This is a genomic window from Acidobacterium sp. S8, assembly GCF_009765985.1.
Taxonomy (GTDB): domain Bacteria; phylum Acidobacteriota; class Terriglobia; order Terriglobales; family Acidobacteriaceae; genus Alloacidobacterium.
Genome location: NZ_LMUM01000034.1, coordinates 385,865 through 501,207, shown reverse-complemented (window position 1 = coordinate 501,207; position 115,343 = coordinate 385,865). Strand labels below are relative to the sequence as shown.

The 115,343-nt window shown below is 56.5% G+C and carries 101 protein-coding genes (2 of these 101 running past the window's edge); 54 read left to right on the top strand and 47 right to left on the bottom strand.

Translation table 11 applies throughout. The features are described 5' to 3' along the window. From mnmA to GSQ86_RS17345, 3 genes are all read left to right on the top strand, one after another. Nucleotides 1–1,063, top strand: the 3' portion of a protein-coding gene (gene mnmA / locus GSQ86_RS17355) for a tRNA 2-thiouridine(34) synthase MnmA (protein WP_158751178.1). 56 nt of this gene lie to the left of the window's left edge; the window shows 1,063 of its 1,119 coding nt (coding positions 57–1,119); the start codon falls outside the window, past its left edge; the stop codon is at nucleotides 1,061–1,063. Nucleotides 1,064–1,248: 185 nt separating this feature from the next. Further along, nucleotides 1,249–1,797 carry a transposase gene (locus tag GSQ86_RS17350; RefSeq protein WP_158751177.1) on the top strand — a complete coding sequence of 183 codons (549 nt, stop codon included), beginning with the start codon at nucleotides 1,249–1,251 and terminating at the stop codon, nucleotides 1,795–1,797. 329 nt (nucleotides 1,798–2,126) lie between these two features. After that, nucleotides 2,127–2,489, top strand: a complete 363-nt coding sequence (locus tag GSQ86_RS17345) for a hypothetical protein (protein WP_158751176.1) — start codon at nucleotides 2,127–2,129, stop codon at nucleotides 2,487–2,489. Nucleotides 2,490–2,860: 371 nt separating this feature from the next. On the opposite strand, the gene GSQ86_RS17340 is transcribed toward GSQ86_RS17345, so the two are convergent. After that, nucleotides 2,861–4,375 (bottom strand): SpoIIE family protein phosphatase, encoded by a 1,515-nt coding sequence (locus GSQ86_RS17340; RefSeq protein WP_158751175.1) that lies wholly within the window; start codon nucleotides 4,373–4,375, stop codon nucleotides 2,861–2,863. A gap of 96 nt (nucleotides 4,376–4,471) precedes the next feature. Between GSQ86_RS17340 and GSQ86_RS17335 the strand changes: the two genes are divergently transcribed. From GSQ86_RS17335 to GSQ86_RS17325, 3 genes are all read left to right on the top strand, one after another. Then, nucleotides 4,472–4,984, top strand: a complete 513-nt coding sequence (locus tag GSQ86_RS17335) for a DinB family protein (protein WP_158751174.1) — start codon at nucleotides 4,472–4,474, stop codon at nucleotides 4,982–4,984. 23 nt (nucleotides 4,985–5,007) lie between these two features. Further along, nucleotides 5,008–5,988 (top strand): NAD(P)H-quinone oxidoreductase, encoded by a 981-nt coding sequence (locus GSQ86_RS17330; protein WP_158751173.1) that lies wholly within the window; start codon nucleotides 5,008–5,010, stop codon nucleotides 5,986–5,988. 167 nt (nucleotides 5,989–6,155) lie between these two features. Beyond that, nucleotides 6,156–7,352: a pyridoxal phosphate-dependent aminotransferase gene (locus GSQ86_RS17325; RefSeq protein WP_158751172.1), complete on the top strand. Its 1,197-nt coding sequence runs from the start codon at nucleotides 6,156–6,158 to the stop codon at nucleotides 7,350–7,352. Nucleotides 7,353–7,413: 61 nt separating this feature from the next. On the opposite strand, the gene GSQ86_RS17320 is transcribed toward GSQ86_RS17325, so the two are convergent. The 5 genes from GSQ86_RS17320 to GSQ86_RS17300 all read right to left on the bottom strand — a co-directional run bounded on the left by GSQ86_RS17320 (nucleotide 7,414) and on the right by GSQ86_RS17300 (nucleotide 16,555). Beyond that, on the bottom strand, nucleotides 7,414–7,908 hold the full coding sequence (locus GSQ86_RS17320; protein WP_254062459.1) for a RidA family protein: 495 nt from the start codon (nucleotides 7,906–7,908) through the stop codon (nucleotides 7,414–7,416). Further along, a complete protein-coding gene (locus GSQ86_RS17315; RefSeq protein WP_158751171.1) occupies nucleotides 7,898–9,469 on the bottom strand; it encodes an FAD-dependent oxidoreductase in 1,572 nt (523 codons plus the stop codon). The genes GSQ86_RS17320 and GSQ86_RS17315 overlap by 11 nt, the downstream gene beginning before the upstream one ends. Before the next feature lie 115 nt (nucleotides 9,470–9,584). After that, complete coding sequence (locus GSQ86_RS17310; RefSeq protein ID WP_158751170.1) at nucleotides 9,585–12,842, bottom strand: TonB-dependent receptor; 3,258 nt, start codon at nucleotides 12,840–12,842, stop codon at nucleotides 9,585–9,587. Between the two features lie 429 nt (nucleotides 12,843–13,271). Then, on the bottom strand, nucleotides 13,272–14,471 hold the full coding sequence (locus tag GSQ86_RS17305; protein WP_158751169.1) for a glycoside hydrolase family 105 protein: 1,200 nt from the start codon (nucleotides 14,469–14,471) through the stop codon (nucleotides 13,272–13,274). A gap of 89 nt (nucleotides 14,472–14,560) precedes the next feature. Further along, nucleotides 14,561–16,555 carry a serine hydrolase domain-containing protein gene (locus GSQ86_RS17300; protein WP_158751168.1) on the bottom strand — a complete coding sequence of 665 codons (1,995 nt, stop codon included), beginning with the start codon at nucleotides 16,553–16,555 and terminating at the stop codon, nucleotides 14,561–14,563. A 226-nt stretch (nucleotides 16,556–16,781) separates the two neighbouring features. On the opposite strand from GSQ86_RS17300, the gene GSQ86_RS17295 reads away from it, so the two are divergent. Next, complete coding sequence (locus tag GSQ86_RS17295; RefSeq protein ID WP_254062458.1) at nucleotides 16,782–19,418, top strand: PBP1A family penicillin-binding protein; 2,637 nt, start codon at nucleotides 16,782–16,784, stop codon at nucleotides 19,416–19,418. Nucleotides 19,419–19,420: 2 nt separating this feature from the next. Here the strand turns inward: GSQ86_RS17295 and GSQ86_RS17290 are convergent, their stop codons facing one another. The 8 genes from GSQ86_RS17290 to GSQ86_RS17255 form a co-directional block, all read right to left on the bottom strand. Continuing rightward, the gene (locus GSQ86_RS17290) at nucleotides 19,421–19,957 is read right to left on the bottom strand and encodes a DUF3617 domain-containing protein (RefSeq protein WP_256366848.1); all 537 of its coding nucleotides are present in this window, start codon (nucleotides 19,955–19,957) and stop codon (nucleotides 19,421–19,423) included. A gap of 79 nt (nucleotides 19,958–20,036) precedes the next feature. Beyond that, entirely contained in the window at nucleotides 20,037–20,891 is an 855-nt protein-coding gene (locus tag GSQ86_RS17285) for an Fpg/Nei family DNA glycosylase (RefSeq protein WP_158751166.1), read from the bottom strand. 3 nt (nucleotides 20,892–20,894) lie between these two features. Then, nucleotides 20,895–25,568: a DNA glycosylase AlkZ-like family protein gene (locus GSQ86_RS17280; protein WP_254062457.1), complete on the bottom strand. Its 4,674-nt coding sequence runs from the start codon at nucleotides 25,566–25,568 to the stop codon at nucleotides 20,895–20,897. Between the two features lie 39 nt (nucleotides 25,569–25,607). Then, complete coding sequence (locus GSQ86_RS17275; protein ID WP_158751165.1) at nucleotides 25,608–26,426, bottom strand: protein-glutamate O-methyltransferase CheR; 819 nt, start codon at nucleotides 26,424–26,426, stop codon at nucleotides 25,608–25,610. Between the two features lie 6 nt (nucleotides 26,427–26,432). Further along, on the bottom strand, nucleotides 26,433–27,497 hold the full coding sequence (locus tag GSQ86_RS17270; protein ID WP_158751164.1) for a chemotaxis response regulator protein-glutamate methylesterase: 1,065 nt from the start codon (nucleotides 27,495–27,497) through the stop codon (nucleotides 26,433–26,435). 15 nt (nucleotides 27,498–27,512) lie between these two features. Then, nucleotides 27,513–27,869, bottom strand: coding sequence for a response regulator (locus GSQ86_RS17265; RefSeq protein ID WP_158751163.1), 357 nt, complete (start codon nucleotides 27,867–27,869; stop codon nucleotides 27,513–27,515). A 19-nt stretch (nucleotides 27,870–27,888) separates the two neighbouring features. Further along, a complete protein-coding gene (locus GSQ86_RS17260) occupies nucleotides 27,889–28,365 on the bottom strand; it encodes a chemotaxis protein CheW (protein ID WP_158751162.1) in 477 nt (158 codons plus the stop codon). Further along, a complete protein-coding gene (locus GSQ86_RS17255; RefSeq protein ID WP_256366846.1) occupies nucleotides 28,362–30,602 on the bottom strand; it encodes a chemotaxis protein CheA in 2,241 nt (746 codons plus the stop codon). Before GSQ86_RS17255 ends, GSQ86_RS17260 begins: the two co-directional genes overlap by 4 nt. A 78-nt stretch (nucleotides 30,603–30,680) precedes the next feature. Between GSQ86_RS17255 and GSQ86_RS17250 the strand changes: the two genes are divergently transcribed. Genes GSQ86_RS17250 through udk form a run of 5 tightly spaced genes read left to right on the top strand, consistent with a single transcriptional unit; the run spans nucleotide 30,681 to nucleotide 35,250 of the window. Further along, nucleotides 30,681–31,097, top strand: coding sequence for a cytidine deaminase (locus GSQ86_RS17250; RefSeq protein ID WP_158751160.1), 417 nt, complete (start codon nucleotides 30,681–30,683; stop codon nucleotides 31,095–31,097). Then, a complete protein-coding gene (locus GSQ86_RS17245) occupies nucleotides 31,094–32,455 on the top strand; it encodes a thymidine phosphorylase (protein ID WP_254062456.1) in 1,362 nt (453 codons plus the stop codon). Before GSQ86_RS17250 ends, GSQ86_RS17245 begins: the two co-directional genes overlap by 4 nt. Nucleotides 32,456–32,478: 23 nt before the next feature. Next, nucleotides 32,479–33,717: a NupC/NupG family nucleoside CNT transporter gene (locus GSQ86_RS17240; RefSeq protein WP_158751159.1), complete on the top strand. Its 1,239-nt coding sequence runs from the start codon at nucleotides 32,479–32,481 to the stop codon at nucleotides 33,715–33,717. Between the two features lie 13 nt (nucleotides 33,718–33,730). Further along, entirely contained in the window at nucleotides 33,731–34,582 is an 852-nt protein-coding gene (locus GSQ86_RS17235; RefSeq protein WP_254062455.1) for a purine-nucleoside phosphorylase, read from the top strand. Continuing rightward, nucleotides 34,579–35,250: a uridine kinase gene (udk, locus tag GSQ86_RS17230; RefSeq protein ID WP_158751158.1), complete on the top strand. Its 672-nt coding sequence runs from the start codon at nucleotides 34,579–34,581 to the stop codon at nucleotides 35,248–35,250. The genes GSQ86_RS17235 and udk overlap by 4 nt, the downstream gene beginning before the upstream one ends. 4 nt (nucleotides 35,251–35,254) lie before the next feature. Here the strand turns inward: udk and GSQ86_RS17225 are convergent, their stop codons facing one another. From GSQ86_RS17225 to GSQ86_RS17215, 3 genes are all read right to left on the bottom strand, one after another. Next, nucleotides 35,255–36,196: a S1/P1 nuclease gene (locus GSQ86_RS17225; RefSeq protein ID WP_158751157.1), complete on the bottom strand. Its 942-nt coding sequence runs from the start codon at nucleotides 36,194–36,196 to the stop codon at nucleotides 35,255–35,257. A 64-nt stretch (nucleotides 36,197–36,260) separates the two neighbouring features. After that, the gene (locus tag GSQ86_RS24010) at nucleotides 36,261–36,602 is read right to left on the bottom strand and encodes a hypothetical protein (protein WP_158751156.1); all 342 of its coding nucleotides are present in this window, start codon (nucleotides 36,600–36,602) and stop codon (nucleotides 36,261–36,263) included. A gap of 304 nt (nucleotides 36,603–36,906) precedes the next feature. Further along, nucleotides 36,907–37,248: a PadR family transcriptional regulator gene (locus tag GSQ86_RS17215; protein ID WP_158751155.1), complete on the bottom strand. Its 342-nt coding sequence runs from the start codon at nucleotides 37,246–37,248 to the stop codon at nucleotides 36,907–36,909. A 191-nt stretch (nucleotides 37,249–37,439) separates the two neighbouring features. Here GSQ86_RS17215 and GSQ86_RS17210 point away from each other — a divergent pair, with 191 nt between their 5' ends. The 3 genes from GSQ86_RS17210 to GSQ86_RS17200 all read left to right on the top strand — a co-directional run bounded on the left by GSQ86_RS17210 (nucleotide 37,440) and on the right by GSQ86_RS17200 (nucleotide 39,576). Further along, the gene (locus GSQ86_RS17210; protein ID WP_158751154.1) at nucleotides 37,440–38,039 is read left to right on the top strand and encodes an O-methyltransferase; all 600 of its coding nucleotides are present in this window, start codon (nucleotides 37,440–37,442) and stop codon (nucleotides 38,037–38,039) included. Nucleotides 38,040–38,129: 90 nt separating this feature from the next. Beyond that, nucleotides 38,130–39,191, top strand: a complete 1,062-nt coding sequence (locus GSQ86_RS17205) for a deoxyhypusine synthase (protein WP_158751153.1) — start codon at nucleotides 38,130–38,132, stop codon at nucleotides 39,189–39,191. A gap of 64 nt (nucleotides 39,192–39,255) precedes the next feature. After that, nucleotides 39,256–39,576 carry a hypothetical protein gene (locus GSQ86_RS17200; protein ID WP_158751152.1) on the top strand — a complete coding sequence of 107 codons (321 nt, stop codon included), beginning with the start codon at nucleotides 39,256–39,258 and terminating at the stop codon, nucleotides 39,574–39,576. A gap of 4 nt (nucleotides 39,577–39,580) precedes the next feature. Here GSQ86_RS17200 and GSQ86_RS17195 read toward each other — a convergent pair whose 3' ends face one another. Beyond that, entirely contained in the window at nucleotides 39,581–40,741 is a 1,161-nt protein-coding gene (locus tag GSQ86_RS17195) for a potassium channel family protein (RefSeq protein WP_158751151.1), read from the bottom strand. A gap of 82 nt (nucleotides 40,742–40,823) precedes the next feature. On the opposite strand from GSQ86_RS17195, the gene GSQ86_RS17190 reads away from it, so the two are divergent. Genes GSQ86_RS17190 through glmM form a run of 3 tightly spaced genes read left to right on the top strand, consistent with a single transcriptional unit; the run spans nucleotide 40,824 to nucleotide 43,820 of the window. Next, a complete protein-coding gene (locus GSQ86_RS17190) occupies nucleotides 40,824–41,048 on the top strand; it encodes a DUF2905 domain-containing protein (protein ID WP_158751150.1) in 225 nt (74 codons plus the stop codon). A gap of 11 nt (nucleotides 41,049–41,059) precedes the next feature. Next, the gene (gene xseA, locus GSQ86_RS17185; RefSeq protein ID WP_158751149.1) at nucleotides 41,060–42,466 is read left to right on the top strand and encodes an exodeoxyribonuclease VII large subunit; all 1,407 of its coding nucleotides are present in this window, start codon (nucleotides 41,060–41,062) and stop codon (nucleotides 42,464–42,466) included. Between the two features lie 4 nt (nucleotides 42,467–42,470). Then, nucleotides 42,471–43,820, top strand: coding sequence for a phosphoglucosamine mutase (glmM, locus tag GSQ86_RS17180; RefSeq protein ID WP_158751148.1), 1,350 nt, complete (start codon nucleotides 42,471–42,473; stop codon nucleotides 43,818–43,820). 95 nt (nucleotides 43,821–43,915) lie between these two features. On the opposite strand, the gene polA is transcribed toward glmM, so the two are convergent. The 4 genes from polA to GSQ86_RS17160 all read right to left on the bottom strand — a co-directional run bounded on the left by polA (nucleotide 43,916) and on the right by GSQ86_RS17160 (nucleotide 49,319). Further along, nucleotides 43,916–46,663 carry a DNA polymerase I gene (polA, locus tag GSQ86_RS17175; protein WP_158751147.1) on the bottom strand — a complete coding sequence of 916 codons (2,748 nt, stop codon included), beginning with the start codon at nucleotides 46,661–46,663 and terminating at the stop codon, nucleotides 43,916–43,918. Between the two features lie 18 nt (nucleotides 46,664–46,681). Then, nucleotides 46,682–47,743 (bottom strand): tRNA preQ1(34) S-adenosylmethionine ribosyltransferase-isomerase QueA, encoded by a 1,062-nt coding sequence (gene queA / locus GSQ86_RS17170; RefSeq protein WP_158751146.1) that lies wholly within the window; start codon nucleotides 47,741–47,743, stop codon nucleotides 46,682–46,684. Nucleotides 47,744–47,886: 143 nt separating this feature from the next. Beyond that, nucleotides 47,887–48,567, bottom strand: a complete 681-nt coding sequence (locus tag GSQ86_RS17165; RefSeq protein ID WP_158751145.1) for a lysophospholipid acyltransferase family protein — start codon at nucleotides 48,565–48,567, stop codon at nucleotides 47,887–47,889. Between the two features lie 155 nt (nucleotides 48,568–48,722). Continuing rightward, the gene (locus GSQ86_RS17160; protein WP_158751144.1) at nucleotides 48,723–49,319 is read right to left on the bottom strand and encodes a hypothetical protein; all 597 of its coding nucleotides are present in this window, start codon (nucleotides 49,317–49,319) and stop codon (nucleotides 48,723–48,725) included. Between the two features lie 596 nt (nucleotides 49,320–49,915). Here GSQ86_RS17160 and GSQ86_RS17155 point away from each other — a divergent pair. Further along, nucleotides 49,916–51,160: a hypothetical protein gene (locus GSQ86_RS17155; protein ID WP_158751143.1), complete on the top strand. Its 1,245-nt coding sequence runs from the start codon at nucleotides 49,916–49,918 to the stop codon at nucleotides 51,158–51,160. Nucleotides 51,161–51,290: 130 nt separating this feature from the next. Here GSQ86_RS17155 and GSQ86_RS17150 read toward each other — a convergent pair whose 3' ends face one another. From GSQ86_RS17150 to GSQ86_RS17140, 3 genes are all read right to left on the bottom strand, one after another. Further along, a complete protein-coding gene (locus tag GSQ86_RS17150) occupies nucleotides 51,291–51,515 on the bottom strand; it encodes a hypothetical protein (protein WP_158751142.1) in 225 nt (74 codons plus the stop codon). 341 nt (nucleotides 51,516–51,856) lie between these two features. After that, entirely contained in the window at nucleotides 51,857–53,104 is a 1,248-nt protein-coding gene (locus GSQ86_RS17145; RefSeq protein WP_158751141.1) for an ABC transporter permease, read from the bottom strand. Further along, nucleotides 53,097–54,002 carry an ABC transporter ATP-binding protein gene (locus GSQ86_RS17140; RefSeq protein ID WP_158751140.1) on the bottom strand — a complete coding sequence of 302 codons (906 nt, stop codon included), beginning with the start codon at nucleotides 54,000–54,002 and terminating at the stop codon, nucleotides 53,097–53,099. The genes GSQ86_RS17145 and GSQ86_RS17140 overlap by 8 nt, the downstream gene beginning before the upstream one ends. Nucleotides 54,003–54,178: 176 nt before the next feature. On the opposite strand from GSQ86_RS17140, the gene recG reads away from it, so the two are divergent. After that, nucleotides 54,179–56,437 (top strand): ATP-dependent DNA helicase RecG, encoded by a 2,259-nt coding sequence (gene recG / locus GSQ86_RS17135; RefSeq protein ID WP_158751139.1) that lies wholly within the window; start codon nucleotides 54,179–54,181, stop codon nucleotides 56,435–56,437. Nucleotides 56,438–56,567: 130 nt separating this feature from the next. Here the strand turns inward: recG and GSQ86_RS17130 are convergent, their stop codons facing one another. After that, a complete protein-coding gene (locus tag GSQ86_RS17130) occupies nucleotides 56,568–56,990 on the bottom strand; it encodes a hypothetical protein (protein ID WP_158751138.1) in 423 nt (140 codons plus the stop codon). Between the two features lie 72 nt (nucleotides 56,991–57,062). On the opposite strand from GSQ86_RS17130, the gene acpS reads away from it, so the two are divergent. After that, the gene (gene acpS, locus GSQ86_RS17125; RefSeq protein ID WP_158751137.1) at nucleotides 57,063–57,446 is read left to right on the top strand and encodes a holo-ACP synthase; all 384 of its coding nucleotides are present in this window, start codon (nucleotides 57,063–57,065) and stop codon (nucleotides 57,444–57,446) included. Nucleotides 57,447–57,583: 137 nt separating this feature from the next. Next, nucleotides 57,584–58,660, top strand: a complete 1,077-nt coding sequence (locus tag GSQ86_RS17120; protein ID WP_158751136.1) for an MlaD family protein — start codon at nucleotides 57,584–57,586, stop codon at nucleotides 58,658–58,660. A gap of 61 nt (nucleotides 58,661–58,721) precedes the next feature. On the opposite strand, the gene GSQ86_RS17115 is transcribed toward GSQ86_RS17120, so the two are convergent. From GSQ86_RS17115 to GSQ86_RS17100, 4 genes are read right to left on the bottom strand one after another with little or no spacing between them, the layout of a single operon-like run. Next, complete coding sequence (locus tag GSQ86_RS17115; RefSeq protein ID WP_158751135.1) at nucleotides 58,722–59,153, bottom strand: DUF1801 domain-containing protein; 432 nt, start codon at nucleotides 59,151–59,153, stop codon at nucleotides 58,722–58,724. 39 nt (nucleotides 59,154–59,192) lie between these two features. After that, nucleotides 59,193–59,618, bottom strand: coding sequence for an SRPBCC domain-containing protein (locus tag GSQ86_RS17110; RefSeq protein ID WP_158751134.1), 426 nt, complete (start codon nucleotides 59,616–59,618; stop codon nucleotides 59,193–59,195). Further along, nucleotides 59,615–59,938 carry a helix-turn-helix transcriptional regulator gene (locus tag GSQ86_RS17105; RefSeq protein ID WP_158751133.1) on the bottom strand — a complete coding sequence of 108 codons (324 nt, stop codon included), beginning with the start codon at nucleotides 59,936–59,938 and terminating at the stop codon, nucleotides 59,615–59,617. The genes GSQ86_RS17110 and GSQ86_RS17105 overlap by 4 nt, the downstream gene beginning before the upstream one ends. Before the next feature lie 31 nt (nucleotides 59,939–59,969). Then, nucleotides 59,970–60,653 carry an alpha/beta family hydrolase gene (locus GSQ86_RS17100; RefSeq protein ID WP_158751132.1) on the bottom strand — a complete coding sequence of 228 codons (684 nt, stop codon included), beginning with the start codon at nucleotides 60,651–60,653 and terminating at the stop codon, nucleotides 59,970–59,972. A gap of 195 nt (nucleotides 60,654–60,848) precedes the next feature. Between GSQ86_RS17100 and GSQ86_RS17095 the strand changes: the two genes are divergently transcribed. The 9 genes from GSQ86_RS17095 (at nucleotide 60,849) to GSQ86_RS17055 (ending at nucleotide 71,398) form a co-directional block, all read left to right on the top strand. After that, entirely contained in the window at nucleotides 60,849–62,936 is a 2,088-nt protein-coding gene (locus tag GSQ86_RS17095; protein ID WP_158751131.1) for a M13 family metallopeptidase, read from the top strand. A gap of 302 nt (nucleotides 62,937–63,238) precedes the next feature. Next, a complete protein-coding gene (locus GSQ86_RS17090; RefSeq protein ID WP_158751130.1) occupies nucleotides 63,239–64,591 on the top strand; it encodes a hypothetical protein in 1,353 nt (450 codons plus the stop codon). 168 nt (nucleotides 64,592–64,759) lie between these two features. Beyond that, complete coding sequence (locus GSQ86_RS17085; RefSeq protein ID WP_158751129.1) at nucleotides 64,760–66,025, top strand: beta-propeller fold lactonase family protein; 1,266 nt, start codon at nucleotides 64,760–64,762, stop codon at nucleotides 66,023–66,025. Between the two features lie 235 nt (nucleotides 66,026–66,260). Next, nucleotides 66,261–67,076: a 3-deoxy-8-phosphooctulonate synthase gene (gene kdsA, locus GSQ86_RS17080; protein ID WP_158751128.1), complete on the top strand. Its 816-nt coding sequence runs from the start codon at nucleotides 66,261–66,263 to the stop codon at nucleotides 67,074–67,076. Beyond that, a complete protein-coding gene (locus tag GSQ86_RS17075; protein WP_371720671.1) occupies nucleotides 67,073–67,690 on the top strand; it encodes a thymidine kinase in 618 nt (205 codons plus the stop codon). The genes kdsA and GSQ86_RS17075 overlap by 4 nt, the downstream gene beginning before the upstream one ends. A 294-nt stretch (nucleotides 67,691–67,984) precedes the next feature. Further along, nucleotides 67,985–68,377: a VOC family protein gene (locus GSQ86_RS17070; protein WP_371720678.1), complete on the top strand. Its 393-nt coding sequence runs from the start codon at nucleotides 67,985–67,987 to the stop codon at nucleotides 68,375–68,377. A gap of 370 nt (nucleotides 68,378–68,747) precedes the next feature. Then, on the top strand, nucleotides 68,748–69,458 hold the full coding sequence (locus GSQ86_RS17065; protein ID WP_158751127.1) for an RNA polymerase sigma factor: 711 nt from the start codon (nucleotides 68,748–68,750) through the stop codon (nucleotides 69,456–69,458). Then, on the top strand, nucleotides 69,455–70,126 hold the full coding sequence (locus GSQ86_RS17060; protein WP_158751126.1) for an anti-sigma factor: 672 nt from the start codon (nucleotides 69,455–69,457) through the stop codon (nucleotides 70,124–70,126). The genes GSQ86_RS17065 and GSQ86_RS17060 overlap by 4 nt, the downstream gene beginning before the upstream one ends. Nucleotides 70,127–70,345: 219 nt before the next feature. Beyond that, nucleotides 70,346–71,398 carry an NAD(P)-dependent alcohol dehydrogenase gene (locus tag GSQ86_RS17055; protein WP_158751125.1) on the top strand — a complete coding sequence of 351 codons (1,053 nt, stop codon included), beginning with the start codon at nucleotides 70,346–70,348 and terminating at the stop codon, nucleotides 71,396–71,398. A 90-nt stretch (nucleotides 71,399–71,488) separates the two neighbouring features. Here the strand turns inward: GSQ86_RS17055 and GSQ86_RS17050 are convergent, their stop codons facing one another. Genes GSQ86_RS17050 through rlmB form a run of 3 tightly spaced genes read right to left on the bottom strand, consistent with a single transcriptional unit; the run spans nucleotide 71,489 to nucleotide 75,176 of the window. Further along, nucleotides 71,489–72,502 carry a cyanophycinase gene (locus GSQ86_RS17050; RefSeq protein ID WP_158751124.1) on the bottom strand — a complete coding sequence of 338 codons (1,014 nt, stop codon included), beginning with the start codon at nucleotides 72,500–72,502 and terminating at the stop codon, nucleotides 71,489–71,491. A gap of 17 nt (nucleotides 72,503–72,519) precedes the next feature. Then, on the bottom strand, nucleotides 72,520–74,394 hold the full coding sequence (locus tag GSQ86_RS17045) for a hypothetical protein (RefSeq protein WP_158751123.1): 1,875 nt from the start codon (nucleotides 74,392–74,394) through the stop codon (nucleotides 72,520–72,522). Continuing rightward, on the bottom strand, nucleotides 74,391–75,176 hold the full coding sequence (gene rlmB, locus GSQ86_RS17040) for a 23S rRNA (guanosine(2251)-2'-O)-methyltransferase RlmB (RefSeq protein WP_158751122.1): 786 nt from the start codon (nucleotides 75,174–75,176) through the stop codon (nucleotides 74,391–74,393). Before rlmB ends, GSQ86_RS17045 begins: the two co-directional genes overlap by 4 nt. Nucleotides 75,177–75,290: 114 nt before the next feature. On the opposite strand from rlmB, the gene GSQ86_RS17035 reads away from it, so the two are divergent. The 6 genes from GSQ86_RS17035 (at nucleotide 75,291) to GSQ86_RS17010 (ending at nucleotide 79,948) form a co-directional block, all read left to right on the top strand. Then, nucleotides 75,291–75,980 (top strand): RNA polymerase sigma factor, encoded by a 690-nt coding sequence (locus GSQ86_RS17035; RefSeq protein ID WP_371720670.1) that lies wholly within the window; start codon nucleotides 75,291–75,293, stop codon nucleotides 75,978–75,980. After that, a complete protein-coding gene (locus GSQ86_RS17030; protein ID WP_158751121.1) occupies nucleotides 75,977–76,348 on the top strand; it encodes a hypothetical protein in 372 nt (123 codons plus the stop codon). Before GSQ86_RS17035 ends, GSQ86_RS17030 begins: the two co-directional genes overlap by 4 nt. 6 nt (nucleotides 76,349–76,354) lie before the next feature. After that, entirely contained in the window at nucleotides 76,355–76,900 is a 546-nt protein-coding gene (locus GSQ86_RS17025) for a zinc ribbon domain-containing protein (protein ID WP_158751120.1), read from the top strand. A gap of 70 nt (nucleotides 76,901–76,970) precedes the next feature. Then, the gene (locus GSQ86_RS17020; RefSeq protein ID WP_158751119.1) at nucleotides 76,971–77,795 is read left to right on the top strand and encodes a LytTR family DNA-binding domain-containing protein; all 825 of its coding nucleotides are present in this window, start codon (nucleotides 76,971–76,973) and stop codon (nucleotides 77,793–77,795) included. Between the two features lie 99 nt (nucleotides 77,796–77,894). Beyond that, nucleotides 77,895–78,881, top strand: coding sequence for an aldo/keto reductase (locus GSQ86_RS17015; protein WP_158751118.1), 987 nt, complete (start codon nucleotides 77,895–77,897; stop codon nucleotides 78,879–78,881). A 2-nt stretch (nucleotides 78,882–78,883) separates the two neighbouring features. Continuing rightward, nucleotides 78,884–79,948: an aldo/keto reductase gene (locus GSQ86_RS17010; RefSeq protein ID WP_158751117.1), complete on the top strand. Its 1,065-nt coding sequence runs from the start codon at nucleotides 78,884–78,886 to the stop codon at nucleotides 79,946–79,948. Nucleotides 79,949–79,951: 3 nt separating this feature from the next. Here the strand turns inward: GSQ86_RS17010 and GSQ86_RS17005 are convergent, their stop codons facing one another. Beyond that, nucleotides 79,952–81,193: a hypothetical protein gene (locus GSQ86_RS17005; protein WP_158751116.1), complete on the bottom strand. Its 1,242-nt coding sequence runs from the start codon at nucleotides 81,191–81,193 to the stop codon at nucleotides 79,952–79,954. A 90-nt stretch (nucleotides 81,194–81,283) separates the two neighbouring features. Here GSQ86_RS17005 and GSQ86_RS17000 point away from each other — a divergent pair, with 90 nt between their 5' ends. The 3 genes from GSQ86_RS17000 to aqpZ all read left to right on the top strand — a co-directional run bounded on the left by GSQ86_RS17000 (nucleotide 81,284) and on the right by aqpZ (nucleotide 85,396). After that, nucleotides 81,284–83,350, top strand: coding sequence for a M13 family metallopeptidase (locus GSQ86_RS17000; protein ID WP_158751115.1), 2,067 nt, complete (start codon nucleotides 81,284–81,286; stop codon nucleotides 83,348–83,350). A 171-nt stretch (nucleotides 83,351–83,521) separates the two neighbouring features. Continuing rightward, entirely contained in the window at nucleotides 83,522–84,469 is a 948-nt protein-coding gene (locus GSQ86_RS16995) for a DMT family transporter (RefSeq protein WP_254062454.1), read from the top strand. 204 nt (nucleotides 84,470–84,673) lie between these two features. Next, nucleotides 84,674–85,396 carry an aquaporin Z gene (gene aqpZ, locus GSQ86_RS16990; protein WP_158751114.1) on the top strand — a complete coding sequence of 241 codons (723 nt, stop codon included), beginning with the start codon at nucleotides 84,674–84,676 and terminating at the stop codon, nucleotides 85,394–85,396. A gap of 12 nt (nucleotides 85,397–85,408) precedes the next feature. On the opposite strand, the gene GSQ86_RS16985 is transcribed toward aqpZ, so the two are convergent. Further along, nucleotides 85,409–85,996: a hypothetical protein gene (locus GSQ86_RS16985; protein ID WP_158751113.1), complete on the bottom strand. Its 588-nt coding sequence runs from the start codon at nucleotides 85,994–85,996 to the stop codon at nucleotides 85,409–85,411. 379 nt (nucleotides 85,997–86,375) lie between these two features. On the opposite strand from GSQ86_RS16985, the gene GSQ86_RS16980 reads away from it, so the two are divergent. Continuing rightward, complete coding sequence (locus GSQ86_RS16980; protein ID WP_158751112.1) at nucleotides 86,376–87,413, top strand: G1 family glutamic endopeptidase; 1,038 nt, start codon at nucleotides 86,376–86,378, stop codon at nucleotides 87,411–87,413. Between the two features lie 139 nt (nucleotides 87,414–87,552). Here GSQ86_RS16980 and holA read toward each other — a convergent pair whose 3' ends face one another. Then, nucleotides 87,553–88,686, bottom strand: a complete 1,134-nt coding sequence (holA, locus tag GSQ86_RS16975) for a DNA polymerase III subunit delta (RefSeq protein ID WP_158751111.1) — start codon at nucleotides 88,684–88,686, stop codon at nucleotides 87,553–87,555. A 102-nt stretch (nucleotides 88,687–88,788) separates the two neighbouring features. After that, nucleotides 88,789–89,313 carry an LptE family protein gene (gene lptE, locus GSQ86_RS16970; RefSeq protein ID WP_158751110.1) on the bottom strand — a complete coding sequence of 175 codons (525 nt, stop codon included), beginning with the start codon at nucleotides 89,311–89,313 and terminating at the stop codon, nucleotides 88,789–88,791. A 127-nt stretch (nucleotides 89,314–89,440) separates the two neighbouring features. Between lptE and GSQ86_RS16965 the strand changes: the two genes are divergently transcribed. Next, nucleotides 89,441–91,888: a GH116 family glycosyl hydrolase gene (locus GSQ86_RS16965; protein ID WP_158751109.1), complete on the top strand. Its 2,448-nt coding sequence runs from the start codon at nucleotides 89,441–89,443 to the stop codon at nucleotides 91,886–91,888. A gap of 171 nt (nucleotides 91,889–92,059) precedes the next feature. Further along, nucleotides 92,060–92,647 carry a cupin domain-containing protein gene (locus GSQ86_RS16960; RefSeq protein WP_158751108.1) on the top strand — a complete coding sequence of 196 codons (588 nt, stop codon included), beginning with the start codon at nucleotides 92,060–92,062 and terminating at the stop codon, nucleotides 92,645–92,647. A gap of 65 nt (nucleotides 92,648–92,712) precedes the next feature. Here the strand turns inward: GSQ86_RS16960 and GSQ86_RS16955 are convergent, their stop codons facing one another. Further along, entirely contained in the window at nucleotides 92,713–93,828 is a 1,116-nt protein-coding gene (locus GSQ86_RS16955) for a DUF2235 domain-containing protein (protein ID WP_158751107.1), read from the bottom strand. A gap of 205 nt (nucleotides 93,829–94,033) precedes the next feature. Here GSQ86_RS16955 and rpe point away from each other — a divergent pair, with 205 nt between their 5' ends. The 10 genes from rpe (at nucleotide 94,034) to GSQ86_RS16905 (ending at nucleotide 106,874) form a co-directional block, all read left to right on the top strand. Then, nucleotides 94,034–94,720, top strand: a complete 687-nt coding sequence (rpe, locus tag GSQ86_RS16950; RefSeq protein ID WP_158751106.1) for a ribulose-phosphate 3-epimerase — start codon at nucleotides 94,034–94,036, stop codon at nucleotides 94,718–94,720. Between the two features lie 49 nt (nucleotides 94,721–94,769). Then, nucleotides 94,770–96,395 (top strand): outer membrane protein assembly factor BamD, encoded by a 1,626-nt coding sequence (gene bamD, locus GSQ86_RS16945; RefSeq protein ID WP_158751105.1) that lies wholly within the window; start codon nucleotides 94,770–94,772, stop codon nucleotides 96,393–96,395. A gap of 113 nt (nucleotides 96,396–96,508) precedes the next feature. Beyond that, the gene (locus GSQ86_RS16940; RefSeq protein ID WP_158751104.1) at nucleotides 96,509–99,256 is read left to right on the top strand and encodes a valine--tRNA ligase; all 2,748 of its coding nucleotides are present in this window, start codon (nucleotides 96,509–96,511) and stop codon (nucleotides 99,254–99,256) included. Nucleotides 99,257–99,269: 13 nt separating this feature from the next. After that, on the top strand, nucleotides 99,270–100,154 hold the full coding sequence (gene nadC / locus GSQ86_RS16935) for a carboxylating nicotinate-nucleotide diphosphorylase (protein ID WP_158751103.1): 885 nt from the start codon (nucleotides 99,270–99,272) through the stop codon (nucleotides 100,152–100,154). A 10-nt stretch (nucleotides 100,155–100,164) separates the two neighbouring features. Continuing rightward, on the top strand, nucleotides 100,165–100,983 hold the full coding sequence (locus GSQ86_RS16930; protein ID WP_158751566.1) for a biotin--[acetyl-CoA-carboxylase] ligase: 819 nt from the start codon (nucleotides 100,165–100,167) through the stop codon (nucleotides 100,981–100,983). Next, a complete protein-coding gene (locus GSQ86_RS16925) occupies nucleotides 100,984–101,799 on the top strand; it encodes a type III pantothenate kinase (protein WP_158751102.1) in 816 nt (271 codons plus the stop codon). 15 nt (nucleotides 101,800–101,814) lie between these two features. Next, nucleotides 101,815–102,522: a hypothetical protein gene (locus tag GSQ86_RS16920; protein WP_158751101.1), complete on the top strand. Its 708-nt coding sequence runs from the start codon at nucleotides 101,815–101,817 to the stop codon at nucleotides 102,520–102,522. Continuing rightward, nucleotides 102,519–103,778 (top strand): 23S rRNA (uracil(1939)-C(5))-methyltransferase RlmD, encoded by a 1,260-nt coding sequence (rlmD, locus tag GSQ86_RS16915; RefSeq protein ID WP_158751100.1) that lies wholly within the window; start codon nucleotides 102,519–102,521, stop codon nucleotides 103,776–103,778. Before GSQ86_RS16920 ends, rlmD begins: the two co-directional genes overlap by 4 nt. Nucleotides 103,779–103,797: 19 nt before the next feature. After that, the gene (locus tag GSQ86_RS16910; protein WP_158751099.1) at nucleotides 103,798–106,458 is read left to right on the top strand and encodes a ComEC/Rec2 family competence protein; all 2,661 of its coding nucleotides are present in this window, start codon (nucleotides 103,798–103,800) and stop codon (nucleotides 106,456–106,458) included. Nucleotides 106,459–106,556: 98 nt separating this feature from the next. Further along, nucleotides 106,557–106,874, top strand: coding sequence for a hypothetical protein (locus GSQ86_RS16905; RefSeq protein ID WP_254062453.1), 318 nt, complete (start codon nucleotides 106,557–106,559; stop codon nucleotides 106,872–106,874). 1 nt (nucleotide 106,875) lies between these two features. Here GSQ86_RS16905 and GSQ86_RS16900 read toward each other — a convergent pair whose 3' ends face one another. From GSQ86_RS16900 to GSQ86_RS16880, 5 genes are read right to left on the bottom strand one after another with little or no spacing between them, the layout of a single operon-like run. Next, nucleotides 106,876–107,646: a DUF3108 domain-containing protein gene (locus tag GSQ86_RS16900; RefSeq protein WP_254062452.1), complete on the bottom strand. Its 771-nt coding sequence runs from the start codon at nucleotides 107,644–107,646 to the stop codon at nucleotides 106,876–106,878. A gap of 18 nt (nucleotides 107,647–107,664) precedes the next feature. Beyond that, a complete protein-coding gene (locus GSQ86_RS16895; RefSeq protein WP_158751098.1) occupies nucleotides 107,665–108,219 on the bottom strand; it encodes an isoprenylcysteine carboxylmethyltransferase family protein in 555 nt (184 codons plus the stop codon). Next, nucleotides 108,209–109,270, bottom strand: coding sequence for a glycosyltransferase family 9 protein (locus GSQ86_RS16890; protein WP_254062451.1), 1,062 nt, complete (start codon nucleotides 109,268–109,270; stop codon nucleotides 108,209–108,211). The genes GSQ86_RS16895 and GSQ86_RS16890 overlap by 11 nt, the downstream gene beginning before the upstream one ends. Before the next feature lie 12 nt (nucleotides 109,271–109,282). Next, complete coding sequence (gene lpxK / locus GSQ86_RS16885; RefSeq protein WP_158751097.1) at nucleotides 109,283–110,272, bottom strand: tetraacyldisaccharide 4'-kinase; 990 nt, start codon at nucleotides 110,270–110,272, stop codon at nucleotides 109,283–109,285. Beyond that, entirely contained in the window at nucleotides 110,269–111,528 is a 1,260-nt protein-coding gene (locus tag GSQ86_RS16880; protein ID WP_158751096.1) for a 3-deoxy-D-manno-octulosonic acid transferase, read from the bottom strand. Before GSQ86_RS16880 ends, lpxK begins: the two co-directional genes overlap by 4 nt. Before the next feature lie 120 nt (nucleotides 111,529–111,648). Between GSQ86_RS16880 and GSQ86_RS16875 the strand changes: the two genes are divergently transcribed. After that, the gene (locus GSQ86_RS16875; protein WP_158751095.1) at nucleotides 111,649–112,233 is read left to right on the top strand and encodes a hypothetical protein; all 585 of its coding nucleotides are present in this window, start codon (nucleotides 111,649–111,651) and stop codon (nucleotides 112,231–112,233) included. 156 nt (nucleotides 112,234–112,389) lie between these two features. On the opposite strand, the gene GSQ86_RS16870 is transcribed toward GSQ86_RS16875, so the two are convergent. The 4 genes in view from GSQ86_RS16870 to GSQ86_RS16855 are tightly spaced (at most 50 nt apart) and all read right to left on the bottom strand, a layout consistent with a single transcriptional unit that may run on beyond the window. Then, complete coding sequence (locus tag GSQ86_RS16870; protein ID WP_158751094.1) at nucleotides 112,390–113,070, bottom strand: radical SAM protein; 681 nt, start codon at nucleotides 113,068–113,070, stop codon at nucleotides 112,390–112,392. A 6-nt stretch (nucleotides 113,071–113,076) separates the two neighbouring features. Next, nucleotides 113,077–113,454 (bottom strand): 6-carboxytetrahydropterin synthase QueD, encoded by a 378-nt coding sequence (queD, locus tag GSQ86_RS16865; protein WP_158751093.1) that lies wholly within the window; start codon nucleotides 113,452–113,454, stop codon nucleotides 113,077–113,079. 50 nt (nucleotides 113,455–113,504) lie between these two features. After that, the gene (locus GSQ86_RS16860; protein WP_158751092.1) at nucleotides 113,505–113,759 is read right to left on the bottom strand and encodes a hypothetical protein; all 255 of its coding nucleotides are present in this window, start codon (nucleotides 113,757–113,759) and stop codon (nucleotides 113,505–113,507) included. A gap of 11 nt (nucleotides 113,760–113,770) precedes the next feature. Continuing rightward, nucleotides 113,771–115,343: the 3' portion of an ATP-dependent DNA helicase gene (locus GSQ86_RS16855; protein ID WP_254062450.1), read on the bottom strand. It continues 422 nt past the right edge of the window; only the last 1,573 of its 1,995 coding nucleotides appear in the window; the start codon falls outside the window, past its right edge; the stop codon is at nucleotides 113,771–113,773.

Here is a 115,343-nt window from a genome sequence, read left to right as displayed (position 1 = left end):
CTCGACCGTCGCCGCCATGCTCAAGGACGAGAGCTACGAGCTCGTCGGCCTCACGCTGCAGCTCTGGAACCAGCGCCGTCTCGCCGGCAAGGAGGGCATGCCCGAGCAGGTGCAGGGCCGCTGCTGCTCCATTGACGATGTCTACGACGCACGCCGGGTCGCCGAGAACCTCGGCATCCCCTATTACCTGCTCAATGAGCAGGAGCGCTTTGAGGAGCAGGTCGTCCGCCCCTTCGTCCGTGAGTACCTCGCCGGACGCACGCCCATTCCCTGCTCCCTTTGCAACAACCATCTCAAGTTTGACCAGCTGCTCATCCGCGCCCGCCAGATCGGCGCCGACCGCATCGCCACCGGCCACTACGCTCGCAACGAGTACGACCCGGAGCGCAACCGCTGGATCCTCAAGCGCCCCGCCGATACCTCGAAGGATCAGACCTATTTTCTCTTCGGCCTCACGCAGGATCAGCTCTCACGCACGCTCTTCCCCCTCGGCAACTACACCAAGCCCGAGGTCCGCGAGATTGCTCGCGAGCACGCACTCGCCCTGGCCAGCAAGCCCGACTCGCAGGAGATCTGCTTCATCCCCGGCGGCGATTACAAGAAGTTCATCGACGCCTATCTCGACGAGCAGGGCGAGCCGCTACCCGATTCCTCCGGCGAGCTCGTGTCAACAACGGGAGAAGTGATCGGCCATCATCAGGGCATCCATAACTTCACCGTAGGACAGCGCAAGGGACTCGGTCTATCCTCGCCCACGCCGCTCTACGTCATCCAGATCGACAATGCGTCAAACAAGGTCACAGTCGGCAATGAATCAGAAACCACCATCCAGACGCTCCGCGCCCGCGATCTGAACTGGATTTCGATTGCCTCGCTCGATGGCCCCATGCGCGTCAAGGCCAAGATTCGCCACCGCCATGAGCCCGCCTGGGCCACGATTGAAATGGTTGGCGACGGTGAAGTCCTCGCCACCTTCGACGACCCGCAGCGCGCCGTCACCCCCGGCCAGTCAGCCGTCTTCTACGACAACGACGAGGTAATAGGCGGCGGCTGGATCCTCTAGATCGGCAACAGAACCGGGTGCCATCACGGAACCGGGTACCCCGGGAACCTGCCCTGAGCGAAGCCGAAGTGACGCGGGTATAACGAAGATACGGGTGCCCCAGGTTCGCGAAGCTAACCTGGGTCTTCCCATCCAAACCAACGTAACTTCAGATTAGAAGAACGATTTTATACACTCACACAACCATGCCGTGGGGACTGAATCGGTTTCAGGAAACAAAGACCGACCTCCACTTCATCACCTTCAGTTGTTACCAGCGCAAACCCTACCTGAACACCCCACAAGCGCGCTCACTCTGTGAAGAATCCATCGAGAAAACTAGACAGAAATACGGATTCGTAATCCCCGGCTACGTCATCATGCCCGAGCATGTGCATCTGCTCGTGAGCGAGCCGCCTGCAAATCCATTAGCAACAGCAATCAAAGCCATCAAAGTCTCCATCTCAAAACAATCCACACAAAACCCGTTTTGGACACCGCGCTACTACGACTTCAACGTCTACTCAGAACGAAAGCGAATCGAGAAGCTCCGATACATTCACCGAAACCCAGTAAAGCGAGGACTGGCAGCGAAACCAGAAGACTGGCCCTGGTCAAGCTTCATTCACTACGCAACGGGAGAAGCAGGAACCGTCGAAATCGAATCACACTGGACCGCAAGAAGAAGAGAACGAACCACCGCCCAACTTCTTCTCGCCAACGAAACAGCGGGTGCCCCAGGTTCGCGAAGCTAACCTGGGTTTTTTCGTGAATGTCGCAAATATGTTATCTCAATCGCTTTGTATCAGGTGGGATCAACTGCTTATCGGAATCAATTGAGTAGTCGTTGAGAAAAGACCCAGGTTAGCTTCGCGAACCTGGGGCACCCCGTCCATATAACTTGGCGCAAATTTTGATTGAGATGTCGCGGATTCACGAAACCAAACAATCATTCAGCGACTTTTGGTTGCCTTTCCGTAAGCAAATTCTCCATACAACATGCCTGCGCATCTCTTCATCGAAACTGGGGTCTGGACAAAAAGAGGATGGGCACAAACCCATTCCGATAAATGGAGAAACCCACATGACGAAAAAAATAATCCCCGGTCTATCGTTGGCAGCGTTTATGGCAGCTACTTTACTCAGCATCCCCGCAGCACAGGCGCAATATGCGGCACCCCCGCCACCGCCTCCAGGATATGGGCATGAGCCATGGGCATCCGCTCCGGCAGAGCTTCAGGGAGTCGAGTCGCAAGGCTTCCACGACGGCATCGAAGGCGCTCGAAAAGATTACGAGAATCACCGTCAGCCCAGCGTGGAGAACCGCGATGAATTCCGTCATCCTCCTGTAGGCCATCATGATCGCGAGGCCTATCGCGATGGTTTCCGTCGCGGATATCAGGTAGGCGTAGAGCATCTGATGCACGGCTATCCCCATTCCTATTAACGACAATAAAAAGGGGGCCCATATTGGCCCCCTTTTTTCTGTTCCAAATCAAAGTCGTTCCGGTCGATCGTCAAAAATCTGTCAAGCCCCCGACATGTCCTGATCTCCGTTAAACAATTGAAAAATAATCGGTTATCCGCTGAAAATAGTTGGCAGAGTATTTCGCATGATTTTGATATTCTGGATATAGAAGGGCTTTTGACCAGACAGTGCCTCACGACCTGTTAATAAAATCGTCACTCCCCCGCTAAGTCGTTGAAAACACTCATTTGAAGCTAATCCATTCAGAATCAACAATTTATAAGGGGATGATCCCCTGCTAAATTGTTGAAAACAATAGAAACGATATCTCAGAAAGGGGGGTAGGGGGCCTACACCGGCTGGGGAAAGAGCTGTTTCTGTTCCGTTTCACGGCATTTTGCAACGATGAGTGTAATGTCATCTGCTTGTTCTTCCGGGCTGTGAAGCTGCAGCTCGTCGGCAATGGACTTCAGCAAATCTTGTGACGGTAAATGGCGATTCCGCTGCAAACTGTCGGCGAGCCTTTCCAGGCCAAACTCCTCGCCCCGCTGGTTGCAGGCTTCTGTCACTCCGTCGGTAAATAGTACAACTGTATCGCCGGGATTGAGGCATGTTTCCTTCGTCTCGCACTGCCAGTCCGCAAACATGCCGACAACCGTGCAAGTGGAGTGAAGCCAGTCGACATCTCCGCCGCTTCTCAGCAGTAGAGCCGGTAGATGACCGCAGTTGGCGTAATGCAGGCGCTGGATGTGATCTTCATACTCGGCGTAGAAGAGCGTGGCGTAAGAGCTGTCGCCGGTGTTCTCGTAGAAGAGCTGGTTGACGGAGTGGAGGAGATGATGCGGATGATCGAGGACGATCGCCAGCTGTCCGCGAAGATTGGCCTGTAGATTTGCCATCAGCAAAGCGCCGGCAATTCCCTTGCCCGCAATGTCCCCGATGACCAGTCCCAGCCGGTTTTCTCCGAGATGCAGAAAGTCGTAGTAATCGCCGCCAACCTGTCGCGCCTGAATACAAACACCTGCGTAGTCGAGCGACTGCAAAGGCGGGAGACGCTGCGGAAAGAGCCGCGCCTGCACCTGCTTGGCAATCTCCATCTCCTGCAAGGCTCGCCGCTCGGCCTCCAGTCGCGCGGCATATGCGAGGCGCGAGGCTTCGATCTCGCGGTTCACCTCGTCGCGGAACTCTTCAGCGGAGATTCTCCATGCCGCTTCCAGGTTGAAGTCGCGCGGACGGACGCTCGGCGCATCAAGCAGCTTCGCATCTTCCATGCGCGAGATGCGATAAGTGCGATAACCGCGATCGGTTCCGGCGAATAGGTACCAGGTGCTTCCCTTGGCAATAAGACCCAGCGGATCGACGGTGCGCTCGACCTTCTCGCGGCCCGCTCGCCAGTAAAGGAAGCTCAGCTTGCGGTCGCGTGCCACCGCCTCCTGAACGATGGCCAGCATCGAGAGGTTCTCCGAGGTACCCAGCCAGCCGGTGGTGTCAATATAGAGGCGGTCACGGATAGACGATGCCCGCTCACGCAAAGACTGCGGCAAAGAGGCCATGAGCTTGCCGATAGCACGGTCGGCCGCCGCAGCCAGCTGTTTGTCACCCAGAGAGCGCGGCTGCGCCATGAGCAGAGCGCGCAGCTCGGCCTCATCGAGGCCCGGCACCTGGGTACGCCAGTCCTCATCCAGCTGCCAGCCTCCATGTGATCCGCGCATGGCATAGACCGGCACCCCGGACGCGCTCAGCGCCTCCATGTCGCGATGCACAGTCCGCTCGGAGACCTCAAGCTTCTCCGCCAGCTCTCGACCGGTCATCTGACCGCGAGCTTGAAGCAGCAACAAGGCGGACATCAGGCGATCAGCTCTCATGGAATGCATCTCGAAGTAAATTTTTGAGAATGGGCAATTATGACACAAGGTGTCATATATGGCGGACTAGCATTGCTTTCGAGGGAGAAAGTGAACATGAAGATGACTGAGTTATTGCTTGCCGATCTGGAACGTGAAGCTGCATCGACCCGCCGTGCGTTAGAACGCGTGCCTGAAGGCCGTTATGACTGGAAGCCCCACGAGAAATCGATGCCGCTGGGATATCTGGCAACAATCGTTGCGACCATTCTGGGCTGGATCCAATTCATGATCGAAGAAGACCAGCTGGATATGACGCCGCAGGGTGACTCCAAACATAAGCCGCAGAAGTTGACGACGCGGTCCGAGTTAATCGCCGCATTGGACGATTCGGTCGCAAAGGCACGCAAAGCGTTGGAGAACACGACCGACGAGCACCTGTTGACAACATGGAAGTTTGTGGTCGGCGGTCATGTGGCAAGCGAGAACCCGCGACATATCATGATCCGCGACGCGGTCTTCAGCCATCTTGCGCATCATCGCGGGCAACTTACGGTCTATCTGCGACTGAACGACGCGCCGGTGCCGTCCATTTACGGGCCTTCGGCGGATGAGAATCCATTTCGGTAGCGTTTGTCCTATCCTGTACTTCTATGCGAGCCATTCACATTGAGCATGATGGCGGCCCGGAAGTTCTTACCGTCGCGGAGATAGCTACCCCTAAGCCGGGAGCCGGAGAGGTTCTCATCAAAGTGGCAGCAGCCGGATTGAACCGCGCCGACCTGCTTCAGCGCGAAGGCCACTATCCGCCGCCGCCGGGTGCATCCCCTATTTTGGGGATGGAGGTCTCAGGGCACATTGCAGAAACAGGCAGCGATGTGAATGCACGATGGAAGGTAGGAGACGCGGTATGCGCGCTTATACCGGGCGGCGGGTATGCGGAATACTGCGTGGCCAACGCCGGCTGCTGTCTGCCGCTGCCTGCAAGCGTTAGCCTTACCGATGTAGCGGCACTCCCGGAAGCCGTTTTCACAGTATGGGCTAATCTTTTTGCAACCAATTATCTGCAATCGGGCGAACGGCTTCTGGTGCAGGGAGGTACGAGCGGCATTGGGACGATGGCCATCCAGATGGCGAAGAGCTTTGGCGCCCTGGTGGCAACGACTGCCGGATCACAGCAAAAGTGCGACTTCTGCCTTTCACTTGGTGCCGAGAGAGCCTTCAACTATCGTGAAGAGGATTGGTTGGCCGGCGCTCTGGATTGGAGCAGCAGGAGAGGTGTCGATGTCATTCTCGATATGGTGGGAGGAGATTATTTTCCGAAGCATATACAGTTGCTGGCGCCGCTTGGACGCCTGGTACATATCGCTACCTCTCATGGTGCAGAGGTAACGGTTGATCTGCGGGCCATCATGATGAAGAGACTGATAGTTACCGGTTCTACGCTGCGCTCTCGGTCGGTGAATGAAAAGACAGCGCTGTGCGATCAGATTGCGGAGAAGGTCTGGCCGCTAGTGGATTCAGGCCAAATTCGTCCGATTGTGGATTCAACTTTTCCATTGGAAAATGCGGCGGAGGCACACATGCGCATGCAGGGTGGCGGCCATATTGGAAAGATCATGCTGCTTTTATAGGTTTGGCGAATGTACTCAACGGAATGTACGATCAAGCGCTTACGATCGATAACTGGTTCTTATACTTCGCAGAAACTCTTTGAATAGCAGGAAAAACATAGATTCCTCGCTTGTTATAGCCTGCACGGGAGACTAGATTTTTTGTATCTACTATTCAGGAGACATTTATGTGTCCCGTTGACACCGGCTTCTCCCGCCGTTCCTTCCTTCGCTATTCCGCCGCTGCTTCCGTCGTTGCTTCCATTCCGATACTTACCGAGTCACATCTGGCGCACGCGCAACGCCGCCGGATGTCGCAGAATATTCCACCCGATGCGGTACGCATCAACGCCAATGAAAATCCGCTTGGACCTTGCACGGGAGCGTGCGCAACGATTTCCAGTCTGATTCCTGAAGGCGGCCGTTACGACTTCGATCTCACCGAGAAGCTGATTACGACCTTCAGCGGGATGGAAGGCCTGAAACCAGAATATGTGATGGCTTATGCCGGATCAAGCGAGCCGCTGCATTACAGCGTGCTTGCATTCACATCGAAGGAAAAGTCTTACGTGACGGCTGATCCAGGCTACGAGGCGGGCACTTATGCCGCCAAGGCCAGCGGAGCAAAAGTGATCCCCGTACCGCTTACCAAGACCTATGCTCATGACATAAAAGCGATGGTGGCCGCCGATCCTAATGCTGGCGTGCTGTATATCTGCAACCCAAATAACCCGACAGGAACGATCACCAGCCGCGAGGATATCGAATACGCGGTGGAAAATAAGCCAAAGGGATCGATTCTGCTGATCGACGAAGCATATATCCATTTCTCCGATGCCACCCCGTCTCTCGATCTGGTAAAAGCCGATAAAGATGTGATCGTTCTGCGAACATTTTCCAAGCTATATGGAATGGCCGGCATGCGTTGCGGTTTCGCAATCGGGCGTCCTGACCTGCTAGCCAAACTACAGCCCTACGGTATGAATTCAATGCCGATTATGGCGGTTGCGGCGGCTACGACAAGTCTTCAGCAAAAAGATCTGATCGCGGAGCGCAAGAAGATTAATGCTGATATTCGCCAGGAGACCTTTGAGTGGCTCACTGCGAGCAACTACAAGTTCACGCCTTCGCAAAGCAACTGCTTCATGCTGGATACAGGACGTCCTGGCAAAGAAGTGCTGACCGCAATGGCAGCGAAGAACGTTTATATTGGCCGCGTGTGGCCTGCGTGGCCGACCTATGTCCGCATCACTGTCGGCACCAGCTCGGATATGGAAAAGTTCCGCACCGCTTATAAGCAGGTGATGAGCTCTTCTACAGCCGGCCTTGAGCCTCTTCCGCTGCCGGAGCGACTGCGGAATGCTCCTTACACTCACCTCTCGTAAATCGAATCGCAGAGAAAAGCCCCGGAACTCCGGGGCTTTTCTCTTTGTGGGTGGATGGTTTTTATTGAGGACGAACAGCGATCACTTCGATCTCTATGAGTCCCGTAGGCGCGGCAAGAGCGGCTACCTGCATAGCACTGCGTGCAGGCTTATTCGGCTGATCCTTGGTACCGAAGAACTGCGTATAACCAGCCATGAATCCGGCAAAGTCCATCTTGCCGCCTTTGGCTGGATCACCTGCGAGATAGGCGTGCATCATGACGACGTCGCCAAGTGTCAGCTTCTGCGCTTCCAGAGCTTTTTGAATCTGCTGGATGGTGCTGACAGTCTGCTCTTTCGTATCGCCGGGTGTGGGTGAAGCGAGTGTGGAAGCCATCATGCCGCTGAGATAAAGCGTGTCTCCCACCCAGACACCTTGAGAGATCGGAAAATCCGAATGAGGCGGCGGAAGAGGAAGACGCGTGACTTTCCGCTGAGCTTGCGCGTTTGCGGATAAAAGCACAGTTGCGGTTACAAATACCAGACAGAACTCCATAAGCGAACGGTTACGCTGCACTCGATCCTCCTTTTTGCACGGCAACTCCGATCTGGTTCACGGTGCGATAAGCGGAAAGCGCCGCTCCTTCCTGCCAGCCGATGATGTGGCTGGTGTGGTCGCCTGCGAAGTAGACACGACGGTCAGGCACGATGATGCGCTGGTATGTCTTCGCGTACTCGCTGCCGTATCCGTGAATCCAGGAGCCAAGGTTGTATGGAATTTCGCCCCAGTTGATGTACAGGGGGTTCTTGAGTTCTTTTGAATAGCCCGGATGCAGTTTTTCGATCGATGCGCGAGATGCATCAAGCTTGGCCTGCATATTGGGCAGTCGCCCGAAGGGTGTGCCGTTCTCAATGGAGTAGCCGCCAACGATGATGCCGCTCGGCGAGAAGAACGATGCGCTTGGATACCAGACGACATCGACGGTCTGGCGCAGATAGGAGAGACCGCCGTAGATGTTATATTGCTGTTCCCAGAAGCGGCGGGACTCCCATGCCACTTTGTAGCCGGAGTCATAGCTGCTGGCGCTGATGAGAGCCTTTATATCGGGCGAGAAATCAGCATCTATTGTCTTGACGACGCTAAAGGGCATGGCGCAGATGCAGTAATCAGCAGATACGTTTTCTGATTTACCAGACTTGCGATCGAGATAGGTGACGGTAACTCCGTTGGGTGATTGGCGAATCTGCTTCACCTCAGCGCCATAGCGCACAACGCTGCCAAGCTTTTTTTCAAAGGCCGCGGGGATGCGGTCCATACCTCCTACCGGCTGGAACATCGTCGCCTGCCAATCGATGACATCTTCCGACATCAAGCCCTGCCAGAGATCGGCGTCGAGCAAAGCATGCATCGGCAATGGATCTTTGGCCTCCGGAGCAGCAGGACCCGCGCCCGGGTAGATTTTGAATCCGGAACGCTCTGAACCTTTGAATACGTAATCGGTTTTCAAATCACCGTATTCCCGCAGGAAAGTGAGCATGCGCTCCTTGTCATCGCTGCTCAAATCCTGATCGAGAGCGCCTTTATTGATGCACTTTGCGAGCAATTCCGAGACGTGACCGCGTGTATCGTTGACCATCTGGCGCTGCTCGACAGCCTTGCCATCGTTCATCTTGTCGCATTGCAGCAATGTACCGCGCGATGTATTGACCTCAACTTCCAGCGGCACGCCGAGTTCGCGGCAGTAGCCAAGCATGGTGGTATGGATGGATGGAAGACGAGCGGGACCCGCATTGAAGTAATGGCCTTCTTCAAAGTTGCAGGTCTGCTGTGTGCCATCGGCAAACTGCACCTGCGTACCTCGGCGGATACTCCAGTTGCGGCCACCAACGCGGGAACGCGCTTCGAGCACGGTACATTTATATCCAGCTTTGCCCAGCTCATATGCCGAGACCAGACCGGCGATGCCTCCACCTAAAATCACGACCCGGGTTCCCTTGCCGGGCACTGGGCTCAGAGCGTCCTGCGCATAGGCTCCAGGTGCCGGCATCAGGCCAAGCGATTGCATCATCATGAAGGCGGCTCCATAGCCGCCAGCCTGACCGACCCGCATTAAAAAATCACGTCTACTTAATCCCATAACTTTCTTTTTCACTCCAAACTTTTTTATGAGAGAGAACCTGGCTAGACTGATTTGTCCGGCCAGGATAACCAAGAGGAAGCGGCGCATTTGACATGCACCGCATTGTTGAGGGTTAGAAGATAATCTTGAGAGCCAACTGTGTGTTGAACGGCTCGCCTGCGCCGATGCCGGGGGCACCGTTGTAGTCACCAATGGTGTCATAGAGAGTCCCCAGTTGCGTGCCCACCGTATTTCTGGGAGGCGCAAAGTTAGACCTATTGGTCAAGTTGAACATCTCTACGCGGAATTGTGTGCTGACGCGCTCTGTGATCGGCGTGTTCTTGAAGACAGAAAGATCCCAGGAGCCATATCCAGGTCCAAAATACTGGTTCCTGCGCGAATCTCCAAAAGTGTATTGAGCAGGGTTCGTAAAGGCGGCTGCATTCAACCACGATTGTGACGTGCTCGAATTGTGATGTACGCCATCGTATGGATTACCGATGACATCAGCACGCTGTACGCCTTCATTCGTGCCGGTTGTGTCGCTGGACGACATGACACTAAATGGCTGGCCGCCGTGCAGTGTTAAGAGCGTATTCGCCTGCCAGCCTGTGCTAAGCAGCCGGAGATGGCTGGATCCAGGAACTTCATAAGAGAAAAATCCCACGAACGTGTTGCGTACATCGAAGTCGCTGTTTCCATAGTCACCTTTGAAATCATGGCTGTCTTGCGGCAGCTGTCCGCGGTATGCGGTCACGATATCCATGTTGTGACTCCACGTATAAGTCAAGCTGGAGCTGAGGCGGTGCCAATTCTGCGTTCTCAGAGTGGCCTGCAGCGAGTTGTAGTTGGAGGTTCCGATGCTTTCGAGCTGGTTGATAGGATTTGTTCCGACCAGAGGGTTGGCGCTGACGGAAGTCTGCACAAAATTGGAATAGGTGCCGGGAGTAACTCCGACGCCAGGATTCACAAATCCCTGATTGATATCCAGCAGACTCAACAGGCGGCGGCCTTCGCTGCCTACATAACCCAGCTGCGCGACAACTTTGCCGTTGAGACTCTGTTCCACCTGCAGGTTGTAGTTCATGCTGTAGGCATTCCGGAAGTTTTTATCAACCGAGAAAAGGGCGCAAGGGCAGTCGGCGCTGCTGCTTGAGGGAAATACTGGAACGCCGAACTGAATCGGATTCGTCGCGCCAATATTAGTTGGCTGCACAGTAAGTACTGGGCTTGGTCCGCTTGGATTGCCTTCCACACCATTGGGAGCGCCATTGCCGGGACGATTATCCAGGAATGGGTTCAGATTTGGAGTATCGAAGTAGAACCCGTACCCGGCACGAATTACAGTGTTGCCGGATGCCTGATAGGAGAAGCCGACGCGCGGACTGAAATTCAACCAGCTTCGGTCATAGAGGGAATCGACCTGTTCGCCCTGCAAGACAATGCCGCCCAGCGATGGCCGGAAAGTGGAGAGGTTTTTGTATCCGTTGTGTAGAGGGCCTTCGTAGTCATAACGAACGCCGTAGTTGAATGACAGTTTTGGAGATAACTGCCATGCGTCCTGCGCAAACAGGTCGAAGGTATTTACAAAGACCTGCCGGTCGGGATCGCCAATCGCGATGGAAGATCCGGTGGGTGAAACATAGCCCGCCATGAAATCAGCAAGCGGCAGAAGATTGGTATCGCCTCCATAAGGAGCGATATCGGACGCCGTCCACGGACCCTGTGCGCCGTCGAAGGTTAAAGAGCCAAGAGCATGCCGTTTATAGAATTCATCCAGCTGCGCTTGGCGGTATTCGCCGCCGAACTTGAATTGATGCTTTCCGATGGTCCAGGAAAGATCGTCGGTGAGATGGCCGGTGATGTCGTTGCGGCCCTCAGGCGGTGTTTCCCCGGTCGGGTCGAATTCTCCATTTGCGCCGATGTTAATGTTCGGGGCACCAGGGTAGGGAGATCCCGTAACCAAGCCAAGAGCGGCCGGATCGAAATCCGTTTCAAAATCGCTGAACACCTGGTTGAAGTAGTTGACGCCGGCGAGAAGCTGGTTGGCTATGGTTGGCGTGAAGACGTGGTTGTAAACGATGGCATAGTTTTGAACGTGGATAGGGGCGACTTCATAGTATGCCTTCAGGATTGATCCAACCGGCGCTACCTGATTTCCCTGCCCTACGAACCAGTGCGCAGACAGACTGTTGCGGTCGTTGATGGTGTAATCGAGCTTGACCAGACCGTTGTAGCTATAGCCATATTCAGGATCGACGCTGGTATAGTTGTTCGTCGAGGCCGGGCCATTAAGAGCATACGTCGGCCACAGCCCTTTCGTAGAGCCATTGCCGTTGATAAGAGAAACGGCAACCGGATTGACTGCGATTCCATGATTGGCAAGAACGGCTGCCGCCTCGTTCTGATATGCAATTGAGGGTTCGGTTGCCTGCGCCGGAACTCCGATAGTAAAGTTCTGCTTTTCAAATGTTGTGAACCAGAAAAGCTTGTCCTTGATGAAAGGACCTCCTGCGGAAAAGCCCCAGTTCTGATTACGCACTTCCTGTTTGGTCGAGGTAAACGGATTCTTCGCTCCCAAGGCTTCGTTGCGATTGAAGTAGTATGCGGAACCATGAATTCCGTTGGATCCAGACCGTAAGCTTAGATTGATAGTGCCACCCGGATTTCTGCCCGATTCCGGCGGAGCTTGTGTCTGCGCGGAAAACTGCTCCACAGCGTCGATGGGAAGCACGATGCCTGCAATGCCGGAGACACCGCCCTGATTGACCGCGGGGATGTTATGCCATAGATCGTTGTTGTCGATACCGTCGATCTGCCAGTTCATCTGGTTGGCACGGGTACCGTTCAATGAGCCGTAACCGCCACCCACATACCCGGCGAACCCAGGAGTCAACGCTACAAGCTGGGTAAAATCGCGGCCGTTCAGGGGAATGTCCTGTACCGCTTTGCTTTGCAATACCGTTGTCTGTGTCGTTGTCGTCGTATCCAGGGCAAGCGCGGCTGCCGATACTTCGACTGTCGTAGCCTGTGAGGCGACCGAAAGTTTGATGGGCAGTGTGTAGATGGTTCCCGCCGTAACTGCAACGTTGGAAAACTTCACGAGCTGGAAGCCACTCGCTGTTGCGGCGACGGTATAGCTACCGAGCGGTAGATCCTGAAACGAGAATTCACCACCACTGGAGCTGATTGTAGTGTGTGCGACCTGTGTAGCATCGGCGGTGGCTGTCACCTGTGCGCCCGCAACAACGGCGCCTGCCTGGTCGGTAACCGTTCCGTTAATGCCGCCACGAAAGGTTTGAGCTCGCATCGAAGAGGGGTAAAGCGTTGAAATAAATAGAACTATGACTGTGACAAATACAGGTATAGGACTGCGACTTCGGAACGACATAGCAACGACCTCCAAAGGAAAGCTTGTGGGTGATGTCTGTTTTCAGTGACTGAAATCTATCTGGCTCGAGAGAGCGTGAAGCAATGAATTGACACGAGCTTCTTGGGGTAACGAGCCGGATGAAATGTCTGGCGGATGACTTCCATGACCCAACTTAGTTCGAACAAAATCGCTATTTCAACTGCAAAATTTGGGTATTAAAGGAATGTGAATGAGCTTATAAGAGGGCTTTATTGCAGAAGGACGATGGGGCAATGATCTGAGGCAAGTCCGAAATACGGTGAGAGAGCTTTGTTTGTAACAACTAACGGATCAATTACGGCCACGCTATAAGGTCGGAGCGCAGCCGATCATAATATTTCTTTATTTCATGTCAAAATTATCTCGTCTACGCATCCCGTGCTCGAGTATCGATTGGATGCAGCATTGCTACTTCTTATGGCCTTTCGCCATGCGGTCTACCTCAGAGCCGGCGAGCAGAAAACCCCCGACACCAAAGTTAAAGCTGGACGCCGGCTTGAAAAATGCGGGCGCTGCGCCTACCTGTTGAATGCTGCCCAGACGGCCGTCGGCGTAAACGTAAGACAACAGGCCTTTCCACGCGCGCGCCACTACGGGCGCATACGTCTTGCGATCCAGGATGCCTTCATTTACGCCATACGCCAGACCAAACGTAATAAGGGCAGAGCCGGAGTTTTCCGGCTGCTGGTAATATTCTGGGTCGAGAAGCCCCGAACGCCAAAGACCATCCTTGCCCTGAAGCTTGATTAGGCTCGCGGCCATTTCCTTGTACTGCTGCACATATTTCGCGCGACGCGAGTCATCTTTGGGGTAAAACTGCAGGAGCCGTGCCGTGCCTGCCAGCACCCATCCATTGCCGCGCGACCAGAACATCTTCTTCCCGTTTGGCTCTTTTTTATCGAGATAGGTGGCGTCGCGGAAGTAAAGATGTTCTTGCGGATCGTAAAGCAATTGCGACGTCTTCCACCATTCGCGGTCGATGTAATCGAGATACTTTTCCTCATGCGTGATGGCGTTCATCCATGCCCACAAAGGGGGCGCCATGAAGAGAGCATCGCACCACCACCAGGGAATTCTCGTCGCGGGATCGTTCTCGTGCTCGATCAACGCGTCAAGCTCCGTATGCGTGTCAGCAATCATCTGCGGATCACTCTTCTGCAGGTATTGTTCCGCATACATCTGCCCAATACTCTGGTTGTCGGCATTTGGCAGACGCGAGCGCAACTTCCAGTCAAATTTCTTTCCGACTTCGAGCAGGGCGTCGCTGTATTTACTGTCGCCCGTAGCGCTGGAAGCAGCCATGAAACCTGTATAAAGCACACTCCATGTCCAGTCGTTTCCGAAGTAAGGCTGCGAGCGCTGGAGCTGCCAGTCGGCTACTTTGCGGATGGCAGCCTCAACGGCTTTCGGCTTCAGCTTCGGAGACAAATCCTTAGCCATCGGCCCGGCGTTATCGGGAACGTCAGCGATGTGGTCCGCAATGGCCTCATCGATGCGCTGCTGCTCCTGCGGAGTAGGGAGATGCTGCTGCGCCGGCAGAGCAACACTGGTAGAAAGAACGGCGACAGAAAGAAGGCATCCGACAACACAATTCAGGCGACTACGCATACTCATCAATCTCATTCGAAGGACTGGTATAGCCAACAGTCAGTGTAAGCGCAGCGGTGGATGCCTTCTCCCGTATGGCGGTACTGAGGTCAGATTCGATGCACCGGGCCGAGAAGGTTCCAGTGGATGGCGAACCAGCACAAGAACACGCAAGCCAGCGCCACGAGGGAATATTTCAGGCGTGTGATGTGTCGCGTCTCCGGCCGCCGCCAGATGCGGATGCCGGAAAGGATTGCAAAAAAGCTGAGCAGCATGGCGAATGCGGTAACAACGTCGATAAGGAGCATGTACTTGTCCCATGCTGGCGTGGGCGGCATGAGATGATCGCCCCTCATTGCAAAGAAAGTCAGTATCGAAACGAGCATCGTCACCCACACCCACGCGGCTGCCTGCGTGACGAAGGGAAGCCAGCGGGTTCCCGGCTGTGGCGAGGGACGTGGGCGCTTGAGGAAGATGCGTCTTGCTGTTCTGCTTAAGGATGCAAGGATAACGCAGGCCAGCACTGCCAGGCTACATCCGTCGGCGCTCAGCACGAAGTGGCTGTTTTCATACCAGGGAACGCGCTGCGCCTGCACGCCGGGAAAGTCATATGCAAGTCGTATGACTTTCCCACTGCTGTCACGAATAGCAAAGAGCCGCCGCTGACCGTCCACTTCCTGCCAGAGATCGTTGCCGATGGGCTTCCATTTAATAGCGTGATCTCTGAGATCTTTGAAGTCCTCCACATGCAGTATGCCGGCCTTATTGACATCGGCGCTGTGCTGGTCGAACAGGTTGGCAAGAGCAAGGTGGGTGCTATCGGCACGGCGCGTGCTCTGGTAGCGGCCTTTGATAGCATCGAGTTCCTGGCGGGACAAGCTGACAAACGACTGCTTCATATCCCCAGGAAAATAGCGATCGGTGAACATATTGATGATCTCGGGCCGCGGCTTGCTGTCTCCACCGCCCGCCGAATTGTAGGAGACGAACAGTACCAGCTTTTCCGTCGGCTCAACAAAGAAGAGGCTGTGAAATGCGATCAGATCGCCTTCGTGGCCAATCCAGCGCAGATGATTGCGCCAAGTCTCGTAGAAGCCCATGGCAATGGGCGGCATCTGGTCGCTGGCGCGAAATTGTGGTGTCCACATGGCAGCCAGCGTTTCCGGCTTGAGGATACGCTGCCCGTCGAGTTCCCCGCCCTGCAGCAGCGCAGTGCCGAAGCGTCCCATATCGGCGGCAGTCGACGAAAGACCACCCGCTCCTACCGGGTTGAAGATCTCAAAGCCTACAGGCGGCTTTTGCGTATCATCGCGATACCCTTCGGAAGGCGAGGAAGCCAGGGCTTTTGGTGGCGGCTGATAAAAAGTGGAATGTGTCATACCCAGCGGGGCGAAGACGTGATCCTGCACATACTGCTCAAATGGCATTCCGCTCACACGCTGCACAATGTAGCTGGCCAGACCGACACCATAGTTGGAATATGCGGGAACGGTACCTGGCGGAAAAAGCCTTTTAGGCTGATTTTGTATGAGAAAATCCCGCAGCGAAACAACTTTTTTCGGATCGGTGAAGATGATGTCGTTGCTTTCCTCTTCGAAGCCGCCAGTGTGTGTCATCAGGTTGCGGAGGGCAATGGGCTTGCCGAAGGCAGGGGCAATCTGGAAATCCAGATAATGGTTAATATCGGTATCGAGGTCAAGCTTGCCCTGCTCCTCAAGCTGCATGACCGAGACCCAGGTGAAAAGCTTCGAGATGGAAGCAAGACGGAAGATGGTCGTGTCGGGATTGACCGGCTTATTCGTTTTCTCGTCCGCGTACCCGTATCCTTTCTTAAGAAGGACATTCCCGTTCTGCATGACCAGCACTGAGGCACCGGCGATATCGTTTCGCTCCAGCTGAAGAGGTAGTATCCCGTCAAAAAATGCCTCCAGGTCGGCAGCTTCGAGCGCGTGCTCATTGCCAGGAACAGTTGGTGGCGTAGTTTCTGCAGCGCGATGCGCTGGTTGAGGCGCGGTGGGAGTGACAGGAATCTGTAGAGGCCGAACCGTCCCGCTAAAAACCGCGAAAATGGCCAACAAGCGAACTGCGACACGCGAAAGAGGCATCCGGTGCTCCAGAATGAGAGTGCGGCCATTGTAAGGTCTTTGGAAAGAATCTCATTCACACAGTTTGCTCAGAAAGGGTACTTTATTTCTCCGGCCTTCGTCTTAATAGGAGTGCTGCCGGCATCCAAGCAGGTGCGGGTAACGAGGGGATTTCCCCGGCTCGCCGGCCGAGACCCGAATACGGTCCAAAACCGTTAATATTAAAGGTGGTAGTTCCAAATTGGCCGTGAAAGTAAAACTCGCACCCCGATCCGCGTCCGGCAGCCTGCTTAACCGCAACGTTCTGAAAATAGCAGCCGTGGCAGCCGGAGTCGTCTTCTTAGCATGCATTGCGTTATTCAGCTTCTATTATTGCCGCTATAAGCACATCGTCGATGAAAGGCTGGAAAAGCCACTCTTCACCAACACGGCGAAGATCTATGCCGCGCCGCGCGAGGTGCGTCCGGGACAGAAGCTGACGGCGAATTTTGTCGTCCAGGAGTTGAGGTCCGCCGGTTACACGGAAGATGGTGCTATGCCGGTATCGCCGATGGGCACGTATTCGCTTAACAGCGGAAGCATAACGATTCATCCAGGGCCGCAGTCTTACCACGCGCCGGACAGCGCAACGATCGACTTCGATACACGGACCGTCTCTAAAATTACAGATGCTAATGGGCAGGCCTTGGCGGCGTATGAACTGGAGCCGCTGCTCGTCACTGGCCTTTCCGATCAGAACCGCATCAAGCGGCGCCTCGTGACTTACAACGAACTGCCGCGCTACCTCGTCCCTGCGGTAACTTCGATTGAAGACAAGCGCTTCTTCGAACATTCGGGTGTCGATTATTACAGCATGATCGGTTGGGTATGGCACGATATGCGGGGCGATCGCCGGTACATGGGCGGCGGCTCGACATTGACGATGCAACTTGCCAAGAACTTCTTTCTGACTCCGGAACGGACGATTCGGCGCAAGCTGATCCAGATTCTGATTACCTTCCAGCTGGAACACCGGTACGGCAAGCAGAAGATTTTTGAGCTGTACGCGAATGAAATATCACTAGGACAACAGGGCAGCTTTGCCATCAATGGATTTGGCGAAGCGGCACAGGCATATTTTGGCAAAGATGTGCGGCAGCTCAATCTGCAGGAATGCGCGCTGCTTGCGGGACTGATTCAGAGCCCAAGCCGTTTGAACCCATACCGTCACGCCGCTCGCGCCATGGAGCGCCGCAACGTAGTGCTGGATGCAATGGTCGAGACGGGAGCCATCACCAAAGACCAAGCCGAAGAAGCGAAGGCCAGTCCATTGAAGCTGACGACGCAAAGCGTCGATGCCAACGAAGCTCCTTATTTTGTTGACCTGGTACGCGACCAGATTGTGCAGAAGCTGGGCGATGCGGAATACAACCATCAGGGACTGCGCATTTATACCTCGCTCGATCCACAGCTGCAGACAGCGGCATCGGATGCCGTGAACGAAGGGATGAAGCTGGTGGATGCGCTGGTGACGAAAAAGCACACGCATCGCGCAACGAAAAACAGCCCAGCCACGGTGGACAGCGATATTACCTATCCGCAGGTGGCATTGATCGCGCTTAATCCGCACACCGGCCAGGTATTGGCGCTGGTGGGCGGCCGTAACTACGGCATGAGCCAGTTCAACCATGCGGTGAGGCATCGTCCCACTGGATCAATCTTTAAGCCTTTCGTGTATGCTGCGGCATTCAACAGCAGCCTTTCCGGCGCGCAGTTGACGAACAGCGACGGAACCAGCAGCGTCTTTACGCCGGTGACGATGCTGAACGATGAGCAGACGACCTACACAGTTGGCGACCAGGAATACACTCCGCACAACTTTCACAACGAAGAATACGGCATGATCACGGCGCGTTTTGCGTTGCAGGAATCGCAGAACGTCGCAACCATCGCTCTTGGCCAAATGGTGGGATTTAACAACGTGGCCGCGTTGGCACGGGATGCAGGCATCAAGTCGGCTCGCGGGACACCTTCGGTGGCAATCGGGGCCTATGATGCGGCGCCTCTCGATATGGCAGGCGCGTACACCGTATTTGCGAACGGCGGCGTGAAGATCGATCCATGGATGCTGGCTTCCGTGCGCAGCGCCAATGGCGATGTGATCAGCGAATACTCACCGACCAGCAAACCGATACTCGATCCGCGCGTAGCATACCTGACAACCAGCATGCTGGAAAATGTGATCAACCATGGCACGGGGATAAAAGTTCGCTCGATGGGCTTCACGGCCCCGGCAGCAGGAAAAACCGGGACCTCGAACGACGCATGGTTTGCGGGATACACTTCGAATCTTCTCTGCATTGTCTGGGTCGGTAACGATGACTATTCTGACATCAAACTTCAAGGCGCCGATGCAGCGGCCCCAATCTTTGCCGAGTTTATGAAGCGCGCTGTAGCGTTGCCGCAATATTCTGACACGAAAAATTTCGAACCGCCTGCTGGCATCACTGAAGTGCAGTTGGACAAGGCTACCAACCTTATTGCCGATGCTTCATGCTCAACTTCTGTCTATACTGCGGCCTTTCTCGACGGCACGCAGCCGACTGACACTTGTGACCACACGAATGGAGACCAGCGCAATCTCTTCCAGAAGATCTTTGGGATTGGACAGAAACCAGTTGGACCTGCGCCCGTCCAGACAGCACAGCCCGCGCCGCAACCCGTCGCGCCTATGACGCCTGCACCGAATCCTGCACAAAGTGTGGTTACGGAAAATAGTGCGGACCCCAATGCCCAGCAGACCAAGAAAAAGCGCGGATTCTTTGGCCGCCTGTTCGGCGGCAAGAAGGACGATCAGCAGCCACAGCAGCCACAACAACAGCCGCAGCAACAAAATCCGCAATAGTCCTAGCGGACGGGCTCAGCATCTCCCGGCTTGATACTGCCGCAGTCAGAACCGATGTAATGCGTATCGAACTTTACATCCACGGTGATCGGCTTCATGGCCTGCGGTCCCTCTGATGCGGTGCGGACCATGTGTACGGAGCCATGCCCCTTTTCATCGCTATCGATGAACATCTGAATACGGCCTGCGCTCTTCGCAGTCGGCGAAGTGCAGTTGATGTCGAAGGTTCGCTCATGCACATCCGTGATGACATTGGTATGCGTGCACTGCTCGTCCTTGTCTTTATTCTCGTGGAAGGAGTCATTCCACTTATCGAATTGTTCTTTCGTCATGCAGCTTCGCATCACGGAGGTCTGCGGCGCTCCACCCATCATGCTGCGAATCTTCTCCTGCTGTTCGGGCGGCATCTGAGCCAGATGTGCCTGTACATCAGGTGGAATCTGTATGCCGGAGATACTGGACGTGACATTCGATTCCCAAAGTCCAGTCTTGAATGGAAACGTCTGTCTGGGCGAGTGCCGGGACCGCTCCGCAAGCAGCCAGGAACGCGAGCCAGCAGATAGAAGTATGCATAACTTTGTCCTTTTCGGGGGGCGGCATCCTTATATCACAGGCGCGTCAGATTTGATCCGAGAGATTCACTTGTGCTGGCTGGCACTCGGGGCACCAATATGTAGAGCGCGCTCCCGGCCCCTGCTTTCGCATCTCGATGACTGTGCCGCAGCGGCGGCATTGCTTTCCTTTTCTGGAATAGACCCACAACCGCGCTCCCTCATCTGAGGTGTGGCGCGTGCGTCTCGCACCGGAGTAAGTGACTGGGCCGTCGGTGGAAGACTCGAGTACATTGGCGGAGAGTTGCTTGCGCGCTGTGTCAATTAAACATTGGAGATCGGGATTCGTGAGTGTTCGGACTTTGCGAAAAGGATGAATGCCGCAGGCAAAGCAGATTTCTGACTTGAAGACATTTCCGATACCCGCCATCACCTGCTGATTGAGAAGAACATTTCCTACTTCCTCTTCGGGATATGCTCGCAAGCGTGCAGCTGCGTCATCTTCGGCAAACGATGACTTGAGCAAATCGGGACCGAGCTTGGGGATCGATGTATGACGCTCAAGAGAGCGCACCGTGTGAAACTGCGCAACAGGAACTTCAAAGGCGACCGCTTCAAATTTTTCTGTCGTAATAACGATGCGCATCTGGCACCGTGGTCTTTGCCAGCGCTCTCCGCGTCGATAGATGTGCCAGCTTCCATTCATCAGCATATGCGTCAGCAGGATGATGTCGCCGGAGAAATAGATGAGCAGCCATTTGCCTCTTGCCTCCACCCGTTCAATGATGCGGCCAGCCAGAGGCTCGTTGTCATTGGCTGCGGCCAACGGCGCATAGACGCTTTCGAAACTTAGGATTTTTTCACCAGCCAGCGCTCGCTGCAAAGTACGGGCAGTCCGAAATATGGTATCGCCTTCCGGCATTGCCTATTGCACCTCAGAGGAAGCTGCTTGTGCTGCAGAAACAATGCGACGTACATTGAAGCCCATGGGCGCCGCTTGAAAGCCGGCATCCTGCAGAAAGCGGGACAGGAAATGCAGGTGCGCGGGTTGTCCGTTGACCGACGATATCAGCAGACCACTGCGATGCTCCATCTCATTCTGAGCCATGCCCGATAGGAACTCTGCAAGATCACGTGCTGCGTTCGTACGCTCCGGCTCATCGGCAGGAAGAAAAACGAGAAGATTTGGATTGTTGCGGCGCAGATAGGCAACCAGTTCTCCGTTGCGGATGATTACTGTGGCTCCAACGCTGCGTGTGAGCGAGCGGCCGCTCCCATCGGCTTCCGCTTCCAACTGCACGGCTGGCCAGGGTAAGACCGCGCCATAAGGATTCGCGGGATCGGTCGCCGCAAGAGCTAGAATCTCTGCTCGCTCTGGCTGCAGTGTATTTCGTAAAGAACGTAGCAGGTCAACCGCAGAAGGCAGCGCGAATTGCGTCGCTCCGAGCCCGGCTACGAAATATCCGCGTCGGATACGGCCGCTTTCTTCCATCGCTTTCAGCACGTCATAGACTGCACTAAAGCCGCCAGGAATATTTTCCTGCGTAATGGTTTCACGAGAAATAATGCCGTAACGGCTAAGCAACTGCTGAGCGATGGCGTGACTCCATTCCGTGGCAGAAACGGATGTGGCAGGAAGCAGTGTCCAGCGGCCCTGCGCGCTTGGCGGTGTGGTTCTACGCGAACGAAACACCTGCGTATTGTGCTGGCGCTTGGCAGGCCGCGATGTAGTTGGCTTGGAAGCGTAGGCCCGCAGCGCATGAAAGGTATCGTTCGTAACTCTTCCCTGCCATACAAGATTCCACAACGCGTCGAGTGTCTCGCCCGGATACCCTCCACCCACAGCATCATGCAACTGTGCGAAGAAGAGTGCGCCACCACGCTGCAGCTCTCCGAGGATCGCCTCTTCGCGTGAACTCAAGGCTGTCGTTGCCTGTGTTTGTGCTGGAGGAAGCAGCGAAGTCAGTTTGTCTGCGAGATAGAGGCCGATGCGCCCGTCACGCTCGCCCAGCGGATCGAGCCCATACCAGACAACTTCTCCAGCAGCGATGAGAGTATCGAGATCGGACGGAGCATATTTCACGATGCGTGCCGGGAGGATCGCAGTTTCGAGCAACGATGCAGGAATTGGCGCTCCCTGCAAGCTTTCGATGGTATCAAGCAGGGCATCCAGACCGCGCCTGCGTTGCAGTACCCCCTGCCAATGGGTCTCAAGTCGCGCGAACATCTGCTGCTCGACTGGCTCAATTTCTTTCCGCAGTCGCGCTAGCGATTTTCTGCGGATCATGCGCAGCACTTCCGCATCGCACCACTCGCGGTGAACGCCACCGGGACGGAAACCGCCTTCGACGATTCGACTGTCGAGAACGAGCGTATGAAGTACGGCTTCCGCCTGCGGTTCTGCGATTCCGAAGCGTCTCGCTACATCCTGCAATGTGAAGGGGCCGTGGGTGCGGGCATAGCGCCGTATCAGCTCCAGCATCGGGACGGCTGCAGCTTCCAGAAGTTGTTTTGGAAGACCCGGAGGCAATGGAATGCCGAGTGCATCGCGATAGCGCGCTGCATCCTCGACGGCGATCAACCGCTTTTCGCCCCCAATTTTGATCTCTAGCAGCCGCTTCGCGCGCAGCAAACGATCGAGGCTGGAGAGCAAGTCTTGCGAAGCGAGCCGCTTCGCTAGTTCGTCGCGCGAAAGATCGCCAAGGCGAAGCAGCAGGTCATGGATGCCATCAGCCGAACGCACACGGTAACTTTCACCCAGCATCTGCAGTTGTTCTTCAACCTCGCCTATGGCATCGGCATCCAGCAGCTCTCGCAGATCTGCATCTCCCAGAAGCTCCTGCAACTGCTCCTGATCGATGGAGAGCGCCTGGGCGCGTCTCTCAGCCAGTGGAGCGTCACCATCGTAGATATAGTTTGCGACGTAGCTGAAAAGCAGCGATGAAGCGAAGGGCGACGGCGTGCGCGAATCTGCGACATGCACTCGTATCTGGCGCTTTTCAATCGCTCGTAAGACCTCAAGAAATGCGGGCATGTCGAAGACATCGCGTACGCATTCGCGGTATGCCTCAAGCAGCATAGGAAACGCCGGGTAGCGTGACGCTACCGATAACAAATCGTATGCGCGCTTGCGTTGCTGCCACAGTGGCGCGCGCCCCTGTGCGCGCCGACGTGGCAGCAGCAAAGCGCGAGCGGCGCTTTCGCGAAATTTTGCGGCAAAGAGCGCCGTAGATCCAAGTTGGCGGAGAACCAGATCGGAAGCTTCCGCCGGATCAAGCAGAAGCATATCCGCATCGGGCGCAGCTTCTGTGTCAGGAAAACGCAGGACAAATCCATCATCGGCCCACATGGTTTCTACATCGACCGAGCCTGCAGCGCGCAGCTTTCCGACAATAGCCATAGCCCAGGGAGCATGCACGCGATTACCGAACGGCGTAAGCACGCAGACGCGCCAGTCGCCCAGCTCATCGCGCACGCGTTCAATGACGATGGTCCGATCGTCCGGAACTGCAGTAGTAGCTATCTCCTGATCGGCGAGAAAACGGATGAGGTTTTCAGCCGCAATTGGATCAAGATCATGTTCGCGCACCAGCCGGCTCAGCGCGGCGTTGCGCGGCATCTCGCGCAGCTCGCGAACAAGTTGCCCTATGCGGCGACCGAATTCAAGCGGGCGCCCTGCGCTGTCTCCGTGCCAGAACGGCATCTTTCCCGGCTCGCCCGGCGCGGGCGAAACCAGCACTCGGTCGTGTGTGATTTCATCAATACGCCACGTGGACGCACCCAGGATAAATGTCTCGCCTGTATGGCTTTCGAATACCATCTCCTCATCGAGTTCACCAACCCGTACTGGCTTTCCTTCAGTACCGGAAAGGAAAACGCCGTAAAGGCCGCGATCTGGAATGGTGCCTCCGTTGAGAATTGCAAGGCTCTTCGCCCCTTCTCTCGGCGTGATGATATCGTGCACGCGATCCCAGGTGATGCGCGGCCGCAGCTCGGCAAATTCGTCTGACGGATAACGGCCTGCAAGCAGGTCGAGCACGCCGTCAAAGGCTCCGCGAGTAAGTGAAGCGAACGGAGCAGAACTGGCAACAATCCGAAAAAGATCGGCGGTGGAGATTTCTGCGTTCGCCGGTGGCTGCCCCTTCTTTCTTGGGATAGCAGAACGCGGCGGCTGAGCTACAGTCGCGACAATCTGCTGTGCAAGCACGTCGAGCGGATTGCGCAGATAGCGCGTCGACTCCACCAATCCTTCATGCATGGCACGTGTGACAGCGGCACAAGCAACAAGATCGGCGCGATATTTAGGGAAGATGATGCCTTCGCTCGCCGCGCCCACTTGGTGTCCCGCCCGGCCAATGCGCTGCATGCCGCTGGCGACAGAAGGGGGAGCTTCGACCTGAATGACGAGATCGACTGCGCCCATGTCGATCCCCAGCTCAAGCGTAGAAGTAGCCACCAGCGCTTTGATCGCGCCTGCTTTGAGCTGCTCCTCAATCTCGGAGCGCTGGGCTGTAGCGAGCGATCCATGATGCGCGCGCGCAATAGGCTCGCCGGCGAGTTCATTGAGCGCGCCAGCCAGGCGCTCGGCGATGCGCCGGTTGTTAACGAAGATGAGGGTCGACTGCCGCCCGCGAACAATCTCAAGCAGTCGTGGATGAATCGCGCTCCAGATAGAAGTGCGCTTCGGGCCTTGCGAGGCTGCCCCGCTTGGCAGATCTTCCTGCTGGCCGAGTTTAGCCATATCTTCGACCGGCACTTCAATGCGCAGTTCTAGTTTCTTCGGCTCACTGGCGTTGATGATCGTGACAGGGCGAAATCTTGGAGCTTCATCTTGCGACTCGGTATCCGTCGTCCATTCCTTTTCGAGTGCAGCCAAATCACCGGCGCTTCCGCCAGCTTTGCCTTTTCGTGGCTCGCATCCTGCGAGAAAGTGCGCCACTTCTTCAAGCGGCCGCTGTGTTGCGGAGAGCCCGATACGCTGGATGCGGTTTTCGGTAATTGCTTCGAGACGTTCGAGGCTGAGCGCCAGATGCGCGCCGCGTTTTGTCGGCACGAGCGCGTGAATTTCATCGATGATCACGGTATCGACAGAGCGCAACGATGCCGCTGATTCAGAGGTAAGGAGCAGATAGAGCGATTCCGGGGTCGTGATCAAAATCTCGGCTGGATGACGACGGAAACGGCTGCGCTCCTTTTGCGGGGTATCGCCGGTCCGCACGCTGATCTGCGGCTGATGCACGGGAGTGCCTTGCTGGCGAGCCATGTTGGTAATGCCAGCGAGAGGCGACCGCAGATTGCGTTCAACGTCAACTGCAAGCGCTTTAAGCGGACTGATATAAATGACGCGGCAGGCCTCGGCCTCGGTTTGTTGGCGATGCAGCATCAACCGGTCGAGGCACCAGAGAAATGCTGTCAGGGTCTTGCCTGTGCCTGTGGGAGCGAGAATGAGCGTGCTATCGCCCCGCGCAATCGCCGGCCATCCGAGGCGTTGCGGGGCGGTCGGGCTATCGAAGACCGCACGAAACCATGCCGCCGTGACCGGATGAAAAAGCTCCAGGACATCTTTCTCGTCGTCCACCGCTTTTACTTTCTTTGGCACCTGAATAGCCTCAGCATGCAGAATACCTGCAATGCTGAATCAGATGCGCGGTTTGTAGTAGCAGGCGCTTCCGTCCACAACCGGCTGCCAGAGATCGTGCAGTCCTGCCTGTTCGCTGGCTCCAAGCAGGAGAAATCCGTCAGCACAAAGGGCTGAATGCATGCGCCGCAGGATAAGCCGTCGCGTCGCTTCAGAAAAATAGAACAGCACGTTGCGCATCAGAATGCCGTCATACTTCTCCAATACTGGGAAGGCATGGCTCAGGTTTCTCTGGTGAAAGCTGCACATGGAGCGGAGCTCAGGAATTGCTTTCCATTCCTCCTCATCCCGAACAAAGTATTGAAGCAGAAAGCGTGCTGGTAAGCCGCGATTAACTTCCATGCGCTGAAATCGTCCGCTCCTGGCTCGTCGAACCATTTCCGCGTTGATGTCGGTGCCAACAATCTCGATTTTCCATTGCGCCAGCTGTGGAAAATGTTGCCGCAGTAACATGGCAAGCGAATAGGCTTCCTGACCAGTGGAACAGGCGGCGCTCCACAGTCGAAGCGTCTGTTGCTGGGAGCGGTTTTCGATCAAACTCGGCAACAGCTTGTCCTTCAGCAAGTCGAACGGCGAACGGTCACGAAAGAAGCTGGTTTCATTGATCGTCATCGCCTCGACTACTTCCTGGGTGAGCAACGGATCACTCGACATCTTCAGCCTGGCAACCAGATCGTCAAGCCCATTCATACCGCGTGATCGCGCCACGCGGTACAGACGCGCATCAAAGAGATCGTTTCGTGACGGATCCACGATGTTGTCGGAGCGGCTGGAAAGAAGCTGCCGCAGGAAAGAATAGTCGGCTTGCGAGCATGGCATGAGCGATTACCCTTTTGAAGCAGTCAACATCGATGCAGGACAAAGGCGCTGGAGTTCGGCAGCAATGGCCGGCAGCGGAAGAATGCGATGCGCCAGTCCCGCTTCGGCTACCACGCCAGGCATTCCCCACACGGCGCTGGACGCGCGATCCTGCGCCAGGATTCTTCCTCCTGCTTTACGGATAGCCTTACAACCTTCTAGCCCGTCTGACCCCATTCCGGTGAGCACAACACCGATCACCGCGTCTCCGTAGAATGCGGCTGCCGAGCGAAAGAGCAGATCGATGGAGGGACGGCAGAAATGCTCCGGCTCAGCCTGTGACAGGCACAGGGTATGACCTGCGCCAAAGGCAAGGCGTGAGAATTCCAAATGCCAGTCGCCGCGCGCAATTATCACAGTGCCTGCCTCGGGGCGCATCGCGGGATCCGCCTCCATGACTCTAAGTGCGCACTCGCGGTTCAGGCGGTCAGCCAGCATCGCGGTAAAAAGCTGTGGCATATGCTGCACAATCACAATGGGAACGGGAAACTCTGCGGGAAGCTGGGACAGCAATGCTTCAAGCGCTACAGGGCCGCCGGTCGAGACGCCGACGACGACGATCTCAGCTCGTCGCGGATAAAGAGTCTCGACAGAAACCGTCGCAGTTCGAGCTTGTCGTGATGCAAATAGACCCTTGATCCGCGGCAAGAGGTCGCGACTTAGCGACGCGACCGCATTCGCCGCGCCGTTCTGTGCTGTTGGCTTGGTCACGTAATCGGTTGCACCGGAAGCCAGGGCTTCGAGCGTGATGCGCGCCCCACGCGAGGTAAGCGTGCTGCACATGATGACTTTCGCCGCTACTCGTCGCGCACGAAGTTCGGCCAGCACCTCAAGGCCATTCATGCGTGGCATTTCTATATCCAGCAGGACCAGGTCGGGCTTCAGCCGCTGCACCGCATCGAGCGCTGCAACGCCATCGGAGGCCATGCCCGCCAGTTCAATGGCAGGCTCAGAGGCCAGTACCATGCGCAGCAGACTGCGCATCACCAGAGAGTCGTCAACGACGAGAACGCGAATCGGATTTGCAGGCATGGGGAGGCCGTTTCTCTAGGGAATACCGATCATCTGCAGCTTGTCGACTAATGCATCTGCGTCGAATGGCTTCATCAGGTATTCGTCTGCTCCGGCTTCAAGGGCCGCTTCGATAAAGGTATGGTCTGCCTCGGTGGTCACCATCATGATCCTTAGTGCACTCAGTTCCGGATTGCTGCGCATCGCGCGTACACATTCCAAGCCACCCATCACGGGCATGTTAACGTCCACCAGCGCAACGTCACAGCCGTGAATCGCCGCGAGAGCAAGCTGGCCGTTTTCTGCTTCGAGGCACTCGAATCCGCGTGCCTCGAGCAATGAACGGAGATAGTTCCGAATGTAGCGCGAGTCATCGACAATCAGCGCCCGCATACGCCCCCTTGAGTTCGTTCTACGCAGTCGCCGTTTCGGCCAACCGCACCGGGTCCAGACGCTCAGGATCGAGCATTACGAGCAGGCGATCCTTCAGCTTGTAGGTGCCCGCGAAAAGTGCCTTGCGCCTGTCATCGAGGGTGGAGGGATTCCCTTCGAATTCCGTTGGCAGCACCGTCATCACCTCGTCAACTTCATCGACGAGCAATCCAAAATAGCCATCCACGCCTTCAAAAACAAGAATGTCTTCGACAGCATTGTGCTCTCGCATTTCGAGCAGGCTGCGCAACGACACCGTCGTCAATACCTCACCGCCGTAATGCACCAGACCGCCGATATAGCGCGGTGCCAGCGGCACCGGCTGCTTGGCCGGCTTGCCGAGAATTTCAAGAATACGCATGATGGGCACGCCATAGAGCGTCTGCCCAATACGCACCGAACACATTTCGATCGCTTCATCAGCGACGGCGGTTTGCCTGGAAAGCGCTGTGATCATACGAGTGCTCCCACTTCGATCTCCCGCCAGGTAGTCGCCACCACTTTGGTCGGCTGATTGACTCTGGGCAGCGCCGGAATACGGCTCAAATTGACGATGCTTGTTACATTGTCTTTCAGTAGAGTTACGTCGTGTGCCGCGATCTGCGTGCCTGCCTCGGCCAGTGGCTTGCCGGATGCGACGTCGAGAACATGGTCAACCGCAACGCCAACGTGACGTTCTCCATCGAGGCAGACAACAACTGTCATTTCCGCTTCATCAGACAATGCGGCATGGCTATTCTTCTGTGCCAGCAATGGAAGGAGAGTGTCCTCAAACCGGAGAACCGGCATGCCGCCCAGCCACTCCATCTGTGCGCACGGAATGCGTTCAATGCGCAGCACTCGATTCAACGGCACAGCTGCAAATTCCTTATCGTTCTGCATCAGCAGATACTCCGTTGTGCCGTCGTTCATGTTCGCTTCCACAATCTCGGGTTCGTCATCTTCAAGCGCCATGCCGATATTCGCCTGAGTGGCAATTGCGCCCGGGTCGAGGATCAACGCCATCTCGCCGTTGCCGAGTACTGTCGCACCGGAGAAAAGACCGATCTGCTTGAGGACCGACGAAAGCGGCTTGACGACAATCTCTTCCGGATCGGCAAGACCATCTACTACGAGCCCATAGCGGCGCCCTTCCGCATTGAGCACCGCGATATACACCTCGCGCAACGGATCGAGATCTGCGCGCTGTTTCAGCAAAGAACCAAGGAAGACCAGCGGCAGCAGCTTGCCTCGCAAACGATAAAGCGCTGTACCCTCCATCCACTCCATCTGCTCACGTATCTGCTCAGCAGACAGATGCACCAGCTCAAAAAGTGCCCCCTGCGGCAATGCGAAACTCTGTCCGTGGCTACGCACGATCAGAGCTGGCACAATCGCAAGCGTCAGGGGAATTCGCAGGCGCAGCGTGGTTCCCTTCCCGGCCCGGCTATCGATTTCCACCTTGCCGCCGATTTTTTCGACATTGGTGCGCACCACATCCATGCCGACGCCGCGGCCGGAAACATTCGTGATCGCCTCAGCAGTCGAAAAACCTGGCAGGAAGATTAACTGCATCAATTCTCGGTCAGAGAGCTGCGCGGCGCGTTCACGTGTGATCAGCTTGCGTTCAAGCGCCTTATCTCGAATGCGCTCAACCTTCATGCCGCCACCGTCATCGGAGACCTCAATCACGACGTGGCTGCCTTCCTGGTAGGCGCGCAGACGCAGCGTTCCTTCTGCATCCTTGCCGGCAGTCTCGCGCGCCTGCGGCATCTCGATGCCGTGGTCGATGGCGTTACGGACTGAGTGCGTAAGCGAATCTTTGATCGCCTCGAGCAAACTCTTGTCGAGCTCCGTCTCCTGGCCTTCCATCACCAAGCGAACCCGCTTGTTAAGCTGCTGAGCAAGATCGCGCACCATACGTGGAAACTTGGAAAAAACATGGCTGACAGGCTGCATGCGCGCCTTCATCACCGCCTCACGCAAATCGGCCGTCACCATATCGAGACGGCGTGAGAGCACCGTCAGATTCGCGTCGCTGCTCACCATCTGAAGAATCTGATTGCGAGTGAGCACAAGCTCACCCACCAGGTTCATCATTCGGTTGAGCAGGTCTACGTCAACGCGAAGTGTGGATTCTGCCGCATTAACCGCGGTGCGCGCCTGCGCGGTTTGCGGCTCGGCCTGATATATCTCGGTCGCTTTGACTTCTTCCCGAGATGCAGCACTCTGTGCCGCGCCTTGCACGGAGATTGCGCCTGTCTTAACTTTCGGTTTACGAATTCTTTTCTTCTTGGCAGGCTGTTGTGACTGATCAGCCTGCGCCGGCTTGCCAGCCGAGCCTTGCTGCAAAACTTGCAGCCGTTCAATCATGGCGGCATCATCGCCTTCGCCTTCTTGTCCGCTCGCCTCAATCACAGCGAGAATCCCGCGGAGAATATCGAGCAGAGCCAGCAGACCGCTGATAATTTCCGCATTGGCTGTCAGCTTGCCATCGCGCAAGAGCCCCAGCAAATTTTCCCCGGCATGTGCGAGCGATTCCAGCCGCGAGAAGCCGAGAAATCCTGTCGTGCCCTTGATCGTATGCACAGACCGGAAGATTTCCGCCAGCAACTCGTGATCGCCGGGCCGTTCTTCGAGTTCGGTCAGACAGCGCTCCATCCGGTCCAGGCCTTCCTGGCTTTCGATGAGAAATTCTCGCGTTAACTCGTCCACATGTGTGTTATCGGGCGATGGAGCGGGAACTTGAACTGGCCTTGCCGCCTGCTGCTAATACCAGTAGCCTCAAGATAGATGGCAGAGCTGGCACCGGAGACGATAGAACGATTGCGTGTTGCTGCAGATGCAGCCGCCACAAACGCCTATGCTCCCTACTCAGGCTTCCGCGTTGGCGCAGCGCTGCTCTTCGAAGATGGCACAGTCGTAACCGGCTGCAACGTCGAAAACATCTCCTACAGCCTCACGATCTGCGCCGAGCGGACGGCACTGGTGCGGGCCATTGCAACGGAAGGCGCGACAAGAAAAATTGTCGCCGTGATGATTGCAAATCTGAACCATGCAGCCAGTTCGCCCTGCGGGGCCTGCCTGCAGATGCTGAGTGAATTCGTCGAGCATGACGCAGTGATCTGGTTTCCCGCAGCGAACGACATGATCCAAAAACCATTCCACGAACTGCTGCCCTACGCGTTCAGCAACTGGCAAAAAGAATGACGATGCACGCGGTTGATCTGATTCGAAAAACGCGCGGCGGCCAGGAGTTGACGCCAGACGAGATCGCCTTCCTTGCCCAAGGCGCGGCTATCGATGCCATTCCCGAGGAACAGCTTGCAGCATGGCTGATGGCCGCGTTTTTGCAAGGACTGAGTCTCGCGGAAGTCGACGCCTTGACGACAGCCATGAAGTTTTCGGGCGAAGTCTTCGATCCGTCACCGTTGGGAAAATTCGCAGTCGACAAGCATTCGACCGGCGGCGTCGGAGATAAAACTTCTTTTCTCGTGGCGCCGATCGCCGCTGCCGCGGGACTAGTGGTTCCCATGATCAGCGGCCGCGCACTCGGCCACACGGGCGGCACACTGGATAAGCTCGAAAGCATTCCCGGCTATCGTACCCAGCTCTCGCTCGTCGAGATGGAGCAGGTACTCGCAAAAGTTGGCGTTAGCATCGTGGGGCAAACTGAAAATCTAGTCCCTGCAGATCGCGTTCTCTACATGCTGCGCGACCGGACCTCGACGGTGGACAGCCCTTTTCTGATCGCCCCCTCCATCATGAGCAAAAAGCTTGCCGCTGGACTGAATGGCCTGGTGCTGGACGTGAAAACAGGTTCCGGCGCTTTCATGCAAAGGAAAGAAGATGCGCTTTTTCTGGCTGCACTGATGGTGGAGACCGGCGAGCGGTCTGGAACCCGCACGGCAGCACTGCTCACAAATATGAATCAGCCGCTGGGCCGCTTTGCTGGAAACTGGATCGAGATCGCGGAAGCGCTTGATTTGCTGGCGGGCAAGAGAAATCCGCTGAATGAAGATTTGCGCGAGCTGTCCTTGATCCTTGCGGGATGGATGATCTTTCTGGGCGGCGTTGCCACAAGCGCCAAAGCGGGGCGACATCGCGCAGAAGAAATTTTGCAATCCGGCGCTGCGCTCAAGATCTTTACGGAAATGGTTGAGACGCAGGGAGGCGATACCTCCAGCTTTGCCGCGCCGGAAAAATTCCACCAGCCCGGCGCAACGAAGGAGCTTCGAGCAGACCGTTCCGGCTATCTTGCGCAGGTCGATTGCACACAGGTAGGCTGGGCGGTGCAGCGGCTGGGAGCAGGGCGTGCCCGCTCGGAAGATCCCGTTTCGGCGCACGCCGGGCTGGAAATGCACATTAAACTCGGCGGCAAAGTGCAGGCAGGCGAGCTGCTCTGCACGCTCTTTGCCGACCGCGATGAGCAATTTGCCGAACCCGAAACACTGCTGCGGGATGCGCTGGTCATTGGTGACGAACCACTCCCCGATGATCCCCTGATACAAGAAATCATTACCGCCGAAAACAGAAAACAGTACCTCGAAGCCGCGAATCACCCATAGGATGGAGAGGACAGGAGAGCGATTTGGGTCGATTTACGGGTATTCTTGGTCTGCTGACGATGCTGACGCTGGCGTGGATTTTTTCTACCAACCGTCGGGCCATCCGATGGCGAACCGTCTTCTGGGGACTAGGGCTGCAGGTTTTCTTCGCCTTCCTCGTTCTCGATTTTTCCTGGGGACAGAAAACGCTGGCGATCGCAGGTAACGCAGTAACCAAGCTGCTCTCTTATGCTTACGTCGGCTCCGGTTTCGTTTTCGGTGAACTCGGAAAACAGCATTCCTCGTTTGGCAGCATCTTCGCCTTTCAGGTTTTACCGACCATCATCTTCATCTCCGCATTCTTCGCGGTCCTCTATCACCTGGGTGTCATGCAGTTGCTCATCCAGCTCTTTGCGCGGCTCATGCAGATCACGCTGCGCGTCAGCGGTGCCGAAAGCCTCAACGTCGCCGCCAGCGTTTTCATGGGCCAGACCGAAGCGCCTCTGACGATCCGGCCGTTTCTGCCCAACGCAACTCGATCAGAGCTGATGACGATCATGACCAGCGGCATGGCACATGTCTCGGGCGGCATCATGGCGGCCTACATTCTGTATGGAATTGAGGCACAGCATCTGTTGGCCGCCGTCATCATGACGGCCCCGGGCACGATTCTCATTTCCAAAATGCTGGTTCCGGAAACAGAAACCCCGGCGACCGAAGGCACCGTCCACATGCCGAAAGACGCCGAGCACAAGGAAGAAAACCTACTCGGAGCCATCGCGCGCGGCACCATTGACGGCGGCCAGCTCGCCTTCAATGTCGCCATCATGCTCATTTCATTTATGGCGCTGATCGCACTCGCAAATGGAATCCTCGGCGGCATTCACAACTGGCTTGGGCCGCGCCATATCCCATTTCCCTCATCCCTCGACGCGATCCTGGGCGTTATCTTTGCACCCATTGCGTGGCTCATCGGCATTCCCTGGCGCGACGCGAAAATCGTTGGCGACCTATTGGGAACGCGCATGGTGATTAATGAGGTTGTGGCTTACTCCATGCTTGGCGCGCAAAAGGCCGCAATGACCTTCCGGTCATTCACCATTGCGACTTTCGCGCTTTGCGGCTTCGCCAACCTAAGCTCCATCGGCATCCAGATTGGCGGCATTGGCGCGCTGGCTCCGAACCGCCGCAACGAGCTGGCGCGACTCGGTTTACGCGCCATGCTGGCAGGAACCATGGCAAATTTGATGTCCGCCTCGATTGTCGGCATCCTGATGCGATAAAACATAAAGAGACGTGAGCAACGACATTTCTTTGTTTGAACAGGCTATGGCGGCAGCCGACTACATTCGGACCCGCACAGTCCTGACGCCATCCATCGGCATTGTCCTCGGATCAGGACTCGGCGCTTTCGCCGACCGGGTCACGGACGGCGTTGCCATTCCATTTACTCAGATTCCGTACTTTCCGCCGCCCACGGTTCCAGGGCATGGTGGACGGCTGGTCATCGGCAGAATTGACGGCGTTGCCGTAGCCGTCATGCAGGGCCGGGTACACGCGTATGAAGGCTACTCATCAGAACAGGTAACTTTCCCGACTCGGGTATTGGGATTACTCGGTATAAAAACGCTGATAGCAACCAACGCGGCAGGCGGCATTCGAGAGGGCATGAAGCAGGGCGAGCTCGTCCTCATCTCCGATCACATCAATTTCACCGGCCGCAATCCGGTCATCGGTGAAAATGACGAGCGCTTTGGAACTCGCTTCTTCGATATGAGCGAAGCCTATTCGAAACGCTTGCGCACCTTGGCGATCGAGACTGCGAAAAACTCCAGAATGGACCTCGCTGAAGGAATCTACATATGCGTGCTCGGTCCCAGCTTCGAAACTCCGGCTGAGATACGCGCCTTCCGCACCATGGGCGCTGACCTGGTTGGCATGTCGACCGTTCAGGAAGTGATTGCGGCGCGGCAGATGGGCATCGAAGTGCTCGGCATATCCTGTGTAACGAATCTGGCCGCGGGTTTGCAGGATGAACCGCTCGGCCATGAAGAAGTGATCGAGACCGGACGCCGTGTCGCAGCGCAGTTCTCAACGCTACTGGCGCGCCTGATCCCGGCCATCGAGAAAGAAGTCGGCCGCCAATGAATGAAACCGCCCAGGGCCCTGTCGTGATTGGCATTGCTGGCTACTCCGGATCGGGCAAGACATCTCTTGCTCAGGAACTCGCCCGTGAACTCGAAGGCACGCATTTTCACTTGGACCACTACTATCAGGATCTCGGCCACCTGACCTACGAAGAACGATGTCAAGTAAACTTCGACCATCCGGATGCGCTGGAGTCGGATCTGCTGGTAGCGCATATTCGCCAGCTCGCGTCCGGACGCAGCATCGCGCAGCCGCAATATGATTTCTCCACGCATACGCGAGTCCCCGGCGCGTCAGTTACGGTCTACGAACCGCACTTTCTGTTGATCGATGGCATCCTCGCCCTGCATTACGAAGCCCTGCGAAAACTCTACGATCTAAGCGTCTACGTCGATACTCCGGATGAGATCTGCTACCAGCGACGCCTTGCGCGTGATGTACGCGATCGTGGACGGACGCCCGAAGTAGTAGAGCAGCACTACGCGGAGACAGTGCGTCCGATGGCCGAACAATTCGTCCGGCCGTCCGCGCAATATGCTGATCTGGTTGTCGATGGCACCTCATCGTTCGATTGGTCGGTCGAACAGGTCCTGGGTATGCTGCGGCGAAAGCAGCTGCTGGCTACACACGATATGTACGCGCTCGATGGGTTCGCCGGTCACTCCTGAACATTTAGTCGTAGTGGCGTTCTGGAACCGGTTTCGCGCTCTCTACCCAAGCTGAGTACATCAGATCGCGCAACTTGCTCGCACCCGCAGCCAGCCGCTCGGCGGTAAACTGCTTCGCCTCAGGCGTGCCAGCACCCTCGAATCCGTGCGCTTTTTCCAGCTGATAGACACGTTCTACCAGGGTATTCGAGTGGCGTAGATACGTCATGTAATCGTCAAATTCATCCCCCACGGGATGAAGTGCTGCCACCAATGGCTTCACATCGCCTTCCTTCACATTGGCGGCAACGTAGACACCCTCAAACTGCCAGTGGATCTTGTGGTCGGTGGTGTAGCCGTTCGGATTTTCTTTGTTCACCCAGCCGTTGAAGTTGACCGTCGTATGCAGAGGCTGTGCGCCATCGCCTACATAATGGCCCAGCCAGCCGGAATAGAACAGGATCGCCGCCTCGACCGGCTTCGTGTCTTCGTGTTTTGCGGTCAGGTCTCGATAGTCACGCATGGCTGACTTCAGACGCTCCCATACTTCGTTGGTGATATAGGGCTGAAAGCCGATGTGCTCAGGACGAAGCTGGCTGGCCTGTACCGGGTGCGTCACGATAGCCCCATAAGCCGCAGCAATGAAGTCGTAACGTCGCCGGGGCAGCGGATGAATCATATCCGCTAGCTCGAGATCGATGTAATGATCGGGAGCCTGCGTCGCGTTCAACTCCGCCTCACCCGTCCCGCGCCAGCGATCCGGTTCCGGCCCCAGATATTCAATTTCGTCGATGGCAGCCTGGGTACGCATAAAAGCCGGCATATCCGCGGGCAGGTTTTCAGCGGCAAGCTTATTCACCATGCGATGACCTTCGTTGCCCCATCCGAACGAGGGCGGAACAGCAATCAGTGGTAACAGGGCAGCAACGACAATGCGACGAAGAAAAACAGAGCGATTCAGTTTCATCACTGGCGAGTATACAAGTTTGCTATGGGCGATTACATGCGTCCCGAGGCAGAAAACCAGATATTCATCTGGCAGCTGATTCGCAACGAATTGCCTCTATAGGCTCGATCTGCGTAGCGCGCAGCGCAGGCAACAGCGACGCAATGCAGGCGATCACTGCCAGCGTCGCCACAGAGTGCAGCGTCACCGATGCGTCATGTACTGAAGTGTTGTGAAGCACACCGGTCAATTTCGAGCGCGCGCAAGGTGGGGCACAAAACGAATACCTATACCTGCCCGGTTGTAGTCGCAAAAGTGTCAATTCCTCTGCGTGTGGAACCGGCAGCGGGCGCAGCAGCAATCCATTCACCAGGCTGAAAACCGCCGCATTCGCTCCTATACCAAGCGCAAGCGTAAACAACGCCACGACTGTAAAACCTGGCGATTTGCGCAGAACGCGCAGAAAAGCTTAGGTCGCGCAGCAGATTCTCCAACCAGCGGAACTGCCATAATTCCGCAAGCCTTTCCTGCCACCGATGCGCGTCGCCAAACGTCCCACGCACGGCAGAATCGAGCTGCGTCGAATCTGTTCCCGCACGCGCCAGCTTTCCCTGAGCATTGCCTGGTGGAAGGCTAGCTCTTCCGCCATCTCGCGATGCAGTCTGCGCCTCCGCAACACGGCCTTCATCCGAAATCTGATTTCATGCAGCCATTCCGACATGCGATTGCCTCTATCCCTGTTGCATCACGAACGCTACAGCGGAGGAAAGCCGGGTCCAGCGTTGCGATTCAGCAGCCAGCTTCTTCTTCCCCTCAGCCGTCAACTGGTAGAACTTCGCGCGGCGATTATTCTCTGAAGCTCCCCACTGCGCAGAAAGAAGTCCGCGCAGCTCCAACCGGTGCAACGCGGGATACAAAGCCCCCTCTTCCACACGCAACACCTGCTGAGAGGTTTGGTGAATCCACTCTGCCACGCCATAGCCGTGCATGGGCCCGCGTATCAGGGACTTCAAGACAAGCATTTCCAAAGTTCCCTGGATTAAATCGCCAAAAGGTTCTGATTTCTTTTCCATAAATTTCTCAGGGGTAAGATAACGAGAGAAATTTGCTCCGTCAAGTACGCAAAGCAAACAAATCGCCCCGATTTTGTCAGCCGCCATCGGCTGGTTACACTATGGCAGGCCGTTTTATATATTGTTCCGGCCCAGGAAAGCTGAGTTTGATGGGTCTCTTTCGTAAAAAATTGAAGCAGGAACACAAGGTCATGCTGCAGGCCGAGCGCGCCGCAGGCGCTCTGCTGCCGGAATATCACCGCCCCACGCCGGAATGTCCTCACCCAGAGCGCTGGAGCATGTATGACTCGATGACAGCCGAGGCCGAAGTGCTCGAATTCCTTCGCACACTGACCACCACCGTCAAGCCCGAGCTCGTCGTAGAAACCGGCTCTTTCCTCGGCGTCAGCACGCTTTGGATCGCCGAAGGATTGAAGCGGAACGGCTTCGGCAGGATCATCAGCTGCGAACTGGACCCGGTTGTCTTCACAAAGGCGAAGGAGAAGATCGCGGCCTCCGGGCTCAGCGAGTGGATCGAGCTACGCAATGAATCCAGCCTGGAAATGAAGGTCGATGGCAAAATCGACATCCTGTTCAGCGACAGTGATATGCCGATCCGCGAACCGGAAGTAAAGCACTTCCTACCGCAGATCAATTCACAGGGGCTGATCCTGATGCACGATGCCAGCTCCCACCTGAAGATCGTCCGTGATGCCGCCCTCAAGATGGAAGCGGAGGGATTGATCTCGGTGGTTCTGCTGCCGACTCCGCGCGGCTTAGTCTTGGCGCAAAAACGCGACGGGCGCTACTAGAGTTTCGCCTTTCATTTGCTTTTTCTGGTGCCGGAAATTCACACAAATACCCTGTAAACACAGGGTATTTCTTGATATTCTAAAATGGCTATGCCAACGAAACAGGAACTTCTCAAAGACGCCATTCAGCACATCGATATCAAGCAGCACAACGTGGTTGCGCTGGTCGATGCCATGCAACATATGGCCTTCAGCTCCCGTGACTTGAACCGGGCAGCTTCGATTTACGAGCGCATGCTGCGCGACAAGGATTGCGGCGTCATCCTCTGCCTCGCCGGATCGCTGATCTCCGCCGGTCTCAAGCAGGTCTTCATCGACCTCATCCGCAACAACATGGTTGACGCCATCGTCTCCACTGGCGCGAATATCGTTGACCAGGATTTCTTCGAAGGTCTCGGCTACAAGCACTGGATCGCCGATGACCTGCTCAAGCAAGGCACGGAAGATGGAACTCTGCGCGAGTTGATGATCGACCGTATCTACGACACGCTGATTGATGAAGAAGAGCTGCGTATCTGCGATACGACCACGGAGAAGATCGCCGATTCCCTCGATCCGCGCCCTCACAGTTCGCGTGAGTTCATCCGCGCCATGGGTGCCTATCTTGAAACGAACGGCAAGACGCCAGAAAAGGGTGGCGTGGATTCGATCGTGTACGCCGCCTACCAGAAGGATGTGCCCATCTTCTGCCCGGCCTTCAGCGACTGCTCGGCCGGCTTCGGACTGGTCGCGCATCAGCATGCTCGCCAGGACAAGCCCAAAGTCTCGCTCGATTCGGCAAAGGATTTCTACGAGCTTACCCAGCTGAAGATCGCCAACCCGACAACCGGCTTGCTGATGATCGGCGGCGGTGTACCGAAGAACTTCGCACAGGATATCGTCGTTGCCGCAGACATTCTCGGCACTGAAGCCCCTATGCACAAATACGCGATCCAGATCACCGTAGCGGATGTGCGTGATGGCGCGCTTTCATCCAGCACGCTCAAGGAAGCCAGTTCATGGGGCAAGGTCGATACGACGTTCGAACAGATGGTCTACAGTGAGGCCACCTTGGCTCTGCCGTTGATCACTGGCTACGCCTATCACAAAAAGGCATACGAAGCCCGCACAGAGCGTCGCTGGGCTCGGCTGCTGGAACCTGTTACGGCTTGATTTTCCGGGCAGTTATCCCGAAAGGCCGGTTCGAAGAACCGGCCTTTCGATTTTCAGGCGCGCAATGTTTTCCTTTTTCTTCGCAGAACATGAAAAAATTGATAAAAAAGCAGTAGTCAAGCGTTTAAATAAGGGAGTAGTATCTCCCGCGGAACAAAGAAAAAGTCCCGGTTTTCTTTCCTTTTATTTCCGATGGAGCGTTGTAATGCTATTCGTTGCCGTATTCTTTTTGGGCCTTGATCTTGCTGGTTTTTTCTGGTTTCGGTCATTATGCAGGACCGCCACCCGCTCTTATTTGTCCTCTTTGAAGGATGTCGATTCAACCAAGCTTATCCCCTTCGAGCGTGGTTTGACCCTGGAAGGCGAAAAATCCCAGGCAATGTGAAAATTTAGAAGACGTGATGTTCTTCGTCGAAGAACGTAGTTTCTGTATCCGTCGGCGCTTTCCCCTCTGCCTGTGCGCGAAGACGTGCTACCGATAGCCAATTATCCTTCTGGTTCCGTTGCGGCAGCCACTGCGGTAAAGGCATACACAGGTAGACACTGAACGCCTCTGCATACCCCTCATAGAGCGCGCGCATCTGTCGCAGTCTCTCCGCCGAGTGTGCATCCTGGCAAAGACGCACTCCCGTCTGACACATCTGGTCGTAGACCTTCTCAAACTGCTTCTCAGGCAGGCGGTCGACCATATCCTGAACCGGCGGCAGCGAAAATACCTGCGCCAAGTCCACCATCGCATGCCGCGCCATGGCAAACGTGAGCTGCGCCTGCCGCGCGGAATGGTCCTGCACTCCGGCAATCAGTAGTGCGCAGGCATCCAGAATCGCAGTAAGGGCACTTAGCCAGCTCTGGTGGGTATGCTGAGAGCGAAAATAGCACAGCAAAGGGTAGGAGATGTGACTTTCCAGCAGCTCGGCCGACCATCGTTCCCACTCTTCCAGCAAAAGAATCAGTGCGGCGCTGCCTCCCTCAAACGAATGGCGTCGCAGTAGCTCGACCGCGGATGGGGGTGATCCGGCTCGGGCGTCCAGCAGCGAAATACTCACTTCTCGCTTGGAAAACGCTCCATAGAGCACAGGAAAATAGCCGATCACCATGGCGACAAACCCCAGCCCCATGCCTGCTTCCACGATCACCAGGTCGCGGATAATGTACTGCCGGGGCACCACATCGCCCAAACCAAGCGTGAAAAGCGTAGTTCCGCTGACATAAATGTCAGAACGCAAACCGACTGTGCGCCCCAAAGGATCAGAAAATGGCGAGCCCAGAGCATAGAAAATCAGCGCAAAACCGAGAACAAGCGCGCTGGCCCATATGACAATCAGCAGGACCAGCGATAAGGGCCCATAGAAACTTAGCATCGTTTCGCGCTTGCGCTCATGCCTGACTCGGGTAGCAAGCCACGACCACGGAATCCACGTCACAATATAAAAAATGCGAGTAATACGCAGGTTGCCTGTAGCACGGCGCGGCAGAATTACTGTTTGAAAAGCATCCAGCAATGCCAGAAAAAGACACGCAATACCGGCTATCAGAGTCAGGATCTGCACAGATTTCTCTCTTTCACTGCGCCTAGAAGAGCAGGAACCTCCACCCTCCGTCAACGGTCGCTTTACGTTCTACACTGGCAACATGAGCGACCTTGGCCGCATGCTCGTCGGATTGGGACTTCTCTTTCTCACTGTCGGCGGCCTCATTCTGGTGCTCGGCAAAACCGGTCTACCGTTCGGTCGCCTCCCCGGAGATATTGCCTGGCGCGGCAAGCAAACTTCGTTCTACTTTCCGCTTGCCAGTTCCCTTCTCCTCAGCATCCTACTTTCCCTCATCTTCTACCTGATCTCGCGCTTTCGGCGATAAACTAATTTTTTGTGACCCACGCAGCATCCGAATCCGGTCCGCAGCTCGGCTTTGTCTTCGATACGCCCAAAGCGGAAACACGACGCATCTGGAAAGTAGGTGAACTCGTCGGTGAGGTGCGCTCTCACGTTGAACGCGAATATGCCGACCTGTGGGTAGAGGGCGAAATCTCAAACCTGCGCCCGGCGCCTTCCGGCCATGTGTATTTCACGCTCAAGGACGGGGATGCCCAGTTGCCGGTTGTTCTCTTTCGTCGGCAGGCATCCCTGCTGCGCTTCCGCCCCGAAGATGGCCTGCACGTTCTGGTTCGCGGCAAAGTTTCCGTCTACGAGCAGCGCGGTCAGATGCAAATCGTTGCCGAATTCATGGAGCCGGTCGGCGCAGGCTCTCTACAGGTTGCGTTCGAGCAGTTAAAGGTACGGCTGCAGCGGGAAGGACTCTTCGACCAGTCCGCAAAGAAGCCTCTGCCAGCCTTTCCACACTGCGTCGGCATCATCACGTCTCCTACGGGGGCCGTCATCCGCGACTTTCTCAGCATCGCCAATCGCCGTCATGCCGCCCTCGACATCCTGCTTTACCCCGCGCTGGTGCAGGGCGATTCCGCCGCCGCCGAAATTGCTGCGGGCATCATCTTCTTCAATCGCACACGGAAAGCCGATGTAATTGTCATCGCGCGAGGCGGCGGATCGATCGAAGACCTCGCACCCTTCAATTCGGAGTTGTTGGCGCGCGCCATTGCCGCCTCGAGTTTGCCTGTGGTTTCCGCAGTCGGCCACGAAACCGACTTCACCATTGCCGACTTTGTCGCGGATCTCCGCGCCCCCACTCCATCGGCAGCTGCCGAAATCATCACCGGCGCGCTCCACAAAGTAGAGGATCACCTTGAGTTGCTGACCTCGCGCCTGCAGCGCGCCATTCGTTATCGATTAATGCAAGCGCGAGATAACTTCGCGCGCCTCACATCAGATGCAGCCTTCGCTCGATTGCGGGAGAGCTTCGCTCGGCGCCAGCAACGGCTAGATGAGTTGCGCTTCCGCATGGATGCAGCCTGGAGCACAGCCAATCACGCTCTTTCAGCGCAATTACAACTGCTTACCAGCCGCCTGTTGCGCCAGGATGCAACTCACCTCCTTCGCCTGCTGAGGGAGCGGCTCGATGTTGTGGAAACCAGACTCACACGTGCGCAGCAAAACCGCATTCAAAACGAAAACGCATGCCTGCTCAGCCTGACTCGACAACTGCAATCCCTCTCGCCGCTCGCCGTGTTAAACCGCGGCTATGCTCTCGTCTTCGATGAACAAGGCTCCCTGGTGAAAAGCGCTGCGCAATTAGCCCCGAATCAGCGTCTCGTGACCAGGCTCGCCAATGGCAGCGTTGAGAGCCGCGTCACCGAAATCATTCCGGAAAGAAAAGTCTGAATCTATGAGAAAACTCTTTGGCACCGATGGGATTCGCGGCATAGCTGGACAGCACCCGCTCGATTCCAGAACCGTCTACGCTGTCGGACTCGCACTTGCTCACCAGGTAAAAGCTGGCAACAGCCATCCGCGCTTCGTGCTTGGCATGGACACAAGAGAAAGCAGCACGTGGATCGCCGCGGCATTGAGCGCAGGCATTACTGATGGAGGTGCGAAGGTCGAAAGTGCCGGCGTCGTCACCACACCCGCTGTCGCCTTCCTGGCACGCAAGCATGGTTTCGATGCGGGTGTAGTGATCTCAGCCTCGCACAATCCCTGGCAGGACAACGGCATCAAAGTCTTCGGCGGCAACGGTTATAAACTTCCCGACGAGACAGAATTACGCATCGAGGAAGAGATCTTTCGGCGGCTGGAGAATGCAGCTGCACCGGATCTCGCGACACTCAACGCTCCCGCCGTTAATTCTAAATTTCGCGCTGAGTATGAGGACTTCCTCAGAGCGGCTGTACCCAGTCTCAACCTCGATGGATTGCGGCTAGTGCTCGATTGTGCGAACGGAGCCGCTTCTGCCATCGCGCCTGAGCTTTTTTCTCAAATCGGAGGCAAAATCCATCTCACGCACATTGTGCCGGATGGCCGCAACATCAACGCCGATTGCGGTGCGCTGCATCCCGAAGTTGTTGCGAAGGAAACAGCGGCGTTGGGCGCAGATATCGGTGTAACCTTCGATGGCGATGCCGACCGCGCTCTCTTCGCAGACTCTACCGGAAAGGTTGTGAATGGCGATGCTGTTCTGCTGCTGGCCGCACGCGACTTGCACACTCGTAATCTTCTAAACGGCGGATTAGTGGTGGCCACGACAATGTCCAACATGGGCCTTGAAGCAGCTCTGCGCCGTGATGGTATCCAGATGCTGCGCGCACCGGTAGGAGACAAGTATGTATTGGAGCGGATGCAGAAAGAAGACGCGTCGCTCGGAGGAGAACAGTCCGGCCACATCCTTTTTCCTCATCTCGCGACAACCGGCGATGGTCTTCTGACCGCGCTCGTCGTCCTCGACATCGTTCGCCGTTCTGGCAAGTCACTACACGAGCTTATCGCCGACCTGAAAGTCTTCCCGCAAGTCATCGTCAACGTCCGCGTGAAAGAGAAAAAGCCGCTCGATGAAATTGCAACTGTTACGAGCACAATTCGCGATGCGGAAACAGCTCTCGCCGAGAACGGCCGGGTAGTGGTGCGTTACTCAGGTACAGAAGCGCTGGCTCGCGTGATGATAGAAGCGGAATCGGAGATTGTCATGCGGCATCACGCGGACCGCATCGCAGGCGCGATACGCGAAGCCATCGGCGTGTAAAAACAGCCTTACCTTGCTTCACTCAGGATGAAAACTCAACTAAGCTCAGCCATCCTGAGCGCAGCGCAGACTCTGCCTTCCCGCGCATTTTTGAATCACTTCAAGTCGCGCCAGTTCGCACCCACTCCGCAATCGGCAACAATCGGCACCTTCAACTCAACAACATGCTCCATCTCATGCTTCACCAGTGCCTGCACCCGCTCAGCTTCATCTTTCGCAACATCGAAGAGCAATTCGTCATGTACCTGTAGCGTCATCACCGTTGTCAGCTTCTCTTCTGCAAGCCGGCGATCAATCCGAATCATCGCGAGCTTGATCAGATCGGCAGCCGTTCCCTGTAGCGGAGTATTCACTGCGGTTCGCTCAGCGAATCCGCGCAGATTGGCATTGCGGCTCTGGATATCCGGGATAGGCCGCACACGCCCAAAGAGCGTACGCACCCGCTGCTCGCGCCGCACCTCATCCAGCACGCTGTCGATATACGCACGCACACCCTTATACCGCGCGAAGTATGTTTCGATATACAGTCGCGCCTCATGTTGATCGATACTCAACTGCGCCGCCAATCCGAAAGGCGAAATACCATAGACGATTCCGAAGTTCACTGCCTTGGCGCGGTTGCGCGTCTCCTTGCTCATGTGCTCCGCAGGAACGCCAAAAACCTCTGACGCCGTGAGAGTGTGAATGTCCTGACCTGTCTGATAAGCGCGCACCAGAAGCGGATCGTCAGAGAAATGTGCCATCAGCCTCAACTCAATCTGCGAATAATCGGCAGAGAAAAGCAGGCGGCCCGGCGCAGCAATAAAGGCAGCGCGAATCTCACGCCCCAGTTCCGTGCGAATAGGAATGTTCTGCAGGTTGGGATTCGTAGACGACAAACGACCTGTCGCCGTGCCGACCTGGTTGAACGTAGTGTGCACGCGGCCTTCGCGATCCGCCAGCAATGGCAGCGTATCCACGTAGTTCGATTTCAGTTTGGCAAGCTGCCGGTATTCGAGCACGAGCCTGGGCACATCATGATGTTCAGCAAGCTCCTCCAAAACATCCTGCGCCGTAGAAACCACTTTGCCTTTGCCATACTTCATCGGCTTGGGCAGATTCATCTTGTTGAAAAGCACATCGCCTAATTGCTTCGGCGAATTGACATTGAAGCGATGCCCGGATCGGTCGTAAATCTCTTCGCCAAGGCGATGAATCTCCTTCGAGAGCCGGTCGCCCATGCTCCGAAGTACACCCGAATCAATGCGCACACCAGCTTCTTCCATGCGCAGCAGAATCGACACCAGCGGGAGATCGATGGTCTCGTAAACGCTTCGCGCCTGCAGTGCGTCCACTTCGTCGCGCAGGCCCGGCGTCAATGTGCGTATCGCATGTGCCGATTCCGGCAGCTGGTTTTCTGCCGTCTCTTTCAATGGATGGCTGCTGAAGCGTGCTGCAACATCACTCAGCCTGTGTGAGGCGTGCGTGGGGTTCACCAGGTACGAGTAAAGCATCAGGTCGTCGGGCGCATTTCTCAGCTGCACTCCATAACGCTCCAATGCGCGCAGTGCGCCCTTCAGGTCGTGCGTGCTTTTCTGGACTGAAGCATCTTCCAATAGCTCTTTCACTGCATCCACTGGCACCAGCAAAGCCTTGTGCGCATCTGCCGCGACTGCAATGCGGAATTCCAGTTTTTCCGGAAGACGCGGCTCAACAGCATCCATCAGATCGAGCAGCGACATGGTCTTCAGTTCCGGTTCCCTGTCTTCGATTGCCTCGGCTTCCTGCTCACTGATCTGCTCGGCAACCGCTGTCAGCTCGGAGCTTGGCAGCGCGAAAGCGAAACCCTCCTGCTTCGCCTGCGTGATGAATGTCGCGATCTGCTCCGGCGTGGGATGGATCAGGTATTCGACAGGATGCTCCAACTCGACAGGCGCGAGTTCCTTCAGCAGCGTCGTGAACTCGAGCTCAGTAAACAGCTGTCGGCATGCGCTTACGTCCGGTGGCAGTGTTCGCATCGCATCCAGGTCCAGTTCCAGCGGAACTTCGCAATGGATCGTCACCAGCTCCTTGCTCAGCAGAATCGTGTCGCGATTGTTTTCGAGCGATTCGCGATATGTCTTGCGCTTCACCTCTGCTGCGCGATCAAGCGCAGCTTCCAGACTTCCGAATTGCTGGATCAGTTCCACCGAACCCTTGTCGCCGATTCCCGGAGCGCCCGGGATATTGTCGATGGAATCGCCACGCAACGCCATCACGTCGATGACCTTCTCCGGCGGCACGCCAAGTGTTTCTTCAACCTTCGTGCGGTCGAGGATCAGGTTGTCTTTCACCGGATTCAGGACCTTTACCTGATCGTCGACCAGCTGCAGCATGTCCTTGTCGTTCGAGACGACGTAGACGGGATAGCCATCCTGCGCGGCCTTCTTCGACAAGGTTCCGATAACGTCGTCGGCCTCAAATCCCTCAGCCTCAAGAATCGGAATATGGAAGGCCTCGAGCGCGCGACGAATATACGGCAACTGCTGCGCCAGATCCGGCGGCATTTCCGCGCGATTGGCCTTGTAGCCTCCGTAATCGACCACATCGAAGGTCTGCGTCTTGACATTGAACTTTCGCAAAGTCATCTCTTTGGCGCGTTCGTCGCGGAAGACCTTTCCGCTGATGTCGAAGACCGCCGCAAAGTATTCCGGCTGAAAGTCACGCCGCAGCTTGTTGATCATGTTCACGAAGACGTAGGTTGCCGCGGTCGGCACGCCGTTGCGCGTGGACATGGGGCGTTGCCGCTGCATCGCATGATAAGCGCGGAAGATAAACGACATTGCATCGAGCAGGAAAACAGTGGGCTTGTTCTGAGAAGGCATCAAAGCTGAGTCTACCGCTTACGAAAGGAACATGCAGTCTCCGTAGGAGAAGAAGCGATAGCCTGCTTCGACTGCGTATTTATATGCACCGAGCACAGGCTCGCGTCCGCCAAAAGCGCTGACCAGCATCAGCAGCGTCGACTGCGGTAAGTGGAAGTTCGTCAGCAGCGCGTTCACCACCCGGAATTCATATCCGGGCGAGATGAAGATGTTCGTTGCGCCGGAATGCGGTTCCAGCTTGCCTTCCTTTGCAATGCCGGCGCAGTGTTCGAGCGTGCGGACGGTTGTTGTGCCGGCGGCGACGATTCTTCGGCCATCGCGCTTCGCTGCATTCACTGCTTCAGCCGTTGCTTCAGGCAGCGTGTACCGTTCCGTGTGCAGGTGAATGTCTTCGACTTTGTCGACTCGCACTGGCTGGAAGGTTCCGAGTCCTACATGCAGTGTTACATATTCAATTTGCACGCCTTTTTCGCGCAATTTCTCGAGAATTTGCGGCGTAAAGTGCAATCCTGCGGTCGGTGCGGCGACTGAGCCGCGCTGGTCGGCGTAGACCGTCTGGTAACGCTCGCGGTCGGCAGCTTCGTCCTGGCGGTGGATGTATGGCGGCAGGGGCATGTGGCCCAGCTGCTCCAGTGCACCGTAGAAGTCGGCGGTCGGTTCGAAGCGTAGGGTGCGTTCGCCGAATTCTCCGTGCGCGATGACTTCGGCCTGCAGGACATTTTCGCCGAAGGTGAGCCTTTCTCCTGTCAGCACTTTGCGTCCGGGCCGCGCCAGGACTTTCCATTCCCATTCGCTGATCTGCTCGGTCAGCAGGACCTGAATGCGTCCGGTTGTCTCATGGCCTGCCTGCGTATGCAGTCCGGCGCGGTGTGCGAAGAGACGCGCTGGGATCACTCGGCTATTATTCAGGACCAGAACATCGCCTTCGCGCAACATATCCGGCAATTCGCGGAAGTGGTGGTCTTCGTACGTTCCTGTCTGGCGGTCGAGCGTGAGCATGCGCGCTCCTGCTCGGTCTTCGAGTGGTTTCTGAGCGATGAGTTCTTCGGGAAGGTGGAAGTTGAAATCGGAGACTTGCACTCTCCTAATTTTATCTGTGCTTCTTAAGGTGAAGAATCCCAGGGCTAAAGCCCTCTAACATTCTTCCTTCTTCACCGGCCTGAAGGCCGGTGCTTCTACCGTTGCCTTGCTTTCGCAAGGCTTCGCTCATGATGACGGCCTTTTTAGATTTGTATGTGTCGTTCTGCGTTGAATCTGGCTCGTTCTATGGCTTCGTTCAGTTCCTGGCGTTTGGATTCCAGAGTTGTTGCGTCGGCATCGGGGGCTGGCGGGGTTACGGAGCGCGACCAGCTTACGATGACGCGGGAAAACGGCTTCGGAATCAGGAAGCGGTCCCAGGAGTTCAAGACCCAGGCATGCTCGGGAAGCAGGTAGAAGCTGCCGATTTGCTCCTGCGCCATCTGCGCCAGCTTCACCGGACCCATCTTGGTCTGGTAGATCGGGCCTCGCGGGCCGTCGGCGGTGAAGATTACCGCTTCACCCTTTACCAGGACGTCCTGCAGGGCGAACAGTCCGGCTGCGCCTCCGCGTGAGCTTGAGCCGCGAACGCTGCCGAAGCCCAGGATGCCGAGGGTTCTGGCAATTAGTTCTCCGTCGAAGCTGCGGCTGATGAGAATCGTGCAGCGGTATTTGCGGAAGTACCAGCCGCAAGGCAGCGTGCACTGGTGCCAGAAGCAGAAGATTCCTTTCGGGGGCGGCGTGGCCGGGGTGGCTCCCTCCTCGGCGATGACCTTGAAGCGCAGGGTCATGCCGATCGCGGCCAGAATCGCCGCAGTCAGGCGCGGCACAATGGCCAGCACAATGCGCTGTGAGACGGAGAAGCCTGAGTCTTGCCGGGTCGTCACGCACCTGATTCTACCCGGTACTACCCCCTCCCCCCTATGTCAGCTGCCCGTTCTTTTGTTTTCAATAAGTTAGCGGGGAATTATCCCCCGCTATCTCCATGATTCAAATAGGGTTACCTGCGGTTGTGTATTTTCAACTACTTAGCTGGGGGTCCTTATTTCTGCAGGTAGATGTTCGCCAGGCGAAAGGGCTTCTGGCCATAGTTTTCTATCTCAAGCTCATTCTTTTTGTTGAACTTGATTTTGCAGACAGGCGCCAGCTTGCCGGTGCCCTTGCCATTTTGATCCACGTCCAGCACGGCAATTCCGAATTGATAGTCAGTCGAGCGTCCTCCACGGTAGACCTCCCCGAACGACATAGGACGGTCGGTGACCATGACGATGTGCAGGCCGCCGTTTGCTGTCTTTTTGAACCGGGCAAAGCGAAAGCCGTTGCCTACGTAGCCTGTAGGAGAAAGCCGTCCTACGTCGTCAATCTTCTCCATCGCCTTCACCAGCGCATCGGGACCGCCCTGCTGCAGCGTGGCAATGTAGTCCTTTACCTGCTGATCGCTTGTCCACGCCGTGATAAAGACGGTGACGCCAAAGCTCTTGCCGGCCAGCGAGCCCGCCTGACCAAAAGCCGTCGCGGCAAATTGCCGTGGTAAATCTGAAAGGGGCTTGCTATCGCCGTTTTGGGCAAATGCGTTGGACAGCAGGAACCCTGACATAAGAAACAGCAGAGTTACTGCCTGAAGCTTTCTTGATCGCAATGTCTTTCTCCCGGGTGGAACCTTAGAACTTAATCTCGAACCACATTAGGCTCTAAGGCTGGTCTTGTCAGCTAACATTTCTTGCAGTCAACTCGCTCAACTCCATTTCGGCGGGGGCAAATTTACGCTCAAACGAAAAGCCCGCCAATCGGCGGGCTTTTTTTCTCTATATCCAGAATAGCAGTTTCAGCTAAATTATCTGCCAAATTCAGAGTCTTTTATGCGGCTTGTTTTCAGTTGCTTGCGAATTATTTTGCATTTTAGGGGCTTGACAGGAGTCCGCTCTATTCCTTCGGATTGCGCTCCGAACAGCGGCAGCAAGGTATAGCTCTTCGTTTTATTCGCCGGGCTGAAGCCCGGGCTTCTACCCTAAATTCCGCTTGCTGGTTTGATTTTGAATCCCAAATCTCAAAATCGAGACTGGAGTACTCCAGCACCAAATTATTCCTCGGACTAAACCCTGAATTTTTGCTCACTGATTTGAATTCCTGAATTTTAAGCCTCTCAAATCGGACCTACACTCCCAGACTAGACCTAAGGAAGTACAACTTCTGTAACCTATATACGCATTACTTTTTTGCTACGTTGATAGCATTATGCTCAAGATCCTCCCCCTCGCTCTTTTTACGTTGTCTTTAATGGGCTCGGCGACCGCGCAACAGCGCGCGTCTCGGGCCTATGATTTCTTAAATTCTGTCGGCGTCAATACACACTTCACCTACACGGACACGGCATACTATCAGCAACCGTCAACCCTGATCCAAGCCCTCCAAGATCTGCATGTCAGCCATATTCGCGACGGGCTCTCTTATTCGTGGATCGCTCCCAACCTTTACGCAATTCATGCCATGCTCGCACAAGCCGGAATCCATGCAGACCTGGTTACGCCCAACCCGCAAAGCGGCGCAACGGCGGCGCAGCTGGACGCACTGCTGCCTAATTATCCAGATGTGGAAGCGCTCGAAGGCCCCAACGAATACGACCAGACGGATGATCCGAACTGGGCCGCCGATCTCAAGGCATATCTGCCGACCGTGTGGCAGGCAGGCGAGAATGCTCAGTTACCAGTGATTGGGCCTTCGTTTACTCAGCCAACATCATATCCGGCCATCGGCGTCATTTCCGGATACATGAACTTCAATAATCTGCATGCCTATTGGGGCGGCAGGAATCCGGAAACCTGGGGATGGGGAGGACTCGATACTCAGGGACACGCATACGGTTCATTCAAGTGGAGCATGGATAAATTGAATATGGATGGGCCCGACGTGCCGGTGATCATGACCGAGAGCGGCTACGTTGCCAATCAAACGCCTACGCAAGGCGCTATCTCGGAATCGATCGAAGCCGTGTATGCGCCGCGTCTGCTGCTGCACGCGTGGAACGAGGGCATCTCGCGTACGTATATCTACGAGCTGATGGATGATCCTTCTTCGACCACCGGCTATGGACTGCTGCGATACGACTTATCGCCGCGACCAGCGTATACGGCGATCGCCAATCTTACAAAACTGCTCTCGGATGAACAGGGCAGCTTTGCGCCCGATACGCTCAACTATTCTTTAACCGGCAATACCATGGGGGTCGAAACAAGTCTGTTCGAGAAGCAGGATGGTTCCTTCTGGCTGGCGATCTGGTTGAAAGGCAGCATCTATGATGTGGACGCTCAGAATCCAACGCCCCTCGATCATCAGAGAGTGCGGATATCGGTATCCGGAGGCCAAAGCGTTCGCTGCATCTGGACCTTTGACGAGGCGGGAAACATGACTCCATTTTCACTGAACCGGGCGACTGTGAGCCTTTCTGTCAACAGCACTATCAGGGTGCTCAGGATCAGCTAGGGTTCTACCTTCGCTGGGCGATGAAGGCCGCCCGGTGAGGCGTTTTCTCGTGCGCTGTCCTTTATGGGGTCGTAGTTGGTCCCAGATCTCTCAGAAGCGAGCCTGGGGCACCCGGCGAGGTGCTGGAATATTAATCGTCCCCGCGCATTTGACGTATCTGCTCGGTTATCTCAGCAGCCTGTACCCGGTCGGTCCACGACGCAGCCTCGTTGCCATCCGCGTCAATGTTTACGATGAGGTTGTCCACCAACCGCGCAAGTAGCCACGGGTTATGACCACAGATGATTTGACCAGTCCATCTTACGCCCTCAATCATCGGAAACTCCGCCGTATAAGGCTGTGCCTGTTTACGCAAACGCCAAGCCACTTTCTCAGAGAGTGCTGCCTCTCTGTGATACAGGAGCTCAACAATCTCAAGCACGCGTTCAGGTGACAAGCGTGGAGAAAGAATCTCTACTACGTTTTTTTGTGGTTCCCCATTATTCCCGCACCACTCCCTTGTAATTAGCCATGCACTAAATCCATGCCGACGTTTCATTCGCCGATTCTAATTCCGGCCGTAGAAAAATTTAGTATCGCCTAGCGACGGTTAGTCTTGCCTTTGCAAGACCAATTCGCACGAGCTTTGCTCGTGCGGGTCCTTCGACTGCGCGCTACGCGCTACGCTCAGGATGACGGCGTGTTGGGATTGTGTCCCTAGGAGTAGCGGAGCCAGCGGAGCATTTCAGGGACGGTGGCTCGTTTGCCGTACATCAGGATGCCGATGCGGTAGATGCGGGATGCAAACCAGACCACGACGACGACCGATAGAAGCAGCAGCACAATCGATAAGGCGATTTGCCATAATGGCGGAAACTGCGAGGCGATGCGCAGGAACATGGCGATAGGCGCGCAGGGCGGGAAGAGCGATATGGCCACCGACCAGAACGAATTTGGATTGCTGACGATGAAGGTGATCATGCTGAAGCTGAGCCAGACGGGCACGGCGGCCAGCGGCGCGTACTGCTGTAGCTCCTGCTCGCTTTCGCAGGTGGCGGCGAGTCCGGCGAAGAGCGTGCTGTAGAGGGCGTAACCCAGCAGGAAGTAGACGGCGAAGAGAATAATTTCGATGGCCGAGATTTGAATCTTCAGTCCGCCGGACATGAGGCTGGCGGCGAGAGCGGTGCTCGAAAACAACAAAGCAGCAGCGGCCCAGATGGCGAGCTGCGAGAGGCCGACGGCTCCGATGCCGATGAGCTTTCCGGCGAGCATGTCGGTGGGCTTGACGGTCGAGAGCATGACTTCAAAGATGCGCGAGGTCTTTTCCTGAATGACGGAGCGGCCTACGTTCATGCCGTACATCATGACGGTGAAGGTAAGCAGGAAGGCCATGATGTAGGCGGCGAAGAAGGAACCGAGCGTGCTGCTGCCGACTTCTTTGCCGTTCTTCACCTGTTCGGTTTCAATCTTTACGCCTTTGGTCAGCGAATCGATATCATCGGTCGGGATGCCATGCGAGGAGAGGCGCTGCTGCACGATGGCGTGATCGACGGCGTCGGAGAGTCGAGATTCGGTCGCGAAGTCGCCGGAGGAGCGCCCGACGAAAGTGGCATTGGGATTGGTCGCATTGGCGTCGGTGGTGAGCCAGAGGAAGCCGTCGAGCTGCTTCTGGTCTATTTTCGAAATCAATTGCTGGCGGTCAGACTCAGCTGCGGGCGCGAGCACGTCGACGCTCATGTGCGCGTCTTTATCGGCGAGCAGTTTTTCGCGGATGCGGCTGGCGAGAGGCGCGTCATTGGCGGCAATTACGATGTGCTTGCCCTGTCCGGAATTCTTACTGGCGAAGACCGAGATGCCAATGATGGCACCAAAGATGACGGGGATGAGGATCGTCGTGACCTTGAAGGCCTTGCCCCGCACCTGTTCCAGAAATTCGCGCTTCGCGATGAGCAGGATCTCATGCATCGACTTTTTCTCCCACGGTCTGAATGAAGATCTCTTCGAGCGACGGCTCAACTAATTCGAACTTGAAGATGGTCGCCTTCTGCATGGCTTCGCGCAGGAGGCTTTGCGCGTCGGCATGCGGCTTGAGGCGGATTTCGACGTGTCCGGCGTAATCCTTGTATTCGGCAATCGCCGGGTGCTGGAGGAAGGAATTGTCGCCTTCAAACTGCATCACGACGCGATCGCGCTCATATCGTGATTTGACTTCGCGCATGCCGCCGGAGAGCACGGCCTGTCCTGCATGGATGAGGCAGATGGCGTCGCAGAGTTTCTCGACCTGGTCCATGCGGTGCGTCGAAAACAGGATCGCTTTGCCCGCGTTTTTGAGATCGATAAGCGTGTCCTGCAGCAGGACGGCGTTGACGGGGTCGAGGCCTGAGAAAGGCTCGTCCATAATGATGAGCTCGGGGTCGTGCATGAGCGTAGAGATGAACTGAATCTTCTGTTGCATGCCCTTGGAGAGCTCTTCGGTTTTCTTGTCAGCAGCTTCGAGAATCTGCATGCGCTCACACCAGTCGTGTGCGCGGCGGCCTGCGGTGGCCTTGTCGAGGCCGCGCAGTTCGCCCATGAAAACGAGCTGATCCATGACCTTCATCTTCTTGTAGAGGCCGCGTTCTTCAGGCAGATAGCCGACCTGCCTGAGGGTTTCGCGCGCGAAGGGCTTGCCCAGCAGGCTTACGCTGCCAGAGTCGGGCATGGTGATGCCGACCATCATGCGGATGCTCGAAGTCTTTCCTGAGCCGTTAGGTCCGAGCAGCCCGAACATGGTGCCCGCTTCAATGCGCAGGCTCAGTTCTCGAACGGCGGCTTTCTTCTCATAGGATTTGGAAATGCGGTCCAGTTCAACAACTGCGGCCATGTATGAAATTTCTCCAGCGGGGGTCGCTGCCAGTGTAACTTATCCGGATTTGATCGGATGGGAAGTGAACGATCCCATGTCTCAGGATCGAGACATGCGGCACCGAGCCGGTGCTTCTATCCTGCTGCCGCGTCGCGCGATTAGCTCTCCCACCCTTTCGCAGACTGCGCGAAAGGATGGGGGCACCCAGCTCCTTCGTTCCTGATAGCATCCATTTTGTGGTGGGGCTTGATACGCAGGTTCAATACGTCAAAGGCATTGGTCCGCAGATTGCGCAGACGCTTGCCGCCAAAGGGATTTCTACAGTTGAAGACCTGTTGTATCACCTGCCGTTTCGCTATGAGGACCGGCTGCATCCGATGCCTTTGAGCGAGCTGAAGCCGGGCGAGATGGCGAGCGTGATCGGCGAGGTGCGCGGCACGGTGCTGCTGCGAACGCGCAGTATACCGATCTTCGAGATGACGGTGGGGCAAGGCATTTCATCGCTGAAGTGCATGTGGTTCCACGGAACGTATCTGAAAGACAAGTTCAAGCACGGACAGATGCTCGCGGTTTACGGCAAGGTCGAGGCATCGCGCTCAGGCCGCGGCTACAAGATGATTCAGCCGCAGGTGGAGATACTTTCTGCAGACGAGGACGAGAGTGAGCTGCTGGAAGTCGGGCGCATCGTGCCGGTATATGAATCGCTCGGTGGCAATAAGCTGACGACACGGTGGCTGCGACGGATCGTCTACAACCTGCTTGAGGAATTAGACGGGCATCTTCCTGAGACGCTGCCGCGTGCGCTGGTGGAGCGGCTCTCTTTGCCGGGACGTGCAGAAGCGCTGCGCGGCGTGCATTTCCCGCCACCGGGCACGCCGATGACGCAGCTGCAGGCTTCCGGAACGCTGGCGCACAGGCGGCTGATTTTTGAAGAGCTGTTTTATCTGGAGATGGGGCTGGAGTTGAAGCGACGGCGCTTCAAGGAGCGCGCCGGGATTGCTTTCGAGACGGCGAAGAAAGTACGCGAGGCGATCCGCGAGATTCTGCCCTTTCATCCGACGACCGCGCAGAAAAATGCGCTGGCCGAGATTGTCGCCGACATGCGAAGGCCGTCGCCGATGCGCCGGCTGCTGCAGGGGGATGTCGGTTCAGGAAAGACTATTGTCGCACTGCAGGCGATGCTGGTGGCCATTGAGAACGGCTACCAGGCGGCGCTGATGGCCCCTACGGAAATTCTTGCAACGCAGCATTATCTTGCGGCCCGCAAGCTGCTGGAGCGCTCGTCAAAGCCGTACAGAATTGTTCTGCTGACCGGATCGCTCGATGCCGACGTGAAGAAGCTGAATCGCAGCAAGATTTATCAGGGCGAGGCCGATGTCGTCATCGGCACGCACGCGCTCATCGAGGAAAAAGTCGAGTTCGACAAGCTTGGGCTCATCGTCGTAGATGAGCAGCATCGTTTCGGCGTACTGCAGCGCTTTCGGCTGATGAAGAAGCCAACCGATGCGGAGCCTGATGTGCTGGTGATGACGGCGACACCGATTCCGCGGACGCTGGCGCTTTCCCTCTATGGCGATCTCGATTTGAGCGTGCTGGATGAGCTGCCTCCGGGGCGCACTCCGATTGTCACGCGCAAGGTTTCCGACGAGCGTGCCGATGAAGTCTGGAAGTTTGTGCGTGAGCAGGTTGGGCGTGGACATCAGGCGTATGTTGTTTATCCGGTGATTGAGGGGGCAAAGGACGATCAGCCGGAGTTGGATTTCGCTCCGCCCGATCCCGAAGAGGAACCGAAGCCAAAAAAATCCGCGAAGAAGACGAAGACAGCGGCGCTTTTTGAGAAGCCTTCGCTGAAGGCAGCTACCGATATGTATGAGGCGCTGCGGACCGGAGCTCTGTCAGGGTTGCGGCTGGGGTTGCTGCATGGGCGGTTGGATTCTGACGAGAAAGAAATTGTCATGCGTCGCTTCCAACGGGGCGAGATTGACGTGCTCATCTCAACTACCGTCATCGAAGTCGGCGTGGATGTGCCCAACGCGACTGTCATGGTCATCGAGCATGCGGAGCGCTTCGGGCTGGCCCAGTTGCACCAGCTTCGCGGACGCGTAGGACGCGGCGCGGCGAAGTCCTATTGCATACTGATGACGGGCGGCAGGGTTTCCGAGCAGGGCGAGGAGCGGCTGGGAGCCATGGTGCGCACGCAGAATGGCTTCGAGCTGGCTGAACTGGACCTGCAGCTGCGCGGGCCGGGGGAATTCTTCGGCACACGGCAGGCTGGGTTGCCGGATTTTCGCGTGGCGAACCTTGTTCGCGATCGCGATCTGCTGGAACTGGCGAAGGCTGAGGCGGCGCGGTTTGTGGAAAAGCCTGAAGGGACGGAAGACGAGAAGAAGCTGGTGCGCACGCGGCTGCGGGAGGCGTGGCAGCGGCGTTATGGGCTGGTCGAAGCGGGATGAGCTATCCCACCCTTTGCTGCGCAAAGGATGGGGCACCCAAATTTTATTGGTTGGCGATGAGGTACCCACACCCATGTCTCAAAAGCGAGACATGGGGCACCCGCTCCGATCGGAATGACAACTCTTATGTTTAGGTCAGCTCGACGGGGTGGTGAAAATTCCGGTGATTGCTGTCGAGCGGAGCGGCCAGGACAAGCAGGCGAACGCGGGCGACCTCAAAGCCTTTGCTGGCCAGCAGATTTTTGGTGCACTGGCACAATTCGGTCATGCTGATGTGGGCGTCGCGGCTCAGCTCCAGCCCGGCGGCAATCAGAACGCTATAAACTTCAAGGCTGACTGCGCGGGCGAATTCAAAGCTCATTTCCACGGTGTCGGAGCCGGGCATGCTGCGGGAAAGCACCCAGCCGCCGCAGGAGAGCACAGCGCCGGTTAAAAACCGCAGTACACGCTGCGGATCGTCGGCACAGGTGGCCGTCAGCTTCAAATCCCAATCGACGAGTTCGTCCGCTTCCATCACACATACATGATCGGTCCAGAGAAGGCCAATCTTCATCGTTACCCTGAAACTCTTTGGTATAGATACGTAACCTGCTGTGCTACCGTGCAAAGAGGAAAAATTCTGCTCATGCTGGTGGGTACAGGAATCGACATTGTGGAAATAGATCGGATCGCCCAGTCCATTGCGCGTTACGGAGAGCGTTTCCTGGGAAAAATATTCACGCCGGTCGAAATCGCCTACTGTCAGCGCAAAAAGAACGCGGCAGAGAGTTTCGCCGCGCGTTTTGCTGCCAAGGAAGCAGGCGCGAAGGCTCTGGGGACGGGCATTCAGCATGGCGTGACCTGGAAGGAAATCGAAGTGCGGCGGTTGCCGGGACATCGGCCCACATTGCACCTGAGCGGACGGGCGATGGAGTTTGCCGAGCGTCTCGGAGTGAAGCATGTCTCACTTTCAATCACCCATACGGCAACGCTGGCAATGGCCTCGGTCCAACTTGAAAACGAACAGTAAGGCATAGATTTGTATCGTTTTGCAACGGCTGGCAGGCGGTTGCCATCCAAACGAAAGCCAAGCCGCAATCGAGTATGTTTGATATTCTCAAGGCGCGATAGAAGTCTTTCCATTCCGGTTTTGTGAACGAGGGGGCAGTGCCAAGCCAGCAGGAAGTTCAGTGGTCACAACTGAAAGTCGGCGTATTAGTGCTGGTGGCGCTTGTCTCGCTCACAGCGCTCATTTTCCTCATGTCCGGCAACACGGGCGGCTTTTTAGCAGGCAAGATCACGGTGCGTTCTTATTTTGAGAATGCAGCAGGGCTCAAGGTCGGCGCTCCTGTCAACCTTGAGGGCGTTACCGTCGGCACCGTCAAAAGTATTCGCATCGTCCCTGAGCGCAAGCTGACTCCTGTGGAGGTGATCATGCGCCTCAGCAAGAAGTTCCAGCCCGCGATTCACGCAGATTCGAAAACCAGCCTCGAAACCATCGGTGTGCTCGGAGACACGGTCCTCGATATCAACAGCAAGTTTGCGACCGGTGCTGCGATCCAGAACAACGCGGAACTGCAGACCACAGAGACGCCGAATCTCACCGACGTCATTAAATCCAGCCAGGGCACCATTGAGCAGCTGAATACCATTCTGGCCAAGGTCGACAATCTCGTAGACGCGCTCAACACGGGCAAAGGCTCCATCGGTATGCTCATCAACGATCCCAGCCTCTATAACAGAGCGGTGGCCACGTTGAACGAGATCCAGCAGCTCGTCGATGAGGTGGGCAACGGTAAAGGTTCCATCGGCAAGCTGATTGCCGACGACACGCTCTATAACCGCGCCAACGCCACGGTGGGCAAGCTCCAGGATGTCGCCAACCAGATCGACAGCGGCAACGGTACTATCGGAAAACTGCTCAAGGACGAGACCCTTTACAACAATCTGCGCGAATCGACAGCAAGCCTGAACGCTCTGCTCAAGGACGTGAACGCAGGTAAAGGCGGCCTGGGCCTGATCGCGAAAGACCCGCAGTTTGCCAACAAGCTGAACGATACCGTTACCAGGCTCGATTCCATCCTGAACCGGGTCGACAACGGTGAAGGTACCATCGGTCAGCTCATGGTCAATAAAGACCTCTACAACCACACCGACGAGATGATCCAGAACACGAACAATTTGATAACGGCTGTGCGCCAGAACCCGAAAAAGTATCTGACGATCCACATGAAGATTTTCTGATGCTGAGTTATCACTTCATCGCCAGTTTTTAATCGCGATGCCGATTTCTCCGGCGCTACACTTACTTCTTCTTGGCTGCCCGTTGAGCGAGCGCTGCGGAGTTGGCCGCCACCGCGGCGCGGATGAGTTGCCTGAAGGCATCTTCGTTGATTTTCTCCCCTTCGCGGAAGTCGATCGCACGCTGCACGTTCCCCTCCAGGCTGGAATTGAAGAGTTTTTGGGGATCCTTGATGGAGGCTCCGCGAGCAAATGTGAGCTTGACGGCTTGTTTGTACGATTCCCCGGTGCAAACGATGCCGTCGTGGGACCAGACAGGAGTTCCCGGGGATTTTAGCTTCTCCCATTTCCACTCCTCCTCAATGTCGGGATCGGCTTCGTGGATGAGATGACGAAGATGGGCGAGGGTCTGTCCTCTCCAATCGCCCAGGTCTTCAATCCGCTTCGTGATCTTCGCTGAAGCGGCCGCGTCATTTGGACTACTTGTGGTCTTCATGTTTTCTCCGAACATGCACTTCCCTTTTCGATGCCGACGTTATTGCAGCCCGGCGATAACCTGTTCCAGGCCGCCGATGAACCTCTTCCAGCCGTACTGAGCGCCCTTGTAGCTGGCGTCCTGATCGGATGGGAAGCCGGAATGCTCCATGCGCAGGAGTGTGCCGCCTTCTGTCGCGACCAGCGTCCAGAAGACTACGCTCTCAAGCCCTAACGTTCCCCAGCTATAGGAGAGTTTCCTGTTGGGTTCGACGACCAGGACTTCGCAATTGATGATGCCGTCCCAGTTCGGCACAGGTGTGGAGCGCAAGTTGAACGAGTGACCCGCAACCGGCTGAAAGTCATTCTTCATCAGCCATTGTTCAATCAGGGAACTTTCGGTGAGCGCCCGCCACACTTTCTCTGGCGGATAAGGGAATTCCCTTTCCACAATAACGGAATGGGTAGAAGTATCAGGCGTCGTCATTTGTCCATCCTTTTCAATAGGTCTTCGAGTTGATCAAATCTGCTATGCCAGAAGGCGCCATAGTGGCCGATCCAGTCCACGAGCGGCGCGAGAGCTTCGGGTCTGGCCTGGTAATGGGTTTCGCGTCCCTGGCGGCGGTTGTGTACTAGCTTCGCGCGCTTGAGCGCGGCCAGATGCTTCGAAACCATCGGCTGCGACACACCGGCGCGCTCAGTCAACGCGTGTACGGTCTGTTCACCGTCGCGGGTCAGCCGTTCGAAGATAGCTCGGCGAGTCGGATCGGCGAGGGCTCTGAAGAGATTATCTGCAGCGCACGGCATGTTGAAACCATAACCATATGGTTATGGTTTGTCAAATGGAAATTTCCGTATCACCTGCACCGAACCGTCTGAACGCTTCGACAATGGTCGCCGGCAATTCGCCGCGATTGCGCTTCGTCATCAGTTCATGCCCCGCGCCGTCGATGGAAAGGAGTTTTGTCGAAGCCGGAATTAGTTCGAGAGCGGTCTTCATTTCTTCCGATGAGGCGAAGCCGTCGCGCACCCCGTGAACGAAAAGTGCCGAAGTCTGCAGGCGCGGGAAGTGCGCCGTCCGCAACTCCGCGGGGCGTTGTGGCGGATGCAGCGGATAGGAAAGAAGCAGAAGCTTTTCGACGAGGCCGGGGTGATCGGCTGCCAGCATCGAAGCCTGCCTTCCGCCATAGGAATGACCTCCGAGCGAGACAGGGGCAGAGGTCTGGCGCTGCAGAGATGCGACGGCCGCGCGAAGACCCTGCTGATCGCGCTCTGCGCTGCCACGCGGCGGCGGTCCCTGTGGACGCGCCTGACGGAAAGGAAGATCGCAGCGCAGAACCATCCATCCGGCATCGCAAAGAGCGTCGGCGACTGCGATGAGCAGAGGAGCAGTGCAGTTCGCGCCTGCTCCATGGGTCAGCACGAGGGCCGCCTCAGGCGAGCCGGAAGGGCAGTGCAGGAAGCCGCGAACGGGTATGGCATCCGCGGCGGCTTGGTCGAAGAATTCCTGATAATTGTTCATGCGTTACAGGCCAGCCTCGCCGACCGCTTCATGGACTGCCGGGTTCTTCCTAACGATTGAGAAACAGGTTTCACTGCACAAGCCCTCCGCTGCATGGTACTTTCAGAGCCAGCACATCGGTGTTACCAGTGTGCAAAATTGAGGCCAGCACCCGTATCGAGCAAGTAGAGGTGCTCTCGCATCCTAAGGATTTCTATGCAACCTATTCGTATTGCTTCGGTACTGTTGCTATGTACCGGTTTCGCCGTCGCGCAAAATTCTATCGGAACGCATGCTGCGGTTGCAGCAGCGGACACCCCTTCGAGCGCTGCACCCACTGAACCCAAGGCTCTCCGCAGCTTCGATCTCACGGCCATCGACAAGGCCGCCGATCCCTGCACGGATTTCTTTCAATACGCCTGCGGCAACTGGCGTAAGAACAATCCTATTCCCGGCGACCAGACGCGCTGGGGACGCTTTAATGAGCTGGCCGAGCGCAACCGCTACCTGCTCTATACAGATCTGAAAAAAGCCGCTGACTCGCCCAAGACTCCACTGCAGCACCAGTACGGCGACTTCTTCGCCGCCTGCATGAATACCGACCTCGCCAATCAGCTTGGCGATAAGCCAATCCAGCCGGTCCTCGCGCACATTGATGGTGTGACCGATAAGAAGCAGCTTGGACAACTCATAGGCCATCTGCAGACGCAGGGTGGCGTTTCCGCTTTCATGCGCTTCGGCGTGGAGCAGGACCAGAAGGATTCGACCAAGCAGATTGCCAGCACCATACAAGGTGGTCTTTCGCTGCCCGATCGCGATTACTACCTCGAAGACAACCCGCGCATGGCGAAGATCCGTGAGCAGTATCACGATTACATCGTGCAGATCTTCAAGCTCGTCGGCGATTCGGACGACAAGGCTGCTGCCGAGGCCAAGAGCGTCATTGATATTGAAACTGCGCTGGCCAAGGGCTCTCTGCCTCGCGTCGAGCTGCGTAATCCTGACAACGTCTACCACATCATGAAGGTCACCGAGCTCAGCACCCTGACGCCGGACTTCGACTGGACCGATTACATCGGAACTCTGCGCGCTCCCAGCTTCGACACGCTGAACGTGGCCACACCGGAGTATTTCAAGGCTCTGAACCAGATCCTTTCCAACGAAAGCCTTGACAGCCTGAAGAGCTACCTGCGCTTCCATGCAGTAAACACCTATGCTCCGTGGCTTTCGAGCACCTTCGACGACGCCCACTTCGACTTCTTCCAGAAGACGCTGCAAGGCCAGGCCGAGCAGACGGCCCGCTGGAAGCGCTGCACATCTCTCACCGACCGCGCACTGGGTGAAGCCGTAGGCCAGGACTGGGTAAAGGAGAATTTCCCGCCCTCAGCCAAGGACAATATGGAGAAGCTGGTCGCGGCGCTTGAAAAGGCCCTCGGCGACGACATCAAAACGCTTCCGTGGATGAGCGAAGAAACCAGGAAGCAGGCCGCAGTCAAGCTCGACGCCTTTCGGCGGAAGATCGGCTATCCCGACCAGTGGCGGGATTTCTCGAAGCTCGAAGTCAAGCGCGATAACCTGGTCAGCAACGTGCAACATTCCGACGCCTTCGAGTGGGATTTCGAGATCAACCACCTCGGCAAGCCTGTCGATGAGAAGGAATGGGGCATGACGCCGCCGACGGTCAACGCCTACTACGATCCGGCGATGAACGACATCAACTTCCCCGCAGGCATCCTGCAGCCGCCGTTCTTTGACAACACCAAGGACCCGGCTGTGAACTTCGGCGCCATCGGCATGGTCATAGGCCACGAGATGACGCACGGCTTTGACGACGAAGGCAGTAAATACGACGCCAAGGGCAATGTAAAAGACTGGTGGACAGCCGACGACAAAAAAGCCTTCGAGGCGCGTACGGATTGCGAAGTGAAGGAGTATGACGGCTTCGAGCCTGTGCCCGGAACCCACCTCAACGGCAAGCTGACCCTCGGCGAAAACACTGCCGACAACGGTGGCATCCGCATCGCCTACCAGGCGCTGATGGATACGCTGAAGGATGAAAACAAGAGCCCTGAGACGAAAATCGACGGCTACACCTCGCCGCAGCGGTTCTTCATCGCTTACGCGCAGGTGTGGTGCGAAAACCGCACTGAGCAGGTGCAGCGCGTCTCGGCCAAAACGGATCCGCACTCGCCCGGCATGTTCCGCGTGAACGGCGTGGTGCGGAACTTTGAGGGCTTCGGACAGGCCTTCGGCTGCCATAAAGGACAGCCGATGATGCCCGACGATGCCTGCCGCGTCTGGTAGAATCACATCCAGGACCAGAAATACCCCATGTCCTTCCCCTGGACATGGGGTATTTTTATAGTGTGGTTTGCCGGGAAACTTTCCCGCGTTTGCATGCTCACGGTTGCAGCATGCAAAAGTCTGAACAACAGCACACCAGGCAGTGTTTGCAGGCGCAGGAAACTGTGACCAGAACTCTGTGATCTGCGACCTGCGAAAGAGAGCTGTGCCCTGAAACCTATCGCCTGTTTTACAATGCAAACGGGAGCACATCCCGACCCAGTTGCCTGCGCCATCCTCCATGGCCAGGATGAAGGAAGCGCATGAAGTTTAGAAAAATTGGCCAGATATCTTTGGCCGCGGTGGTATCCCTTGTCCTGATGTTTGGCGCCACCTCGTGCATGAATGACTACACGGTGGCGTATGTTTTCGCGGTTGGAACCCAATACAACCAGATCGGCTCCTTCAAGGAAAGCTACGAAACCGGCAAGCTGACTCCCGCCCCGGGCTCACCCTTCGGCTCCGGCGGCACCAATCCCATTCGCACCTTCGTCCTCAGCGGAGGCCGTTACATCTATGTCCTGAACCAGGGGGCAGAGCAGATTACGCAGAATACGGATGGCACCTATTCCCACAGCTACACCGGTGCGAATGTTGCGGTCTACAGCGTTGGCGGCAACGGCACACTAGCCTTCCAGGCGAGCTATTCGAGCCAGGGATCGAACTCGATCCGCATCCTTCCCGATTCAACTGGAAAATATGTCTTCATCCTCGACACCTACGCCCCGGTTACGACCGATGGCGTTTCGTCCACGCTGAAGCAGGATGCGCAACATCCTTGCCAGGCCGCAGACGGCACCTTCTACCCGACCGGCGATATTACCGCGTTCAGCATCGATCCCAACACCGGACGCCTGTCGATCATCACCAACCAGCAGCAGGAGGATTCGAACGGCAACCAGCTGACGTACTTCCCTGTCGGTTGCGCTCCGGTCGACTTCACAGCGACGGCGGGCTTCATCTTCACGGCTGACGCGGGCAGCTCCTCCAACAAGGATGTGCAGACGGTCTATCCGTTGGCGCTGAACGCCACGAACGGCCAGTTGACGATCACGCAGAACTCGCCGCTCGTCATGGGCACGCAGCGGATGTCGGCCATCAGCACGGCGCAGGGTGCGAATCTCTCCGGCAGCAAGTACATTTACATCCTTGATGCGGATTCCAACAGTGGCTCGGGCGAGATACTTCCCTTCACCGCGGGCACAAACGGTTCACTGCAGGCGCTCAGCACTGGTCCGGTAGCCAACGATTCCACCGCCTCGAACCCGGTCTCACTTGTCGTAGACAGCAAGAGCACATACCTCTACGTGGTGAATGCTGGGCCGACCTCGGGCATCGTGAATCCGATCAGCCAGATCACGGGATGGACCATCGATCCGACAACCGGAGCGCTGCAGCATATCGCAGGCGAACCGTTTGGGTCAGGCTCGGGCGTCAATTGCATCTTCGAGGATCCGTCGAACCAGTTCATCTACACGACGAGCTTCAACGACAGCCAGTTCACCGGACGCAAGCTCGATCCGAAATCGGGCAGCTTGACTCTGCTGACCAGAGGCTCGACGTTCAACACGGTGGGCAATCCAACCTGGTGCGCGGTCAGCGGACGCACGACCTAGCCGGGCTCAGTATGACCTTTCTGCAGTGGGACCGCGGTGCGCGGCCCTTCTGCAGGAAGTGTGACCGCACTGCTTATGTAGCCGAAAGCGGTCCGAACTTTTACAATGCAAGCGGGAGCAATCCCTTACAAAAGAAGCCTGTGCCAAAGGCCAGGATGAAGGAAGCGCATGAAGTTGAGGAAATCAGGCCGGGTGCTTCTGGCCACCACAGCAACTCTCGGAGTGGGTCTCGGTCTTACGTCTTGCAGTCCAAGCAACACGATTGACTATGTGTATGTCACGGCATCCCAGAACAACCCTGGCCAGATCAGCGTATACAAAGCCGACTCCGAATCCGGTGCTCTGACGCAGATTCAGGATTCGCCCTATCCTTCGGGCGGAAGAAATCCGGTGGGCGCAGTCACTTCGCCGGACGGCAAAAATCTGTACGTCATCAATAAAGACGACAACAACATCGTGCAATTTGCCATCGGCACCGACGGCAAGCTGTATCCGCAGCAGACCTGCAATACGCCTGGTTCTGCGCCGGTCGCCCTCGCCCTCAACGCGTCGGGCACACTCATGTATGTCGTCGACTTCTATTCGCCGACGACGCCTGGCGGCCCGGTATACAGCAGCGCCAACCCAGGTCCCGGCGCGCTGGTGGTCTACCCCGTCGACAGCACCTCAGGAAACCTCGGAGGCAGCGGCTGCGCCCCGGTACAGCAGACTTTCGTCGATTCGAATAACGCGACCCAGACGGCAACCTACGTTCCTGTCGGCTTCAGCCCCACCGCCGTGGCAGCGCTCGCCGATGGCAATTCGGTCTTCGTTACCGCGCAGGATAATCTGCCTGCGGCTACCAGCACGCTGGGTTCGCTCGACGCCTTCAACGTTGGCTCCGATGGCACGCTCTCCGCTGTTACCGTCTACCCGACGGGAACCTCGCCGTCCTCTGTCGCTGCTGATCCGACGAACCGTTTCCTCTACGTCACCGACAGCCGTCAGAATCAGCTCATCACCTACACGATTCTTTCGACTGGCATTCTGAACCCGAGCCAGAATCCTCCAGTCAAGACCGACACCTTCCCGGTCAACGTCACGGTGGATCCGCGCGGCCAGTACATCTACGTCGCCAATTACAACGCAGGCGACATTACGGCCTACGCCATCAACCAGTCCACGGGAACTCCCTCCGCTATTTCCGGAGCTACCGCCTATCAGACCGGCGCGCACCCCACCTGCGTCCTCATCGAACCAGCGCTGGGACGCTTTATCTACACCTCCAACTTCGTGGACAACACGGTAAGCGGCTTCGAGCTGAATCCGAATACGGGCGCTCTGACCTCCAATCAGAACTCGCCCTATAAGGCAGCCGGCCAGCCGACCTGCGCTGCGGCTATCCCGCACGGTAACCACTCAACGCAGCATGTGCAGGCAGTAGCCGGCCAGTAACATTTTTTCCTCAAGCTTCACTCAAAGCCCGCCCTCACCGGCGGGCTTTTTCTTCGAACATTTTCCCGCGGCTATCGACCGTCGTCATTCTGACGACCCGGCGCGAAGCGCAGGGAGGAAGAATCTCAAGTCAGGCTGGCTGGGGATTCTTCCCCTTCGTTCCTCAGGGTCAGAATGACGACTTTCGTTCCTGGACTGTTCGAGCGTGTGATGGACTTATGATTCAATCAATAATGTGAGTCACGAATTTGAAGTTGGAAATGTACACATTGGGTCGGGGCAGCTCTTTCTGATCGCCGGCCCCTGTGTGATCGAAAGCGAAGCCCACGTACGCAAAATGGCCGACGCCATCCAGCGCGTCACCTCCGATCTGGGCGTCCCCTATATATTCAAGGCCTCCTATGACAAGGCCAACCGCACCTCGGTCACGAGCTTCCGTGGACCCGGCCTCAAAGAAGGCACGGCGATCCTCCGGCGCGTGGCGGAATCGACAGGCCTGCCCGTTCTGACGGACGTACACGAGCCCTCCCAGTGCGAAATTGCTGCCGAGGGAGCCGACGTGCTGCAGATTCCCGCCTTCCTCTGCCGCCAGACGGACCTGCTGCTCGCTGCCGGTCGCACCGGCCGCGCCATCAACGTCAAAAAAGGGCAGTTCGTCGCGCCGTGGGATATGAAGCACACCGTCGAGAAGGTTCTGACCACTGGAAACAGCAGGCTTTTTCTTACCGAGCGCGGCGCCAGCTTCGGCTACAACAATCTGGTCGTCGATATGCGCTCGCTGCCGGTCATGCGCAAACTGGCCCCGGTCGTCTTTGACGGCACGCACTCGGTGCAGACACCCTCGGCGGCCAATGGCGTTTCCGGCGGCCAGCCAGAGTTTATCCCTGTCCTGACGCGGGCTGCTGTGGCTGCAGGCGTGGACGGCATTTTTCTCGAAGTGCACGACAATCCTGCTGAAGCCAAGTCCGATGGCGCAAATGCGCTCGATCTCAAATACTTGCGCCCGCTGCTCGAAACCCTGCTCGCCCTCCACCAGGCGGTGCGCCCATGATGCCTGCCATCCCGCCGGGACGAATTGAGGTCATCACCGGGCCCATGTTCTCTGGTAAATCCGAAGAGCTGATCCGGAGGCTGAAGCGGGCCAAAATTGCCCGTCAGCGCGTTATCTGCTTCAAGCCGGATATCGATCTCCGCTATCACAAGACCGCTATCGCCTCGCATAGCGCGCAGACGCACGATGCCTGCGTGGTGGCGAACGTGGAGCGGCTCCGGGAAGAACTGTTTAGTCAGATCGACGAGATAGAGGTCATCGGCATCGATGAGGCGCAGTTCTTCGATGAAAGCCTCGTTAGCCTGTCGCTCGAGCTCGTTCACCTGGGCAAGCGCATTCTCATCGCCGGGCTCGATACGACCTTTACCGGGGAGCCTTTCCGGCCCATTCCCGACCTGATGGCGATCGCCGACGAAACCCTCAAGCTCTCCGCCGTCTGCATGGTCTGTGGAGCACCGGCCATCCATACCCAGCGCATCGGCGGAAGCCAGGAGCTGGTCGTAGTCGGCGCCGCAGGGCTGTATGAAGCCCGCTGCCGCGCCCATTTCGAGCCATACGTGGACTCGGAACAGTTGGAATTCCCTACTGTCGATGCAGCCAGTTCCATCGTATAGACACCTTCATCCCTGACGGATATTGCTGCCGAGATGGGCGTTTCTCGGCTACCGATTCAACTTCATCTTGTCGCGAACGACTAAAGTGTCCGAGGGCTATCCCAAGATTGGACAGTCAAATTTGGCTTAGCCTACGTTCGCGGTTTCACGTCGTCGCGAGGCGGCGGAATTGGGATGTCATACGACGGATTAGGGTGTTTAATCATCATCGCTGGGCAATGTATCGGAAAAGGAGCTGTCAATGAACAGCGTGCAAATCGAGCAGAAGAGCTATGAGATGCCCCTCAGGAGGGGATCAGCATCGCGCATTTTCTCACCGTCGCGAACATCGAGCGGTCGGCTCGCTACTACGAAACGGTCTTCGGCGCTCACATTCTGAGCCTGGGTGACGGCAACGCGCCTGCGTACCTTCAGCTCGCGAATATCTGGATGATTTTGAACGTCGGGGGTGGGCCGACACCGGACAAGCCGACGGTAACGCTCAGCGTTCCCGACCCGAATCACATCAACAGCTTTATGAATTTCCGCGTTGCAGATATTCAAGCGTGCTATGAACTATGGAAAAGTCGAGGAGCCGAGTTCATCACGGAGCCCTTGGAGAAGTACGGCGAGTGGCGCTGCTACATCCGCGATCCTGACGGTTATCTTATCGAAGTCGGACAGAGCACCACCCTCAAGTATGGTTAATGCTTGGCCCTAAGGTGCAGATCGAAACAAACCAAATAGAATCAGATATTTACGTATAGCTATCATTGAATCAGACATTGATGGCTCCACCCCTTGTTTTCAAGAATTTACCGGAAGGCATCCCAAGCCCAAAGCCCACGATGTCGATTCATGAGTTCTGGAACGGAACTTCTCTAATTTTCAGGGAACCAAATCCTCTCTTGCCGGTGTCTAAAGCAGGTAGAGTGAGCGAGACACTCGGTCGCCGGCGGCGCAGTTCATACGTGTTAATCGCAATTTTCTATGAGCCGCAGAGGTTAGAGCGCTCATTCCCCGGACTGGGAGATGCCAGACTTCCAGCCAATTTGTTACTGTAGGAGGATATCCCGAAGTGCAAGCAGGAACGGTAGTGGGAAATCTGGCAGGCGTTATCTCGGTTCGGCCCGAAGAGGTCGAAATCATTGCGGAGTTGAAAGCGGGCTCTGAGGAAGCGTTTTCATGGCTGATCGCCACCTATCATCAGCCGATTTACAGCGTGATTGCGCGCACTCTTCAAAACCCCACCGACGCTCCTGATGTAACTCAGGATGTCTTTATTAAGGTTTTTCGCGGCATCTCCGGCTTCCATGGTGAATCGAGTCTGCGCACCTGGATGTACCGGATCGCTCTGCATGAAGCGCTGAATCAGCGCCGCTGGTGGTCGCGCCATTGCCGCAAGGAAGTGACCATCGAAGCAGAGACGGGGCGTTCGGCGGATGGCCATCCGCTCTTCATTAAAGACACTCTCGTGGACGACAACGAATCGCCCTTTGATCTGGCGGCTCACGCAGAGATTCGCGCTCGCGTCGAGGCCGAGTTGCGCGAGATTGCCGAGCCCTTCCGCATGGTCCTGATCCTGCGCGATATCGAAGGGTTGGCTTACGATGAGATCGCCGAAATCCTGAATATCAACCTGGGCACGGTGAAGTCACGCCTGATGCGCGGACGCGCCCAGATCAAGGCTCGCCTTGCCCCATTCGCCGAAGCTGCTGCCAAGCGACCATCCAGCAGCGCTCGGAATCCGGTATCTTCTGTTGCCTGCCTGGTAAAGGAGGCGCAATGAGTAAATGCAGCGGCACTCGGTCTCAGTTTTCTGCGTACTTTGACGGAGACATGACGGGCGTAGCCATGCAGAAAGTGGCTGCACATCTGGACTCCTGCTCGAAATGCTCGGTGGAATTCGAACAATGGCGTAACGCGCAGCATATGCTGGCGGATCTGGGCCCGGCGAAAGCGCCGGCCGATCTGGCACTGCGGCTGCGTGTCGCCATTTCGCAGGAAAAGACGCGCTCTCCAAAGCAGAATCTAGCACGCTTGCAGATGCGTTGGCAGAATTCGATTGCTCCGTTTCTTCTGCAGGCGTCAGCAGGCGTCGCCAGCGCCATCCTGCTGATTGGGACCGTGGGACTGCTGGTAGGCGCACCGGAAGCAGCATCAGCGGGCGATCAGCCGCTGGGCGAGGCTTCCAGCCCGCATTTCCTCTATGCGAACCTGGCTGCTGCCCCTAACTCGATCGGGGATCGCGGCAACCCGGTGGTAGTCGAGGCATATGTTGACGGATCGGGGCGCGTTTACGACTATCAGATCGTCTCCGGCCCCAGCGACGCGCGCACTCGCGCCCAGGTCGAGAACCAGTTGCTCTTCAGCATCTTTGAGCCTGCACGCTTCTTCGGGCAGCCCGTGCGGGGCGTTGCATTGCTATCCTTCTCCGGCGTTTCTGTTCAGGGATAGCCGGTCGCCATCTGATCTTACGTTGTTGGGGACTGACACGGGTGCTGTGTTTTCCCATCGCTCAAAAACGGGACTTTCGCGTAAAAACCGCTACATTATGGCTGCGCCTAGCATCCATTTTGTAGCATCTGCACGCTTTTTCTGCTGTTTCCACTGCTAAAACTGTTCACTCATTTCAAATGGTACATTTGAAACAATTTTCCTGGAGAGATATACCCCATGTCACAAGCAAAAGGTTTTGCTGCTGCTGCCGCTAAGGCTCCGCTGACCCCTTATTCGTTCGAGCGCCGCGAACTGCGCGATTACGACGTTGCCATCGATATCAAATTCTGCGGCATCTGCCACTCCGACATTCACCAGGTTCGCGATGAGTGGGGCGGATCCATCTTCCCAATGGTTCCAGGCCACGAGATCGCAGGGATAGTGACGGCGGTGGGCAGCAAGGTGACGAAGTTCAAGGTGGGCGATAAGGCCGGTATTGGCTGTTTTGTCGATTCCTGTCGCACATGCGAAGAGTGCCAGAAGGGACTGGAACAGTATTGCGCCAAGGGTGCGGTATGGACCTATAACGCTAAAGCTAAGGACGGCGAGCTGATGATGGGCGGCTATTCCGACAAGATTGTGGCGGACGAGAACTACATTCTCCACATCCCAGAAAACCTGGCCTTGGACGCTGCGGCGCCGCTGCTCTGCGCTGGCATTACGCTCTATTCTCCACTGCGGCACTGGCAGGCGGTACCGGGAAAAAAGGTCGCTATTGTTGGACTAGGCGGCCTGGGCCACATGGGCGTGAAGTTGGCACATGCGATGGGCGCGGAGGTTACTGTACTGAGCCAGTCGCTGCGCAAGCAGGACGACGGAAAGCGACTGGGCGCGGATCACTTCTATGCCACTTCTGACCCGAAGACCTTCGAGAAGCTTGCGCGCAGCTTCGATCTGATTATCAACACCGTTTCTTCAAGCGAGATGGACTGGAATCAATACCTGAGCCTGTTGAAAGTGGATGGGTCGATGGTGGTCGTTGGAGTTCCAGACAAGCCGAACGAGGTTGCTTCTTTCTCGCTCATTCTTGGGCGCCGCAGCCTCGCAGGCTCTGCTATTGGCGGCATTCCCGAAACGCAAGAGATGCTGGATTTCTGTGGAGAGCACAACATCACCAGCGACATTGAGCTGATTCCCATTCAGAAGGTGAATGAGGCTTATGATCGCGTGGTGAAGAGCGATGTGCGGTACCGGTTCGTCATCGATTTGGCTTCGCTAAACTCGAATTAAGTCAAAGAAAGAGAAGAATCTCAACGACATTCTGCATAGTTGAGGTTCTTCTCTTCGTCGGAAACGACGGGGATTGATTTGATCGGCTCCCTAGTAGATTTTTCCATCCGGCTTTGTGGAATGAATCGTTCCGGCATCCACGCTCAACTGATATTTCTCAGCGTTACCCGTCCAATTACTCAGATCAAATTTGCTGCCCGACGTTGCTTTCTGCACTGTGATGTTTTTCACCGTGAGCGGCACCGCTTCCTTCAAAACCGCTTCTTTCGTCGACAGAGTAAAAAAATAAGCTGCTCCGTGACCGACGACGGTGGCGTGGCCATCCGGCTCCATTAAAACTGCGGTCTGCTCGTCGATGCCGATTCCCTTCACTGGCAAGTTGCCGTGGTCTGCGGAAATGCGCGCCATAAATGTCAGAAGACGGCCCATACGGTCGCGGGTAACGAAATGTGTATCCGTGATGGTGCCTTTAAGCGCAGGATCGTCGAGAAAATTATGCGCAATCACGATTTGCGGATGGAATGGATTAGCGAGGGCGAGCTTCGATGTCAGATCCGGACCGTCGTGCGGATCGTTCTGTGCTGAGTAGATGTACTCGCTTTGTACGGCGAGGCCAGCGCTGGTGCCTCCGACGGGCACGCCCTTGTGAATGGCATCGTTAAGAAGTTTTTGGACCGGTGTGTTCTGCCAGAAATTGATGTAGTTGGCCTGATCGCCGCCGGAGATAAAAATGGCTTCGGCCTTGCTGATGGTTTCTGCGACGAATGGATCGTTAGCTGCGGCTTTATTCGGAATCACGAGCGTGGCTACGGAATTCACATGGCATAGCAGTTGCACGTATGAATTGTAGGCATCGGTGCCGGTCGCTCGCAGTATGAGGAAGTCACCGCCGCCGGAGTGCTGACAGAGCCAGAGAAAAGCTGGATCGAGATCTTTGCCGCCTCCGATAAGCGCGAAGCCCGGCTGTGTTTTTGTAACTGTATCGGTGACATTCCCTACGCGGAAATAACGATACTGCGCCGGCGTCTGCGCAAGGCAGGACGAGAGTGCAAGCATGCCGCAGATGAGCCTGCGGGCATGTTTCAGGCAAGATGCAAGAGACACGCAGCCTCCAAATTTTTCTAGTTGCTATCGCCGCCGATCATGTTGAGGTCGCGCTGGTGCACGCTGGCCTGCACCTCGGGCACGACACCGTCATTGAGGAGAACTTCGGTCGGCTTACCCTGGATCAGCATACGATGCGTGATCTTGGAACGCGCAGGAATTTGTACGCGTATGGTTTGTTGAGTCGCCGGGCCGGATCGAACGGTGAGAGGAACTTCCGCGGTGGCGTAGCCATTGTTTACCAGGTCGATGGCCACGAGATACTGTCCGCTCTGCGCGGAAGCCGATGGAAAGACGCCTGCGATAGAAAGATCGGGCAGGCCTTTATCGTGATAGACCCAGTCGTCGAAAAACCATTTTAGGTCTTTACCGCTCGACTGCTCGAGCACATGTTCGAAGTAGTCCGGCGAGGTATCCTGCGCCGGGTCATAGGCGCGCAGCGCGGCAGAGAGCGGCTTGTCGCCCGCGAGATCGCGGAGCATCCAGAAGATATAAGTCGCCTTGCTGCGATAGTAAACAGCATCGGAAGCCGCGATGAGCGGCTGGCCGCTGCTCTCGCCCGGGCTGGCAGGCTCGCCTACAGCGAGCGCTCCGCGCGTGGCTTCGAGGTGTTCGAGTGCGGCGTCGCGGCCCTTGGTTTGCTCAATCCATAGCGTGCCGATGAAGTTGGCTACGCCTTCATTCAGCCATTCTCGCGGTGACTGGAACCAGGCATGAGCCATGCTGTGGCTAAGAGCGACGGCAAGCTCCTGCGGCTCCCGCGCCTCAAAACCGGTTGCGGTCATTGCTCCCTGCTCGAATGCGGCGTCGTGCCTGTCTGGCAGATCGAAGAGAGTAAGCGGCTGCTTTGGCCGGGTGCCCAGCCACTGCTCAATCAGCGGCTGTACCATGGTGGCTGCGGTGAGGTAGCCCTGGACATTTGGCTCGTCGTAATCGGCTGCGAGAACATGGAGGCCGCTCGCATCATGTGCGATGCGGGGTGCGAGAAAAATACTGAGTGTCCCGAACCCTAAGCGGGTAGCGGGCAGGGAGAATTTGACGATGCCGGGAAAGGATGCCGTAGGCGTGACGGATGGCGCTGGTACGGAAATATTGTGCCCAACGATGACCGCTGCATTTGGGGCTGTTCCTGTGTATTCAGCGGTGACGCGCGTCGAAACCAGAGCATTCTGTTGCCGCAGCTTCTGGCGGCCGATTTCCGTGAAGAGTTTGGCGCCATCACCGAGGGCATAGGGCATGGACGAGACCGGGTACCAGACCACATCGCCGAAGCCGCGCAAGCCGGTAAAGTCCTCCGATATCTGATCCCAGTCGGATTGCTGGGCCATGTCGGCCGGCGCACCGATCTGCTCCAGACGTTTTGTGGACGGTGGAATCTGCCCGCTGTAGACGATAGCAATGGTCGTTTCAGCCTTAGGAGCCAGCGGCTGAGGCAGAGTGACCACGGCTTCCTGCATCTGCCCGGTGTGGTCGGCGTCGCTGTTGATGATCTGCTGCGTAAAGGGCAGCTTTTTGCCTTCAAAGCTGATGGTCTCGAAGGTCAGAGTTGACGAGAGCTGAAGAGGCAGGCGCGAGAGCGGTTGCGCGCCATCGTTGCGGACGGTGACCTGAGCGCGCACGGCCAGGGTCTGGTCTTTGAGCATCAGGTGTACGTCGAGATCGTAGCCGGTAAAGGTTGGCGCTATACGTTCCTCGTCCGTCACATTCACGGCGGAGGCCTGAGGCTGTTTAGCGCTGGCTTCCTGCTGGGCATCGCTGGAGGACCGGGAGAAGAGCACTTTGCCGCGAGCGGGCGGCAGCTGTTCCTGTGGCTGGGGAGTTTGTGGGGTGGTCTGCGCGAAAGCTACAACACTGCATACAACTGCCGCCAGAAGCGGCCTTACTACTGTCATGAACCTAAACCTTTTTGCACTTTCTTTTTGGCCGGGGCAGCCGCTTTGGGCTGATCGTGTGCGGCGCGTCTTTGCCTTGCTGCTTCATAAAGAACCACGGCACCGGCGACCGAGACGTTCAGCGATGCCACTTTGCCGGCCATGGGAATGCTGAGCAGGTGGTCACAATGCTTTCGCACCAGATCATGCAGGCCTGCGCCTTCGCGCCCCAGCACCAATACACAATTAGACGTGAAATCGAACTCGTCGTAAGACATCGTTCCGCGCTCGTCGAGCCCAACGCACCATAGATTCCGCTCCTTGAGCTGTTCTAGGGCACGGCTGAGATTTACTACTCGGGCGATGGGCACGTGCTCCGCTGCTCCGGCGGAGGCTTTGATGGCGACCGGGCTGATGGGCGCCGAGCGGCGTTCCGTGAGGATGACGCCATCGGCTCCTGCCCCGTCGGCGGTGCGCAATAGCGCGCCAAGATTCTGGGGGTCTTCGACGCCATCCAAGGCCAGCAGCAGACGAGGCTCGGGACCGTCGAGCAGGTCTTCCAGCTCCAGTAAGGACTTGGCGCGCACAACGGCTACGACGCCCTGGTGACCCGGGGTTTTCGCCAGCTTGGTCAGATGTTCGCGCGGCTCAAAGCGCAGGCGGACGCCTGTCTCGCGGCAGAGATCGATGACGCGTTGCAGGCGCTGATCATGGCGCTCACGGGCGACGCAGACATGGTCGAACTGGCGGTTTCCGGCGCGCAGGGCCTCTTCGACCGAGTGCAGGCCATAAAGAACTTCCATCCTATCCAGTGTATCGCTTGCTGCCGGGATGATATCTGCCGGATAATAGGAGTGTTAGCGGATCGCTCCTTCCATTGCGCCATGGGGCATTCTGTCCGCTCCCAGGATTTTGCGATGAGTCCCATAGAAAAAGTGCAGAATTTTCTCTCGACGAGAGTCTTTGGCGAAGCAAGTCCCGTCTCTGCTCATAGGATGAGCACCGCATCGCTTACATTGACAGGGCAGGCGCATCAGGAAAATGTTCTGATTGCGGAAGGTTTGAAGCGCCATGACGCCGGCCTGCTGGACGAGCTCATCGTGCAGTATCAGCATCGCCTGCTGCGGTATCTGCTCTACCTGACCGGCAACCGCGAAATGGCTGAAGACCTTTTCCAGGAAACTTGGATGCGGGTGCTGATGCGCGGTGCGCAATATAACGGCAACGCCCGCTTCGATACCTGGCTTTTCACCATCGCCCGCAATCTGGTGATCGATATGCGCCGCAAGCGCACCATGATCAGCCTGGAAGAATTATGCGAGAACAACGACGATGATCGCGCCTTCGAGGTGCCGGGCAACGGTCCGAATCCCTTTGAGCTTTACCAGGGATACGAAAATGGGCAGATTGTCGCAAAGCTGCTTTTGACGCTAGATCCTCTGCACCGCGAGGTACTGGTGCTGCGCTTCCAGGAAGAGCTTTCACTGGATGAAATTGCGCACGTAACAGCTGCGCCCCTGTCGACGGTAAAGTCGCGGCTCTATCGCGGGCTGGCATCACTGAAGCCGAGACTCGAAGCCATCACCGGCCAGCAGGAGGCGTTGTGAACCAGCGGAGGCTCTACACAGAGCCCGACCCACAAATGGTAGAGATGCTTGCCGGCATGAATGCCAATGCTGATCTCGCAGTGGTGCAACGCACCCGTCGCGCTGTGCTGCAGGCTGCTACCGAATTGAGTGAGCAGCGCAGCCGCAACCGCCGGAACACCGCAATTGCGGTGCTGACCATCGCGGTGCTTGCCATGGTACTTACCCCGGCCATCTGGAGCACGATGGATGACTTCATGGTGGGCGGCGACTTCTTTGAAGCACACAGCATGGTGACGGTACTCATCCTCCTGCTGTTTTCCACTGTTCTTGGCGCGCTTCTCGTTGGGCTGCGCGACGGACGGTCAATGTATCACGGGCGGCGATAAACAGCCATGGCAGCCAGGTTCCCACTTCGCGAACACCAGGAAACAACTTTCTCCAGCGAGCTCAAGCTGATTCCACGCTGGTCGGTTGCGGCGGCGATACTGATCTTTGTCGTCATGCAATACCTGTTCTGGGTGGTGTTTCCTCAGGGCCGCCACCATCCGCCTGCACCGATGGGCCTGCGGATTTACTTTGCGCTCTCCTGGGGTGCGTTGGCGTCGCTTTACATGTTGATGGTGGGCTATGTCAGTAACGACTCGCCACGCCGCGGCATGAGTGCACGTATCTGGATGGTGATCTGCCTGGTGATGCCGGGAGGTATTGGCGCTGTGCTTTATTTTCTGCTGCGGCAGCCAGTCATTTCTCTCTGCCCGGCCTGCGGAACTCGCGTAGAGAGCGAATATCACTTCTGCCCGCAATGCGCCTATCAGGTTTCAGCGTCCTGCGGGAAGTGCTACCGCAGCGTGCGCATCACGGATCTTTATTGCGTGCATTGCGGACATGATCTTGTCTCGGATAACCGTCCGGCACGCCTGCACGCCTTTCAGAGCTGAAAGCCTCCCATTCGCACCTCTCGCGTTTGACCGCCCTTTCCACCGCTTCCTATACTGAGTGCTTGCGACTATGGCGATGACTGCACTCATCATCGATGACGAAGAGCTGGCGCGTGAAGAGCTGAAGTATCTGCTGGATACGACCGGCGACGTCGAAGTGCTTGCCCAGGGAACGAACGGCATTGAAGCCGTCGATCTGATTCGTACGCACCAGCCGGATGTTGTCTTTCTCGACGTACAGATGCCGGGACTGGATGGCTTTGCCGTCCTCAAGAAGCTGCTCGAACATAGCAATGAGCATCTTCCGCAGATTATTTTCGCCACAGCTTTCGATCAATATGCGGTGAAGGCTTTCGATGTCAACGCGATCGACTACCTGTTAAAGCCGTTCGATCGCGACCGGGTTCTGCAGGCGCTGGAACGCGCCCGGCAGCGGCTGCAGGAGCTTCACTCGCATGCTGAGGGCACAGGCACGGATAAACACGCCGATCTTACCGGCGATATTCGCATCGGCGCGCTACTCAAGCTCATTGAGCAGCAGCAACAGCCGCAGCGCCACAGCGGCAAGATCGTGCTGCAGGCGCAGAGCCGTCTCCTGCTGGTAGACCAGAAGGATATCTGTTTCGCTTCCATCGACGAAGGCGTGATCACTGTCGTAACGCCCACGATTGAAGGCCAATCGAAATGCCGCACACTTGAGGAGCTGCTTGAGCTGCTCGATCCGTTGATCTTCTGGCGGGCGCATCGCTCCTTTGTGGTCAACATCAACCACATCAAAGAAGTCGTGCCATGGTTCAAGAGCAGCTACCAGTTGCGCATGGACGACAAGAAGCAGACCGAGATTCCTGTGAGCCGGGCGCAAACGCGACGTTTGCGTGAACTATTCAAGCTGTAATTTTTCATCTTCCAAAAACGTCCTTTAGCGACACCGGGTTTCAGCCGGATGCATAGCTTCCATGCTGCATCTCATTCCATGAACGATGAGGAGCACGGCATGCAGATTCCCATGCGTCCATTTGGAAGGCATAAGGACGTTACTGTTTCGGCGCTAGGTCTGGGCGGTCACCATCTTGGGCAGGCTCAGGATTTGAAGGCAGCCATCGAGGTAGCCCATCGCGCCATCGATGGCGGCATCACCTTCTTTGACAATTGCTGGGAATACCACCGCGGCAAGTCAGAAGACTGGATGGGTCGCGCGCTGAAGGGGAAGCGCGACAAGGTTTTCCTGATGACGAAGGTCTGCACGCACGGCCGCGAAGCGATGCTGGCCACGCAGATGCTGGAACAATCCCTGAACCGGCTGCAGACTGACCATCTTGATCTTTGGCAGGTGCACGGCGTGGCCTTCGAGAATGATCCCGATTTGTTCATCCGGCCGAATGGGGCAGCTGAGGCACTGGAGAAAGCACGCAAGGAAGGAAAAGTTCGCTTCGTAGGATTTACCGGTCACAAGCGGCCCGAAGTTCATCTCAAAATGCTGAACTGCGGATTTGAATGGGATTCGGTGCAGATGCCGCTGAATCCATTTGATTCGACATTTCTCAGCTTCGAGCAGGAAGTTCTGCCTGAGCTGAACAAGCGCGGGATTGCAGCGCTGGGGATGAAACCGATTGTCGGGCATGGTGAATCGATTCAGAAAGGAATGCTCTCGCCGCAGGAGGCGCTGGGCTACGCCATGAGCCTGCCGGTCACGACGACCATTACGGGCATGGAAAAGCTGGAAATCCTCGAACAAAACTTGAAAATTGCGCAGGATTTCACGCCATTTTCGCCGGAAAAAATGCAGGAATTGCGCGATCGCTGCCGGAAGATGGCCGCGGATGGACGATTTGAACTCTACAAGATGTCGCTGAAATACGATAACCCGGAGGCACGCCTGGCTCACGATTTTCCACTGGATGAGGCATCGATTGAAGTCAAGGAGATGCTCAGGGAAACGGACAATACCGGCAAACCATTTCCGCAGGTTCAGGCGAGCTGATCATGTCACAGGTAAACGATTCAGTATCACGGCGCACATTTTTGAAATCGGCCGCAATTGCAGGAGCCGGCTCTTTTACTGCCGGTCAGGCGCACGCGGAAGCGGCAGGACAGGAGTCACCACACATGCAATCGAACGGCAGCACGTACTCGGTTCCACATCGGCCCTTCGGCAAGACCGGGGCCAGCGTTTCCATCATGGGTCTCGGTGGCTTTCATCTTGGATCGGCGAAAGATCAGAACGAAGCGAGCGAGATTGTCGCCCGTGCCATCGATGCGGGCGTGAATTTTTTCGATAACGCGTGGGAGTATCACGAGGGTATTGCCGAAGAGCGGCTGGGCGAGGCTCTTCGAGGGAAACGCGACAAAGTCATTCTTATGACGAAGGTCTGCACGCATGGCCGTGACAAGAGCGTAGCCATGCAGCAACTGGAGCAATCGCTGCGACGGCTGAAGACGGACCATCTGGATGTATGGCAGATTCACGAGGTCGTGTATTACAACGATCCCGATAACATTTTCCGTCCGGACGGCGCGATTGAAGCTCTGGAGCAGGCAAAGAAGGACGGCAAAGTGAAGTGGGTCGGCTTTACTGGGCATAAAGACCCGTCTATTCACCTGAAGATGCTCTCGCACGACTTCCCTTTCGACACCATCCAGATGCCATTAAATCCCTTTGATGTGAGCTTCCGCAGTTTTCAGCAGCGCGTTCTGCCTGAGGCGAATCGGCGCGGTTTGGCAGTTTTAGGGATGAAGAGTCTGGGCGGCAGCGGCGAAATGGTGACACATGGCGGTATCACTCCGGAAGAGGGTTTGCGCTATGCCATGAGCCTTCCGGTGTCGACGACCATCAGCGGCATTGATTCTCTCGAAGTACTGGAACAGAATCTCGCCATCGCTTCCCAATTCAAGCCGATGTCAGACCAGGAGAAGGCTGCACTTGAGAAGAGGGTTTCGTGGTGGGCGGCAGATGGCCGCTATGAGCGATTCAAGTCAACCACAATGTATGACGGAAAGATTGGCCGCGAGCAGCACGAGTATCCGGACGTTACGAAGCTGCCCGCTTGATGATTACTGACCCTCGACTACGGGGGCCGGTGGAAGTTTGTAAATTTCGATGGCTCCTTCTCGCAAAATGGCAAACTGGGAGCCATCGGGCGAAAGCGCATAATTTTGCCCCGCGCTGAGAACCGGCGTCGCATTCCTGACCAGCTTCAGGTGTCCGGTGCCAATATCAAAGACCCCTACGGTCTGGCTTCGTATGCTGGTCTCATCTACCGGATCCATGGTCCCGATGGAATGCGAGACTTCAAGAGAACTGAAGGCGAAGCGGCTTCCGTCCTGCGCAAGCTGGAATGTCGGCCAGATGTAGCGGCTCTCCCACTGCTGCTGCCAAAGCGTTTTCCCTTCGAGGTTTACCGCGTGCACCACATGATCGTTGCCGGAACGCGGGCACGTCATCACCAGGGCCACGTCCTTGCTTACCGTCTCTTCTGTGGGATGGCAATTTGATTCGACTTCGGTAAGCGTTCTTTCTTCGCCTTTGAATGGCGCAAAACGTACCAGCCACCTGTTCTGGTTGGCCGGAATCGACATGAGATGTCCGTCCGCCATCATAGGTATTTCGACAGGATTCAGAGTCTCGGCGCGCGCCACGACACGACGCGTATCCGTTTGCAAAATGTAAATCTGTACCGGCTTATCGCTGGGCGGGGGGTCAGCCGGAGGACCAGCCAGACTGGCTACGGTTTGCGGATTCTCACCTTTCCTTTCCGTCTCCATCACGATCAGTTTGCGATCTGGCGATATCTGAACATTTTCGAGAGGCTCGTCGGTATGGATAAACGGCTGCAATTCCAGCGATTTGTCGGTCACAAATAATGCGTTGCGCTGACGCACGAGAAACTTGCCATCGGCAAGTCGCCACAAATAGCGCCAGCGGTCATGCATGCGCCATTCTGTCTTCGCCGTCACCTTCCCCTCCGGCAGTTCCAACACCACGGCGCGAATGGTCTGATCCTCATCATTTGGCGGTTCATCCGGCATCCGTTTCATCAATCCGGCCACGCGAAAGGTAAAAAGCAGGTGGTCTTTATCAATGAAATCGAGCGATATGCAGGAGAGCCTGGAGGTGAGGTAAAAGGAGCTTGGCGCGGCATATCCCAACGGACCGACGGGGATGCTGAAGTCGGCTTTCGGCTGGGGTTGCGACGGCTTTTTTTCGCCTGAAAAGGCAGGCAAAGTGAGGACGCAGGCCGCGGAGCAGGCAAGCAGCATCCGGATTGGCACGCTCACTCGGCTCCTTCGGGTCATGCTCACCATTCTCCTACAAAAATGAAACCAGTGACTCTTTCATCGCGTATGTTTGTGATAACGCAAAATTGTCTTACTGATTGAGGCCGTATGACTTTCTCGAGAATAGCCGTTGCCTGCCTGCTTCTGGCGGGGTCGTTCCCGCTCTACACTTATGCGCAGAACACTACAGATTCGCACAAAAACCTGAAAGCGCTTGACCCATCCCTGATGGACGCCAGCGCTGACCCGTGCGTCAATTTCTATCAATACGCCTGCGGCGGTTGGGCGAAACAAAACCCAATCCCGGCGGATGAATCCTCCTATGGGCGCGGAACCGAGTTGGACGACCAAAACCAGCTCGTGCTGAAATCAATTCTTGAAAAGGCTGCGGCCGCAGGATCCGGGCGCACTCCGAATGAGCAGAAAATTGGCGATTATTACGCTACCTGCGTAGACACGGCTGCGATCAACCAGGCAGGCATGAAGCCCCTTCAGCCAGTGCTGGAACGTATCGCCGCGCTCAAGTCCAAGAGCGAATTACCGGAGATTACGGCGTGGATGGACAGCATCGGTATCGGCACTTTTTTCGAGTTCAGCTCAGACCAGGACTTCAAGGACGCCACGCAGCAGATAGCGGAGTTTGACCAGGCCGGCCTCGGACTTCCGGAAAAAGGTTACTACGACCGTACGGACGAAAAATCGGTGAAGCTGCGCCAGCAGTATAAAGAGCACGTTGCGAACACTTTCGTACTGCTGGGTGAAACAAAGGAGCAGGCGGCGAAAGATGCCGACACGGTATTAAAGATTGAAACGGAACTTGCCAGTCACTCTCTTAGCAATGTTGATCGACGCGATCCGAAGGCCTTGTATCACAAGATGACGCTTGCCAGCTTCGACAGCAGCGCGCCGGGCTTTGCTTTCACGACCTATCTGCGCGCACGGAACGCACCGGATGTGAGTTCGCTGAACGTGGTTGTTCCCGGTTTCTTCACTGGATTAAACCAGGTGCTGGCTTCAACGGATATCGACGATTTGAAAACCTATCTCCGCTGGGCAGCGATTCGCGAGACTCCCAGCACTACACTTCCGCAGGCGCTGGATGTGGAGTCGTTCAACTTCTACGGCAAAATCCTCGAAGGCCAGCCGGAGCAGCAGCCGCGCTGGAAACGCTGCGCGCGCGCGACAGACCGCGCCCTGGGTGAGGCTCTCGGCCAGGTCTACGTGGAGCAGCGCTTCAGCCCAAAGGATAAGCAGCGCACATTGGAGCTCACGCACGATATTGAAGCCGCCATGGGCAGCGATATCGACCAGCTGGCGTGGATGAGTCCGGAGACCAAGACGCGCGCGAAAGAAAAGCTGCATGATGTCGCCAATAAGATTGGTTACCCCGATAAATGGCGCGATTATTCAACCCTTACCGTTGAACGCGGCGATGCTTTTGGCAACGCGCAGCGAGCGGCAACCTTTGAAGAGAAGCGGCAAATCAACAAGATCGGCAAGCCGGTCGATCGCGGCGAATGGGGCATGACTCCGCCTACCGTGAACGCCTATTACAATCCGCAGATGAACGACATTAACTTTCCCGCCGGTATCCTGCAGCCGCCTTATTTTGATCCGCGGCAGGATGATGCTGTGAACTACGGGGATGCGGGCGGTGTCATCGGCCACGAGCTGACGCATGGCTTCGATGATGAAGGACGCCAGTTCGACGGGAGCGGCAACCTCAAGGAATGGTGGACGCCGGAAGACGAAAAGAAGTTCACCGAGCGCGCTGACTGCGTCGTAAAAGAATACGACGGCTTCGTGGCTGTCGATGATCTTCACGTCAACGGCAAGCTGACGCTGGGCGAAAACATCGCCGATCTCGGCGGGTTAAAGCTCGCCTTCCTCGCGTATCTCGACCGCGCGCAAAAGGCGGGTGTCGACGTGACGAAGAAGGGCGATGCCGGTTATGGCAACCTGACTCCTCAGCAGCAGTTCTTCGTCGCCTACGGGCAGGGTTGGTGCCAGAACAACCGTCCGGAAGACCTTCGGTTGCGGGTGCAGGTCGATCCACACTCACCGGAGGAATTCCGCGTGAACGGTGTTGTGGTCAATCTGCCGGAGTTTCAGAAGGCTTTCGCCTGCAAGACTGGCCAGCCCATGGCTCCCCCCAATCGTTGCGCCATCTGGTGATTTTCCACCAGGGTAGACGCAGAAGCCCGGCCTCGTGCCGGGCTTTTCTTCTCCTTAAGATTCGCCGTTTCTACGTCGTTCCATCTCGGCTTATTTCTAACCTGCTGATTTCTCCTTTCGGGATCGGAATCTCTTCGTTCGCAGGAATCGAAGAGCGGGAATTTTGTGCTTATGACAAAGTTAGATATGACTTCCACCGCAATCACTCCAGCGAAAGACTCCAGCCGGGCTTTGCTCGGCTACGGAGCTTGTGCGCTTGCTGGGTGCTTGTGGGGCACCGGCTTTTTCTGGGGCAAGATTGCCTTGGCTGAGATGTCGGTGGGGCATATGGTGCTTTATCGGTTCCTGTTTGCCTGTCCTCCGCTGTTATTTGTGCTGCGACGTCCCACTTTCTCTCGCCATGACTGGCTGCTGTTACTGACCGCTTCGTTTTTCGGGTTTCCGGTGCAGTATCTTATTCAGTTTCAAGGGCTGTCCCTGACTACTGTTAGCCATGCGGCGCTGATGGTCGGCACCATGCCGGTGATCCTTGCCCTCGGGGCTTCAATTTTTGCCCACGAGCGGCTGGACTGGAAGGGATGGCTGGCACTGGCCGGGTCGACGACCGGGGTTTCGCTCATCGTGCTCGGAGGAACTCATCACAGCGGTTCCGGACAGGATCCGACTCTGACGGGCGATTTATTGATCGTTATGTCGCTTATCATCGCCCTCGCCTGGATTTTGCTGAACAAGCGGCTTATGCAGCGTCACTCACCCATGGCGGTTACCGCTTATGGACTGCTAATCGGAACTGCCATGATTGCGGTTTGGGTTGTTTTACGGAATGGTCTGCCGCCGGTGCATGGAGTGAGTACGAAGGCGTGGCTGGCACTGGCAGCCAGCGGTATGCTGTGTAATGCTGCCGCCATCCTGCTATGGAATACCGGGATTCACCGTGTTCCGGCTTCGCGTGCCGGAGTCTTTTTGAACATTGAGCCTGCGCTGGGTTCGATTCTTGGAGTGAAGTTGCTGGGTGAGAAGCTTGGCCCGCTAGCCTGGGTGGGCGGCGGACTGATCGTGGCGGCAGCTATCACGCTGACCAGCGGCGGCCAAGGCGTGGAAGAAGTAATCGTCGAATAAGCTATTCTCGCCCGTATCTTGCTTAATTCCACTGTGTTTAAAAAAACTGCTTTAGATCATTCATTTCAACTAGATACAGACAATTTAGATTTGCGCGTCCTCTCGACAGCAAAAAAATCCTTTAGCCGCCATTAGTGATTCCGTGGTAGCGTTTGGGCGGTCCCATACCGCGCCGGTTCTGGCGTATTGCAAGGAGGAAGCGTTGTGACACCAACACTCGTTCGCCGCTCAATTGCGGAGTTTTTGGGCACTTTCTGGCTGGTTTTTGGTGGTTGTGGCGCAGCATTGATTTCGGCGGCCTTTCCCGCATTGGGCATCGGCTTCGTGGGCGTATCTTTCGCCTTTGGCTTGACCGTTTTGACGATGGCCTTTGCCATCGGCCACATCTCCGGATGCCATTTGAATCCGGCGATCTCCGTTGGGTTGGTGGTGGGAAAGCGGTTCCCGATAAAAGACCTTCCCGCATACGTAGTGGCACAGGTTCTTGGCGCCATCGCGGCGGCAGGCGTTCTGTACATTATCGTGACAGGCAATCCAACCTTCAACGCTGCTTCCAGCAGCTTTGCCTCAAATGGGTATGGAACACATTCACCGGGCGGCTATTCGCTTCTGGCCTGCTTTGTGGCGGAGTTTGTTCTCACCTTCTTCTTCCTGTGGGTGATCATGGGGGCGACGGACAAGCGTGGCGTTCCGGCGGGTTTCGCGCCTATCGCGATTGGTTTGGCGTTGACGCTCATCCATCTCATCAGCATTCCGGTGACGAATACTTCGGTCAATCCGGCGCGCTCAACGGGACCGGCAATCTTCGCCGGTTTCTGGTGGCCGCTGCAGCAGCTCTGGCTCTTCTGGCTTGCTCCAATTCTTGGCGGTGCAGTGGGAGGCGCGGTTTATCTGTTCCTGTTCAAGGACCCGGATAAGAGCTTTTAACGAAGACCAGATTCAGCCCTGAGGAGCGGCGTTCGGCGACGAATACCGCTCCTTCGCGTCTGATTTGGAATTGTTCTGGATCGGGACTGTCGGTTCTGTTGCTGCCGATTGTTCACAGTGGATCATGTCCGATGATTTGAAGTCGCTGCTCTTGTCTCTGCGTGACTCCCAGGAGACATCAAAAGACTTTGCGCCAGTCACGGTATAGACGAATCGATTCTCGGGCAGTGGCCGCGCATAATGCGTCTCGATGCTGGTGAAGATGAACTTGTTGTCCTGCCATCCTGGGCTGGCATAGCGCGCATAGCCGAAGTTGTTCAGATCTTCATTGATGTAGAGCTTCTGCGCCGGATCGAAGCGGATGAGATATTCGCTGAGATACCCGGGCGGGTCGATGTCTCTTTCGGAAAGCTGCAACCATGCGCCACCCAGCACCGGTTCAGCAGAGTAGTGCGAATGATGCGGCTTGCCATTGATGAACTGACCTTTGCAATCCCATTCGCCGGAGAAGGTGAAACCGTTGGGACCGACGGGAAACGCGGTTTGTGCCGATGCGGAAAGAGCGGAGAGCAAAAAGACAACGGCGAGCAGAGTTCGCATGCACGTACTCTATAGCGCCTGGGACTGACGCGAGGAGATATTGCGATTTAACGTTTGTGGTCATCGGTGAAACGGTGGGCGCCCTGGTGCAGCGGTTGCTTGGCTGGATGCGTACGATAGCGCCTGGATTGCATTTTGCTATCCCACCCTTTCGCAAAAAAGCGCGAAAGGATGGGGCACCCATGCTACTGCTAATCCAGCAGGGCTCGCAGGCAAATGCTTCCGGGCCCTGTCACTGCGAATATTGAACCTGACTGTGGACCACAAATATTTCCCTTCGCGCGTAACGAACGTTCGTCTTCCTTCACTACTTGCTGTTAGCACCTCTTGGGCCCTTAGGCCAAATCCTCACAATTGAATTGAAGGAAGAAGCAGAAACATGAAACAGCGTATGTTGTCTCTCGTTTCCGCCCTGCTGCTTGCTGCGCCTCTTACAGGCACAGCACAGCAACAGCAGCTGAAACCGAACGAACTCCCGACGAACATTGCGGGAGCAACCACAATCGCAGCTCCGCCGAAGGGATTTAATCCCTTGAACGCGTCGGACCAGGACCTGGAATACTACGGCTTCCCGCCGCGTCCGAATGAAGTTGAAGCACCCAAGGCTTTTGCCCGATGGCAGAAGGCGATGGCTGCCTCCAAAATTCGCATGACTCCAAAATTGGAGATGACGAATAACTTCGCCGGCCCAGCCAAGATGAAGGCTGGCGCGGCTCCGAGCAGCGGCAGCGCATCCACCTCCTACAACTGGAGCGGATATGTGAACACGAATGGCGTTACGAAGTATGGAAGCTCGTCTTTCTACTACATCATTGCCGATTATGTTGTGCCGGTTGCGACACAGGCTTACGGTGCATGCACTGGCGCGTGGGATTATTCGGTGACGTGGGTCGGCATCGATGGTTGGGGATCGGGCGATGTGCTGCAGGCGGGCAATGAAGCCGATGCCTATTGCAGCGGGTCGACGAAATCGGCTTACTACTCGGCATGGTATGAGTGGTACCCGAACGGCTGGACACGGATCACGAGCCTGCCAATCGTACCCGGCGACGATCTCTTTGTAGAAGTGTGGAACACGAGCTCAACCGCTGGCCATGCTTATCTCGTCAACTACAACACGAACCAGTACGTGATCATCAACTTCAACGCACCCGCGGGAACACAGCTTGTGGGCAACAGCGCGGAGTGGGTGGTCGAGCGGCCGGGGGTCAACGGCTCACTGGCAACCCTGAGCAACTACATCTCAGACTACTTCTCGGATGCATACGCGTATAACTTCGGTTACAGCGCAGTCGATCCGGGCAGCGCGGGTTCGTTCCCTGTGACCATGCTGGATAACAGCGGCAATCCTATTTCGTATCCGACACTACTCGGCGGCAATGCGATCTGGGTGCAGAACGAAGGCTCGTCGCGATAAGTTAACTTCTTATCGTGTGGGCAAAGAAGGCGATGCGCTTTGCGCATCGCCTTCTTTGTTTCTGTCATCCGCGTGGAAGCATTTATTTATCCCATCCTTTCGCAAAGTACGTGAAAGGATGGGGCACCCAGGAACCTGCTCATATAAGTTGTATTTGATGGGAAACGAGCTCTGCCAATGTGGATTTCGGTTCGCTCGCCAGGTCCATCACCAGCCTTTCGAGCACGAGCTTTTTGTCGGGTGGCTGCGAGCGCAATTCTAAATCTGCTCGGGCAATGAGGCGCAGAGCGCGGGTAAGTTCGCGCTTTGATTTGTAGCGACGCGCCTGGCGGATTAAGTCTTCTGCGGCAAAAGGCGGCATGCGGAAGCCCTGCCATAGCGCCTGCCAGATAGCGCGGGAGTCACGCACATTTTTTTCGAGAATGACGAGCATCTGGCGGAAAGTGCGCGCCAGCATGTAGAGGTGTCCAATGGCTGCGTCTTCACCTCCGTCCGAGGCATTGAGCAGACCGTCTAACAAAATGAGAGCGCGCTGCTTGTCCTTGGACGAGATGGCGTCGGTAAGTTCGTAGAGTGAGCGCTGCTTGGCGGCGAGCACCATCGTCTCGACATCGCCGAGGGTGATGAGTTTTTTTATTCCGGCATAGAGCGAGAGCTTCTCGAATTCGCTGGCGATAAGCATCATGTCCGCGCCGAGGGCGTCTACTAATTCCCTGGCTGCATCCTGTTCGAGCTTGATCTGCTGCTTCTCAGCTTCGGCAAGCAGCCAGCGCAGCGCATCCGACTCATCGACGCGTGCCAGCTCCACGATGCCGCAATGATCGCCGAGAGTTTCGCGGATGCGGTCGTAGCGGTCCTTGTCGGTCATGTCCATGCGGCGAGGGTCGGATGGGATGCGAAGATGGTCGGCGACAAAGATAAGTACGGCTTGAGGATTTGGCGAGCGGAAGTAGCCGTCGATAGCGGCGAATTCATCCTTCTTGGCGCCGCGAGTATAGAGCTGTTTCAGATTGCGGATGAAGAGAACCTGAAATGGAGACATCAGTGATGGCGTCTGCGCGCGGTCGAGTGCCTCGAAGATGCTGGTCTCAGCAAGGTCGATGTCGGAGAGGCAGAAGTCGCGGAGATCGGCAGGAACGTAGGCTTCGAGCAGCGCGCGGCGGCAGCGCTCGTAGAGAAAGATCTCGTCGCCGATGAGGACATAGCCGGGACGCAGGTGGTTACTGCGAAGTTCTGCGAGAAAGCGGTCAGTGGATGCGAAGCCTGCTCCCATGTCAGTGCCGCTCCTGGAAAGAACAAACCGCAGGTCCTTCGACTTCGCGTGCTTTGCACGCTCCGCTCAGGATGACGATTCGGGAAAGATCATTCTCGTGCATTAGAAGGACTCCAGAATATCGGAGACGAGGGCCTGGGCAAAGTCACGAGAAAGGCGCTGAACGGCAGCCGGGTCTTCCTGGATAAAGCTGACGAGATCCTGGGTGGTCTGATACTGCTGGCGGAAGAGATATGTCTTGTTTTCGTACAACACGCGATGGTCGCGGTCGAGTACCTTGACGCTAGCGCCGATGGTGATGAGATAGCTCGACGATTGACCGGTCTGAATGTTGTAGGTCAGCGGAATGATCTGGAAGGAATTGATGGCGCCTTCGAGGACGGCATCGCCCGAGTCCGGCTTATCAGTGGCGAGAACCTTGTACGGCGTGCGGCTGGTGAACTCGCGGATGACGGCGTTCGTGAAGGAGACTTCCGTGTGATAGGACTGCGTATGGTTGACGAAGGTCGGGACCGCGAGCGTGTGAACAGTTTTCGGCAGGTGCACGGCTGAGTTAACGGAGTGGTAGCCGCAGCCGGTGAGAACGATGGCGAAAACAAAAGATACAGCAAGGGGCAGGCGAAACATTCTTTGATATTTTCTCATCCCGGTTGGGTTTCAAGAGCGGTATACCGTTTTCCGTCAATTATTGACTTTTCTTTAGCAAATCAACGACTTGCATTGTATGATGGCTGCGGTCGGAGGGGCCTGAAAGGTGGCACTGAACCGTTTTACCTGTGCAATTTTGCTTCTTTTCAGCTGCCTGCCCCTGTTTGCGGATGACCAGATTCCCAAGGCTGCCTGGCGTATCGGCATCGGACAACCACCGCCGAACCCGGGTGGACGGAAGCCTTCCCTTCCCACCAATATCGACGACGGCTTTTGGCAGGGAGCCCCCGTGGGTGGACTGGGCGCGGGTACTTTCTCGCGCAGCTACCGGGGCAACTTCGAGCGCTGGCACCTGAAGGCTGGAGTTCATAAGTACGAAGACGTGCCGGCGAACCAATTTGCCGTGTTTGTGCAGCCGCAGGAAGGGACGTCGAAGTCGGTGGTTCTCTCGACCGGCAAGCCTCTGCACGGCGAGTTGTCGGCGTGGGACTGGTCGTATCAGCCAGGGACGGGGGATGCAGATACCGGCCTTTATGCGGCGCTGTATCCGAAATCATGGTTTGCGTATGACGCGCATCAGCTTGGCGTCAAACTGACGGTCGAGCAGTTTTCTCCGGTTCTCCCAAATAACTATCGGGAATCGAGCTATCCGGTTGCGCTTTACAACTGGTATGCGGAAAATCCGACGGATACTCCGGTAGTCGTCTCGCTGCTGTTTTCCTGGACCAACATGATCGGCTGGTTCCGGGATACGTCGCCGGGTTTCGGCTCGGCACTGAGCAATCAGGATAGAAATCGTTACGTCTCGGAGGAGGTCGACGGCGGCTCAATGGACGGTATTATTTTTGACCGGATCCGTACGGGCGCAGCGCGCGAGGAGTGGGACGGGCAGTTTGCGATTGCAGTCCATGGGGGAAAAGGAACCGAGATCACCCACATGACCACCTTCTATCCGCAGGGGCCGGCGGCTGATGTCTGGAAGGCGTTCGCAGCCGACGGCCGCCTGCCGAACTCAAGTTCGGATATGGCCAGCAGTGGAGAGCAGATTGCCGGGGCCATTGCTGTGCGCTTCACTCTTGCTCCGCATGAAAAACGAGTGGTGCCGATGGTTCTTTCCTGGGACCTTCCGCTGATTCAGTTCGGGGGCGGCCGAAAGTGGCTGCGCCGCTATACGAGATTCTTCGGAGGGGAGGGCACAAACGCCTGGCAGATTGCCAAAGTTGCGCTTGAGCGTGACAAGGGCTGGAGCAATGAAATCGACCTCTGGCAGAAGCCTTACATCTCAGACGAGTCGAAGCCGCTGTGGTATCGGGGTGAGCTTTTCAATGAGCTATACGCCATCGCCGATGGCGGGACTGTCTGGGCGCACGAACTAGATGGGATCGGAAATCCGAATCATTTCTCCTCTCGGGATGAAGATACGTTCAGCTTCCTTGAGTGCTTCGATTATCCGTACTACGGCACCTCGGACGTTCGCTTTTATGGGTCGTTTCCGCTGATACGCTTCTGGCCCGACATTGAAAAGCAAGTGATGCGCCAGTACACCGATACCGTACAGGAGAGCAATCCGCAAAGATACCTATGGGCGTGGAAATCGCAGCATGACGGTCAATTCGTAACGATGGAGCGCAAGACTCCGGGAGCGGTGCCGCACGATCTTGGCGCACCGCAGGAAGACCCTTTCGTGAATGTAAACCAGTACAACTACCAGGACGTATCGAACTGGCGCGACCTGAATAGTAAATATGTGCTGATGGTATGGCGGGACTATCTTTTCAGCGGCAGTAGCGACGTTACATTTCTTCACTACGCATGGAACTCGGTGAAAGCGGCGATGGAGCATCTGAGCCACTATGACACCGATGGCGATGGACTAATCGAGAACGGCGGCTTCCCCGATCAGACATATGACGACTGGATTGCCACGGGTGAAAGCACCTACAGCGGTGGACTATATCTGGCTGCCTTGCGTGCGACGACAGAAATTGCGCTTAAGGTTGGAGATTCCGCTGCTGCAACCGAATACGATGTGCTTTTTAAACAGGCGCAAGCGGCTTATGTGAAGAAGCTGTGGAATGGGACCTACTTCAACTACGACACACTCAGCGAATACCACAATGACATTATGGCGGAGCAGCTCGCAGGCCAGTGGTATGCCAACCTGACTAACCTTGGCGATCTGGTTCCCAAGAAGATGCGGCTCTCCGCCTTGAGGACTGTGTACAACAACAACGTCATGCTCTTCGGAAATGGACAGATGGGTGCAGTAAACGGTACCGGGCCGAAGGGGGAGCACCTCACGCAGAATCCGCAGGTGACAGAGGTCTGGACAGGAACGACCTTCAGCGTTGCATCCGAAATGCTGGCCGAAGGGCTCCGCGATGAGGCTTATAAAACGGCGCAGGGTGTCTACAACGTGGTCTGGCGCGACCGCGGATACTTTTTCCGTACGCCTGAAGCTTATGACGAGGACGGCATGTACCGCGCCAGCATGTATATGCGCCCAGGGGCGATCTGGTCGATGGAGTATGCTTCAGAGTTGAAAAAGAAGTAACCGTTTCGGCTCAGGTATGTTGCCCGCAAAGCTGCGTATGACCGGAATTCATCCGTCAGGCAGCTCACTACGCCTCTCGACGAGGCGACTGCGAAGCACTGGCTGGTGGTGGATATGAAGAGCGACTGGCGAACAGTGTTCCCCCCGCAATAGACAGAGCATCCAATTGTTATGACCAATCTGGACCGACGCAGATTCAACACGCTGCTTGCCGGACTCGGCTTGTCGTCGGCCAGTTCCGGCTTTGCCGTCACATCGAAGCCAGAGACTCTGCAGCTCTCGCGCAACGGGTGGATGCCGAATAACGAGCACCTGCCTGTTCTGCTTTATCGCCGCGTGATTTCAACCGAAGGGGCCGATCCTGCAGCTCGTTTCGAGGCTGCATTTCTACGCAATGGCTGGCCGCCGCAATGGCGTAATGGGGTCTACGATTTTCACCACTACCATTCGACGGCGCATGAAGTGCTGGGTTTTGCCGGAGGCGAGGCGCACCTGATGCTTGGCGGCGAGAACGGCCATGAAATCACCGTTCGAGCTGGAGACGTTGCGGTGCTTCCGGCGGGAACGGGCCACTGTAAGCTCTCCGCGAGCCCGGATTTTCTGGTCGTAGGGGCGTATCCGCCGCAGCAGAACTGGGATATATGCCGGAGCGCGCCTTCCGAAGAGGCGTCGCTGCGCATGAAAATGCTTCCCTTTCCCAAGTCTGACCCTGTGGATGGTGGGGCTGGGGCTCTGCTACAGCTTTGGCGGCATGCGTAGATTGACCGTTACTGCTCTCCCACCCTTTCGCCAATTACGCGAAAGGATGGGGCACCCGGCATGGTTTATTGGGTAGCCGGATGCGGATATGGCACCCACGGTTCGATCGAGTGCGGGGGCGGGCTCTCCGGCTTCCATTTGCCCTGAAATACGCTTTCGTGAATGACGGAGTTCTCCGGAATGATCCGGTAGTGGCCCAGAGGCCAGCGCCACGTGCTGCCTTTCGTGTGAGGATTCCGCTCTGGCAGGAATTCCGGTATCCACCAGGCCCCCTGCAGCGAGGTGTGGAGATCAGCATTCGCGTCCGGTGCGGCATATGGCATCTCGCCGGGAGCGTTATCTCGTCCGAGGATTCGCTGCACCTTCTCACTATCAATCAGCAGACCGGCCTTTTCTGCCTCGACCAGCATCCATTCGAGAGAGATCTTCGACAGGCCACTTTCAGATTCGAAATAGCTGCCGCCGATATCAGAGTGGACGCCGGAAAACCAAACCTGGCGCAGGTCTTGTCCGGGAAATGGGTGCCCCCATAGGTTGTCGTGGTAGTAGCAGCGCCGCTCATGAATGGAGATGGCGTGGCGTCCGGTAAGAATAATAGGATTGCGGCCGGCATAGGGCAGGTTGATGGGCGAATAGACCCAGCCATACGAGCTGACCGTGTCCCATACTCCGCAAAAATGCACATTAACTTCGTTTTTATGAGAAAAAGTTTGCTTAAAGGCGTTTTCTGAATCGAAAGTAGCCTTTTTGCGCTTCTCCTGGCGGCTGCGCTGCGCATACATGCGAAGAATGTAAGGAATCAGCCCTTCGTTCCCCGCGCAACAAAGCCCAAAAACATGCAGCACACTGGCAATGGCCCGGGCAGTGTAGGCTCCACGGCTGAATCCGAAAATGTAAATCCGGTCGCCATCCGCGTAGGTGTTCATCAGGTAACGATAGGCGTCGCCCACATTGTCGAGAAGACCGGCGCCGGTGGCGAGTCCCCAGATGCGCGATGCCTGCTGTTCAAACCAGCCGCGAGCCTTTGGCGACCCCATGGTTCCGACGCCGGGATGGTAATAGCCGAACTGCTCCTGATTAATTTTCAGCGTTCCGTAGAGCTTGACGACGTTTGAGTTTGTGCTGGGGTCGTGAAAGTCGTTGCCGGTGCCGTCGCAGCAGAGGACGATGTTCTTGCTCATGGACTTCTCCGCAAACACGTGGATTTCATCATGGTGGAGGAGAGCGTAATTGTAGTGGATGGCGGCTGAATGCCGTTACAGATTTTTTAGCGCCGGAGGAGCGGAGATGGCGACGGAATCATTCTCCGGCGAAGTGCGTGATTTCTATGAAATACGAAGACGGTCAAGGCCGTGCATACGCTGAACTTGATACACTGACGGTGTCATGGTCGAGCTGCTTCCATCCATACTTTCTTCGGATTTTGCGCACCTCGCAGATGAAGTTGCTGCTGCGGAGCGGGGCGGCGGCACGGCCATCCACGTGGATGTGATGGATGGGCATTTTGTGCCCAATATCACCCTGGGACCGCCGGTGGTAAAGTCGCTGCGCAAGGTGACTAAGTTGCCGCTCGATTGCCACCTGATGATCGAAAATCCGGACAATTTTATTCCCGCCTTCGCGGATGCAGGGGCTGACTGGGTAAGCGTGCATTACGAAGCCTGCCGGCATCTGCACCGGACCCTGGAGCTGATTGCTCAGCACGGAATGCAGCCGGGGGTGGTGATCAATCCGGCGACCGAAGTTTCGCTGCTGCGGCCGATTCTCGGCATGGTGCACCATGTGCTGGTGATGAGCGTGAATCCCGGTTTCGGGGGACAAAAATTTATTCCCTACTCGCTGACCAAGATGCGGCAGCTCAAAGAACTTCGCCAGGAACTGGGGCTGAGCTATAGGATTGAAGTAGATGGCGGCGTGGCTCACGATACCATCGCGGCAGTCGTCGAAAATGGAGGCGAGCTGCTGGTGGCCGGAAGTGCCGTGTTCGATGGCGGCCATGCCGAACAGAATGCCCGCAAACTGCTCGCTGCTGCCCAGAAAGCTGCCGAACTGGAAAGCTGGGGAGTAGCATAGGAATCAGGTCGCGGCTGTCCTTTTGAGCCGCAAAGGTTTTTGAGGTGTTATGAATCGTTTTGTTACCCAAGTCTCGGCTGTTTGCCTCTGTCTGGCCATGGTGCCCTGCGCCAACGCCGCGAGTAAGAAAAAGAAGAAGCAGACGGACCTGAGCGCCAATCCGCTAGCCAACGTGAACTCTAAGCAGCCGGATAAAGAGCTCTTCGACAAGGCCATGAAGGCCATGAAGAAGGGCAAGTATGACGTGGCCCGTCTGGACCTGCAGACGCTGCTCAACACCTATCCGGATACCGAATACGCGATGCGCGCCAAGCTCGCCGTGGGCGACACCTGGTACAAGGAAGGCGGATCGGCTGCGCTGACGCAGGCGGAGCAGGAATATAAGGACTTCATCACCTTCTTCCCCAACACGCCGGAAGCAGCCGAAGCGCAGATGAAGGTCGGCGACATCTATTACCAACAGATGGCCAAGCCGGACCGCGACGCTCAGAATGTGATGCATGCCGAGCAGGAATACCGGCAGATGCTGCAGCAGTTCCCCGATTCTCCGCTGGTGCCGCGTGCCAAGCAGCGGCTGCGTGATGTGCAGGAGGTTCTGGCACAGCGTCAATTCGAGGTAGGGCAGTTTTATGCCTCGCACGAGAACTGGCCCGCAACGATTGCCCGCCTGCAGACTGTAGCCGACAGCTATCCGCTCTTCAGCCACAGCGATCAGACGCTGATTACGCTGGGTGACGCATACGTTACCCAGGCGCAGACCGCCGAAAGGCTGAACCTGCCTCCGAAGGCGAAGGTCGAGCTGGTGAAGGCCTACAATGATCGCGCCGCCGATGCCTATGACCGCGTCGTGACGCGATACGCAATGGCTCCGCATGTGGAAGACGCGAAGGATCGCCTGATTGCCATGGGTCGTCCGGTGCCGGAACCGACCCAGGAGCAGCTTGCCGAAAGCGAGGCAGAAGAAGGCAGCCGGACCTCAGTAAAGCTGAAGGATCGTGCCATGCTGCTGGTTAAGCCTGGCCCATCCACCGTACGCGCGGCGCGCGTAGGCGAGCCTGCGCTCACAGATACCCCCCAAACGACCGCTCCAGACGTGCGCAATAGCACAGTAGCCATGTTCAACGCTGCTTTGAAAAGCCAGCCACTGCCTGCAGGTCCGAGCTATGGCGGTGGAGCAACGACGGCTTCCGCCGCGGCAGTAGGGACAGGAGCCAGTGCTGGCGCATACGCTGCAGGTTCGAACACGGGCAATGCGGTCGAGATGGAAGCCATTCCCTCGGGGAACAGCGGCGGCAACTCCACCAGCGTGGAGATTGTGAACCCTGGCGCCAATTCGGGCGGAGTTACGGGAAGTGAGGCGGTTCCTGCTGCGCCGACCGGCAATGAGGCTGCGCCTGGGAATGAGGCTGCGCCCGCTGCACCAGCCAATCCAGGTGCTGAATATGGCCTGCAACCGGTTGGACCTCCGGCAAACACCAATACGGCCCTGCCGCCGGTCGATAAGCCGGCCGAAGCTGCCGACCAGGTCAATGACGTCAAGGCCGGAAGCGCGCCAGCACAGGTTCAGACGGGCACGACGAACGGTAAGAAGAATCCAAATGTTCCGGTCGACAAGAGCAAGGAATCTTCCACCAAGAAAAAGAAGAAGGGTCTGGACAAGCTGAATCCGTTCTAAAACGAACGCAGATGAAACCAGCAAAGGCCGCCTCTTCGGGCGGCCTTTCTACTGTGAGGCGCATGCACCCATTGGCGAAATGCTTTATCGTGAAAGGTTAGGTTCACTTCAAAATGTCGCACGATCTTCCCAAATCTTATGATCCGACAGCGATTGAAGATCGCTGGGCGGAATACTGGGTGCGCGAACGTCTCTTCGACGTGCCCACTCCCGAAGGCGCTCCCGCCGCCTCTCCTTTTACCATTCTGTTGCCACCGCCGAACGTCACCGGCCGCCTGCACATGGGCCACATGCTCAACCAGACGGAGATGGACATTCTGACGCGTTGGCGGCGCATGCGGGGCGACCTGGCGCTATGGCTGCCGGGAACGGACCATGCCGGAATCGCGACGCAGATGATGGTGGAACGCCAGCTCGCGTCGGAAAATACTACGCGACAGGAACTTGGCCGCGAAGCCTTCGTTGAGCGCGTATGGCAGTGGAAGCAGCACTACGGCGGAGCCATTCTCGACCAGATGAAGCGTCTCGGCGCGAGCGTGGACTGGTCGCGCGAATACTTCACCATGGACGACCACCTCTCCGTAGCCGTGCGCGAGGCTTTTGTGCGGCTGCACGAGCAGGGGTTGATCTACCGCGGTGCCTACATCGTGAACTGGTGTCCGGTGCAGCAGACTGCGATCAGTGACCTGGAAGTGGTGCATGAAGAGCAGCAGGGTAAGCTGTGGGAGATTCGCTATCCGGTCGTAGAAGAGCCGGGGCAGTTTCTCGCCATTGCTACAACGCGTCCGGAGACCATGCTTGGCGACGTTGCCGTGGCTGTCAATCCAGACGATGAGCGCTACAAACATCTACACGGCAAGCGCCTCCGGCTGCCCTTGATGAACCGCGAGATTCCCATCATTACCGACGCGTGGGTGAGCGCCGATTTCGGCACAGGTGCGGTGAAGGTGACGCCTGCGCATGATCCCAACGACTTTGCCCTCGGGCAACGGCATGGGATGCCCTCCATCAACGTAATGGACGAGACGGCTCACATCAACGATGAGGGCGGCGCTTACGCCGGGCTCGACCGCTACGAAGCCCGCAAGCGCATTCTGGCTGATCTTGAAGCGCAGGGCTTGCTGGTTGCGGCGAAAGATCATACGAACTCCATAGGCAAATGCGACCGCTGCAAGAGCGTGGTAGAGCCGCGGCTTTCGACACAGTGGTTTGTTAAGATTCAGCCGCTGGCAGATAAGGCCATCGCCGCCGTCGAGCAAGGCTACATCAAGTTTTCGCCTGAGCAGTATGCGAAGACTTATTTCGAGTGGATGCGCAATATCCACGACTGGTGCATCTCACGCCAACTCTGGTGGGGACACCGCATTCCTGCCTGGCACTGCGGAACGTGCAAGCAGATCACCGTGGCGAGGGAGACACCTGCACAGTGCTCGCATTGCAAGAGCACAGATTTAGAGCAGGAAAAAGATGTGCTCGACACGTGGTTCTCGTCCGGGCTGCTTCCCTGTTCCGTCTTCGGATGGCCGCGCCACACCCACGATCTCGACATTTTCTATCCCACTCAGCTTCTGGTTACCGGTTTCGACATTCTCTTCTTCTGGGTGGCGCGCATGATTATGCTCGGCTGCCACTTCATGCTTGATATGCCGATGGCCGATGGCTCCGAGCGCACACTGAAAGATGCTGTGCCCTTCCGCGAAGTCTATATCCACGCTCTGGTGCGCGATGCCGACCGGCAGAAGATGTCTAAGACCAAGGGCAACGTGATCGATCCAATCGAGATTGTTGGCAAGTACGGGACGGATGCGGTGCGTTTCACGCTGGCATCGATGGCCTCGCCGGGAACCGATATTGCTTTCAGTGAGTCTCGCACGGAAGGCTATCGCGCCTTTGCCAACAAAATCTGGAATGCGGCGCGCTTCATCTTTATGAACGTGGACCGCGCTGCGGAATCCGGCATTTTTGTCGATCCCAGGACGCTGGTAAATTCGTTCGGTCCGGATGAAAACGCTCCGATCGAAGCACGCTGGATCGTCTCGCGACTGAACAACACAGCAGCAGAAGTAAACAGGGCGTTAGGGGAATACCGTTTCCACGAGGCGGCAAACCTCGTCTATCAATTCTTCTGGGGCGATTTCTGCGACTGGTATCTGGAGATCGTAAAGCTGCGGCTGGACTTCGGCGAATACGCTGACAAATCTGCGACCAGAGCTGCATTGACCACGCTGCTGAGTACTTTCGAAGCGGCGCTTCGACTGCTCTCGCCTTTCATGCCCTTCCTTACGGAAGAGCTGTGGCATGCAGTGTATGACGGCAAGACGCCAGCCAAGTCGATTGCGCTGTCGCGGTATCCGCAGCCTCTGGAAGAAGCACTCGACGCCTCGGTAGAAGGTGAAATGGCGATCCTGCAGGAGCTGATCGTGACCGTGCGCGCTCTGCGCAAAGATCTCGACGTGCCCGAGCGCGAGCTGGTTGCGATTCAGATCGCTGGCCCGGACACTCTCCAGCATCTTGCCGAGACCAACCGCTCGATCATCGAGAGGCTCGCGCGTGTTTCTGCAATCGACTTTCCAGCTACGTGGAATCTTGGCCCCGGCAATACAAGAACAACGGCCAGCTTTACCGTCGGCTCATCTTACGAAAAGCAAATCGATGTTGTCGCCGAGCGCGAGCGGCTGCGCAAGCAGTTGGATCAATACGACAAAATTCTGATAAATGCGGAACGCCAGCTTGGCAATGATGGCTTTCTTTCCAAGGCTCCTGAAAAGGTAGTTACGGGTTTAAAAAAACAGGCATCTGAAGCTGCGATGCTACGCCAGGAAACGCTGGACGCGATCGAAAAGCTGGAACAACTCGCATAACAACGAGGAATACATGGATTGGAAGAGCAGGCGGATTGAGGCAATTCTGGAGCAGGCGCTGGTGGAAGATAAAGCCACCAGCGATATAACAACAGCGATCACGATTGAGCCCGGCCTGCGCGCCTCGGCCACTATTGTCGCCAAGCAGGATTGCACCATCTCCGGCCTCGGCTGCATTCCGCGTTTTCTGGAAATTTTTGCGCAGCTCGATAAACGTGACAGTGGGCGTTACGAAGTCATCAGTCACCCGGAGATTTTTGAAGGCGTGCGCGTGAAAACGGGTCAGGCTATCGCCGTGATTCGCCACAATGCCCGCGTCATTCTTGGCTGCGAGCGCGTGATTCTCAATCTGATGCAGCGCATGAGCGGTATCTCTACCATGACGCGGCAGTACGTTGACGCAATCGCAGGTACAAACACGCGCATTCTCGACACCCGTAAGACGATTCCCGGCCTTCGCATTCTCGACAAGTACGCGGTTCGTTGCGGTGGCGGCGAAAATCATCGCCTCGATCTCTCCGATGGCATTCTCATCAAGAACAATCACATCTCGCTGGGCGGCGGTATTGAGAAGGTACTGAAACGCGCGCACGAGCTGCGTAAGCCGGGGCAGACTATCGACATCGAAGTGCGTAGCTTCGCGGAACTGGAAACGGCCCTTGATCATGGCGCTGAATCACTGCTCGTGGACAACATGACGCCCGCAGACGTAAAGAAAGCCGTCGGCATTGTGCGCGGTCGCGGACTGACGATTCCGATTGAGGCTTCCGGCGGGATTCTGCTTGAGAACATTCGCAAATACGCGCTTGCGGGTGTCGATTACATCTCTGTCGGAGCGCTGACGCATTCCGCTGTCGCTGTAGATTTAAGCATGAAGATCACGGCTGAGATTTATTGAGCGATCTTTGATGATTGAGGATGCCTTCGACATACCTGCGCTCGACGGAGCGTTGAGTGGCACACCGTTTGCAGGCAAGCTGCAGTTTTTCCCGTCGATTCATTCCACCAATACGCATGCCATGCAGCAGGCAGAAGCAGGCGCGCAGCATGGCTCAGTGTATTTCGCCGATGAGCAAACAGCCGGACGTGGACGCGGGGCACATGCGTGGTCGTCGCCTCCAGGCTCTGGTCTTTACGTCAGCGTGCTGCTGCGTCCGCGCATGGCTCCGGCGGACGTGCTGTGGCTCTCCCTCGCTACGGGGCTGGCCGTGCGCAATGCCGTCATGCAGACAACGACTCTGTCATGCGATCTGCGCTGGCCTAATGATCTGCTCTTCGGTCCGCGAAAATTCTGCGGCATTCTTACGGAACTCAACGCTGAGGTCACACGCGTCCGCCATCTTGTGATCGGCATCGGAATCAATGTGCACCAGCAGCAGTTTCCGCCTGAGTTGCGCAATATCGCCACGTCTCTGCATGTCGAAACAGGACGCACGTGGCCACGGCAGGAGCTGCTGCTTACCCTGCTACAATCACTTCATCGCGAGGTGGTTGCGCTCTCTGATCCGGCGAACGCCGCTGCCTCCAGGCAATCTGTCCTGGAGCGCGTGGAAAAGGCATCGAGCTGGGTGCGCGGCAAGCAGGTGCACGTGGAAGAGATGGACGGCTTCGATGGATTGACCGAGGGCCTGGATGCTCGCGGCTTCTTACAGGTGCGCACAGCGCAGGGATTGCGTACGGTCTTCTCCGGCGGCGTGCGCGAATTCAAAGATACTTCTGGAAAATAAATGCTGCTTGTACTCAACGTTAACAACACCAATACAATCATCGCGCTCTATCCCATGATGGAAGGAGGTCGCATCGGCGACCTGCAGGCAACATGGCGCATCAGCACGCGGCATACGCAAACCGCAGACGAATACGGCATACTCGTGCAAAGTCTGCTGCAGAGCAAAGGCGTGGAGAGCAAGGCTGTCACCGGCATCGTCATCGCCTCTGTCGTGCCTCCGATTGACTGGATTCTGCGTCAATTTTGCGAGCGCTATTTCAACCACAAGCCGCTGTTTATCGAACCCGGCGTGAAGACCGGGCTGCCGATTCTTACCGACAACCCCAGCGAAGTGGGGGCGGATCGCGTTGCCAATTGCGTGGGCGCGTTTCAGAAATATGGCGGCCCCAGCATCGTTGTGGATTTCGGCACGGCGACAAATTTCGATGTGATATCGAGCAAGGGTGAGTTCCTTGGTGGCGCCATTGCTCCGGGGCTGAATATCTCTGCTGAAGCATTGTTTGCCCGCGCAGCGCGATTGCCGCGAGTTGAGATCAAGCGTCCGGCAAAGATCATTGGCACCAACACTGTTGATAATCTGCAGATTGGCCTCTTCTATGGGCACATCGGTCTCGTCGACAGTATTCTCGAACGCATGATTGCCAAGCTGGGCTCAGAGACGAAATGCGTGGCTACTGGCGGACTCGCGCATCTCATCGCGGGCGAATCGAAATATATTTCTGCCGTGGATGACATGCTCACTCTCGACGGACTGCGAATTATCTACGAGCGCAATCACACGGCAAAGACCGCTACGCAATCGCCGCGTTCGTGACAACCTGACGTAACCGTGGAAAATTATTTCAATTACTTTACTGAAATCGAAGAACACTTCCAGCGGCGACGTGGATCGCTGCTGCTGCTCTCAACACTCGACTGGGCGCTCATAGAAATATGGCGCGAAGCAGGCGTTCCCCTCGAGGCTGTACTGCGCGGCATCGACGCTGCCTTTGAAAAGCATGAGGCGCGAAGAGCGCATGCGCGGGTGCGTCGTGTAAATGGTCTCGCATACTGCACGCAGGAGGTTATGACGGCAGTTGAAGAGATGAAAGAAGCTTCTGTCGGCGCTGCGCCTGCTCGTGATTCTGAGACACCTGCTCCGGGATTTGAAGCGGAACGCATCGCCGCACATCTTGAATCTTGCGCGGCTGAACTCCAAGCCGCCTCTTTGATTGGCGTCGCGCGGGAGACGGCGGAAGAGATGAGTCAGCGATTGCGAGGGCTGGCGATCGGGGCCCGTACCGAACAGCCAGATGTCGAAGAGTTGGAACGCACTCTCACCGTGCTCGAAGAAAAGCTCTTTGCTACGCTTCTGACCACCACTCCAGAGGCCGATCTTGCTGCGGTACGAGAGCAGGCGTCGCGCGAGCTGGCTCCATACCGCAGGCGCATGCAGGTGGTGCAAATTCGCCAGATCGAGCAGCAGTTCCTGCATAAGCGCCTGCTGGAAAAATATCGGCTGCCACGCATGAGCCTCTTCTATATGAGCCAGTCATGAAGCTGCAGATTGAAAAGTGCATCTATGGCGGCGCTGGATTAGCGCGCGCAGAAGGCAAAGCTATCTTTGTTCCTTTTACGTTGCCGGGCGAATTAGTAGAAGCGCACATCACCGAGGACAAGCGCAGCTTCGCCAACGCCGAGCTGGACGCAGTGCTGGAGCCTACGCAGAACCGGGCCACTGCACCATGCGAATACTTCGGCGCTTGCGGCGGATGTCAATACCAACACGCCGACTATTCTGCTCAGATTGAAATCAAGCTTGGCATTCTGCGCGAAACGCTTGAGCGCGCGAAGTTGTCCCATCTGCCTGAAATCATTCCTATACATGCTGCACCGTTTGGATATCGCAACCGCGCACGTCTGCATATTCAACGACAGCCCTTCGCACTTTGCTATAAACGCCGAGCCTCGCATGTAAATCTCCCCATCACGCATTGCCCCATCTCTGCTCCCATCGTCGAGCAGGCGATTGCTATCGTGACGCGCATCGGCGCGGCTTACATTTCAGAGTTCGAGGAGATCGAATTCTTCACAAATGAAGAGCAAAGCGAACTGCTTGTCTCGTTATGGACGCGCAAGCGAGATCGAGAGCTCTCTGAGAAGCTCCGCCAGTTCTGTGAAATGTTACAGCGAGACTTGCCGGTCATTTCAGGCGCTGCGGTGTTTGTCACAGAGAAAAACCAGACTGAGAATAAGCTGTTCGCCTGGCAAGCTCAGGCGCTCACTTATCGTGCCGGCGAACATTCTTACGAGGTAAGCATCGGCTCATTTTTCCAGGTGAATCGTTTTTTGGTTGATCGTCTGATCCAGCTTGTTACCGCAGATCACTCAGGCAGACTGGCATGGGATTTGTACGCGGGCGTTGGATTGTTCTCGCTGCCGCTGCGTGAGAAATTCGAGAAACTAATCGCAGTGGAAGCTGCGCCATCGTCATCCAACGACATGGGCAAGAATCTACCAGACAGTCAAGCTATCCGAAGTAGCACTCTCGATTTTCTGCGACATAAACACGACACTACACCGGACCTGGTCGTCGTCGATCCGCCGCGAAGCGGACTTGGCGCCGATATCACAGCGCTGCTTACCAAAGTAAGGCCACGGACCATGGTTTACGTCTCCTGTGACCCGGCGACGCTCTCGCGCGACCTGCACGCGTTGGTAGAATCCGGCTATCGCCTCGCAAGCATGCATATGGTGGACCTTTTCCCGCAGACCTTTCACTTGGAAAGCGTCACGATGTTGTCCATCGATTGAGTGCTGAGGCGGTAGTCTTATGCCGCAGGCTGCGACCCAACCCGTCCCGTTTTCTCCGGTTACCGCGCCGCTTCGTTTCCACTTTCTGCCGCTGCTCTTTGCGGCTCTCTGCTTTGCGACTGGCATAGTTGGAGTTCACTTTTTCTGGTTCTCGCCAGATCTCCTGCTCATCGGAATTTCACTCTGCGCTGTACTTTCTCTAGTGGCAGTACACACAGCGCAGCGGCTCTCGCTGTTGCCACTTGCAATTCTCTTCCTGTTGCTGGGATCCTTCTGCGCGGAAGCAACACCGTGGCCCGCTCCTCAAGCGCAGCTGACTCAACTTGCAGATGGAACGCCCCACATGGTCGAGGCCAGAGTCATCAGAACCGGACCTCTGCGGCGCATCGAATCTTCGCTCCCCTTCTCGGATAAAGTGCACGAAGAACAAAGTATGCAGCTGCAGGTGAGGATCGCGTCGGCCGATATGCGCCCTGTTGCCGGCGGGATTTCACTCGGCATCTATGCGCAAGTTGAAGTGGCTTTTCCAAAGATCGCATGCGGCGATCGGATACAGGCGAATGTCACGATGCGGCAGCCTGATCGATATCTCGACCAGGGAGTGTGGAATGAGCGCGCTTATATGCTCGATGAAGGCATAGGAGCACTGGGCAGTGTCAAACTATCCGCCTTCAAAGTTATCTCCGCCGCATCGCATGCGTCTCTCACTTGCAGACTTCATTCGATACAGCAAGAGGCCAGCTTACGGTTAATCGCATTCGCCGAGCGGCAATCGACGAAGCTTCCGTCTTTCCTTCGGCTAGATCGCGAAGACGCAACCATGCTGACGGCCATGCTGACCGGAGACCGCAGCTATCTGTCGCGCGGCATACGCACCGGCTTTGAGCGCACCGGCTCGTTTCATCTGCTGGTTGTTTCGGGAATGCACCTTGCGATCTTTGCCGGAATTATCTTCTTTCTTGCAAAAACATTTCGACTTCCACGCGTGACAGCGACACTCGCTACTATTCTTCTTTCTCTCGGCTACGCGCTCTTTACCGGGTTCGGTCATCCGGTACAGCGCTCGTTCTGGATGATCACACTTTTTCTGATCGGAAGACTTTTATGGCGCGATCGCAGCTCCCTGAACGCGATCGGATTCGCGGCTCTCGGCCTGCTTGCTGTAAATCCGCGATTTCTATTTGAAGCCGGCTTTCAGATGACGCTGCTCTCAGTGCTGGCCATAGCTGGCATTGCAGCACCAATCGCGGAAAAAACATTTGCGCCTTATCTCGCGGCGTTACGCGATCTGTGGATGCTCTCCGTCGATCCGAAATTGCCGCCCCGCGTCGCACAGTTTCGGGTGAGTCTACGCCTTGTCGTCGAGCATGCGCGTTTTCTCCTCGGCCGACATGCGGCAAACAGCGTCCCGTTCCTGGTTCGTCTGATACTGCGTGCCACTGAGCTTCTGCTGGTTTCTGTCGTCGTCGAGCTGGTCATATCATTGCCAATGGCGCTCTACTTTCATCGCATTACTGCCGTTGCGCTTCCGGTCAATTTGCTCGTGGTCCCGCTATTGGGAATTCTGCTTCCGTCCGCTATCCTCACGTTGGTGGCCGTATTGCTCGTGCCCGTCGCTGCCTTCGTACCGGCTGCTGTTACTGCGGCACTCCTGCACCTGGTGCTGTGGACCATCCATCTATTTTCGGATTCGATGACAGGTGATCTGCGCATCGCGACGCCATCGGCAATAGCGGTTTCGGTCTGGATGGCTGGAATTGCCCTGGCGATATGGATCATCCGTCAGCGCAGATTCGCCATCTCCATTGCGCTGGCATCGTTGGCCGGAGCGGCTATCGTAGGCATGTTGCCGCACCGCATCCACTATCGCCCGGGTGCGCTCGAAGTTACAACCATCGATGTCGGGCAGGGCGACGCTCTGCTTGTCGTTACTCCTGACGGCAAAACACTGCTGGTCGATGCAGGCGGACTAGCCGGGGCTTCTCCTGAATCGAAATTTGATATCGGCGAAGATGTAGTGTCGCAGCTTTTATGGACGCGCGGTATTCGCAGGCTTGACGCCGTCGCCATTACGCATGCGCATGCAGACCATATCGGCGGTATGCCTGCGGTGCTCGCAAATTTTCGCCCACGCGAGCTATGGATCGGCCGCAATCCCGATTCCCCAGCCTACGATCGACTGTTGCGCGAGACAAAGACACTCGGCATCAAAACGCAACAACATGTTGCAGGGGATGCCTTTCGCTTTGGCAGCGCTGATATTCGCGTGCTCTCTCCATCAGCCGACTACATACCCAAGGGCGCGCCTGCAAATGATGACTCACTTGTGCTGCGCGTGAGCTACAGCCATACGTCCGCGCTGCTCGAGGGCGATGCGGAAGCCCCCAGCGAGAGGCGCATGCTGGCGCTTGGCGGCCTGCACTCTGACCTGCTGAAAATCGGACATCACGGCAGCAAGACGTCTACCACACCTGAATTTCTGTATGCGGTCGCTCCCGAATACGCGGCGATTTCTGTGGGACGACACAACTACTACGGCCACCCAAAGATGGAAACGCTGAACAAGCTGGAGGACGCGCATGTTCGCACCTGGCGCACCGATCTGCTCGGCGCATCTACGTTTTATCTCGATGGAAGAAACGTGACCGCTGCTGCGTGGGATCCGGCACCTGCACGATAAGAGTGCCAATTCAGGCACGTCCGACATCTTTTCCGTTTGCTGCGCATCTCCAGCGTTGTACGATGCGTGCAAGCAAGCCCGCCAATGGAGGACAAGCAATGGGCCCAGGCGAAGTGAATGCTGACCGCGACCTGCTACATAACCAGCACAATTCTTCTACAAGCGAAACCCCACAGCAGACCCCGGAAGAGCTACGCGAAGAGCAGCGGAAAATACGCCGTCTGCAGATCATGATGAACATGGTGATGTCAGTCATCAGCCAGGATACAACCCTGACAGTAGATGAGGCCGCCGAGATGGTGGCTGACAGTCGACGCGCCGCACTCGCCATGTTTCCGGATAAGGAGCTGGCCTACAACCTGATCTACAAGCCGCGCCTGCAGCGGCTGATGCGCGAGCGCTACCGAATCCAATAACTTACTTCTGATCGATATTGGTGAGCTGGAAGGTAATGGTTCCCCAGAAGAGACGCGCACGCATTTGCACCGGAATGTGGCGCTCGTCGTCTGTGTACCAGATCCAGATATTTCCGCGATTTTTCACTACGCCAGCGTCCGCCAGCGGCTGAACGCGGACGGTTTGATAGGTGCCTGAAGGCGTCTTGATCGATTCCTTGTCTTCCGCCTTCATGGTGACAGGAATATTTTTCCCCGCGTCAAAAACGGGAACCACAAAGCTCTGTCCAGCCTGTAGTGGCTGTGTGGCCGTGTAAAAAATGGCGGAAAGAAGATCGGTTACGCAAGATGGAATCGAGGACTCCTGATGCTTGCTGATTCCTGAGACGAGATTCTTCTCATCGAGGATCGCCTTACTCTGGGCATAGTTGAATTTCAGATCGCTGTTCACCTGGCGCCGGCCTTCGATCAGCTGCTTGCTGAACCCAATCGAACAGCCCGTACGCCGATTGAACGATGACTGAAAGCGGTCACTGACGCGATAGATGAGGTTGACCGCACCAATGGAATCGCCCGTGACTGTAATGCGCTGCACATCGCCATCGGCTTCCTGCCGGAACGTTACCGTGCCTGCAGGAAAAACACGCCAATCGACGGTATAGGTGAGCGATTGTCTTGCCGGAAGTCCCAAGCCGGGATGGGGAGCAGGCAACGGCGGCGCATTTTGCGCACGGGCACCCGCCAGCAACGAAAAGCAAAGAACAATGGGAAGAAGTCTACGAAGCCAGGTCAATATCCGTGCTCACTCTTTTTAGTGCTTGAAAAAGATTCTGAGGGCAAGCACAGCATAGATGGCCGTTGCACCCATAAGAGCATTGTACTCGCGGTGTTTGCGGTACAAAGGAAAAGAAAACCGCCCCGGTTCGCTATCTGCCACGCGGGCCGGGCGTAAACGCGGCAACAAACGCGGAACACTAGCGGCATAGGCATCAAAATCCGGAAATTTCGAGCGCAAAAAGGCTTCCTCCGAGCGGATGACGGGAATGTAGATCAACGCAAAGAGCAACGCCAGCAGCACGACGATGATGACGCTCTTCGACGCTGCCGCAAACCCGAAGGCGATGAGCATGGAGCCGAGATAGAGCGGATTCCGTGTGTAGGCATAGGGACCGGTCATCGTCAGCTCGGCGTTCTTCTTCACGTATCCAGCAGCGTAGCCTCGCAGCCATAGCCCGGGCACAACCATCAGCAGGCTCCACGCCATGGAGATGAGCGTGGGTCGAGCCAGCCATAAATACACACCGGCAAAAACAAATCCCATCGGCACGCGAATGCGGCGCGCGATTCGGCTCCAGTCAGCGGCCATCGGGGAATAACTCCATTGCAGCGCTCCATACTTCATCAGGCGAAATTGTCAGTAATCCGGCCTCGGGCTCAGCGCGGCGGCTGTGGTCGCGCTTGCTTTCCGGATGCCGAAGCACGCGGAAAGCACCGCCAAAAGGACCATTGCGCGCCGGGTCCGTAGGACCGAAGATGCCGACCACAGGCTTGCCGAGAGCCGATGCGAGATGCAGCGGACCGGTATCGCCGGCAATCACCAGCGAAGCGCGCCGCATAAGCGCGATCAACCCATCCAGCGCTGGCGAAAGCGGCAATGCAATATTTCCGCTCGTCGCATTCACTTCCGTTGCCAGCATTTCCTCTCCAGGGCCGGAGTTGATGACCACTCCATAGCCTATTTCTGAAAATCTGCGAGCCATTTCGCCGTAGCGCTCTGTTGGCCAGCGCTTCGCCCCCCAGCCCGCGCCGGGGTTCAGGATCACGAATGGCTTTCCATCAAACGCCGCAAGACTGGCATCACAATACCGCTCGGCTGCTTCACTTACAGGCAGCCACGGCAGCATGACTGGAAGCTGTTCGTGGGCCACTGCGTTCGTTACTTCTATCGCCTGTTCGATGACGTGCGTACCAGTTGTCGGTATTTGCTCGTCGAAAAGATAACGAGCTGCCCATTCCCGCGGCTTCTCTTCACCGATCAGCCGCTTGGGATGCGCCCACCTGCCCAGTACAGCCGACCGCACGGCTCCCTGCAGATCAACGCAGATATCGTAACGCGCAGCGCGCAGTTCATGCCGGGTGCGACGAATATCTTTGATCGTTTCCGCACGCAGGGGATGTCGTCCCCAGTCCTTCGCCGGCACAATATGCAGCCGGTCTACGATAGGCATTTCGTGGCTTATCGCCTTCACACAGGATGCTGCGAGCAATCCTCGCCACTGCGGTTCCACGGCCCAGCCAATAAACCACTCAGGATGCGCAGCACGCAGCGCCGTGACGGCCGGCAGAGCGTGAAGAATATCGCCCATAGCGCCCAGCCGTACGATGAGTACTCGCAACTGCTGACTTTCTGTTGACAAACTTTGATTTTCTCACAAGGAACGAGAGAAAACTGCGGGCAGAAGCCGTTCAAGCTCAGACCATGCGGCGGCTTCGTTTTGCAGAACGGCCTCCAGACGAGCGATCTGCAGAGGCGCAACCGCTGAGAGGCTATCTCGCTGCGCCGGTGTTAAGCGGACCCAGTCCTTCTCTGTAGTAAGAAAAGCCTGCGCCGAGTTTGCCCGCGCCTTCGTAATCAGCTGCTGCATATCACGCTCGCTGTAGCGATGATGATCGCGAAAGGCATGCGTCGCCACAGCTGCGATCGCCTCTCTTCGCAGCGACTGAAAAAACTCTTCCGGACGCGCGATGCCGCAGAAAGGCAGCACGCTTCCCGTGTCCGGTCGAACTGTGAGTGAACGTCTTATCCACCAGACGGGCTTCTTGATTCCTCGCTGGGCCAATTGATTCTCAAGCTCAGCATCTTCTTCGCGCAGGACCAGAATCGACGCTCGACGCAAGGCGCTCAGAGGCTCTCGCAAACGGCCGGAAGGCAGCAGGCTCTCCCTTAAATCGCTGCTATGGACGACCGCTATATTTACATTTCTTGCCAGCTTGCGATGCTGAAAACCGTCGTCGAGCAGGTGAACCCCGGTGCTGGATTGTTCATTTTCTGCCAGACGACCCGCATCGTACCGGCTCGCGCCCACATACACCGGAACCTGAGCTGACTGCGCAATGAGCAAAGGCTCATCACCAAAGCGTTCTGCGCTTCCGGCAGGATCGACGCGCTCGATGGCGTGTGAGCTGCGTCCGTATCCACGCGAAAGCACGTCGACGTGAATTTTGTGTTGGGTGAAGAGCTTTGCCAGTGCGATCACCAGCGGCGTCTTTCCTGATCCGCCAACAGAGATATTTCCGACGCTGATGACCGGCCACCGCAGCTTATCCGGATGCGCCCAGCCGTGATCGTAGGCAGCATTTTTCGCTGCGATCGCGGCGGCATACAGCGGTACCAGCGGAAGCAGAGCGCGTTGTATCATTGCCTACTCTCCACAACTGCCGATAACGCATCGACGGCGCGCGCGGTCGCTCCCGCTTCCGATATGAAGACTGCATAGCCGCGCGCTCCCATCGCCAATGCAGCCTCTTCGTCGCGAAAAAGCTCGTCCAGCGCTTCTTTCAACGATGGCGGTTCGACAATGCGAATGCCATCATCGAGCCTCAGCCTATCGACGATTGCGCGAAAATTCGCATAGTGCGGCCCCATCACCACCGGAATACGAAACTGCGCCGCTTCAAGAGGATTGTGACCACCGGCAGCCACCAGGCTTCCGCCAACAAACGCGACGGTTGCCAGCGAATAGACGGAGGCCAGCTCGCCGATCGAATCAAGCAGAAAGACCGTCCCGGACGTAATCGGCGCAGGCGCAGTCATCCACTGCGAACGCCGCACCCACGGTCTGCCGCTGCGTTGGAGCATTTGCGCCACGGCATCGAACCGTTCAGGATGACGGGGAGCAATCACGATCAGAGCATCGGCTGGCGCGGCAGCGATCAGCATGCTTTCCTCGCCCTCGAGCGTACTTCCGCAGACGAGGACCTTCGTGCCATCCGCGATTTGCATTGCCAGAGCCTGCGTTACCGCAGCGGGCGCAACGGAACGAACGTCGAATTTCAAGTTACCGCCATAGCGCACATTCGCGGCGCCGATGGCTTGCAGCCTCTTTACATCGGTGTCACTTTGAGCGAGTACGAGCGAAAGGCCGTCGAGCAGATGTCTCCACAAGAAGCGCAGCCGCAAATAGCGTGGCCATGAGCGATCCGAGATACGCGCATTGACCGCGGCGATCGGTATCCGCGAGCGGCGACATGCAATAAGAAGGCGCGGCCAGAACTCGGTCTCCATCAGCACCAGCATGCGCGGTTGCAGAGCGCGAAGATATGCCCGTACCGCGAAGGCAAAGTCCAGCGGGAAGTAAAAAACATTCTCAGCGCCGAATCGTTGCAGTGCGAGAGCCTGTCCAGTTTTTGTCGTAGTCGAGATAACGATTCGCCAGCCTGGCAATCGCGCTTTTAGCTCCTCGATCATGCGCGAGGCGGCGAGCAGTTCACCAACCGAGACGGCATGCACCCATATCACTGGATCGCCCGTCCTGGTCCGCAGACGGCGAGGCACGAAACCCAGCCGTTCGCTTAGTCCTTCGCGGTATTTCCCGCTGGTAAGCATCCTGAAAAGCCAGTACGGCGAGCCCACGACGAGCACAAGAGCGAGGGCCAGGCTGTAGAGAAACAGCATCCGCTTACCAATCTCACTTTACTGAAGTCTTAACCGTTGATGATAATCGTCCACAGGATGATGCGCGTACGATCTTTTCTATCTCTGGCACTACTGGCTTCCTGCTGTGTTGGAAACTCATTGGCTTTCGAACATGCTCCCCAACAGGCGAAAGACGCTGCGACTTATCCCGCAGTCGATATCCACCAGAACGAGCACGTGGCCATCGCCGCGGTCCCATACAACACGGAAGAGCAGATCAAGACCTTTCGCGTGAACTATCTCGATCACCAGTTCCTTCCCATCCGCATCATCATTACCAATAATGGCGACCGCCCCATATCGCTCAATGACGTTCGCATCAACTTCATTCCCGCCCACGGTGAACGTCTTCCCGCAGCTGAAGCGGGTGACATTGAGCGCCGCATCTCACTCCGAGACAAAGAGGGGGAACATATCCCCGTCGGCCCAATCAAGCTGCATACCAAACCCAAGACACCAAACCGCAAAGTGGAAGAGGATTTTTCAGAATTTGAATATGCAGCCCTCGTAGTGGAACCGCACACCACGCGCGCCGGATTCCTCTTCTACGACATTCAGGGATTAGGCAACGCGCCGTTGAAAGGCGCTAAGCTGGTCTTCCGTGAGATTAAAGACGCTGACGGCAAAGAGTTGTTCTATTTCGAAATTCCGTTCGACAAGTACCTGCAAACGCAGCCGCAGTGAGGCAGATCGGCTTAATTCAATTTTTGAAATAAGCCGCCCGTCATTCTGATCCGCAGGCGAAGAATCTCTAATGAAGCGGGCTTGAGATTTTTCCTTCCTTCGGTCGTCAGAATGATGGATATTTTGTGATGAGAATAAAGTCTTGACGTGCCGCTTCTAAACACCCTTTTTCTGAGGCTCCCAGATATACTTGTGAATCTGCAGGCTCAGCCGCGCTTCCAGCCCATCGGCGAGCAGCCATTCCACCAGCTCACGCGGATCGAGCATGCAGTTTTCCGTGCTTCGAACTGGCGTTGGCGTCTTAATAAACGCAGGTGACAGCAGCACGGAACCAGCGCGGGTTTCGAGCGAGTGCTCGCGAATAAAATCGCGGGCAAACTCATAATCACCACGATTCGTGATGACGAACTTCACCTCATCCCGCTTTGTCAGAAAGTCGAGATTGCTCATACGAAAGCTGTCGCCCTCGCCTGAGCCAGGACATTTCACATCGACGATCTTGTGCACAGCCGCAGGCACACGATCCAGAGGCCGCTCGCCGCTGGTCTCGATCATCAGTTCGTAGCCGGATGTCAACAGCCGCTCCATCAGCGGAATCAGCTCGCGCTCCTGCAACAGAGGCTCGCCGCCGGTAAACTCGACCAGCTTCACCGGAGCCAGCTTCTCTACCTCGGCGACAACCTCGTCTTCAGACAGCTTGTAGCCGCCTTTGAACGTATACTCCGAGTCGCACCAGGAGCAACGCAGATTGCATCCTGCGAGCCGCACAAAGATGCACGGCCGGCCGGCAAAGCTCGATTCGCCCTGAACAGATTTATAAATTTCGATCAGATACAAGGCAGGTTACTCGTAGTACGTCGCCGTGGTGGTGTCGGTCTCGTAGATGGTGCAGTCTTTTACGTGCACGCGGCCATCGGTCATTTCGGCGAGCTGCTTGTTCGTCTCGTCGTAAAAGTATCGCGCGAGATTTTCGGCCGACGGATTGATCTCCGTAAACGGCTCCAGGTCGTTCAGCATCTGGTGATCGATGCGATCGATGACCGGGAGCATGACATGCTTCAGTTCCTTGAAGTCCAGCAGTAGACCGGCGTGGTCCAGCCGCTCCCCGCGCAGCGTGATGCGCACCTTGTAATTGTGGCCGTGCGGATTCTCGCACTTGCCCTTGTAATTGCGCAGGTAGTGTCCTGAGGAAAACCCGCGCTCTACAGTTACTTCATACATGCTTGCTTAGCTCTCTCGGGCAGAAATGCCCTTCTCTATTGTAACGTTTCTCAGCGGCGGGGCCTGCGGCTGCGCTCCTGGTAGCGTTTCTCCTCAGCACGGCGATCCACCTGTTCAAACATGGCCGTCATCACACCGCAGAGGGCCACAATCAGGCCGCCTACCGTTAGAAATAAGGCGGTTGTTGCCCATAAGGTTCCGTTGCCTGGCAACCCGGTTTGTGACCGGCCAACGAACGTCATACCAAAAGAAATCAGGGCAAACAGCAGCAGCGTTCCAGCGAGAATGTAGAGGTTCCGGGCCATACTTCCTTGCTCTATGCTAACGAACCGGGCTTGTGAAAGAAATCACTGACCGCGGCCATATCCTGCGTGATGCGATAAGGCGGCAGGCTGTCGAGGAAAACGCGCCCATACCTCTGCCGCTGAATGCGCGGATCGAGCAGCATCAGCACGCCGCGATCTTCAAGCGAGCGGATCAGTCGCCCGAAACCCTGCTTCAGCGTAATTACCGCCGACGGCACCTGGTATTCAAAAAACGGACTGCCACCGCCCTCTTCAATCGCGCGCATGCGCGCCTGCACCACCGGATCTGTCGGCACAGCAAACGGCAGGCGGTCGATGATGACGCAGCTCAGTGCCTCGCCCTGCACATCCACACCCTGCCAGAAACTCGACGTACCGAAGAGCACAGCATTCGGCGTCGTACGGAACTCCTCAATCAAGGCTCGACGCGGCGCATTCCCCTGTAGCAGCAGCGGATACGGCACTTCCATCAACAAACGCTCATAGATATCCCGCATCTGTTGATAGCTGGTGAAAAGACAGAAAGCGCGGCCTTCGGAAAACTCCAGCACGCGGCGGATATGCTTCGTCGCCTGATCCTGAAAATTTGGATCACGCGGGTCTGGCATATCCGGAGGCAGATAAAGAAGCGCCTGTTCACCATATTTGAAGTGCGACGGCACCACCAGTTCGCGCGCATCGCGCATACCCACGCGCTTGCGAATATGCTCGAATCCGCTCTGCACCGTGAGCGTTGCCGAGGTAAGAATTACGCTGGGGAAATTCTCGAAGAGCAACTCATTCAAGAGCTGCGACACATCAATCGGCGTCGCCTGCAGATACGTGTTGCGACCCGCCTCACGCGCTCGTCCGGCATTGCGGCGCTCCAGCCAGAAGACGGTATTACGATCGTCGGCTTCCATCAGGAACTTCAAGTGCTCGCGCACATCCGCCGCGCGCTTCTTCAACCCTGGAGCCTCTTCTACACCGCGTACCCGCTCCAGTTCGCCCTCCAGCCGATGCAGCGCATTCATCAGCGCAATGTAAAGATCGCCCTGTGTTTCCAGAAATTCTTCGCGATTGCCGAACTGCATGCGACCTTCGCCGCTCGCGCTCATTGGCAGAGCGCCGAAGAACATCCGCGCCCGCTCACGCACCAGCTGCGAGGCTGACTGCAGACCGCTGCTCAAAGCCTGCTTCGAGCGCAGCATCGTTTCCAGATCGCGCGCCAGCTCCTCAAAGCGCACATTGCTCAAGCTGATGCCAAAATAGCTCGATGCCACATCTTCCAGCTCATGCGCCTCGTCAAAGATCACCGCCGCCGCATCCGGCAGCACGCCTGCATCGGGCGCGGCCTTGGCCTGCTGCTTGATGGCCAGATCAGCAAAAAAGAGATGGTGATTCACGATGACGACATCGCTTTCCGCCGCTTTACGGCGCATCTCCGTAATGAAGCAGCGCTCATAGTTAGGACAGCTCTGTCCCAGGCAGGCATCGCTGCGCGCATCCAGCTTTCCCCATACCGCGCTCGTCTCCGGCAGCGAATCGATCTCGGCTCGATCGCCGGTTTCAGTCGTCTTCTCCCACTCGGCAATCGTGCGATAC

What these genes read in the sequence shown, in the direction of transcription:
- GSQ86_RS17350 (WP_158751177.1), top strand. Translation starts at nt 1,249, where the DNA reads ATGCCGTGGGGACTGAATCGGTTTCAGGAAACAAAGACCGACCTCCAC.
- GSQ86_RS17345 (WP_158751176.1), top strand. Translation starts at nt 2,127, where the DNA reads ATGACGAAAAAAATAATCCCCGGTCTATCGTTGGCAGCGTTTATGGCA.
- GSQ86_RS17340 (WP_158751175.1), bottom strand. Translation starts at nt 4,375, where the DNA reads ATGAGAGCTGATCGCCTGATGTCCGCCTTGTTGCTGCTTCAAGCTCGC.
- GSQ86_RS17335 (WP_158751174.1), top strand. Translation starts at nt 4,472, where the DNA reads ATGAAGATGACTGAGTTATTGCTTGCCGATCTGGAACGTGAAGCTGCA.
- GSQ86_RS17330 (WP_158751173.1), top strand. Translation starts at nt 5,008, where the DNA reads ATGCGAGCCATTCACATTGAGCATGATGGCGGCCCGGAAGTTCTTACC.
- GSQ86_RS17325 (WP_158751172.1), top strand. Translation starts at nt 6,156, where the DNA reads ATGTGTCCCGTTGACACCGGCTTCTCCCGCCGTTCCTTCCTTCGCTAT.
- GSQ86_RS17315 (WP_158751171.1), bottom strand. Translation starts at nt 9,469, where the DNA reads ATGGGATTAAGTAGACGTGATTTTTTAATGCGGGTCGGTCAGGCTGGC.
- GSQ86_RS17310 (WP_158751170.1), bottom strand. Translation starts at nt 12,842, where the DNA reads ATGTCGTTCCGAAGTCGCAGTCCTATACCTGTATTTGTCACAGTCATA.
- GSQ86_RS17305 (WP_158751169.1), bottom strand. Translation starts at nt 14,471, where the DNA reads ATGCGTAGTCGCCTGAATTGTGTTGTCGGATGCCTTCTTTCTGTCGCC.
- GSQ86_RS17300 (WP_158751168.1), bottom strand. Translation starts at nt 16,555, where the DNA reads ATGCCTCTTTCGCGTGTCGCAGTTCGCTTGTTGGCCATTTTCGCGGTT.
- GSQ86_RS17285 (WP_158751166.1), bottom strand. Translation starts at nt 20,891, where the DNA reads ATGCCGGAAGGCGATACCATATTTCGGACTGCCCGTACTTTGCAGCGA.
- GSQ86_RS17275 (WP_158751165.1), bottom strand. Translation starts at nt 26,426, where the DNA reads ATGCCATGCTCGCAAGCCGACTATTCTTTCCTGCGGCAGCTTCTTTCC.
- GSQ86_RS17270 (WP_158751164.1), bottom strand. Translation starts at nt 27,497, where the DNA reads ATGCCTGCAAATCCGATTCGCGTTCTCGTCGTTGACGACTCTCTGGTG.
- GSQ86_RS17265 (WP_158751163.1), bottom strand. Translation starts at nt 27,869, where the DNA reads ATGCGGGCGCTGATTGTCGATGACTCGCGCTACATTCGGAACTATCTC.
- GSQ86_RS17260 (WP_158751162.1), bottom strand. Translation starts at nt 28,365, where the DNA reads ATGATCACAGCGCTTTCCAGGCAAACCGCCGTCGCTGATGAAGCGATC.
- GSQ86_RS17250 (WP_158751160.1), top strand. Translation starts at nt 30,681, where the DNA reads ATGGCAGAGCTGGCACCGGAGACGATAGAACGATTGCGTGTTGCTGCA.
- GSQ86_RS17245 (WP_254062456.1), top strand. Translation starts at nt 31,094, where the DNA reads ATGACGATGCACGCGGTTGATCTGATTCGAAAAACGCGCGGCGGCCAG.
- udk (WP_158751158.1), top strand. Translation starts at nt 34,579, where the DNA reads ATGAATGAAACCGCCCAGGGCCCTGTCGTGATTGGCATTGCTGGCTAC.
- GSQ86_RS17225 (WP_158751157.1), bottom strand. Translation starts at nt 36,196, where the DNA reads ATGAAACTGAATCGCTCTGTTTTTCTTCGTCGCATTGTCGTTGCTGCC.
- GSQ86_RS17215 (WP_158751155.1), bottom strand. Translation starts at nt 37,248, where the DNA reads ATGGAAAAGAAATCAGAACCTTTTGGCGATTTAATCCAGGGAACTTTG.
- GSQ86_RS17210 (WP_158751154.1), top strand. Translation starts at nt 37,440, where the DNA reads ATGCTGCAGGCCGAGCGCGCCGCAGGCGCTCTGCTGCCGGAATATCAC.
- GSQ86_RS17205 (WP_158751153.1), top strand. Translation starts at nt 38,130, where the DNA reads ATGCCAACGAAACAGGAACTTCTCAAAGACGCCATTCAGCACATCGAT.
- GSQ86_RS17200 (WP_158751152.1), top strand. Translation starts at nt 39,256, where the DNA reads ATGTTTTCCTTTTTCTTCGCAGAACATGAAAAAATTGATAAAAAAGCA.
- GSQ86_RS17190 (WP_158751150.1), top strand. Translation starts at nt 40,824, where the DNA reads ATGAGCGACCTTGGCCGCATGCTCGTCGGATTGGGACTTCTCTTTCTC.
- glmM (WP_158751148.1), top strand. Translation starts at nt 42,471, where the DNA reads ATGAGAAAACTCTTTGGCACCGATGGGATTCGCGGCATAGCTGGACAG.
- polA (WP_158751147.1), bottom strand. Translation starts at nt 46,663, where the DNA reads ATGCCTTCTCAGAACAAGCCCACTGTTTTCCTGCTCGATGCAATGTCG.
- GSQ86_RS17155 (WP_158751143.1), top strand. Translation starts at nt 49,916, where the DNA reads ATGCTCAAGATCCTCCCCCTCGCTCTTTTTACGTTGTCTTTAATGGGC.
- GSQ86_RS17145 (WP_158751141.1), bottom strand. Translation starts at nt 53,104, where the DNA reads ATGCATGAGATCCTGCTCATCGCGAAGCGCGAATTTCTGGAACAGGTG.
- GSQ86_RS17140 (WP_158751140.1), bottom strand. Translation starts at nt 54,002, where the DNA reads ATGGCCGCAGTTGTTGAACTGGACCGCATTTCCAAATCCTATGAGAAG.
- recG (WP_158751139.1), top strand. Translation starts at nt 54,179, where the DNA reads ATGGGGGCACCCAGCTCCTTCGTTCCTGATAGCATCCATTTTGTGGTG.
- GSQ86_RS17130 (WP_158751138.1), bottom strand. Translation starts at nt 56,990, where the DNA reads ATGAAGATTGGCCTTCTCTGGACCGATCATGTATGTGTGATGGAAGCG.
- acpS (WP_158751137.1), top strand. Translation starts at nt 57,063, where the DNA reads ATGCTGGTGGGTACAGGAATCGACATTGTGGAAATAGATCGGATCGCC.
- GSQ86_RS17115 (WP_158751135.1), bottom strand. Translation starts at nt 59,153, where the DNA reads ATGAAGACCACAAGTAGTCCAAATGACGCGGCCGCTTCAGCGAAGATC.
- GSQ86_RS17110 (WP_158751134.1), bottom strand. Translation starts at nt 59,618, where the DNA reads ATGACGACGCCTGATACTTCTACCCATTCCGTTATTGTGGAAAGGGAA.
- GSQ86_RS17105 (WP_158751133.1), bottom strand. Translation starts at nt 59,938, where the DNA reads ATGCCGTGCGCTGCAGATAATCTCTTCAGAGCCCTCGCCGATCCGACT.
- GSQ86_RS17100 (WP_158751132.1), bottom strand. Translation starts at nt 60,653, where the DNA reads ATGAACAATTATCAGGAATTCTTCGACCAAGCCGCCGCGGATGCCATA.
- GSQ86_RS17095 (WP_158751131.1), top strand. Translation starts at nt 60,849, where the DNA reads ATGCAACCTATTCGTATTGCTTCGGTACTGTTGCTATGTACCGGTTTC.
- GSQ86_RS17090 (WP_158751130.1), top strand. Translation starts at nt 63,239, where the DNA reads ATGAAGTTTAGAAAAATTGGCCAGATATCTTTGGCCGCGGTGGTATCC.
- GSQ86_RS17085 (WP_158751129.1), top strand. Translation starts at nt 64,760, where the DNA reads ATGAAGTTGAGGAAATCAGGCCGGGTGCTTCTGGCCACCACAGCAACT.
- GSQ86_RS17075 (WP_371720671.1), top strand. Translation starts at nt 67,073, where the DNA reads ATGATGCCTGCCATCCCGCCGGGACGAATTGAGGTCATCACCGGGCCC.
- GSQ86_RS17060 (WP_158751126.1), top strand. Translation starts at nt 69,455, where the DNA reads ATGAGTAAATGCAGCGGCACTCGGTCTCAGTTTTCTGCGTACTTTGAC.
- GSQ86_RS17055 (WP_158751125.1), top strand. Translation starts at nt 70,346, where the DNA reads ATGTCACAAGCAAAAGGTTTTGCTGCTGCTGCCGCTAAGGCTCCGCTG.
- GSQ86_RS17045 (WP_158751123.1), bottom strand. Translation starts at nt 74,394, where the DNA reads ATGACAGTAGTAAGGCCGCTTCTGGCGGCAGTTGTATGCAGTGTTGTA.
- rlmB (WP_158751122.1), bottom strand. Translation starts at nt 75,176, where the DNA reads ATGGAAGTTCTTTATGGCCTGCACTCGGTCGAAGAGGCCCTGCGCGCC.
- GSQ86_RS17035 (WP_371720670.1), top strand. Translation starts at nt 75,291, where the DNA reads ATGAGTCCCATAGAAAAAGTGCAGAATTTTCTCTCGACGAGAGTCTTT.
- GSQ86_RS17025 (WP_158751120.1), top strand. Translation starts at nt 76,355, where the DNA reads ATGGCAGCCAGGTTCCCACTTCGCGAACACCAGGAAACAACTTTCTCC.
- GSQ86_RS17020 (WP_158751119.1), top strand. Translation starts at nt 76,971, where the DNA reads ATGGCGATGACTGCACTCATCATCGATGACGAAGAGCTGGCGCGTGAA.
- GSQ86_RS17015 (WP_158751118.1), top strand. Translation starts at nt 77,895, where the DNA reads ATGCAGATTCCCATGCGTCCATTTGGAAGGCATAAGGACGTTACTGTT.
- GSQ86_RS17010 (WP_158751117.1), top strand. Translation starts at nt 78,884, where the DNA reads ATGTCACAGGTAAACGATTCAGTATCACGGCGCACATTTTTGAAATCG.
- GSQ86_RS17005 (WP_158751116.1), bottom strand. Translation starts at nt 81,193, where the DNA reads ATGACCCGAAGGAGCCGAGTGAGCGTGCCAATCCGGATGCTGCTTGCC.
- GSQ86_RS17000 (WP_158751115.1), top strand. Translation starts at nt 81,284, where the DNA reads ATGACTTTCTCGAGAATAGCCGTTGCCTGCCTGCTTCTGGCGGGGTCG.
- GSQ86_RS16995 (WP_254062454.1), top strand. Translation starts at nt 83,522, where the DNA reads ATGACAAAGTTAGATATGACTTCCACCGCAATCACTCCAGCGAAAGAC.
- GSQ86_RS16985 (WP_158751113.1), bottom strand. Translation starts at nt 85,996, where the DNA reads ATGCGAACTCTGCTCGCCGTTGTCTTTTTGCTCTCCGCTCTTTCCGCA.
- GSQ86_RS16980 (WP_158751112.1), top strand. Translation starts at nt 86,376, where the DNA reads ATGAAACAGCGTATGTTGTCTCTCGTTTCCGCCCTGCTGCTTGCTGCG.
- holA (WP_158751111.1), bottom strand. Translation starts at nt 88,686, where the DNA reads ATGGGAGCAGGCTTCGCATCCACTGACCGCTTTCTCGCAGAACTTCGC.
- lptE (WP_158751110.1), bottom strand. Translation starts at nt 89,313, where the DNA reads ATGTTTCGCCTGCCCCTTGCTGTATCTTTTGTTTTCGCCATCGTTCTC.
- GSQ86_RS16960 (WP_158751108.1), top strand. Translation starts at nt 92,060, where the DNA reads ATGACCAATCTGGACCGACGCAGATTCAACACGCTGCTTGCCGGACTC.
- GSQ86_RS16955 (WP_158751107.1), bottom strand. Translation starts at nt 93,828, where the DNA reads ATGAGCAAGAACATCGTCCTCTGCTGCGACGGCACCGGCAACGACTTT.
- rpe (WP_158751106.1), top strand. Translation starts at nt 94,034, where the DNA reads ATGGTCGAGCTGCTTCCATCCATACTTTCTTCGGATTTTGCGCACCTC.
- bamD (WP_158751105.1), top strand. Translation starts at nt 94,770, where the DNA reads ATGAATCGTTTTGTTACCCAAGTCTCGGCTGTTTGCCTCTGTCTGGCC.
- GSQ86_RS16940 (WP_158751104.1), top strand. Translation starts at nt 96,509, where the DNA reads ATGTCGCACGATCTTCCCAAATCTTATGATCCGACAGCGATTGAAGAT.
- nadC (WP_158751103.1), top strand. Translation starts at nt 99,270, where the DNA reads ATGGATTGGAAGAGCAGGCGGATTGAGGCAATTCTGGAGCAGGCGCTG.
- GSQ86_RS16930 (WP_158751566.1), top strand. Translation starts at nt 100,165, where the DNA reads ATGATTGAGGATGCCTTCGACATACCTGCGCTCGACGGAGCGTTGAGT.
- GSQ86_RS16925 (WP_158751102.1), top strand. Translation starts at nt 100,984, where the DNA reads ATGCTGCTTGTACTCAACGTTAACAACACCAATACAATCATCGCGCTC.
- rlmD (WP_158751100.1), top strand. Translation starts at nt 102,519, where the DNA reads ATGAAGCTGCAGATTGAAAAGTGCATCTATGGCGGCGCTGGATTAGCG.
- GSQ86_RS16910 (WP_158751099.1), top strand. Translation starts at nt 103,798, where the DNA reads ATGCCGCAGGCTGCGACCCAACCCGTCCCGTTTTCTCCGGTTACCGCG.
- GSQ86_RS16905 (WP_254062453.1), top strand. Translation starts at nt 106,557, where the DNA reads ATGGGCCCAGGCGAAGTGAATGCTGACCGCGACCTGCTACATAACCAG.
- GSQ86_RS16895 (WP_158751098.1), bottom strand. Translation starts at nt 108,219, where the DNA reads ATGGCCGCTGACTGGAGCCGAATCGCGCGCCGCATTCGCGTGCCGATG.
- lpxK (WP_158751097.1), bottom strand. Translation starts at nt 110,272, where the DNA reads ATGATACAACGCGCTCTGCTTCCGCTGGTACCGCTGTATGCCGCCGCG.
- GSQ86_RS16880 (WP_158751096.1), bottom strand. Translation starts at nt 111,528, where the DNA reads ATGCTGTTTCTCTACAGCCTGGCCCTCGCTCTTGTGCTCGTCGTGGGC.
- queD (WP_158751093.1), bottom strand. Translation starts at nt 113,454, where the DNA reads ATGTATGAAGTAACTGTAGAGCGCGGGTTTTCCTCAGGACACTACCTG.
- GSQ86_RS16860 (WP_158751092.1), bottom strand. Translation starts at nt 113,759, where the DNA reads ATGGCCCGGAACCTCTACATTCTCGCTGGAACGCTGCTGCTGTTTGCC.